104 protein-coding genes, 1 tRNA gene, 1 rRNA gene and 1 pseudogene are annotated in these 104,072 nt (G+C 66.2%); 69 read left to right on the forward strand and 38 right to left on the reverse strand.

The features are described 5' to 3' along the window. The first annotated feature begins 209 nt into the window (after positions 1 to 209). Positions 210 to 323: ribosomal RNA gene (rrf, locus tag AC4ELH_RS04435) — 5S ribosomal RNA — on the forward strand. A 120-nt stretch (positions 324 to 443) separates the two neighbouring features. On the opposite strand, the gene AC4ELH_RS04440 is transcribed toward rrf, so the two are convergent. After that, entirely contained in the window at positions 444 to 941 is a 498-nt protein-coding gene (locus tag AC4ELH_RS04440; protein WP_448447816.1) for a methylated-DNA--[protein]-cysteine S-methyltransferase, read from the reverse strand. Continuing rightward, positions 938 to 2,431: a DNA-3-methyladenine glycosylase 2 family protein gene (locus AC4ELH_RS04445; RefSeq protein ID WP_498883419.1), complete on the reverse strand. Its 1,494-nt coding sequence runs from the start codon at positions 2,429 to 2,431 to the stop codon at positions 938 to 940. The genes AC4ELH_RS04440 and AC4ELH_RS04445 overlap by 4 nt, the downstream gene beginning before the upstream one ends. Before the next feature lie 87 nt (positions 2,432 to 2,518). On the opposite strand from AC4ELH_RS04445, the gene glsA reads away from it, so the two are divergent. Beyond that, positions 2,519 to 3,802, forward strand: coding sequence for a glutaminase A (glsA, locus tag AC4ELH_RS04450; RefSeq protein WP_064885718.1), 1,284 nt, complete (start codon positions 2,519 to 2,521; stop codon positions 3,800 to 3,802). Here the strand turns inward: glsA and AC4ELH_RS04455 are convergent. Next, a complete protein-coding gene (locus tag AC4ELH_RS04455) occupies positions 3,799 to 5,403 on the reverse strand; it encodes an adenylate/guanylate cyclase domain-containing protein (RefSeq protein ID WP_498883335.1) in 1,605 nt (534 codons plus the stop codon). The two genes, glsA and AC4ELH_RS04455, sit on opposite strands and share 4 nt — an antisense overlap. Positions 5,404 to 5,449: 46 nt before the next feature. On the opposite strand from AC4ELH_RS04455, the gene nucS reads away from it, so the two are divergent. Continuing rightward, positions 5,450 to 6,121: an endonuclease NucS gene (gene nucS / locus AC4ELH_RS04460; RefSeq protein ID WP_064961210.1), complete on the forward strand. Its 672-nt coding sequence runs from the start codon at positions 5,450 to 5,452 to the stop codon at positions 6,119 to 6,121. After that, a complete protein-coding gene (locus AC4ELH_RS04465; protein ID WP_064885714.1) occupies positions 6,121 to 6,402 on the forward strand; it encodes an Rv1322 family protein in 282 nt (93 codons plus the stop codon). Before nucS ends, AC4ELH_RS04465 begins: the two co-directional genes overlap by 1 nt. On the opposite strand, the gene mce is transcribed toward AC4ELH_RS04465, so the two are convergent. Next, on the reverse strand, positions 6,399 to 6,875 hold the full coding sequence (gene mce, locus AC4ELH_RS04470; RefSeq protein ID WP_064885712.1) for a methylmalonyl-CoA epimerase: 477 nt from the start codon (positions 6,873 to 6,875) through the stop codon (positions 6,399 to 6,401). The genes AC4ELH_RS04465 and mce overlap by 4 nt on opposite strands. Positions 6,876 to 6,957: 82 nt before the next feature. Here mce and AC4ELH_RS04475 point away from each other — a divergent pair, with 82 nt between their 5' ends. Genes AC4ELH_RS04475 through AC4ELH_RS04485 form a run of 3 tightly spaced genes read left to right on the forward strand, consistent with a single transcriptional unit; the run spans position 6,958 to position 9,500 of the window. Further along, positions 6,958 to 8,139 (forward strand): acetyl-CoA C-acetyltransferase, encoded by a 1,182-nt coding sequence (locus AC4ELH_RS04475; protein ID WP_064961200.1) that lies wholly within the window; start codon positions 6,958 to 6,960, stop codon positions 8,137 to 8,139. A gap of 55 nt (positions 8,140 to 8,194) precedes the next feature. Then, positions 8,195 to 8,578, forward strand: a complete 384-nt coding sequence (locus tag AC4ELH_RS04480; protein WP_110917082.1) for a DUF3817 domain-containing protein — start codon at positions 8,195 to 8,197, stop codon at positions 8,576 to 8,578. A 13-nt stretch (positions 8,579 to 8,591) separates the two neighbouring features. Next, positions 8,592 to 9,500, forward strand: coding sequence for a tetratricopeptide repeat protein (locus AC4ELH_RS04485; RefSeq protein ID WP_498883336.1), 909 nt, complete (start codon positions 8,592 to 8,594; stop codon positions 9,498 to 9,500). An 83-nt stretch (positions 9,501 to 9,583) separates the two neighbouring features. On the opposite strand, the gene glgB is transcribed toward AC4ELH_RS04485, so the two are convergent. Further along, positions 9,584 to 11,791 (reverse strand): 1,4-alpha-glucan branching protein GlgB, encoded by a 2,208-nt coding sequence (glgB, locus tag AC4ELH_RS04490; RefSeq protein ID WP_448447828.1) that lies wholly within the window; start codon positions 11,789 to 11,791, stop codon positions 9,584 to 9,586. 7 nt (positions 11,792 to 11,798) lie between these two features. After that, positions 11,799 to 13,895, reverse strand: a complete 2,097-nt coding sequence (locus AC4ELH_RS04495; RefSeq protein WP_498883337.1) for an alpha-1,4-glucan--maltose-1-phosphate maltosyltransferase — start codon at positions 13,893 to 13,895, stop codon at positions 11,799 to 11,801. Between the two features lie 200 nt (positions 13,896 to 14,095). On the opposite strand from AC4ELH_RS04495, the gene AC4ELH_RS04500 reads away from it, so the two are divergent. From AC4ELH_RS04500 to AC4ELH_RS04510, 3 genes are all read left to right on the forward strand, one after another. After that, the gene (locus tag AC4ELH_RS04500; RefSeq protein WP_498883338.1) at positions 14,096 to 16,687 is read left to right on the forward strand and encodes a glycosyltransferase family 1 protein; all 2,592 of its coding nucleotides are present in this window, start codon (positions 14,096 to 14,098) and stop codon (positions 16,685 to 16,687) included. Beyond that, positions 16,684 to 17,532 (forward strand): Vgb family protein, encoded by an 849-nt coding sequence (locus AC4ELH_RS04505; protein WP_498883339.1) that lies wholly within the window; start codon positions 16,684 to 16,686, stop codon positions 17,530 to 17,532. Before AC4ELH_RS04500 ends, AC4ELH_RS04505 begins: the two co-directional genes overlap by 4 nt. 98 nt (positions 17,533 to 17,630) lie before the next feature. Further along, positions 17,631 to 18,356 (forward strand): MspA family porin, encoded by a 726-nt coding sequence (locus tag AC4ELH_RS04510; RefSeq protein WP_064885699.1) that lies wholly within the window; start codon positions 17,631 to 17,633, stop codon positions 18,354 to 18,356. A gap of 4 nt (positions 18,357 to 18,360) precedes the next feature. On the opposite strand, the gene AC4ELH_RS04515 is transcribed toward AC4ELH_RS04510, so the two are convergent. The 3 genes from AC4ELH_RS04515 to AC4ELH_RS04525 all read right to left on the reverse strand — a co-directional run bounded on the left by AC4ELH_RS04515 (position 18,361) and on the right by AC4ELH_RS04525 (position 23,210). Continuing rightward, on the reverse strand, positions 18,361 to 19,803 hold the full coding sequence (locus AC4ELH_RS04515; protein ID WP_498883340.1) for a neutral zinc metallopeptidase: 1,443 nt from the start codon (positions 19,801 to 19,803) through the stop codon (positions 18,361 to 18,363). A 93-nt stretch (positions 19,804 to 19,896) separates the two neighbouring features. After that, positions 19,897 to 21,939, reverse strand: a complete 2,043-nt coding sequence (locus AC4ELH_RS04520) for an ATP-dependent DNA helicase (protein ID WP_064961195.1) — start codon at positions 21,937 to 21,939, stop codon at positions 19,897 to 19,899. After that, the gene (locus tag AC4ELH_RS04525; protein ID WP_498883420.1) at positions 21,936 to 23,210 is read right to left on the reverse strand and encodes a nicotinate phosphoribosyltransferase; all 1,275 of its coding nucleotides are present in this window, start codon (positions 23,208 to 23,210) and stop codon (positions 21,936 to 21,938) included. The genes AC4ELH_RS04520 and AC4ELH_RS04525 overlap by 4 nt, the downstream gene beginning before the upstream one ends. A gap of 104 nt (positions 23,211 to 23,314) precedes the next feature. On the opposite strand from AC4ELH_RS04525, the gene clpS reads away from it, so the two are divergent. From clpS to rdgB, 11 genes are all read left to right on the forward strand, one after another. Further along, a complete protein-coding gene (clpS, locus tag AC4ELH_RS04530) occupies positions 23,315 to 23,629 on the forward strand; it encodes an ATP-dependent Clp protease adapter ClpS (protein ID WP_055116122.1) in 315 nt (104 codons plus the stop codon). Between the two features lie 6 nt (positions 23,630 to 23,635). Beyond that, complete coding sequence (gene aosR, locus AC4ELH_RS04535; protein ID WP_064885691.1) at positions 23,636 to 24,214, forward strand: oxidative stress transcriptional regulator AosR; 579 nt, start codon at positions 23,636 to 23,638, stop codon at positions 24,212 to 24,214. A gap of 6 nt (positions 24,215 to 24,220) precedes the next feature. Continuing rightward, positions 24,221 to 25,255: a P1 family peptidase gene (locus AC4ELH_RS04540; protein WP_064885689.1), complete on the forward strand. Its 1,035-nt coding sequence runs from the start codon at positions 24,221 to 24,223 to the stop codon at positions 25,253 to 25,255. A 4-nt stretch (positions 25,256 to 25,259) separates the two neighbouring features. After that, positions 25,260 to 25,676 carry a M67 family metallopeptidase gene (locus AC4ELH_RS04545; protein WP_064885687.1) on the forward strand — a complete coding sequence of 139 codons (417 nt, stop codon included), beginning with the start codon at positions 25,260 to 25,262 and terminating at the stop codon, positions 25,674 to 25,676. 20 nt (positions 25,677 to 25,696) lie between these two features. Then, positions 25,697 to 25,969 (forward strand): MoaD/ThiS family protein, encoded by a 273-nt coding sequence (locus AC4ELH_RS04550; protein ID WP_498883421.1) that lies wholly within the window; start codon positions 25,697 to 25,699, stop codon positions 25,967 to 25,969. Between the two features lie 2 nt (positions 25,970 to 25,971). After that, complete coding sequence (locus AC4ELH_RS04555; RefSeq protein ID WP_498883341.1) at positions 25,972 to 26,943, forward strand: cysteine synthase; 972 nt, start codon at positions 25,972 to 25,974, stop codon at positions 26,941 to 26,943. A 10-nt stretch (positions 26,944 to 26,953) separates the two neighbouring features. Next, positions 26,954 to 27,619, forward strand: coding sequence for a rhomboid family intramembrane serine protease (locus tag AC4ELH_RS04560; protein ID WP_498883342.1), 666 nt, complete (start codon positions 26,954 to 26,956; stop codon positions 27,617 to 27,619). Between the two features lie 4 nt (positions 27,620 to 27,623). Further along, positions 27,624 to 28,448: a glutamate racemase gene (gene murI / locus AC4ELH_RS04565; RefSeq protein ID WP_055116107.1), complete on the forward strand. Its 825-nt coding sequence runs from the start codon at positions 27,624 to 27,626 to the stop codon at positions 28,446 to 28,448. A 64-nt stretch (positions 28,449 to 28,512) separates the two neighbouring features. Continuing rightward, positions 28,513 to 29,280, forward strand: a complete 768-nt coding sequence (locus AC4ELH_RS04570; RefSeq protein WP_064885679.1) for a cyclic nucleotide-degrading phosphodiesterase — start codon at positions 28,513 to 28,515, stop codon at positions 29,278 to 29,280. Positions 29,281 to 29,297: 17 nt separating this feature from the next. Then, positions 29,298 to 30,077 (forward strand): ribonuclease PH, encoded by a 780-nt coding sequence (rph, locus tag AC4ELH_RS04575; protein WP_055116103.1) that lies wholly within the window; start codon positions 29,298 to 29,300, stop codon positions 30,075 to 30,077. Then, the gene (rdgB, locus tag AC4ELH_RS04580; protein WP_498883343.1) at positions 30,078 to 30,683 is read left to right on the forward strand and encodes an RdgB/HAM1 family non-canonical purine NTP pyrophosphatase; all 606 of its coding nucleotides are present in this window, start codon (positions 30,078 to 30,080) and stop codon (positions 30,681 to 30,683) included. A gap of 195 nt (positions 30,684 to 30,878) precedes the next feature. Here the strand turns inward: rdgB and AC4ELH_RS04585 are convergent, their stop codons facing one another. Then, on the reverse strand, positions 30,879 to 32,054 hold the full coding sequence (locus AC4ELH_RS04585; protein ID WP_498883344.1) for a multidrug effflux MFS transporter: 1,176 nt from the start codon (positions 32,052 to 32,054) through the stop codon (positions 30,879 to 30,881). A gap of 105 nt (positions 32,055 to 32,159) precedes the next feature. On the opposite strand from AC4ELH_RS04585, the gene AC4ELH_RS04590 reads away from it, so the two are divergent. Next, on the forward strand, positions 32,160 to 32,612 hold the full coding sequence (locus AC4ELH_RS04590; RefSeq protein WP_498883345.1) for a MarR family winged helix-turn-helix transcriptional regulator: 453 nt from the start codon (positions 32,160 to 32,162) through the stop codon (positions 32,610 to 32,612). Positions 32,613 to 32,625: 13 nt separating this feature from the next. Here the strand turns inward: AC4ELH_RS04590 and AC4ELH_RS04595 are convergent, their stop codons facing one another. Continuing rightward, positions 32,626 to 32,988 (reverse strand): DUF3817 domain-containing protein, encoded by a 363-nt coding sequence (locus tag AC4ELH_RS04595; protein ID WP_064885671.1) that lies wholly within the window; start codon positions 32,986 to 32,988, stop codon positions 32,626 to 32,628. Continuing rightward, positions 32,985 to 33,365 carry a hypothetical protein gene (locus AC4ELH_RS04600; RefSeq protein WP_064961189.1) on the reverse strand — a complete coding sequence of 127 codons (381 nt, stop codon included), beginning with the start codon at positions 33,363 to 33,365 and terminating at the stop codon, positions 32,985 to 32,987. The genes AC4ELH_RS04595 and AC4ELH_RS04600 overlap by 4 nt, the downstream gene beginning before the upstream one ends. 79 nt (positions 33,366 to 33,444) lie before the next feature. Here AC4ELH_RS04600 and AC4ELH_RS04605 point away from each other — a divergent pair, with 79 nt between their 5' ends. Beyond that, a complete protein-coding gene (locus AC4ELH_RS04605; protein WP_498883346.1) occupies positions 33,445 to 34,143 on the forward strand; it encodes a DUF6882 domain-containing protein in 699 nt (232 codons plus the stop codon). Positions 34,144 to 34,271: 128 nt separating this feature from the next. Continuing rightward, a tRNA-Leu gene (locus AC4ELH_RS04610) sits at positions 34,272 to 34,355 on the forward strand. A 45-nt stretch (positions 34,356 to 34,400) separates the two neighbouring features. Here AC4ELH_RS04610 and AC4ELH_RS04615 read toward each other — a convergent pair. After that, on the reverse strand, positions 34,401 to 35,147 hold the full coding sequence (locus AC4ELH_RS04615) for a potassium channel family protein (RefSeq protein ID WP_498883422.1): 747 nt from the start codon (positions 35,145 to 35,147) through the stop codon (positions 34,401 to 34,403). A gap of 168 nt (positions 35,148 to 35,315) precedes the next feature. Between AC4ELH_RS04615 and AC4ELH_RS04620 the strand changes: the two genes are divergently transcribed. Continuing rightward, positions 35,316 to 35,945, forward strand: coding sequence for a nitroreductase family protein (locus AC4ELH_RS04620; RefSeq protein WP_064885730.1), 630 nt, complete (start codon positions 35,316 to 35,318; stop codon positions 35,943 to 35,945). A gap of 23 nt (positions 35,946 to 35,968) precedes the next feature. Here AC4ELH_RS04620 and AC4ELH_RS04625 read toward each other — a convergent pair whose 3' ends face one another. Then, on the reverse strand, positions 35,969 to 38,128 hold the full coding sequence (locus AC4ELH_RS04625) for a cellulase family glycosylhydrolase (RefSeq protein WP_498883423.1): 2,160 nt from the start codon (positions 38,126 to 38,128) through the stop codon (positions 35,969 to 35,971). 809 nt (positions 38,129 to 38,937) lie between these two features. Between AC4ELH_RS04625 and AC4ELH_RS04630 the strand changes: the two genes are divergently transcribed. From AC4ELH_RS04630 to AC4ELH_RS04645, 4 genes are all read left to right on the forward strand, one after another. After that, positions 38,938 to 39,618: a TetR/AcrR family transcriptional regulator C-terminal domain-containing protein gene (locus AC4ELH_RS04630; protein WP_498883347.1), complete on the forward strand. Its 681-nt coding sequence runs from the start codon at positions 38,938 to 38,940 to the stop codon at positions 39,616 to 39,618. Positions 39,619 to 39,728: 110 nt separating this feature from the next. Beyond that, a complete protein-coding gene (locus AC4ELH_RS04635; protein WP_498883348.1) occupies positions 39,729 to 40,145 on the forward strand; it encodes a hypothetical protein in 417 nt (138 codons plus the stop codon). A gap of 54 nt (positions 40,146 to 40,199) precedes the next feature. Then, the gene (locus tag AC4ELH_RS04640; RefSeq protein ID WP_498883349.1) at positions 40,200 to 40,568 is read left to right on the forward strand and encodes a SpoIIAA family protein; all 369 of its coding nucleotides are present in this window, start codon (positions 40,200 to 40,202) and stop codon (positions 40,566 to 40,568) included. Positions 40,569 to 40,599: 31 nt separating this feature from the next. Continuing rightward, entirely contained in the window at positions 40,600 to 41,346 is a 747-nt protein-coding gene (locus AC4ELH_RS04645; protein ID WP_498883350.1) for an alpha/beta fold hydrolase, read from the forward strand. 41 nt (positions 41,347 to 41,387) lie between these two features. Here AC4ELH_RS04645 and AC4ELH_RS04650 read toward each other — a convergent pair whose 3' ends face one another. From AC4ELH_RS04650 to AC4ELH_RS04665, 4 genes are read right to left on the reverse strand one after another with little or no spacing between them, the layout of a single operon-like run. Beyond that, on the reverse strand, positions 41,388 to 42,278 hold the full coding sequence (locus AC4ELH_RS04650; RefSeq protein WP_498883351.1) for a hypothetical protein: 891 nt from the start codon (positions 42,276 to 42,278) through the stop codon (positions 41,388 to 41,390). Further along, positions 42,275 to 43,048: a hypothetical protein gene (locus AC4ELH_RS04655; protein WP_498883352.1), complete on the reverse strand. Its 774-nt coding sequence runs from the start codon at positions 43,046 to 43,048 to the stop codon at positions 42,275 to 42,277. The genes AC4ELH_RS04650 and AC4ELH_RS04655 overlap by 4 nt, the downstream gene beginning before the upstream one ends. Next, complete coding sequence (locus AC4ELH_RS04660; RefSeq protein WP_498883353.1) at positions 42,949 to 43,701, reverse strand: hypothetical protein; 753 nt, start codon at positions 43,699 to 43,701, stop codon at positions 42,949 to 42,951. The genes AC4ELH_RS04655 and AC4ELH_RS04660 overlap by 100 nt, the downstream gene beginning before the upstream one ends. Next, positions 43,652 to 44,059 (reverse strand): hypothetical protein, encoded by a 408-nt coding sequence (locus AC4ELH_RS04665; protein WP_498883354.1) that lies wholly within the window; start codon positions 44,057 to 44,059, stop codon positions 43,652 to 43,654. The genes AC4ELH_RS04660 and AC4ELH_RS04665 overlap by 50 nt, the downstream gene beginning before the upstream one ends. A gap of 147 nt (positions 44,060 to 44,206) precedes the next feature. On the opposite strand from AC4ELH_RS04665, the gene AC4ELH_RS04670 reads away from it, so the two are divergent. Further along, on the forward strand, positions 44,207 to 45,100 hold the full coding sequence (locus AC4ELH_RS04670) for a hypothetical protein (protein WP_498883355.1): 894 nt from the start codon (positions 44,207 to 44,209) through the stop codon (positions 45,098 to 45,100). Positions 45,101 to 45,199: 99 nt separating this feature from the next. On the opposite strand, the gene AC4ELH_RS04675 is transcribed toward AC4ELH_RS04670, so the two are convergent. The 3 genes from AC4ELH_RS04675 to AC4ELH_RS04685 all read right to left on the reverse strand — a co-directional run bounded on the left by AC4ELH_RS04675 (position 45,200) and on the right by AC4ELH_RS04685 (position 49,038). After that, positions 45,200 to 47,032: a fatty acyl-AMP ligase gene (locus tag AC4ELH_RS04675; RefSeq protein ID WP_064885663.1), complete on the reverse strand. Its 1,833-nt coding sequence runs from the start codon at positions 47,030 to 47,032 to the stop codon at positions 45,200 to 45,202. A 92-nt stretch (positions 47,033 to 47,124) separates the two neighbouring features. After that, entirely contained in the window at positions 47,125 to 47,673 is a 549-nt protein-coding gene (locus AC4ELH_RS04680; protein ID WP_498883356.1) for a DUF4333 domain-containing protein, read from the reverse strand. 27 nt (positions 47,674 to 47,700) lie between these two features. Beyond that, positions 47,701 to 49,038, reverse strand: a complete 1,338-nt coding sequence (locus AC4ELH_RS04685) for a neutral zinc metallopeptidase (protein WP_498883357.1) — start codon at positions 49,036 to 49,038, stop codon at positions 47,701 to 47,703. Positions 49,039 to 49,232: 194 nt separating this feature from the next. Between AC4ELH_RS04685 and AC4ELH_RS04690 the strand changes: the two genes are divergently transcribed. The 8 genes from AC4ELH_RS04690 (at position 49,233) to AC4ELH_RS04725 (ending at position 56,897) form a co-directional block, all read left to right on the forward strand. Then, complete coding sequence (locus tag AC4ELH_RS04690; protein WP_498883358.1) at positions 49,233 to 49,883, forward strand: nucleoside/nucleotide kinase family protein; 651 nt, start codon at positions 49,233 to 49,235, stop codon at positions 49,881 to 49,883. 119 nt (positions 49,884 to 50,002) lie between these two features. After that, on the forward strand, positions 50,003 to 50,590 hold the full coding sequence (locus AC4ELH_RS04695; RefSeq protein WP_448447873.1) for a peroxiredoxin: 588 nt from the start codon (positions 50,003 to 50,005) through the stop codon (positions 50,588 to 50,590). Between the two features lie 2 nt (positions 50,591 to 50,592). Further along, positions 50,593 to 51,126 carry an alkyl hydroperoxide reductase AhpD gene (ahpD, locus tag AC4ELH_RS04700; protein ID WP_135359092.1) on the forward strand — a complete coding sequence of 178 codons (534 nt, stop codon included), beginning with the start codon at positions 50,593 to 50,595 and terminating at the stop codon, positions 51,124 to 51,126. Between the two features lie 82 nt (positions 51,127 to 51,208). Next, a complete protein-coding gene (locus AC4ELH_RS04705) occupies positions 51,209 to 52,555 on the forward strand; it encodes an MFS transporter (protein WP_498883359.1) in 1,347 nt (448 codons plus the stop codon). Between the two features lie 125 nt (positions 52,556 to 52,680). Continuing rightward, positions 52,681 to 53,631, forward strand: a complete 951-nt coding sequence (locus AC4ELH_RS04710) for a LacI family DNA-binding transcriptional regulator (protein WP_448447878.1) — start codon at positions 52,681 to 52,683, stop codon at positions 53,629 to 53,631. 111 nt (positions 53,632 to 53,742) lie between these two features. Further along, positions 53,743 to 54,945, forward strand: coding sequence for a cytochrome P450 (locus AC4ELH_RS04715; RefSeq protein WP_498883360.1), 1,203 nt, complete (start codon positions 53,743 to 53,745; stop codon positions 54,943 to 54,945). A gap of 61 nt (positions 54,946 to 55,006) precedes the next feature. Further along, the gene (locus AC4ELH_RS04720) at positions 55,007 to 56,086 is read left to right on the forward strand and encodes a phosphotransferase (RefSeq protein ID WP_498883361.1); all 1,080 of its coding nucleotides are present in this window, start codon (positions 55,007 to 55,009) and stop codon (positions 56,084 to 56,086) included. A 73-nt stretch (positions 56,087 to 56,159) separates the two neighbouring features. Continuing rightward, on the forward strand, positions 56,160 to 56,897 hold the full coding sequence (locus tag AC4ELH_RS04725; protein ID WP_448447882.1) for an SDR family NAD(P)-dependent oxidoreductase: 738 nt from the start codon (positions 56,160 to 56,162) through the stop codon (positions 56,895 to 56,897). A gap of 90 nt (positions 56,898 to 56,987) precedes the next feature. On the opposite strand, the gene AC4ELH_RS04730 is transcribed toward AC4ELH_RS04725, so the two are convergent. From AC4ELH_RS04730 to AC4ELH_RS04740, 3 genes are read right to left on the reverse strand one after another with little or no spacing between them, the layout of a single operon-like run. Continuing rightward, entirely contained in the window at positions 56,988 to 57,290 is a 303-nt protein-coding gene (locus AC4ELH_RS04730) for a hypothetical protein (RefSeq protein WP_055116059.1), read from the reverse strand. Then, positions 57,290 to 58,792 carry a class I adenylate-forming enzyme family protein gene (locus AC4ELH_RS04735; protein WP_498883362.1) on the reverse strand — a complete coding sequence of 501 codons (1,503 nt, stop codon included), beginning with the start codon at positions 58,790 to 58,792 and terminating at the stop codon, positions 57,290 to 57,292. Before AC4ELH_RS04735 ends, AC4ELH_RS04730 begins: the two co-directional genes overlap by 1 nt. Then, complete coding sequence (locus tag AC4ELH_RS04740; protein WP_064886248.1) at positions 58,789 to 59,637, reverse strand: SDR family oxidoreductase; 849 nt, start codon at positions 59,635 to 59,637, stop codon at positions 58,789 to 58,791. The genes AC4ELH_RS04735 and AC4ELH_RS04740 overlap by 4 nt, the downstream gene beginning before the upstream one ends. Positions 59,638 to 59,892: 255 nt before the next feature. Here AC4ELH_RS04740 and AC4ELH_RS04745 point away from each other — a divergent pair, with 255 nt between their 5' ends. The 4 genes from AC4ELH_RS04745 to AC4ELH_RS04760 all read left to right on the forward strand — a co-directional run bounded on the left by AC4ELH_RS04745 (position 59,893) and on the right by AC4ELH_RS04760 (position 63,983). Next, a complete protein-coding gene (locus AC4ELH_RS04745; protein WP_498883363.1) occupies positions 59,893 to 61,494 on the forward strand; it encodes a methylmalonyl-CoA mutase family protein in 1,602 nt (533 codons plus the stop codon). Further along, on the forward strand, positions 61,494 to 61,895 hold the full coding sequence (locus AC4ELH_RS04750) for a cobalamin B12-binding domain-containing protein (protein WP_064886246.1): 402 nt from the start codon (positions 61,494 to 61,496) through the stop codon (positions 61,893 to 61,895). Before AC4ELH_RS04745 ends, AC4ELH_RS04750 begins: the two co-directional genes overlap by 1 nt. Beyond that, complete coding sequence (locus tag AC4ELH_RS04755; RefSeq protein WP_498883364.1) at positions 61,892 to 62,848, forward strand: LLM class F420-dependent oxidoreductase; 957 nt, start codon at positions 61,892 to 61,894, stop codon at positions 62,846 to 62,848. Before AC4ELH_RS04750 ends, AC4ELH_RS04755 begins: the two co-directional genes overlap by 4 nt. A gap of 73 nt (positions 62,849 to 62,921) precedes the next feature. Continuing rightward, entirely contained in the window at positions 62,922 to 63,983 is a 1,062-nt protein-coding gene (locus tag AC4ELH_RS04760) for a CaiB/BaiF CoA transferase family protein (protein ID WP_498883365.1), read from the forward strand. Positions 63,984 to 64,036: 53 nt separating this feature from the next. On the opposite strand, the gene AC4ELH_RS04765 is transcribed toward AC4ELH_RS04760, so the two are convergent. Continuing rightward, positions 64,037 to 64,348, reverse strand: a complete 312-nt coding sequence (locus AC4ELH_RS04765) for a 2Fe-2S iron-sulfur cluster-binding protein (protein WP_064886254.1) — start codon at positions 64,346 to 64,348, stop codon at positions 64,037 to 64,039. Between the two features lie 116 nt (positions 64,349 to 64,464). Here AC4ELH_RS04765 and AC4ELH_RS04770 point away from each other — a divergent pair, with 116 nt between their 5' ends. The 4 genes from AC4ELH_RS04770 to AC4ELH_RS04785 are packed head-to-tail and all read left to right on the forward strand — an operon-like array spanning position 64,465 to position 68,529. Continuing rightward, positions 64,465 to 65,862 carry a class I adenylate-forming enzyme family protein gene (locus AC4ELH_RS04770; RefSeq protein ID WP_498883366.1) on the forward strand — a complete coding sequence of 466 codons (1,398 nt, stop codon included), beginning with the start codon at positions 64,465 to 64,467 and terminating at the stop codon, positions 65,860 to 65,862. After that, positions 65,840 to 66,685, forward strand: coding sequence for an acyl-CoA dehydrogenase family protein (locus tag AC4ELH_RS04775; protein ID WP_064961176.1), 846 nt, complete (start codon positions 65,840 to 65,842; stop codon positions 66,683 to 66,685). Before AC4ELH_RS04770 ends, AC4ELH_RS04775 begins: the two co-directional genes overlap by 23 nt. Next, a complete protein-coding gene (locus AC4ELH_RS04780) occupies positions 66,672 to 67,760 on the forward strand; it encodes an acyl-CoA dehydrogenase family protein (RefSeq protein ID WP_064961175.1) in 1,089 nt (362 codons plus the stop codon). Before AC4ELH_RS04775 ends, AC4ELH_RS04780 begins: the two co-directional genes overlap by 14 nt. 4 nt (positions 67,761 to 67,764) lie before the next feature. Further along, entirely contained in the window at positions 67,765 to 68,529 is a 765-nt protein-coding gene (locus tag AC4ELH_RS04785; RefSeq protein ID WP_064886241.1) for an enoyl-CoA hydratase/isomerase family protein, read from the forward strand. Here AC4ELH_RS04785 and AC4ELH_RS04790 read toward each other — a convergent pair. The 3 genes from AC4ELH_RS04790 to AC4ELH_RS04800 all read right to left on the reverse strand — a co-directional run bounded on the left by AC4ELH_RS04790 (position 68,448) and on the right by AC4ELH_RS04800 (position 70,621). Continuing rightward, complete coding sequence (locus AC4ELH_RS04790) at positions 68,448 to 68,960, reverse strand: VOC family protein (RefSeq protein WP_448447899.1); 513 nt, start codon at positions 68,958 to 68,960, stop codon at positions 68,448 to 68,450. The two genes, AC4ELH_RS04785 and AC4ELH_RS04790, sit on opposite strands and share 82 nt — an antisense overlap. A gap of 27 nt (positions 68,961 to 68,987) precedes the next feature. Continuing rightward, positions 68,988 to 69,773 carry an SDR family NAD(P)-dependent oxidoreductase gene (locus AC4ELH_RS04795; RefSeq protein WP_498883367.1) on the reverse strand — a complete coding sequence of 262 codons (786 nt, stop codon included), beginning with the start codon at positions 69,771 to 69,773 and terminating at the stop codon, positions 68,988 to 68,990. 83 nt (positions 69,774 to 69,856) lie between these two features. Next, positions 69,857 to 70,621, reverse strand: coding sequence for an SDR family NAD(P)-dependent oxidoreductase (locus AC4ELH_RS04800; RefSeq protein ID WP_498883368.1), 765 nt, complete (start codon positions 70,619 to 70,621; stop codon positions 69,857 to 69,859). 80 nt (positions 70,622 to 70,701) lie between these two features. Here AC4ELH_RS04800 and AC4ELH_RS04805 point away from each other — a divergent pair, with 80 nt between their 5' ends. Both AC4ELH_RS04805 and meaB read left to right on the forward strand, forming a co-directional pair. Further along, on the forward strand, positions 70,702 to 71,862 hold the full coding sequence (locus tag AC4ELH_RS04805; protein ID WP_498883369.1) for a thiolase family protein: 1,161 nt from the start codon (positions 70,702 to 70,704) through the stop codon (positions 71,860 to 71,862). 11 nt (positions 71,863 to 71,873) lie between these two features. Continuing rightward, positions 71,874 to 72,752 (forward strand): methylmalonyl Co-A mutase-associated GTPase MeaB, encoded by an 879-nt coding sequence (meaB, locus tag AC4ELH_RS04810; RefSeq protein WP_064885435.1) that lies wholly within the window; start codon positions 71,874 to 71,876, stop codon positions 72,750 to 72,752. Here meaB and AC4ELH_RS04815 read toward each other — a convergent pair. The 3 genes from AC4ELH_RS04815 to AC4ELH_RS04825 are packed head-to-tail and all read right to left on the reverse strand — an operon-like array spanning position 72,741 to position 75,688. Further along, positions 72,741 to 73,307, reverse strand: coding sequence for a TetR/AcrR family transcriptional regulator (locus AC4ELH_RS04815; RefSeq protein ID WP_498883370.1), 567 nt, complete (start codon positions 73,305 to 73,307; stop codon positions 72,741 to 72,743). The two genes, meaB and AC4ELH_RS04815, sit on opposite strands and share 12 nt — an antisense overlap. Positions 73,308 to 73,324: 17 nt before the next feature. Then, positions 73,325 to 74,950 (reverse strand): FAD-dependent oxidoreductase, encoded by a 1,626-nt coding sequence (locus AC4ELH_RS04820; RefSeq protein ID WP_498883371.1) that lies wholly within the window; start codon positions 74,948 to 74,950, stop codon positions 73,325 to 73,327. Positions 74,951 to 74,962: 12 nt separating this feature from the next. Beyond that, entirely contained in the window at positions 74,963 to 75,688 is a 726-nt protein-coding gene (locus tag AC4ELH_RS04825; protein ID WP_498883372.1) for an IclR family transcriptional regulator, read from the reverse strand. A 130-nt stretch (positions 75,689 to 75,818) separates the two neighbouring features. Between AC4ELH_RS04825 and AC4ELH_RS04830 the strand changes: the two genes are divergently transcribed. The 18 genes from AC4ELH_RS04830 (at position 75,819) to AC4ELH_RS04915 (ending at position 95,742) form a co-directional block, all read left to right on the forward strand. Beyond that, entirely contained in the window at positions 75,819 to 76,733 is a 915-nt protein-coding gene (locus AC4ELH_RS04830; RefSeq protein ID WP_055116029.1) for an alpha/beta fold hydrolase, read from the forward strand. Further along, the gene (locus tag AC4ELH_RS04835) at positions 76,726 to 78,405 is read left to right on the forward strand and encodes a bifunctional 3-(3-hydroxy-phenyl)propionate/3-hydroxycinnamic acid hydroxylase (protein WP_498883373.1); all 1,680 of its coding nucleotides are present in this window, start codon (positions 76,726 to 76,728) and stop codon (positions 78,403 to 78,405) included. The genes AC4ELH_RS04830 and AC4ELH_RS04835 overlap by 8 nt, the downstream gene beginning before the upstream one ends. After that, positions 78,341 to 79,285, forward strand: coding sequence for a 3-carboxyethylcatechol 2,3-dioxygenase (locus AC4ELH_RS04840; protein WP_082941787.1), 945 nt, complete (start codon positions 78,341 to 78,343; stop codon positions 79,283 to 79,285). The genes AC4ELH_RS04835 and AC4ELH_RS04840 overlap by 65 nt, the downstream gene beginning before the upstream one ends. Then, the gene (locus AC4ELH_RS04845) at positions 79,282 to 81,066 is read left to right on the forward strand and encodes an FAD-binding protein (protein WP_498883374.1); all 1,785 of its coding nucleotides are present in this window, start codon (positions 79,282 to 79,284) and stop codon (positions 81,064 to 81,066) included. Before AC4ELH_RS04840 ends, AC4ELH_RS04845 begins: the two co-directional genes overlap by 4 nt. After that, positions 81,063 to 82,370 carry an LLM class flavin-dependent oxidoreductase gene (locus AC4ELH_RS04850; RefSeq protein ID WP_064885406.1) on the forward strand — a complete coding sequence of 436 codons (1,308 nt, stop codon included), beginning with the start codon at positions 81,063 to 81,065 and terminating at the stop codon, positions 82,368 to 82,370. Before AC4ELH_RS04845 ends, AC4ELH_RS04850 begins: the two co-directional genes overlap by 4 nt. 2 nt (positions 82,371 to 82,372) lie before the next feature. Beyond that, positions 82,373 to 83,215, forward strand: coding sequence for a coniferyl-alcohol dehydrogenase (locus AC4ELH_RS04855; RefSeq protein ID WP_498883375.1), 843 nt, complete (start codon positions 82,373 to 82,375; stop codon positions 83,213 to 83,215). Positions 83,216 to 83,229: 14 nt separating this feature from the next. After that, complete coding sequence (locus AC4ELH_RS04860) at positions 83,230 to 84,216, forward strand: cyclase family protein (protein ID WP_498883424.1); 987 nt, start codon at positions 83,230 to 83,232, stop codon at positions 84,214 to 84,216. 6 nt (positions 84,217 to 84,222) lie between these two features. Beyond that, entirely contained in the window at positions 84,223 to 84,804 is a 582-nt protein-coding gene (locus AC4ELH_RS04865) for an NADPH-dependent FMN reductase (RefSeq protein ID WP_064885412.1), read from the forward strand. Beyond that, positions 84,801 to 85,637, forward strand: a complete 837-nt coding sequence (locus AC4ELH_RS04870) for an alpha/beta fold hydrolase (RefSeq protein ID WP_498883376.1) — start codon at positions 84,801 to 84,803, stop codon at positions 85,635 to 85,637. Before AC4ELH_RS04865 ends, AC4ELH_RS04870 begins: the two co-directional genes overlap by 4 nt. A gap of 30 nt (positions 85,638 to 85,667) precedes the next feature. After that, positions 85,668 to 86,474: an SDR family NAD(P)-dependent oxidoreductase gene (locus AC4ELH_RS04875; RefSeq protein WP_498883377.1), complete on the forward strand. Its 807-nt coding sequence runs from the start codon at positions 85,668 to 85,670 to the stop codon at positions 86,472 to 86,474. A 163-nt stretch (positions 86,475 to 86,637) separates the two neighbouring features. Further along, the gene (locus AC4ELH_RS04880; protein ID WP_174554292.1) at positions 86,638 to 87,303 is read left to right on the forward strand and encodes a TetR/AcrR family transcriptional regulator; all 666 of its coding nucleotides are present in this window, start codon (positions 86,638 to 86,640) and stop codon (positions 87,301 to 87,303) included. Continuing rightward, on the forward strand, positions 87,300 to 87,494 hold the full coding sequence (locus AC4ELH_RS04885; RefSeq protein WP_064885420.1) for a ferredoxin: 195 nt from the start codon (positions 87,300 to 87,302) through the stop codon (positions 87,492 to 87,494). Before AC4ELH_RS04880 ends, AC4ELH_RS04885 begins: the two co-directional genes overlap by 4 nt. Positions 87,495 to 87,515: 21 nt before the next feature. Beyond that, a complete protein-coding gene (locus tag AC4ELH_RS04890; protein WP_498883378.1) occupies positions 87,516 to 88,733 on the forward strand; it encodes a cytochrome P450 in 1,218 nt (405 codons plus the stop codon). Between the two features lie 50 nt (positions 88,734 to 88,783). Further along, positions 88,784 to 89,947 (forward strand): amidohydrolase family protein, encoded by a 1,164-nt coding sequence (locus AC4ELH_RS04895; RefSeq protein WP_498883379.1) that lies wholly within the window; start codon positions 88,784 to 88,786, stop codon positions 89,945 to 89,947. Further along, positions 89,944 to 91,212, forward strand: a complete 1,269-nt coding sequence (locus tag AC4ELH_RS04900; protein ID WP_064885426.1) for a M24 family metallopeptidase — start codon at positions 89,944 to 89,946, stop codon at positions 91,210 to 91,212. Before AC4ELH_RS04895 ends, AC4ELH_RS04900 begins: the two co-directional genes overlap by 4 nt. Next, positions 91,202 to 92,335: a M24 family metallopeptidase gene (locus tag AC4ELH_RS04905; protein WP_498883380.1), complete on the forward strand. Its 1,134-nt coding sequence runs from the start codon at positions 91,202 to 91,204 to the stop codon at positions 92,333 to 92,335. Before AC4ELH_RS04900 ends, AC4ELH_RS04905 begins: the two co-directional genes overlap by 11 nt. After that, positions 92,328 to 93,311, forward strand: a complete 984-nt coding sequence (locus AC4ELH_RS04910; RefSeq protein ID WP_064885430.1) for an enoyl-CoA hydratase/isomerase family protein — start codon at positions 92,328 to 92,330, stop codon at positions 93,309 to 93,311. Before AC4ELH_RS04905 ends, AC4ELH_RS04910 begins: the two co-directional genes overlap by 8 nt. Before the next feature lie 4 nt (positions 93,312 to 93,315). Then, positions 93,316 to 95,742, forward strand: a complete 2,427-nt coding sequence (locus AC4ELH_RS04915) for a CaiB/BaiF CoA transferase family protein (protein ID WP_498883381.1) — start codon at positions 93,316 to 93,318, stop codon at positions 95,740 to 95,742. Positions 95,743 to 95,749: 7 nt separating this feature from the next. Here the strand turns inward: AC4ELH_RS04915 and AC4ELH_RS04920 are convergent, their stop codons facing one another. Continuing rightward, a complete protein-coding gene (locus AC4ELH_RS04920) occupies positions 95,750 to 97,030 on the reverse strand; it encodes a hypothetical protein (RefSeq protein ID WP_498883382.1) in 1,281 nt (426 codons plus the stop codon). A 39-nt stretch (positions 97,031 to 97,069) separates the two neighbouring features. Here AC4ELH_RS04920 and AC4ELH_RS04925 point away from each other — a divergent pair, with 39 nt between their 5' ends. After that, entirely contained in the window at positions 97,070 to 97,876 is an 807-nt protein-coding gene (locus tag AC4ELH_RS04925; protein ID WP_448447945.1) for an SDR family NAD(P)-dependent oxidoreductase, read from the forward strand. A 10-nt stretch (positions 97,877 to 97,886) separates the two neighbouring features. Here AC4ELH_RS04925 and AC4ELH_RS04930 read toward each other — a convergent pair whose 3' ends face one another. From AC4ELH_RS04930 to AC4ELH_RS04945, 4 genes and pseudogenes are all read right to left on the reverse strand, one after another. Further along, positions 97,887 to 98,732 carry a mycofactocin-coupled SDR family oxidoreductase gene (locus AC4ELH_RS04930; RefSeq protein ID WP_064882632.1) on the reverse strand — a complete coding sequence of 282 codons (846 nt, stop codon included), beginning with the start codon at positions 98,730 to 98,732 and terminating at the stop codon, positions 97,887 to 97,889. A gap of 145 nt (positions 98,733 to 98,877) precedes the next feature. After that, positions 98,878 to 98,982 (reverse strand): annotated as a pseudogene (locus AC4ELH_RS04935) (hypothetical protein); the annotation flags it as partial. A 148-nt stretch (positions 98,983 to 99,130) separates the two neighbouring features. Next, complete coding sequence (locus tag AC4ELH_RS04940) at positions 99,131 to 99,664, reverse strand: hypothetical protein (RefSeq protein WP_498883383.1); 534 nt, start codon at positions 99,662 to 99,664, stop codon at positions 99,131 to 99,133. Between the two features lie 49 nt (positions 99,665 to 99,713). After that, positions 99,714 to 100,433 carry a TetR/AcrR family transcriptional regulator gene (locus AC4ELH_RS04945; protein ID WP_082941676.1) on the reverse strand — a complete coding sequence of 240 codons (720 nt, stop codon included), beginning with the start codon at positions 100,431 to 100,433 and terminating at the stop codon, positions 99,714 to 99,716. Positions 100,434 to 100,639: 206 nt separating this feature from the next. On the opposite strand from AC4ELH_RS04945, the gene AC4ELH_RS04950 reads away from it, so the two are divergent. Both AC4ELH_RS04950 and AC4ELH_RS04955 read left to right on the forward strand, forming a co-directional pair. Further along, the gene (locus tag AC4ELH_RS04950; RefSeq protein ID WP_064882637.1) at positions 100,640 to 101,422 is read left to right on the forward strand and encodes an enoyl-CoA hydratase; all 783 of its coding nucleotides are present in this window, start codon (positions 100,640 to 100,642) and stop codon (positions 101,420 to 101,422) included. 16 nt (positions 101,423 to 101,438) lie between these two features. Beyond that, a complete protein-coding gene (locus tag AC4ELH_RS04955; protein ID WP_448447952.1) occupies positions 101,439 to 102,920 on the forward strand; it encodes an adenylate/guanylate cyclase domain-containing protein in 1,482 nt (493 codons plus the stop codon). A 68-nt stretch (positions 102,921 to 102,988) separates the two neighbouring features. Here AC4ELH_RS04955 and AC4ELH_RS04960 read toward each other — a convergent pair whose 3' ends face one another. Then, positions 102,989 to 103,843: an IS3 family transposase gene (locus AC4ELH_RS04960; protein WP_498883384.1), complete on the reverse strand. Its 855-nt coding sequence runs from the start codon at positions 103,841 to 103,843 to the stop codon at positions 102,989 to 102,991. Then, the coding region (locus AC4ELH_RS04965) for a helix-turn-helix domain-containing protein (RefSeq protein ID WP_498883385.1) at positions 103,840 to 104,072 on the reverse strand (233 nt) is incomplete at its 5' end. The genes AC4ELH_RS04965 and AC4ELH_RS04960, both read right to left, overlap by 4 nt.

Consider the following 104,072-nt stretch of genomic DNA (forward strand, 5'->3'; position numbering starts at 1 on the left):
AAGCCCAGTAATGGGTGAAGGGAACTGGCACTAACCGGCCGAAAACTTACAACAACCAACAAACACCAATGTTTGATGGGTTTCAGTAAGACGCACAACAAGCCTCGCAACCACAATTCACGAACACCCACACACTTGTGTATGGAGTGCGATACCGCACCCCACCACCAAAACACAAAGGTTTACACCCAGAAACGGGTGAATAAAGTTACGGCGGTCCATAGCGGCAGGGAAACGCCCGGTCCCATCCCGAACCCGGAAGCTAAGCCTGCCAGCGCCGATGATACTACCCTCTCGGGTGGAAAAGTAGGACACCGCCGAACACAAATTAAGTCCCGAGCCCTCCAATTTCGATTGGAGGGCTCGGGCATTTTTGTATGTCGGGACCTTTTACTAGAGGCGCGTTCGCAATTCGATAATTGAAAACGCGCCTCAGTGGTCGGTTAATTGAAAAGTGCCGGCATTGTGCGGCTCTTCTCCAATTCCAGCAATGCTCGCTTGCGGTCGAGTCCGCCGCCGTATCCGGTGAGGCTGCCATTGGCGCCGATCACCCGATGGCACGGCACGATGATTCCGATCGGATTGTGCCCATTGGCCAGTCCGACCGCGCGTGATCCGCTCGGCGATCCGATCTGGCGCGCGATCTCGCCGTAAGAGCAAGTTTCCCCGTACGGGATGGTTTGCAGGGCCTCCCACACCCGGCGCTGAAACTGGGTGCCCACCATGTCCAGTTCCAGTTCGAATTCGGTGAGGTCGCCGGCGAAGTAGGCGGTCAGTTGGTCGACGGCGTCGGGGAATGCTGCGTCGTCGCGCTCCCACCCTTCGCGGCTCGGTTCATACGTCTGATCGACCATCCGGAGATGCCTGAGCCGGCCATCGCGGCCGGCCAGCGTGAGTAGACCGACCGGGCTGTCCATCGTGCGGTACTGCAGTGTCGTCATGACTTCTCCTCTGGATCGTGCGGGGGCCATTCGTTCACCGCGTGGTCCAGGGTGGTCCACAGGTGTTGTGTCGCATAGGCGCGCCATGGGCGCCACCGCGTGCTGTGCTCCATGAGGCCGTTCGCCGGCATGCCCAAGTGTTCGGCAGCAGCGCGCACCCCGAGATCGGTGGCAGGGAAGGCATCTGGATCACCGAGGCCACGCATCGCGATCACCTCTGTCGTCCACGGCCCCACCCCGGGAAGCGCAAGCAACTGCTCGCGGGTGCGGTCCCAATCGCAGCCGGGGTCCAGGACCAGATCGCCGGCGGCGATGGCCTGAACCATGGCCGCCACCGTCCGTCTTCGTGAGGCCGGCATCGCGAGATGCGCTGGATCCAGCCCGACGAGATCCGTGACGTCGGGAAAGACGTGGGTCAAACCGCCCGTGTCGCCGGAGATCGGTGTTCCGTAACCGGCGACCAGGCGACCCACATGCGTACGTGCAGCCTTGATCGAGACCTGTTGGCCGATCACCACCCGGAGCGCCAGTTCGGTTTCGTCGACTGTGCGGGGAATGCGTTGTCCGGGCGCCTTGGCCACCACCGCCGCGAGCGCTGGATCCACCTGTAGCGCTTCCACGACCGCCTCCGGGTCGGCATCCAGGTCCAACAGCCGTCGACACCGCGCAATGGCGGCCGACAGGTCACGGAAATCGTCGAGCACCAACAGGCAGCGGACATGGTCTGGTTGAGGTGCCAGGCCGACCACGCCATGACCGTGCGGCAGTCGCAGGGTGCGCCGGAACTGCCCGTCGCGGACCTCCTCCAACCCCGGCACCGCACTGGCCGCCAGATGGCCGAACAAACCTTCGTAGGAGAACGGGGTCCGCACCGGCAGCCGTAGTGACACAACACCGGGAGCGGCGGACACCGCGGTGGTGAATTTCCTCCGGGCCCGTTGGCGAAGCTGGGTGGGCGTGAGATCGCACACCGCGCGGACGGTGTCGTTGAACTGCCGGATGCTGGCGAAACCCGCGGCGAACGCGACATCGGCGAACGGGATCTCAGTGGTTTCGATCAGGACCCGAGCCGTCTGGGCGCGCTGGGCCCGAGCCAGGGCCAGGGGATTGGCACCCAGCTCGGCCTGCAGGATGCGTTGCAGCTGCCGACTGGTGTACCCGACGCGGGCGGCGAGCCCCGTCACCCCTTCGCGGTCCACGATGCCGTCGGCGATGAGCCGCATGCACCGCGCGACGATGTCGCCGCGCACGTTCCATTCCGGGGAACCGGGCGAGGCGTCGGGACGGCACCGTTTACAGGCCCGGAACCCGGCCGCCTGGGCGGCCGCCGCGGTCGGATAGAACCGCATGTTCCGGGCGAAAGGTGGGCGCACCGGGCAGCTGGGACGGCAGTAGATACCTGTGGTGAGCACGGCGGTGACGAACCAACCGTCGAACCGTGCGTCCTTGGATTGGACTGCGCGGTAGCAGCGGTCGAAATCTTCGTGCATGCGTTCCACGATGGCACGGTATCCAGCGCCGCACTAGCGGAAAAACGACATGGTCGTGGGGCTTGGCTCGCGGTTAGACTTCGTCCTGTGGCCGAGCTGGTGCAGCAGTACCTGGACCGGATTCGTGCCGAGCAGATCGATACGCGGGATGGTGCCCTGGCAAACTACATCCCCGAACTCGCCAACGTCGACCCCGAGGGTTTCGGGCTCAGCCTGTCGTCCTCGGACGGCTATGTCTACGAATCCGGCGATGCTGCACTCGAATTCACCATCCAGTCGATTTCGAAACCTTTCACGTATGCCCTGGCGCTGGACCTGATCGGCCAGGATGCGGTGGACGCCAGGATCGGGGTGGAACCCTCCGGTGAAGCGTTCAACGAGATCAGCGTCGACGATGTGACCAAGACACCGAAGAACCCGATGATCAACGCTGGTGCGATTGCAGCGGTTTCGCTGGTCCCCGGAGCGGGTCCCGATGAGCAGTTCGACCGCATCCACGACTTCTACTCGGCATGTGCGGGCCGACGACTCGAGATCGACATGGATGTCTATGACTCGGAGAAGGCCACGGGCAATCGCAACCGCGCGATCGCCTACATGTTGGCCAGTTTCGGTGTGCTGGACGGTGATCCGGATGACGTGCTGGATGTGTACTTCCGGCAGTGTTCGGTCAAGGTCACCAGTACCGACCTGGCGCGCATGGCCGCCACGTTGGCGCGGGGTGGGCTCAATCCGTTGACCGGGAGACGGGTGATCGACGCACACGTGGTGCGCCGCACCCTCAGTGTGATGGTGACCTGCGGGATGTACGACGCGACAGGCGATTGGGTCAGTGCTGTGGGCATGCCCGCCAAGAGCGGCGTCGGCGGTGGCATCGTGGCGGTGCTGCCCGGCCAACTCGGGATCGGCGTCTACTCGCCGCGGCTGGATGCTCGCGGTAACAGTGTGCGCGGCGTACAGGTGTGCCGAAACCTCTCTTCGCAGCTGGGATTGCACTTCCTCAGCGTCACTCGTGAGTCGTCATCGACCTTGCGGGCCGTGTTCGACGCAGGGCCGGGCATCCGGGTCTACGAGGTCCAGGGAGACCTCTTGTTCGCCGGAGCCGAGCAGGTGCTGCGGACCGCCGACCATGACCGTGGTCGGTACGACGTGGCCGTGCTGGACGTCACCCGCGTCGACGACATCAACGACGCTGCCCGCGGCATGCTCACCGGGATGCGGGCCAACCTGACCGCAGCTGGCAAGGAGGCCTATCTCGTCGACCCTGACGGTCGTGTGGTGCCTGCCGACCGGCACGACGATTACGACGCCATCGTGTTCCGCACCCTCGACGAGGCGGTGAATGCGGCGCTGCGGAGGTGTGCAGGCTAGGTCGGCACGGCGACGCGGGTCGGCTCACCGAGGCCTCGCAGGGGGACCGACTCGCCCAGTGACCAACGAGCCCTTTCGGTTTCAGATGCGTTGGCGATGGTGTCCGATGAGGCCACCAGGTGCCCGGGCACCTGCTTGGAGAAATCGCACAACCGTGACGCCTCGTTGACCGGCTCGCCGATCACCGTGTATTCGAAGCGTTCCTTGGCGCCCACGTTGCCCGCCACCACCTGGCCCGCCGCGACCCCGATGCCTGCCTTCAGCTCGGGAACCTCGGCACGCAACCGTTGCGCGATCGCCCGTGCGGCTCCAAGGGCTTCGTCCTCGGCGATGGGAAGAGAGACCGGCGCGCCGAACACCGCGAGGATGGCGTCACCCTCGAACTTGTTGACCAGGCCGCGGTGATTGTCGACCTCATCGACGATGACAGCGAAGAATCTGTTGAGCAGATCGACGACCTCGACCGCCGGCCTGGTGGTGACCAGCTGGGTCGAGCCGATGACGTCGACGAAAATCACTGCGGCGTGGCGTTCCTCGCCACCGAGGACAGGCTTCTCCTGTTCGGCCAGTGCGGCGACTTCACGGCCGACATGCCGGCCGAACAGATCGCGCACTCGCTCGCGCTCGCGCAGCCCGTGCACCATGGAGTTGAATCCCCGTTGCAGCTGGCCGAGTTCGGTGCCGTCGAACACCACGAGGTTGGTGTCCAGATCACCCTGCTCGACGCGATTGAGCGCGGCACGCACCACCCGAATCGGGGTCGCGGTCAGGTAGGACAGGATCCACATCAGCAGGAATCCGAACACCAGCGCAAACGAGCCGAGACCGATGACGGCGTAGGCGAATTGGACCGGTGTCAGGTTGTTGAGCGTCACGGCGAACACCGCGGCCAGCATGATGCCCAGGATGGGAACGCCCGAGCTCAGCGCCCATACCACCATGGTGCGACCCATGATGCCCTGCGCCAGCCGGACCGGCGGCGGGCCCGCTTCCAGCGCCTGCGCGGCGACCGGCCGCAGTGCGAACTCGGTGAAGAGATGGCAGCTGACCGACACCACGATGCCGGGAAAACTGATGCCCAGCAGGAACTTCGGAATGTAATTGGTGTCGACCAGACCGTAGAGCGTCGTCAACAACGCGGTGCCCACGCCCCACAGGATCAGCAGCACCCGGGTGAGCCGGAACGGGGCGAGGAAGGTGTTCCGCTGATCCGCGACGGTCGGTGGACGTTCCTCGATGGCCCAGCGCACATTGTCGATCACCCGGGTCGTCGCCCAGAACACCCCGACGATCAACGCCGTTCCCATGTAAGCGGGTGCCACGATGAAGGTGATCCAGCGGACCGACGGGTCGAACACAGCCGGCGATGGGAACAACAGGGTGACGATGATCATCGAGATGCCGATACCGAGCAGGTTCCCGAGGATCACGAATGCCGTCAGGATGGCCTGAATGCGCACCCTGCGCCGACGCTGACTCTCCGATACCCGGCCCAACACCCACGATCCGTATTCCGGGGTGTCCGGGATCCGGCTGTTCTGGCGGGTGACACCCTCAAGGACGCGGCCCAGCCGTCGTGCCAGCGATTTGTCGGAGTTCATTGTGGCGTCAGCCTAGTTCGTTCGCCATGCCCTTAAGGTGGATCGGGTGCGCCTCGTGATTGCCCAGTGCACCGTCGACTATGTCGGGCGGCTGACCGCTCACCTTCCATCGGCCCGCCGGCTGTTGTTGTTCAAGTCCGACGGTTCGGTCAGTGTCCATGCCGATGATCGCGCCTACAAGCCGCTGAACTGGATGAGTCCGCCGTGCTGGCTCACCGAGGATGAGGGCGACGGGGCGCCGGTGTGGGTGGTCGAGAACAAGGCCGGTGAGCAGCTGCGCATCACGGTCGAAGACGTCGAGCACGACTCCAGCCACGAACTCGGAGTCGATCCCGGACTGGTGAAGGACGGTGTGGAAGCGCACCTACAGGTGCTCTTGGCCGAACACGTCGAGCTGTTGGGCGCCGGCTACACGCTGGTGCGCCGGGAGTACCCGACCGCGATCGGTCCGGTGGATCTGATGTGCCGCGACGAGCTGGGCCGCTCGGTGGCGGTGGAGATCAAGCGCCGCGGCGAGATCGACGGGGTGGAGCAGCTGACCCGCTATCTCGAGCTGCTCAACCGCGATACCGTGCTGGCTCCGGTGGCCGGTGTGTTCGCTGCCCAGCAGATCAAACCGCAGGCCCGGACGCTGGCCACTGACCGCGGAATCCGCTGCGTGACTTTGGATTACGACCAGATGCGGGGTATGGACAGCGACGAATACCGGCTGTTCTGATGCGCCGTCGGCGTCGTGAGGATCGGCGGTTCGCGCCACCGCCGATGTCACGTCGCGTCGAGACGGGGCCCGACGGTTACGACTACGAGGTGCGGGTGGTTACCGCCTCACGTGCGGTGAAGGTCTATCGATGCCCCGGATGCGACCACGAGATTCGTGTGGCCACCGCGCATGTGGTGGTGTTGCCGGTCGATGTCGGCGATGTCGATGACCGCAGGCACTGGCACACCGCCTGCTGGGCGAATCGGGCCAATCGCGGCCCGACGAGAAAGTGGTCCTAGTGCTCTGAATCCGCGGCCGGTTCGACCAGTTCGATCAGCACGCCGCCGGCATCCTTGGGGTGGATGAAGTTGATGCGCGAGTTCGCCGTGCCCTTGCGGGGAGCTTCGTAGAGCAGCCGAACTCCCTGGCTCCGCAGGCGCTCACTCAGTGCGTCGATGTCGCTGGTCCGGTAGGCCAGCTGCTGCAGACCGGGGCCGCTGCGATCGATGAACTTGGCGATCGTCGACTTCTCGTTCAGCGGGGCCAGCAGCTGGATCTGGGCGCTGCCCTTGGCGGCGCCGCGAACCGAGAGCATGGCCTCACGCACACCCTGGTCTTCGTTGATCTCCTCGTGGAGGACAATCATGCCGAGGTGGTCGTGGTACCACTTGGCCGCGGCATCGAGATCGGGAACGGCGATACCGACGTGATCGATCGCCGTCACCAGCGCGGAAGCGAGTGCGGGACGGGCATCAACCTGTTCGGCGGTCATAACGCAACGGTAACCTTTACCTGAACGTTTGCGTATGTGTGATCGCCCACACAGCTCTTGGACCATGGCTTTGGAGGAAAGAATGACCACGTCGGTGATTGTTGCTGGAGCGCGTACTCCGGTTGGCAAGTTGATGGGCTCGCTGAAGGATTTTTCCGGCAGTGACCTGGGCGCGATCGCAATCCGCGGCGCCCTCGAGAAGGCGAAGGTCGACGCTTCGCTGGTGGACTACGTGATCATGGGCCAGGTGCTGACCGCCGGCGCCGGTCAGATGCCCGCTCGCCAGTCCGCCGTAGCCGCAGGCATCGGCTGGGATGTGCCGGCCCTGTCCATCAACAAGATGTGCCTGTCGGGCATCGATGCGATCGCGCTGGCCGACCAGCTGATCCGCGCCGGCGAATTCGAGGTCGTGGTCGCCGGTGGGCAGGAGTCGATGAGCCAGGCCCCGCACCTGCTGCCCAAGAGCCGTGAGGGCTACAAGTACGGCGATGCGACGCTGGTCGACCACTTGGCCTACGACGGTCTGCACGACGTGTTCACAGATCAGCCGATGGGCGCACTCACCGAGCAGCGCAACGACGTCGACAAGTTCACCCGCACCGAGCAGGACGAGTTTGCTGCTCAGTCGCACCAGAAGGCCGCCGCGGCATGGAAGGACGGGGTGTACGCCGACGAGGTGGTGCCCGTGTCGATCCCGCAGCGCAAGGGTGACCCGATCGAGTTCGCCGAGGACGAGGGCATCCGGGCCAACACCACCGCCGAATCGCTGGGCGGCCTGCGTCCGGCCTTCCGCAAGGACGGCACCATCACTGCCGGCTCGTCGTCGCAGATCTCCGACGGTGCGGCCGCGGTAGTGGTGATGAGCAAGGCCAAGGCGCAGGAGCTGGGTCTGGACTGGCTGTGTGAGATCGGTGCCCACGGTGTGGTGGCCGGCCCGGACTCCACGCTGCAGAGCCAGCCCGCCAACGCGATCAAGAAGGCCGTCGAGCGCGAGGGCATCAGCGTCGATCAGCTGGACGTCCTCGAGATCAACGAGGCGTTCGCTGCGGTGTCGCTGGCCTCGACCAAGGAGCTGGGCGTCGACCCGGCCAAGGTCAATGTGAACGGCGGCGCGATCGCCATCGGTCACCCGATCGGGATGTCCGGTGCGCGCATCACGCTGCACGCGGCGCTGGAACTGGCGCGCAAGGGGTCCGGCTACGCGGTGGCCGCGCTCTGCGGTGCCGGTGGCCAGGGCGATGCCCTGATCCTGCGTCGCCCGTAGTTAACCGACGACTCAAAACGACGCTGCGTAGTAGCTGGCCGTCACTTCGGGCACAATGGCGGCCATGACACGCTCCTTCGACCTGCGCACGGTTTCCGGCTGGTTCCGGCTCATCGCCCTCGCTGAGGCGGTGAGCTGGGCCGGCCTGCTGGTCGGCATGTATTTCAAGTACCTGGGCAGTCCGCGCACCGAGATCGGTGTCAAGGTGTTCGGGCCGATACACGGGGGCGTCTTCGTCGCCTTCGTGGTGGCCGCTCTGCTGGTTGGTATTGCCTGCAAGTGGGGCGTGGGCACCTGGTTTCTGGCGTTGCTGGCCAGCATCGTGCCATTGGGCAGTGTGATCTTTGTCATGTGGGCGGATCGGACTGCCCGCATCGAATCGGGCGGGGCTCCCGCGCTGGTGGCACAACCGGGCGGGACTGTCCCGGAAACGACGTGACAGACTTGATGGCGTGACTCGTCCACGACCTTCTGTGGGGCCGGCGCTGGCCGGCGCTGTTGACCTCTCGGCACTCAAGCAGCGGCCCGCGGCGGGCGCCGGCGGTGGCAGCCCCAGTGCGCCCGGCGGCCCGAATGTCACCGAGGTCAACGAAGCCAACTTCGAAGCCGAGGTGCTGGTCCGCTCCGGTCAGGTGCCGGTGGTGGTGCTGCTGTGGTCGCCGCGCAGCGATTCCAGTGCCGCGCTGGGGGAGACCCTGGCCGGTCTGGCTGACGCCGACAACGGCAAATGGTCCCTGGCGCTGGTCAACGTCGACACCACCCCGAGGGTGGCGCAGATGTTCGGCATCCAGGGCGTGCCCACCGTGGTTGCGCTTGCCGGAGGCCAGCCGATCGCCAGCTTCCAGGGCTCTCAGCCGGCCGACGAACTCCGTCGCTGGGTCGATTCGCTCCTCGACGCGACCGCGGGCAAGCTGACGGGGTCCGGTGACGGTGACGGCGAGGCGGAGCCGGTCGATCCCGAGCTCGCTGCGGCCCGTGCCCACCTGGACGAAGGGGACTTCCCCGCCGCCGCCGCCGCGTATCAGGCGATTCTCGATGCCCAGCCCAACCATGCCGAGGCCAAGGGCGCGGTGCGACAGATCGCGTTCCTGCAGCGGGCCAGCGCGCAGCGCCCCGATGCCGTTGCCGTCGCCGACGCTGCTCCCGACGACATCGACGCCGCGTTCGCCGCGGCCGATGCCGAACTCCTGGCTCAAGAGGTGTCGGCCGCCTTCGATCGGCTCATCGCACTGATCAAGCGCACCGCCGGCGACGACCGGACCAAGGTGCGGACCCGTCTCATCGAACTGTTCGACCTGTTCGACCCCGCCGATCCCGAGGTGGTGGCCGGCCGCCGCAATCTGGCCAACGCGCTCTACTGAGCACTTCGCCGAGCAGACAGAAAACTGCCCCTTTTCACGCGAAAAGGGGCAGTTTTGTGTCTGCTCGGCGGTGGAGTCGCGCGTCAGGCGGGCTCGAACCACAGCATCGCCAGCGGCGGCAGAACCATCACCGCTGAGGCTGGGCGGCCGTGCCACGGCTCGTCGGTGGCCTGCACCGCGCCCATGTTCCCGATACCGGACCCGTTGTAGATCGTCGCGTCGGTGTTGAGCACCTCCTGCCAGTCACCGGCATAAGGTAGACCGAGCCGGTATTCGCTGTGCTCGCTGCCGGCGAAGTTCACCACGCAGGCCAGCACGGAACCGTCGGCACCGAACCGCAGGAAGCTCAGCACGTTGTTGGCGGAGTCGTTGGCGTCGATCCACGAATAGCCCTCGGGGCTGGTGTCGCGGCTCCACAACGCCGGGTGGCGCGCGTAGATCCCGTTGAGATCGCGCACCAGGCGTTGTACGCCGCCGGAGAAGCCTTGCTCGTCGAGCTGGAACCAGTCCAGCCCGCGCTCCTCGGACCATTCGGCCCGCTGTCCGAATTCCTGGCCCATGAACAGCAGTTGCTTGCCCGGATGGGCCCACTGGTAGGCCAGCAGGCTGCGCAGGCCGGCGGCCTTGGCGTGGTCGTCGCCGGGCATCCGGGTCCATAGCGTGCCCTTTCCGTGCACGACCTCGTCGTGGCTGATGGGCAGCACATAGTTCTCACTGAACGCGTACAGCATCGAGAACGTCATCTCGTGATGGTGGTAGCTGCGATGCACCGGGTCATGGCTGACGTAGTCGAGCGTGTCGTTCATCCAACCCATGTTCCATTTCATCGAGAACCCAAGGCCGCCGAGGTTGGTCGGGCGGGTGACGCCGGGCCAGGACGTCGACTCCTCGGCGATGGTGACGATTCCGGGGTTCGCCTTGTGCACGGTGGCGTTCATCTCCTGCAGGAACTGCACCGCCTCCAAGTTCTCCCGCCCGCCGTAGATGTTGGGCGTCCAACCTCCCTCGGGGCGGGAGTAGTCGAGGTAGAGCATCGAGGCGACGGCATCGACGCGCAGGCCATCGACGTGGTATTCCTGCAGCCAGTACAGCGCATTGGCGACGAGGAAATTGCGTACCTCGGGGCGACCGAAGTCGAAGACGTAAGTACCCCAGTCGAGCTGTTCCCCGCGGCGCGGGTCGGAATGCTCGTACAGCGGCGTGCCGTCGAAACGGCCAAGGGCCCAGGCGTCTTTGGGGAAATGGGCCGGGACCCAGTCGACGATCACCCCGATCCCGGCCCGGTGCAGTGAATCCACCAGGAACCGAAAATCGTCAGGTGTGCCCAACCGGGAGGTCGGGGCGTAATAGGACGTGACCTGGTAGCCCCACGATCCGCCGAACGGGTGCTCCGCCACGGGGAGCAGTTCGACATGGGTGAAACCCTGTTCCACAACATATTCGGTGAGTTCGGTGGCCAACTGCCGGTAGCTGAGCCCGGGACGCCACGACATCAGGTGCACCTCGTAGGTGCTCATCGGCTCGAACACCGGATTCTGTGCGGCGCGCTGGGTCATCCACTTGCCGTCGGTCCAGGTGTACGAGCTGGTGGTGACGCGCGACGCAGTTTGCGGCGGCACCTCGGTGGCGAAGGCCATCGGATCTGCGCGGTCGGTGGTGAACCCGCCGGCGCCGTGGACGCGGAATTTGTACAGGCCGTCGACCGGGAACCCCGGCCAGAACAACTCCCAGACCCCCGACGAGCCCAGCGCCCGCATCTGGGCCTCGTTGCCGTCCCAGTGATTGAAGTCACCGATCACGCTGACGCCCTTGGCATTCGGTGCCCACACTGCGAACGACACGCCCTCGACGACCCCGTCAGGGGTGGTGAAACTGCGCGGGTGCGCGCCCAGGATCTCCCAGAGCCGTTCATGGCGCCCTTCGGCGAAAAGATGAAGGTCAAGTTCGCCGAGGGTGGGCAGGAACCGGTAGGCGTCGGCGGTGGTGAGGGTGAAGATGGATTCGTCGGCGCCCGGATAGCCGATCTCCAGGCGGTAGTCGGCCAGGCCGGCGAACGGAACGGCCACGGCAAAAAGTCCGGAGTCGATGTGCTGCATGGGGAATCGGTCGCCGCCGATCACCGCCACGACCTTGGCGGCGTGCGGGCGGTAGGCCCGGATCACGGTCCGGCCGTTGTACTCGTGGGCCCCCAGCACCGAATGCGGGTCGTGGTGTTGCCCGATCAGCAGCCGCTGGATGTCCGATGGGTCGGGCCGCAGATGTCTGTCGGTGAGGTGGTTGCTTCTCGTCATCTTGTTCTCATTCCCTGCGTAGCAAGCCCAGTCGTTGCTCATAGGGTACGAGCGGCATGTTCAGCACGTGTGCCACCGCCTTGGCGGGGTCGAGGCGGACGTAATTCGACTGTCCCCATTGATATTCCTCGCCGGTGATCTCGTCGCGTACCCAGAACCGGTCATGCGATTCCATACCCAGTGTCTCCATGTTCAACCACAACATGGCTTCTTCCGGGCCGAACGCGTTGAGCGTGACCACCACGAGCACGGTGTCTCCGGTGATCGGGTCGAACTTGCTGTAGGCCAGCAGTGCGTCGTTGTCGACGTGGTGGAAGGTCAGGGTCCGAAGCTGGCGTAGGGCCGGGTGCAGGCGCCGGATCTCGTTGAGGCGGGTCACGAACGGTTCGAGCGAACGGCCCTCGGCCATCGCCGCCGCGAAATCACGGGGACGCAGCTCGTATTTCTCCGAATCCAGGTATTCCTCGCTGCCCTCCCGGACGGCTCGGTGCTCGAACAGCTCGAAACCCGAATACATGCCCCATGACGGGCTCATGGTGGCGGCCAGCACCGCGCGGATCGCGAACATCCCGGGACCGCCGTGTTGCAGCGACTCGTGCAGGATGTCGGGCGTGTTGACCCACAGGCTGGGCCGTGCGCTGTCGGCGTTCCCGGTGATCTCGTTGCCGAACTCGGTCAGCTCCCACTTGTTGGTACGCCAGGTGAAGTACGTGTAGGACTGGGTGAAACCGCGCTTGGCCAGCCCGTAGAGCCGGGCGGGACGGGTGAAGGCCTCGGACAGGAACAGCACGTCCGGATCTTCGTTCTTGACCGCGGCGATCAGCCAGACCCAGAAGTTCGGCGGTTTGGTGTGCGGGTTGTCGACGCGGAACACCTTGACACCGTGCGAGATCCAGAACCGCACCACCCGCAGCACCTCGTGGTACAGGCCGGCGGGATCGTTGTCGAAGTTGAGCGGGTAGATGTCCTGGTATTTCTTGGGCGGATTCTCCGCGTACGCGATGGTGCCGTCGGGCAGTACCGTGAACCACTCCGGATGCGCTGCGGCCCATGGGTGATCCGGCGCGCACTGCAATGCGAGATCGAGTGCCACCTCGACACCTTGTTTTCGGGCGGCGGCCACGAAGTCGTCGAAGTCGTCGATCGTGCCGAGTGCAGGGTGCACGGCGTCGTGGCCGCCCTCGTCGCTGCCGATGGCCCACGGTGACCCGACGTCGTCCGGTGCGGCGGTGACCGCGTTGTTGCGTCCCTTGCGATGCACCTTGCCGATCGGGTGGATGGGCGGCAGATACACGATGTTGAAGCCCATGCGGGCGATCCGGGGCAGCTGCTCGGCGGCGGTGGCGAATGTCCCGTGCACGGGATGTCCGGCCTTGTCCCAGCCGCCCGTGGACCGCGGGAACATCTCGTACCACGACGAGAACCTGGCCAGCGGCCGGTCCACCCAGACACCGTATTGCTCACCGCGGGTGACCAACTCGCGCAACGGGTACTGCTCGAGCAGTTCGGTGACCTCTTCGGACAGTGCCGCCCCCGCACGGCGGAACGGGTCACCGGGGATACGCAGTGCCGCGGCGGCCTCGATCAGCGGATCGCGCAGTTTGCGGGGTACCCCCGCGGCAGCGCGCTCGAGCAGACGCGCCCCGACCAGAAGGTCGTTGGACAACTCGGCTTCGCTCTGACCTGCGCCGAGCTTGGCCTCGACCGCGTGCCGCCAGGTGGACAGCGGATCGCCCCAGCCGTCGACCCGGTAGGTCCACAGGCCGACGGTGTCGGGCGTGAACTGGCCGTGAAAGACATCGGGGGTGTTTCCGGTGGACATCGGCAGGGCCTGGGGCTTGATGCGTTGCGAAGGACGCACCCCCGGGTTGGTGGGCAGCACGGTGTCGATGGGCACCGGCGCGGCCGCGGTGCCGGGTCCGGTCGCCAGCTGCGGGTAGTCCGTACCGAGATACCGCACGACCAAGGTGGCCGCGACCGCGTCATGTCCCTCGCGCCAGACGGTGGCGCGCACCGGCACCACCTCGCCGACGACGGCTTTTGCCGGGAACTGTCCGCCGAAGATCACAGGCGCGACATCGTCGATTCCGATTCGACCGGCCACCCATCCACTCCTCACGTCGTCTCGATCAAGCGGCTGTCTCTCGTGCACTCGCCTTGTCGCGTGTCTGATACCCACCGTAATGGGCTGCCCAATCTGGCGGGCGTTAAGCATGACCAGACCGCCGCTCGTACGGATAACACCGTCTGAACGGATATCGCTCACCGCTGCACGACCCGGAATTGTCAGTAAGGTTGGATCGCGTGAAAGCCCTCAGAAGGTTCACCGTCCGCGCGCACCTTCCCGAGCGGTTGGCGGCGCTGGAACGGCTGTCGATCAACCTGCGCTGGTCGTGGCACAAACCCACCCAGGATCTGTTTGCCATGCTCGACTCCGAGCTGTGGCAGCAGACCAAGGGGGATCCGGTGGCGTTGCTGGGGGCGGTCAGTCCGCAACGGCTGGACGAACTGGCGGGCGACGAATCCTTCCTGGGCCGGCTCGACGAGCTGGCCGCCGACCTGGACAACTATCTGAGCCGCCCGCTGTGGTACCAGCAGCAGATCGACGACGGCGTCGCCATGCCGAAGGGCATCGCGTACTTCTCGATGGAGTTCGGCGTCGCCGAGGTGCTGCCCAACTATTCGGGCGGCCTGGGCATCCTGGCCGGCGACCATCTGAAATCCGCGTCGGATCTGGGGCTGCCGTTGATCGCGGTCGGTCTCTACTACCGCTCGGGTTACTTTCGGCAGTCGTTGACTGCCGACGGTTGGCAGCACGAGACCTATCCGTCGCTGGACCCGCAGGGCCTGCCGTTGCGTCTGCTCACCGACGCGTCCGGGGCACCGGTACTGGTGGAGTTGGCGTTGCCGGAGGCCCGGGAACTGCGGGCTCGGGTCTGGATCGCGCAGGTGGGACGGATTCCGCTGCTCCTGCTCGATTCCGACGTTCCGGAGAACGAGCACGAACTGCGCGGGGTCACCGACCGCCTCTACGGCGGCGATCAGGAACACCGGATCAAGCAGGAGATACTGGCCGGCATCGGCGGTATTCGTGCGATCCGGGCGTTCACCGAGATCGAAAACCTGCCTGCCCCTGAGGTTTTCCACATGAACGAGGGTCACGCCGGATTTCTTGGCGTGGAGCGTATCCGCGAACTGGTCGCGGCGGGACTGGATTTCGACACCGCACTGACGGTGGTGCGTTCCTCGACGGTGTTCACCACCCACACTCCGGTGCCTGCCGGGATCGACCGGTTCCCGGTCGAGATGATCAGGAGCTACTTCGGCAGCCCACCCGGTGGCCCCGCCGACTCCCGGCTCCTGCCCGGTGTGCCGCTGGACCGGGTTGTCGCGTTCGGTGCCGAGGACGATCCGTCGAAGTTCAACATGGCACACATGGGTCTGCGGCTGGCGCAGCGGGCCAACGGGGTGTCGCTGCTGCACGGCCGGGTCAGCCGCGCCATGTTCAACGACCTGTGGCCGGGGTTCGACCGGGCCGAGGTCCCGATCGGCTCAATCACCAACGGTGTGCACGCCCCGACCTGGGCGGCGCCGCAGTGGTTGGCACTGGGCCGCGAGCTGATCGGCTCCGAGGCGGCCGAACCGGCGGTGTGGGAACGCCTGCAGGAGGTCGAACCCGGCCATATGTGGTGGATCCGTTCGCAGTTGCGCGAGACGCTCATCGCTGATGTCCGTGACCGGTTGCGCCGTTCCTGGCTGGAACGCGGCGCATCCGAGGCCGAACTTGGCTGGATCGCAACGGCTTTCGACCCGTCGGTGCTGACGGTCGGGTTCGCGCGGCGCGTGCCGACCTACAAGCGGTTGACGCTGATGCTGCGTGACCCGGAGCGGCTGGAGAAGCTGCTGCTCGACGAGAAACGGCCGGTGCAGCTGATCGTGGCCGGTAAGTCGCACCCGGCCGACGACGGGGGCAAGGCGCTGATCCAGCAGATCGTGCGGTTCGCCGACCGTCCGGAGGTGCGCCATCGCATCGCGTTCCTGCCCGATTACGACATGTCGATGGCCCGGTTTTTGTACTGGGGTTGTGACGTCTGGCTGAACAATCCGTTGCGGCCGCTGGAGGCGTGTGGCACGTCGGGCATGAAGAGCGCGCTCAACGGCGGGCTGAACCTGTCCATCCGGGACGGCTGGTGGGACGAGTGGTACGACGGCGAGAACGGATGGGAGATCCCGACCGCCGACGGCGTGGAGGACGAGGCGCGTCGTGACGATCTGGAGGCCGCCGCCCTGTACGACCTGCTCGAGCATGCGGTCACCCCCAAGTTCTACGAGCGCGACGAGCATGGCGTCCCGACGCGGTGGGTCGAGATGGTGCGCCACACCTTGCAGGTGCTGGGGCCCAAGGTGCTGGCCTCGCGCATGGTGCGCGACTACACCGAGAAGTACTACATGCCTGCGGCGCTGTCGTTGCGCGAGACCGTCGAGGCCACCTCGGGTGAGCCGTTCGGTGCAGCCAGGGAACTGGCCACCTACCGGCGCCGTGCCCAGGAGGCCTGGCCGAAGATCCAGATCACCGATGTGGACAGCTATGGCCTGCCGGATACGCCGCTGTTGGGGTCACAGCTGACGCTGACGGCCACAGTGCAGTTGGCCGGGCTGAGGCCCGACGAGGTCACGGTGCAGGCCGTGCTGGGCCGCGTGGACGCCCGCGACGTGATCCTGAATCCGGTGACCGTGCCGATGACGCACACCGGATCGGCAGAGGGCGGCACCGAGGTGTTCTCCACGAGCACGCCGCTGCCGGTGGCCGGACCGGTGGGGTACACCGTCCGGGTGTTACCGCACCATCGGTTGCTGACCGCGGACAACGAGTTGGGCCTGGTGGCACTGGCTTGAGTAACGCGCTCAAAGTTCAGCTCGACGGTGGACCGTACGCGCTGGCGGCCGGAAGCGACGGCGCGATGTGGGTGACGCTGGTGCATGCCGGCGCCGTCGCCCGGGTCTCGGCCGCCGGTGAGGTGACCACGTATCCGGTCGCGGAGTGTGCGCGTCCGTCGATCATCGCGGCCGGACCGGACGGGGCCCTCTGGTTCACTCGCTCCGGTGACGATCGCATCGGCCGGATCACCACGGCCGGGGAGCTGAGTTCGTTCGAATTGCCCGAGGGCAGTTCACCATTCGGCATCACCGCGGGCCCCGACGATGCCATGTGGTTCACCACGATGTCGTCGGGCGAGATCTGCCGGATCGGCACCGATGGCGAGATCAGCAGCCAGGCCGTGGTCGGCGGGATGCCGTCGATGATCACCAAGGGGCCCGATGACGCGTTGTGGTTCACCCTCAACGAGACCGGCAAGGTTGGCCGGCTGACCGTCGACGGAAATCTCACGGTTCGCGAACTACCCACTGCCGCAGCCGGTCCGGTGGGCATCGCGGCCACCCATGACGATGCGGTCTGGTTCACCGAGATCCGCGCCGACAAGGTGGGCAGGATCCCGGTCCACGACGCGATCCAGGAGCTCGACCTGCCGGGCAAACCGCACGCGGTGGTCGCCGACCCGACCGATGGCGTCTGGGTCAGCCTCTGGGGTGCCGACCAGGTCGCCCGGATCAGTGGCGACGGTGACGTGGTGACCATCGACCTGCCGTCCGGAAGCGAACCGCACGGGTTGGCGATCGGTCCCGACGGGGCCTGCTGGGTGGCGCTGGAATTTGGATTCGTCCTGAAAATGCCGACCTGAGTGACCGCCGCCAGCAACGGTCAGGTAAGTACATAGGCAGGTTCCCTTCGGGAACGTGGCGATACGTTCCCGCGGGGGACTGTAACGAGAGGCCGCCTGTGTTGATTCGCTCGTTGGGACTGCTCACGGCCGCGGCCCTGGGATGCACGGTGTCGGTTGCCCCGGCCTGGGCCGATCCCGTCGTCGCCCCCGAAATCGAGGTGGTGGCCGATGTGCTGCCCAAGCCGGGTGAACCGGCCGATGCCGATCTGGTCGAGTCGACCCCGCCGGCCACCCTCAAAACCCCGGATGGCTGGGACCTCACGGTGTCGGCCAGTGACGAGACGCGGGCCACGGTGCCACCTCTGACGACGGCAATCTCCTCCCGCGAGTATGTCGTCGGTGGTACCTACCGCGGTTTGATGGCGGGCCCCGGCGGCGACGAGCCGCGGGGCACGCTGGAGGCCGGTTACCAGATCGGCTGCGGCATCGACATGAGTACCTCCAACGGTGTCGCGCTGACCGGCACCGTTGGACTCAACTCATCTGTCGGCATTCTCGGCACCGATGTGGTCACGCCCTGGCCCGAGGGCATCCTGCCGGGAGTCGGCTCCAACATCGGCGGCGGCATCACCATCGGACTCAAACCCGGCATCATCAACCTCATCCCGGTGACCGAGAAGGAATTCAAGGGCACCGAGCCATGGGTGATGATCAGCAACTTCAGGGTGAAGATCGACGGCTGCGTGGGGCAGTCGTTCATCCGGTCCTATGCGGTGCTGACCCGGTCGACCGACGAGTCCGAGGCGGTCCTTGCCTGGTACGGCACCACGAAGGTGGTCTGAGCCGTCACGAGAAGCGCTTCAGGCAGCGCGGCTCGTCACCGAGGATGCCGACCCGGAACGCATCGATGCGGGCGAACCCGGAGGGCACCGACTCTCCGTTGACGTCACTGGCCGCCAACCCGTTGGTGAGGATGCCCGATACCGCCTCGTCGATGTCGCCCGCGGTCAGCAGGATGGTGTCGCCGTTGGGCAGGTTCACGGGCTTGATCATCTTGGCGGTGGCCACGCCGGTCAGGCAGGCGGTGCGCAGCGCCGCCTCGGCGTTGTCGAGCACCAGGCCCCGGGCATGCTGAAGGGCCAGGGTGTAGCGCGAGATCAGCACCGAGAACGCGGTGTTGTCACCACCGGCCAGATCGCCGACGTCGACCTCGTCGGAGGGTGTTGCCAATGCTTGCATCTCGGCCAGGTCGACCACGATGGTGTTGGTGTCAGGGCAGTAGGAGGCCGGGGGGCTGGGCTGTGCGTTCGCGCAGTCCGCCGCCGCCTCGGGCCGGAAGCTGAGCTGCGGGGGGCTCGCCGGTTCGAAGAGGATGTTGAGCGCGTCGACCATCGAGCGCACCCAGTGTTCGGTGATGTCCAGGTCGCCGCTCTGGTCTTCGGGTAGCAGGACCGGAAGGTCGCCGCGCCGCTGGTTGATCTCCTTGCCGTCGATCGCGGCGCAGGCCGCGGGCCCGTCGGTGAACCCGAATTGGAAGGCCGAGATCCGTTCGAACGCCGACCCGTGCTCGTCGATCCCGACCCGGGCCTCGGCCTCGGTGAGCAGCGGGTCGCGGAACGCGATCACTGCAGCGAGCAGTTTGTTGAGCCCGTCGGCGGTACTGAGTGAGAACCGCGGCGAGTCGCCTTGGGCCACCCATCGCATGTAGCTGCCTGCCAGACAGTCGGCCTGCTGTTCGGCGACCAGGGTGGGCGTCTTACGGTTGACCAGTCCGGCCTGCTGCTGGATGGCATGGCCGTACTCGTGGGCGAGCACCATGACGGCGCCCATGTCGCCGTTCTGCCGGCGCAGCCCGGGCATCAGCACGCCTCGGTCCCAGCCGATGGTCCGATCGGGTTTGCAGAACGCGGCGTTGACGAGTCCGTAGGTCTCCATCCCGCAGAACCCACCGTCGAAACTCTCGGCGTCCCACGAGATCAGCGCGCGCACCGGCTGGAAGTCACCTTCGAACGCCTCGGAGTAGGCATCCGACCAGTACTCCTCGAGGTCGCTGACGGCGCTGGCGGCGAGGTTGTCGATCTTGCCGCCATCGGAGTTGGTGACCTTGCGTGAGGGCTTCTCGGCGTCGGGGCGCAAACCGCTCGAACCGTCGGTGGCGGGCATGCCGGCAACCGAGAAGGGGTCGCTGAACACCGACACCGCCGTGCCGTCCACCAGAGACGAGCAGCCCGCCAGCGGCAACACCGTGCAGACGGCAAAAGCGAAGCCGAACAGGGCGCGTCGGCTCATGTTGCCGCCTTCCGGTGCACTCTGGCGGCCTTGACCATCCGCGCGGGTAATTGCCGCACACAATAGTTAACCGAGCGAGCGCAGGGTGCGATATCAGCTCGCGCCGCGCAGCCGCTTCAGCGACTGACGTACCCGTTCGGGGTCGGTGGTGGACCAGAACGGCGGCAGTGACGAGCGCAGGTACCCGCCGTAGCGGGCGGTCGCCAACCGGGAGTCGAGCACCGCGATGACGCCGCGGTCATCGGTGTGGCGCAGCAGCCGGCCGGTGCCCTGGGCGAGGAGCAGCGCGGCGTGGTTGGCGGCGATCGCCATGAAGCCGTTGCCACCGTGTGCGCTGATCGCCCGCTGCCGGGCGGTCAACAACGGATCGTCGGGACGGGGGAACGGAATCCGGTCGATCAGCACCAGCGAGAGCGACGGCCCGGGCACGTCCACCCCCTGCCACAGCGAAAGGGTGCCGAACAGCGACGTCTCCGGATCGTCTGAGAACTTCTGCACCAGAGCCGAAGTGGTGTCCTCGCCCTGGCACAGGACCGGCGTGGACAGCCGTCCGCGCATGACCTCGGCGGCGGCCTTGGCTGCGCGCATCGACGAGAACAGGCCAAGGGTGCGACCACCGGCCGCGGTGATCAGCCCCTCGATCTCATCGAGTGTCCTGCTGTCGGTGCCGTCGCGCCCCGGAGGCGGTAAATGCTTGGCAACATAGAGGATTGCGGATTTGGCGTGGTCGAAAGGTGATCCGACATCGAGGCCGCGCCAGCCTGGTTTGGCCGGCTCATTGTCGTCGGAGAAACCGCCGAGACCCCAGTTGCGCGCCATCGCGTCGAAGTTGCCACCGAGGGTCAGCGTTGCCGAGGTCAACACCGCGGTGGTGTTGGCGAACAGCCTGGTGCGCAACAGTCCCGATACCGACATCGGTGCCACCCGCAGCAGGCTGCGTCCGGGCCGGGGAGCTCCGGTGTTTCCGGCGTTCGGCCCGTCCGACTGTTCCACCCACACCACATCGACGCGGTCGGGTATGGGCGGGACGAACGACGTGAGGATCCGGGTGGCGGTGTCACTGACGTCGCTCAGTGCGGTGACGGCCTCGGTGCGGGCCGAGGCGGCCTGCGGATCGCTGGGCGTGGTGTCGATGGCAGTGCGCGCCGCGTTGGCGGCGTCGCGCAGTGCGGTCAGGTAGGTGCCCAGTTCCTCGTCGAGCACATCGATGCGGCCGGCGTCGAGCTCGTGCAGCATCGAGGACAGCGTCGCAGTCGCGGCCTCGAACCGTTCTGCCAGTTCGTCATCCACCAAACGGGACATCCTGCGGTGTGCCACCGCCATGGAGGTCGCCGACAATTCGGCGGTGGCCACCCCGGTCACCCGGTCGGCCAGTTCGTGAGCCTCGTCGACCACCAGTTGCTCGTACTCGGGCAGCACCGAGAAATCGGAGAGTGCGTCGATGGCCAGCAGTGCGTGGTTGGTGACGATGACATCGGCGGCCCCGGCCTTCTCCCTGGCGCGCTCGGCGAAGCAGTCGGTACCGAACTGGCAACGCGACACCCCGATGCACTCGCGTGCAGAGACACTGACCTGCGACCACGATCGGTCGGGCACGCCGGGGGTCACCTCGTCGCGATCGCCGGTCTCGGTGTCCGAAGACCATTCCGTCAGCCGTTGCACATCGCGGCCCATGGCGCTGACCGCCATGGGGGAGAACAGCTCGTCCTGAGGCCGGTCCGCCGGCTCCTCGGCCGATCCGTTGTGAATCTTGTTCAGGCACAGATAATTTCCGCGGCCCTTCAGCAGCGCGAAGGTAGGCTTGCGGGGCAGCGCTTCGGCCAGTGAGTTCACCAACCGCGGCAGGTCCCGGTCGACCAGTTGGCGTTGTAGGGCGATGGTGGCCGTCGAGACGACCACCGGTTGCTCGGTCTGCAGCGCGCGGGCGATCGACGGCACCAGATAGGCCAGCGATTTGCCGGTGCCGGTGCCGGCCTGCACGGCCAGGTGTTCCCCGGACTCGAAGGCGTTCGCGACGGCCTCGGCCATCTGGACCTGACCGGGGCGACTGGCACCGCCGAGCCCTTTGACGGCGATCTTGAGGAGATTGGTCACCACATTGGCCACCTCGCGGGATGGCTTCGATTTGGTCGTCATGTCTGGGCCGACGCCATGACCCGGGTGGGAATGGCCGGCTCGCCACGAGAAAGTTTGAGGCCATCCCACGGCAGGCTGTGCAGACCCGCGGCCACCCGTTGGCGCGCGGTGGTCAGGTCGGCGGACGGGTGGTGCCCTTCGGCGGGGACGCCGTCGGTGACCAGTGGCACCGTCAGCCGGCGCGCGGTGAGCCCCGTGGGCTCCGAGGGAGCCTGGCCGTGCGGGTAGACCACTTCCTCGACGACCGTGCCCGAGGCCTTGGCCAGCCGGAGCGCCTGTTTGCGGCCACCGTGGGATTCCTTGCGGCTGCTGCGCTTGGCCACCGGGATCCCGTCGACCTCGACCAGCTTGTAGACCATCCCGGCGGTCGGTGCGCCCGATCCGGTGACAACCGAGGTGCCGACGCCATAGCTGTCGACGGGCTCGGCGCGCAGGGCAGCGATCGCGAACTCGTCGAGGTCACCGGAGACCACGATCTGGGTTCCGGTGGCCCCGAGGCCGTCGAGCTGCTGGCGCACCTGACGGGCCAGCACCCCCAGATCGCCCGAGTCGATGCGGACGGCGCCCAGCTGCGGTCCGGCCGCGGCGATCGCGTTGGCCACCCCGGTGGTGATGTCGTAGGTGTCCACCAGCAGGGTAGTGTCGACGCCGAGCGCAGCCACCTGGCCGCGGAACGCGGCCTGCTCGTCGGGGCCGGACTCGGTGGTGTGCAGCAGCGTGTAGGCGTGCGCCGCGGTGCCCAGCGCGGGGACGCCGTAGCGCTGCTGGGCGGCCAGATTGGAAGATCCGGTGAACCCGGCCAGGTAGGCCGCCCGCGCTGCGGCCACGGCCGCCAACTCGTGGGTACGTCGTGAGCCCATCTCGATCATCGGGCGGCCCTGGGCGGCGCTGGTCATCCGGGCAGCCGCCGAAGCGATCGCCGTGTCGTGGTTGAGGATTGAGAGCACCAGCGTCTCGAGGACCACACACTCGGCGAAGGTTCCGTGCACCGAAAGCACCGGTGAACCCGGAAAATAGAGCTCGCCCTCGGCGTAGCCGTCGACGTCACCGCTGAACCGGTAGTTGGCCAGATAATCCAGAGTCGCGGGATCGAGGAACTCGGAGAGCCCGGTCAATTCCTCCGGCGAGAAGCTGAACTGTGCCAACGCTTCCACAAACCGTCCGGTGCCGGCGACCACGCCGTACCGGCGCCCTTCGGGGAGTCGGCGGGCAAAGACCTCGAACGTGGTGCGGCGGTACGCCGTGCCGTCGCGCAGCGCGGCGGCGAGCATCGTCAGCTCGTACTTGTCGGTGAGCAACGCGACGGTCACACCAGCAACCGTAGCTGTTCGCAGCTGCTTCAATAGCGCGGCTCCCCGGCCGGTATTGTGGGCCCATGGTTACACCGGCGAAGGCCCGTCCGGGGACCCGCGAGGAGCGCAGCGTCGAGGCGGCGCCCCGGGAAGAGACAGCCACCGAAAGCCCATGGGTGACCATCGTCTGGGACGATCCGGTCAACCTGATGACCTACGTCACCTACGTGTTCCAGAAATTGTTCGGATACAGCGAGCCGCACGCGACCAAGCTGATGTTGCAGGTACACAACGAAGGCAAGGCCGTGGTGTCGGCAGGCAGTCGCGAGTCGATGGAAACCGATGTGTCCAAACTGCACGCCGCAGGGCTGTGGGCCACGATGCAACAGGACCGCTGATCGACTGTGCGTAAATGGAAAAGGGTCGAGACCGCCGACGGTCTGCGCTTCCGCTCGGCGTTGGAGGCCCACGAGGCCGCGCTGCTGTCAAGCCTGGGCACCTCGATGCTGGGCATGCTCGACGAGCGTGGATCGTCTGGGCCCACAGACGAACTCGAGATGATCACCGGCATGAAGACCGGCAATCCGCAGCCGCCCGAGGACGCCACGATGAAGCGTCTGCTCCCGGATTTCTATCGACCGCAGACCGAGCATCCCGCGGGTTCGGGCACCGCCGAGAGTCTCAACAGTGCGCTGCGCGGACTACATGAACCGACCATCATCGACGCCAAACGCGAAGCGGCCCAACGTTTGTTGGACACCATCCCGGACGGCGGCGGCAAACTCGAGCTGACGCAGGACGACGCCGAGTCGTGGGCCGCGGCGGTCAACGACATCCGGCTGGCGTTGGGAACCATGCTCGACATCGGTGCGCAGGGCCCCGACCAGCTGCCCGCCGAGCATCCGATGGCCGGGCACCTCGACGTCTATCAGTGGCTGACCGTGCTGCAGGAGTACCTCGTCCTCGGCCTGATGGGGAGATAGGACCAGATGGGCTCGATCACCGACGTCGGCGGCATTCTGGTCGGCCACCATCACCGCATCGATCCGGATGTGTCGCTGGGCTCGGGTTGGGCCTCGGGGTCGACCGTGGTGCTGGCCCCGCCGGGAACCGTCGGTGCCGTCGACGGGCGCGGGGGCGCCCCGGGCACCCGCGAGACCGACCTCCTGGACCCGATCAACACCGTGCGCCATGTCGACGCCGTGGTGCTGACCGGCGGCAGCGCCTACGGGCTGGCCGCCGCAGACGGCGTGATGACCTGGCTGGAGGAGCAGGGCCGCGGGGTGGCGATGGACGGCGGCGTGGTGCCGATCGTGCCCGCCGCGGTGATCTTCGATCTGCCGGTGGGCGGCTGGGCGAACCGGCCGACCGCCGACTTCGGATATGCGGCGGCCGCGGCTGCCTCCACCGAGTTCGCCCTGGGCACCGTCGGCGGCGGGGTCGGCGCCCGCGCCGGAGTGCTCAAGGGCGGTGTGGGCACCGCCTCGGTGACGCTGGACTGCGGCGTGACGGTCGGTGCCCTGGTCGTGCTCAACGCCGCCGGTGACGTGGTCGACCCGGCCACCGGTCTGCCGTGGATGGCGGGGCTTATCGAAGAGTTCGGGCTGACCGCCCCGCCCGCCGACCAACTCGCGGCCTACGCCGACCATCACACCGAGTTGAGCGCGTTGAACACCACGATCGCGGTGGTCGCCACCGATGCGGCGCTGAGCCCCGCCGGGTGCCGCCGGGTGGCGGTCGCCGCCCACGATGGATTGGCCCGGACCATCCAGCCGTGTCACACCCCGATCGATGGCGATACGGTGTTTGCGCTGGCGACGGGTGCGGTGACCGTCGAACCGGACGAAAAGACCCCGGTGGCGATGTCACCGGAAACGGCGTTGGTGACCAAGGTCGGGGCTGCCGCGGCCGACGTGCTGGCCCGCGCGGTAATGGTCGGGCTGCTGGCTGCCGAGCCGGTGGCCGGAATACCGACCTACCGTGGCATGTTGCCGGGAGCGTTCGCTGTGAAGGAATGGGAGTGATCAAGTGCTGGTGATCCGCCGGGATCTCGTCGAGGCCATGGTGGCGCATGCCCGCGCCGACCATCCTGACGAGGCGTGTGGAGTGATCGCCGGGCCGGAAGGCTCCGATCGGCCCGAGCGCTTCATCGCGATGGCCAACGCCGAGCGTTCGCCGACGTTCTACCGATTCGATTCGGGCGAGCAGCTCAAGGTGTGGCGCGGGATGGACGATGCCGATGAAGTGCCCGTCGTCATCTACCACTCGCACACCGCGACCGAGGCATATCCGAGCCGCACCGACACGTCGTTGGCCTCCGAACCCGACGCCCACTACGTATTGGTGTCCACCCGCGACCCCGACGAGCATGAACTGCGCAGCTATCGCATCATCGACGGCGTCGTCACCGAGGAACCCGTCGACATCGTCGAGCAGTACAACTAAGGAGCGCCATGGCCGAGCCCATTTCTGTAACCGTCTCGATCCCGACCATCCTGCGACCGCACACCGGCGGACAGAAACGCGTCAGCGCGTCCGGCGACACCCTGTCGGCCGTGATCAGCGACCTGGAGGCCAACTACTCCGGCATCTCGGACCGGTTGGTCGATAACGGCAAGCTGCACCGTTTCGTCAACATCTACGTCAACGACGAGGACGTGCGGTTCTCCGGTGGTCTGGATACGACGCTGTCGGATGGTGATTCGGTCACCATCCTGCCCGCGGTCGCCGGCGGATAACAATGACCCGGCACGACTCACTGCTGCAGGCGCTCGGCAATACCCCGCTGGTCGGGCTGCAGAACCTCTCGCCGCGTTGGGACGATGGTGAGGACGGGCCGCACGTGCGGTTGTGGGCAAAGCTCGAGGACCGCAACCCGACCGGGTCGATCAAGGACCGGCCCGCGCTGCGCATGATCGAGCAGGCCGAGCGCGACGGCTTGCTGAGCCCGGGCGCCACCATCCTGGAGCCCACCAGCGGCAACACCGGCATCTCGCTGGCCATGGCCGCGATGCTCAAGGGCTACAACATGATCTGTGTGATGCCCGAGAACACCTCAATCGAGCGGCGTCAGATCCTGGAACTCTACGGCGCGAGGATCATCTTCAGCGCGGCCGAAGGCGGCTCCAACACCGCGGTGGCGACAGCGAAAGAGCTTGCGGCGGAAAACCCTTCATGGGTGATGCTGTATCAGTACGGCAACCCGGCCAACTCCGATGCGCACTACTACGGCACCGGTCCCGAGCTGTTGGCCGACCTGCCCGAGATCACCCACTTCGTCGCCGGGCTCGGTACCACCGGCACCCTGATGGGTACCGGCCGATTCCTGCGCGAGAACGTGCGGGGTGTGCAGATCGTGGCCGCCGAACCGCGCTACGGCGAGGGCGTGTACGCGCTGCGCAACATCGACGAGGGGTTCATCCCTGAGCTGTACGACGCCGACGTGCTGACCACACGGTTCTCGGTGGGCTCGTACGACGCGGTGAAGCGCACCCGTGATCTGGTGACCCGCGAAGGCATTTTCGCCGGCATCTCCACCGGCGCGGTCCTGCACGCCGCGCTGGGGATGGCGGCCAAGGCGATCAAGGCGGGCGAGCGCGCGGACATCGCGTTCGTGGTCGCCGACGCCGGTTGGAAGTATCTGTCGACCGGTGCCTACGCCGGTAGCCTTGATGACGCAGAGGATGCGTTGGAAGGGCAGCTATGGGCGTGAGCGGGCAGGAATGACGAACCTCCCTTCGAACGCACCGAAAAGACGCCCGGCGTGGATCGTCGGCGGCGTGACGATCGTCAGCTTCGTGGCGCTGTTGTACGTGATCGAGATCGTCGACACCGCCATGGGTCATCGGCTGGACCAGGACGGCATCCGGCCGCTGCAGACCGACGGCCTGTGGGGGATCCTGTGGGCGCCCCTGCTGCACGGCGGCTGGCCGCACCTGATCGCCAACACCGTGCCCGCGCTGGTGCTCGGTTTTCTCATGACGTTGGCCGGGATGGGGCGATTCATCGCAGCGACGGCGATCATCTGGATACTCGGCGGCTTCGGCACGTGGCTGATCGGCAACATCGGCCTGCACTGTCCCTATGTGACCGCGCAGTGCACGAGCACTCACATCGGCGCGTCCGGCTTGATCTTCGGCTGGCTGGCATTCCTGATCGTCTTCGGATTCTTCACGCGCAAGGTGTGGGAGATCGTGATCGGTGTCGTCGTGCTGTTCGTCTACGGCGGTGTGCTGTTCGGAGTGCTGCCGGGTAATGCGGGGGTTTCCTGGCAGGGCCACCTCAGTGGAGCACTTGCCGGTATCGTCGCCGCCTATCTGCTGTCCGGACCGGAACGTAAGGCGCGGGAAGCGAAGAAGAATTCCGTCCAGCCGCGTCTGAGTGCATGACCATATGAACGACCCACTCGCACCCGTCGGCATCTTCGACTCCGGCGTCGGTGGGCTGACCGTGGCCCGCGCGATCATCGACCAACTGCCCGACGAGGACATCATCTACGTCGGTGACACGGGCAACGGCCCCTACGGGCCGCTGACCATCCCCGAGATCCGGGCCCACTCCCTGGCCATCGGTGACGACCTGGTGGCCCGCGGCGTGAAGGCTCTGGTGATCGCCTGTAACACCGCGTCCTCGGCGTGCCTGCGCGACGCACGCGAGCGCTACTCACCGGTGCCGGTGGTCGAAGTGATCCTGCCCGCGGTCCGGCGTGCGGTGGCCGCGACCCGCAACGGACGCATCGGTGTGATCGGCACGGCCGCCACCATCGCCTCGGGCGCCTATCAGGATGCGTTCGCCGCGGCGCGTGACACCGAGGTGTTCGGGGTGGCCTGTCCGCGGTTCGTCGACTTCGTCGAGCGCGGGGTAACCAGCGGTCGCCAGGTGCTGGGTCTGGCCGAGGGGTATCTCGAACCGCTGCAGCGCGCTGAGGTGGACACCCTGGTGTTGGGGTGCACGCACTACCCGATGCTGTCCGGTCTGATCCAGTTGGCCATGGGCGACAACGTCACGCTGGTGTCCTCGGCCGAGGAGACCGCCAAGGACCTGCTCCGGGTGCTCACGGAGCTCGATTTGCTGAAGCCGCACGAATCCGGCCCGGCCCGACGGGTGTTCGAGGCCACCGGCGATCCCGAGGCGTTCACCACGCTGGCCGCCCGATTCCTGGGGCCGGGGCTGGACGGGGCGCGGCAGGTGCGGCGTCACGTGGGGGCCGGAAAATGATCTCCGTCGCCCAAACCGGCGATGTTTTGGCAACGCGCACAGCAAGCATGGCAAGCTAGACACTGTGCGATTGACCATCCTGGGATGCTCCGGCAGCGTTGTCGGCCCGGATTCGGCAGCCTCCGGCTATCTCGTCACCGCACCTGACACGACTCCGATGGTCGTCGACTTCGGCGGGGGCGTCCTGGGTGCGCTGCAGCGCTACGCCGATCCGAATTCGGTCAATGTGTTGCTGTCCCATCTGCATGCCGACCACTGTCTGGATCTGCCCGGCTTGTTCGTGTGGCGGCGTTATCACCCGATCCCGGCCACCGAGCGCGGTCTGATGTACGGGCCGGTCAACACCTGGGCCCGCCTCGGTGCGGCCTCTTCGCCCGAGGGCGGGGAGATCGACGACTTCACCGACATCTTCGAGGTGCGCAACTGGGAGGACGGCACCACGGTGCAGTTGGGCACACTCAACGTGACTCCCCGGCTGGTGTGCCACCCGACCGAATCCTTCGGCATGCGCTTCACCGATCCGTCCGGGGCGACCCTGGTCTACAGCGGCGACACGGGGTACTGCGACGCGCTCGTCGAACTGGCCCGCGGGGCCGATGTCTTCCTGTGTGAGGCATCGTGGACACACGATCCGTCCCGTCCGCCGCACCTGCACCTGTCGGGAACCGAGGCAGGGCGCGCGGCCGCCGAAGCCGGCGTCGGTGAGCTGCTGCTCACTCACATTCCGCCGTGGACGTCGCGCGAGGATGTGATCAGCGAGGCCAAGGCCGAGTTCGACGGCCCGGTGCATGCTGTGCTCAGCGGCGAGACCTTCGACGTCACCCGGCGGTGACCCGCTAGGGTTGGCGGGTGTCCAAGCGAGAAGACGGTCGTCTCGACGACGAACTGCGCCCGGTAACCATCACCCGCGGATTCACATCGCATCCCGCCGGATCGGTGCTGGTGGAGTTCGGCCAGACCCGTGTCATGTGCACCGCCTCGGTCACCGAAGGGGTGCCGCGCTGGCGTAAGGGTTCCGGGCAGGGCTGGCTGACCGCGGAGTACGCCATGTTGCCCGCCGCCACCCACGACCGTTCCGACCGGGAATCGGTCAAGGGGCGCGTCGGCGGTCGGACCCAGGAGATCAGCCGCCTGGTCGGGCGGTCACTGCGCGCGTGCATCGACCTCGGTGCGCTGGGGGAGAACACCATCGCGATCGACTGCGACGTACTGCAGGCCGACGGCGGTACCCGCACCGCTGCCATCACCGGCGCGTACGTGGCGCTGTCCGATGCGGTCACGTATCTGGCTGCGGCCGGGCGCCTTTCCGATCCGCGTCCGCTGTCCTGCGCCATCGCGGCGGTGTCGGTGGGCGTGGTCGACGGTCGAGTGCGTCTGGACCTGCCCTACACCGAGGACTCGCGCGCCGAGGTGGACATGAACGTCGTCGCCACCGACACCGGCACCCTGGTGGAGATCCAGGGCACCGGCGAGGGTGCGACGTTCCCGCGCTCAACCCTGGACAAGATGCTCGATGCCGCGCTGGCGGGTTGCGAGCAGTTGTTCGTGGTCCAGCGCGAGGCACTGGAATTGCCGTATCCGGGTGTGTTGCCGGAAGGGCCCGCTCCCAAGAAGTCGTTCGGAAGCTGAGTGCCTGAGCTGTTGGTGGCCAGCCGCAACGCCAAGAAGCTGGCCGAGTTACGGCGGGTACTGGATGCCGCCGGGATCACCGGGCTGGACCTGGTGTCCCTGGCCGATGTCGCCCCGTTCGACGAGGCGCCCGAAACCGGTGCGACCTTCGAGGACAACGCTCTGGCCAAGGCGCGAGACGGGTTCCGTGCCACCGGATTGGCCTGTGTGGCAGACGATTCCGGTATCTCGGTGGATGCCCTGAACGGCATGCCGGGCGTGCTTTCTGCGAGGTGGTCCGGTTCTCACGGCGACGACGCGGCCAACACTGCGTTGCTCCTGGGGCAGCTGGCCGATGTACCCGATGAACGGCGGGGCGCGGCGTTCGTGTCCGCGTGTGCTCTGGTGTCTGCGTCGGGTTCGACGGTGGTGCGCGGGGAGTGGCCGGGAACGGTGATCCGCGAGCCCCGCGGCGACGGCGGGTTCGGCTACGACCCGGTGTTCCTGCCCGAGGGATCTACGTTGACGGCCGCCGAGCTGTCACCCGCCGAGAAGGACGCGGCATCGCATCGCGGCCGCGCGCTGGCGTTGCTGGTGCCGGCGTTGCGGGAACTGGCCGGGGCTTAGCCAGCTCGCCACGGCGGGCGTTCGTCGCGCTGCTCGTTTGTCACCTGCTCGTTTGTCACGCTGCTCGTTTGTCACGCTGGAGTGGCTGTCGCGCCCGAGTGTCACGCTAGCGTGCACAGAATCGACTGCGGCCCAGCCGGTGTCACGCTGGAGTGGCTCCGAAGCTCGGGGGCCACGCTGGCGTGACAAAGCGGGTCAATCGACGGCAACAACCTGACGCCGACGGGTCAGCAGCAGTGCTCCAGCGCCGATGCAGGCACAGACCAACATGGCACCCGCCATGGGCAGCGCGGTGTGGTCCCCGCCGAGCCCGACGATCGGTGACACCACCGCCGCCAGGCCGAACTGCAACGCGCCCAATACCGCAGAACCGGTGCCGGCCGCATGGCGGACCTGATCGAGTGCCAGCGATGTCGCATTGGCGGCTACCAGGCCGAGGCTCGCGACCGCACCCCACAACAGCAGCAGCGACGCCCACAGCACCGGACCGAGCATCGCGTCCACCAACAACAGGACCGAAAAGAGGACGAGCAGGCCGACGCCGAGGTGCAGCAGCCGGTGCTGCCCGAATCGGCCGACGATTCTGGCGTTGACGGCATTCACGATCACGATGCCCGCGGCGTTCGCGGCAAAGGCGAACGAATAGTGCAGCGGGGAGAGTCCGAGCACGTTCTGAAGCACGAACGGCGAAGCTGCGATGTAGGCGAACATCACGGTGAAGCTGAACGCGAATGCCAGTGTGTAGCCGAGGTAGCCGCGATTGGTCAGCACCGACCGGGCATCGCCGAGCATGGCGCTCACGCCGCCGGTGTGACGACGGTCCTTCGGGTGGGTCTCGGGGAGTACGGCGACGACGCCGATGAACATCGCCACGGCGAGCCCGGCAAGGATCCAGAAGACTCCGCGCCAGCCGATCACACCCATCAGCGATCCACCGATGAGCGGCGCCAGCACCGGTGCGGCGCCGTTGATGATCATCATCAGGCTGAAGGCCCGTGCCGCCACGGCGCCATGGGCGCGATCGGCCACCACAGCGCGGCTCAGCACCACGCCGGCGGCACCGCTGAACCCCTGGACGAACCGGAATGCCGTCAGCGCAGCGATGTTTGGCGCCACCGCGCAGGCCACACCGGCCAGGATGCACACGAAGGTGCCGGCGAGCATCAGAGGGCGCCGGCCGAATCGGTCCGAGAGTGGACCGATGATCAACTGCCCGCTGGCCAGCCCGACCATGAATGAGGTGAGGGTGAACTGAACGGCCGAGGCCGATGTGCCGAACTCGGCGGCCATCGCCGGGAAGGCGGGCAGGTACATGTCGATCGACAGTGGGGCTACGGCGGTGAGCAGGGCCAGCACACCCAGCCAGCTCATTGGCAGCGCAGGTGTCTGAGGTGGCGTTTCGGTATTTGTGATTCGAGTACTCATGCAGCCTTACATCAAAGATTTATATATAAAGTTATATGTAATATAGCTGATATGACGGCCCCTCGAGTACCCAGGGCGATGCGTGATGTGCGTGACACCGCAGCCGCGCTGCGGACGCTGGTCTGGTCACTACGGCGGTTCGGTGAGAGGCAGGTCGGCCTGGAACCGTTGCCGCACTCGGAGTTCGAGGTCATCCGCACGGTGGGTGACCACCCGGGGATCAGCGTCTCCGAGGCCGCCAAAATGCTGGCGCTGCAGCCCAGCAACGTCAGCACCACGGTGCGGAAACTGGTCGAGCGCGGTTTGGTCGATCGCGCTCCCGACGAACACGACCGTCGCTGCATCCGGCTGCACCTGACGGCCAAGGCCGCCGAGCACAAGAAGATGATCGACGCGGCCTGGACCGGCGCCGTCCATGAGCAGTTCGCTCAGATGACCGACGAGGAGGTGGAGACCTTGGTCAAGGCCGGGCCGTTACTTCAGCGGCTCGCTTCGATGGCATAGCCGGTAGTAGATCCTAGAGTTCGAAGCGCTTCTTGAGATCAAGGGTATTGAAGTGCTCGACGATGATGCCCAACAGCGGGATCGTGCCGGCGAGCAGCACACCGATGGTCTTGCCGATAGGCCAGCGGACCTTGACCGCGAGGTTGGCCGTGAACAGCAGGTAGATGAAGTACACCCATCCGTGCACGATGCCGATCCAGCCCGGAGGATTGTCCACCTGCACGATGTACTTGAGCACCATCTCGTAGCACAGCGCGATGAGCCAGATGCCCGTCGTCCAGGCCAACACGCGGTAGCCCAGGAGCGCCTTACGGAGGGTCTCCTTGGGAGTCGAAACCGCCGGCGTGACCTCGGCGCCCGGTTCTGGTGCGGTCATCTATCGGTCCTGTCTTTCTTCTCGGGCTGGTCGGACTTGGCCAGCTCGGCGAGGTAGGCGTTGTATTCGGAAAGTTCGTGGTCGCCGGCATCGGTGGCCGCGGCCTTGGGACGCTCCGGCAGCAGCCCCGCGGGAATCTCGGTGACATCGCCGCTGGGCCGTTCCGGTGGGGCGTCCTCGTAGCGGACAAACTTGTAATAGGCGTAAAAACAGAACCCGGCGAACATCGGCCACTGCAGGGCGTAGCCCAAATTCTGGAAGGTGCCGGAGGCGGATTCGTAACGCGTCCACTGCCACCACGCCAGCGCCAGGCAGCCTGCGGCGCCAAGGCACACCAGCGCGATGAGGGCTGGTCTCCTACGCCGTGTAGTGGACATTCGTCCATGGTACGGCGCGGGTGACGGGCGTCGAAAATACGTGCCTGAAAGGGTGGTTAGCGCCACTTAGGCTTTTCGGATGCTGCTCTATGACCTGCTTCTCGACGCTGCGATCGTCCAAGCGGAAACGCAAGCTCATCTCTCCGACCTCATCGGCGAGAATTCGCCGTATGACGGGGACTGGAGCCTCGATCTCAGCGCCGGCGTGTTCTCGAAGGCTTCGACCAGCGGTGCCGACCCATTTGTTGCTCGGGCTGAACTGCTCGGCTCCGCGGCGCAGGGACCTGGTACCTGGCTGTGGGCATGGGCGAATTCCGCCTACCCGCCCTCGATCGTCGAGAGCAGCGCACTGATCCGTAACTTCGGAGAGCAGTACGAAGTCGCCGAGTTGCGTGACGCGGAAGTGCCACTCGGTGAAGCTGAGCCGCGTGAGTACGCATGGTGGATGGGTGGGGTAGCGGCGCTCCTTCTCGGGCAATTGCCCACCTACACCTTCGACGCCGACGGCTCCACCATCGGCGCAATTGTGCTGGCGGACGATCGGCTGCGGTTGCCCGAGCCGACCGTGCCCCGGCTGATGCGCAGCGTGGGAGAGGCGTTACAGGCGTTACCGGTCGCGCCCCGCAGCGTGTGGGCATGGGGCGATGTGCGTGGGGTCCAGGTCGACGAGATTCCGGAAGGCCTGCGGATCGCATTGCCCGACGGCCATGCCGAGTTCCGGTTCGACGAACAGGACAGGCTGATCGACATGTCTGGTCAGGCGCGCCCGTCCGATTAGACCTTGGGGCCGATGAACTCGTCGAGGCGAGCGGTGGCGGCTGTGTCTCTCTCGACCGCCGACGAATCAAACGTATCGGCGACCTCCGACAGATCTGGCTGTGCTTCGGGCTGTAAGATCGGCACGCCGCGGGCGTGATGAAATTGGCATACATGCCGGCTTTAGGTGCCGGTGCTCGAGAGAGCGTGTGGGTTCGAGTCCCACCGCCCGCACTCTTCAGGCGGTCTCATACCCGGTGCCGCACGCGGTACCAGGTTTCACGGGTGGTGGTCGCTTGCAGAGCCCTCGCCGGTGGGCTCCCGACTCAGTTCGTCCCGCAGCGACGCGATCTCGGCGCGCAGGTCATTGATGTGGGCCGCCGTCACGGCTGCGCTGGCGGCGTCGTCGACGGCCACGGTCTGCACGATCCACGACGCGATCGTCGCGGTGATCGAGCCGACCAGGCTGATCCCGCCGATCATCAGCAGCGCGGCGATGACTCGCCCGGTGGTGGTCACCGGATACATGTCGCCGTAGCCGACGGTCGTGATGGTCGTGATCGCCCACCAGACCGCGTCACCGAAGTTGGTGATGTGGGCATCAGGGGCGTCGCGTTCGGTCTGGAGGACAGCCAACGATGCGACGTACACGAGCAGGATCGCGCCCGAGATCGTGTACAGAATGACCTTGCCACGGATCGCGTGGCCGACAGCTTTCTGAAGCACACCGATCAGCACGATGAGGCGCAACAGTCGCAGTGGCCGCAGCAAGGGCAACACCACGATCGCCAGGTCGACCAGATGGGTCCGGAACCAGTGCTTGCGGTCGTCAGCCAGGTACAGCCGGGCCACATAGTCCACGGTGAACACGGCCCAGGTGATCAGAGTCGCCAGCTCGACGGCCCGCGCGGCCAACCCGTGCGGCTGCACCAGCACCTCCACCGAGTATGCGGCGAGAAACACCGCGGCCACCGAGGCCAGCGGCCACTCGGCACGTGCCTCCCACCTGTCGAGGCGCTGTTGCATGGTCACCGCAAAAGTGTGCGGCACAAATCCGCGGCTAGGTCAGGCAACCCCGTAGATCAGGCCGAAGAGTTGCGCGCCGACAACGGAGTGAGCCTTCTTCCGAGAATGGCTTCTGAGGTGACTGGCCATGTTGAAATTGTGGCCATGACGCAGCACGAGGCTTTGGCCATGCCACTCGAAGAGGCGATGCGTACTCAACGGGCGATCCGCCGACTCAAGGTTGATCCCATCGATGACACACTTCTGCTTCACATTCTGGAACTCGCGATGAAGGCGCCGACGGGCTCGAACGCTCAGAACTGGGAGTTCATCGTCGTCAAGGACCGCGAAGTCGTCGCGAAACTCGGCCGATTGAATCGCCGAGCCTTGAAGTTCGGCGGACCGATCTACAAGCGCTTCGTTGTGCGCAATATGAATGACCAGATGCTCCGGATAGAGAAGGCGGTGCAATGGCAGGCAGATCATTTCGACGAGATCCCCGTCGTGGTCGTCGCCTGCCTGAAGGGTGTCATTCCGCTGTGGCCATCGGTGGCGGTGAGCAGCGCCTACGGTTCAATTTTCCCCGCGGTGCAGAACCTCTTGCTGGCGGCACGCGCAGCCGGGTTGGGCGCGGCGCTGATCACCCTGCCGTTGTGGAGCAAGCTGTTGGCGCGGCGCGCTCTGGGCCTGCCGTGGAACGTCACTCCGTGTGCGGTCATCCCGCTGGGCTGGCCCAAGGGCAAGTACGGGCCGACGACACGTCGGCCGGTCGGAGAATTCGTCTCGCTCGATCGCTACGGCAATAGAGCGTTTCTGTAGGCAGCGCGACCGGCCGGCGCGGATTACACCGTCGTCACCGCGGACCCGTCGGGGTTGGCGGTGACGACGACGTGAACCTCGCTTGCGCCTTCATCCGACGCGATCACCAACTTGGTGGCGTTGGGGGCAGAGACGACGTGGCCTCCGGTGACCGTCACCTGATAGCCGTTGGGGAACTGGACGGCAGGGGTCGCGATCGTGGTTTCCGATCCCGCGGCGAAGTTTCCTGTGCCGTCGGCTCTTTGGGTGGAGTAGGTGTAGTCGAACGCGCCGTCGTCGAACGACCATGACTGCGGGGTACCGGATGTGACCTGCGGATACGGTTGCGCGAGCGTCTTCAGGTTCGCGGTGTTGACGTTGTCACCTTCCGGCGGCAGGCTCGGGTCGTACACCAGCGCCTCTTCCTCCGGGGGAGCGAAGGTCGTGATGTCGCCGACGCCCGTGTAGCTCCACTCGGTCCAGCCGAACATGTGCTGGTCTGCGGGATCCATGGATCCGATGATGCGTGCGCTGTCCGAACTGCCGCCGAACTCGCTCATGAATGCCGGGATGCCATGGGCCGCCGCGTAAGCCTGTGCATTGTCGGAGATCAGTTGGGCGTTCGGGAAGGAGCCCAGCGGCCCCAGCGAGACATAGTCGTAGGCGTGATACGACAGGACGCTGTTCGGGTCGTCAATGGTCCCGAGGTACACGGGGAAGCCCAGATTGGTGTCGGCGTCGGGTTCGAAGTACACCGTCGTGTTCGGATCGGCGGACCGGATCGCGGCATCCACCTGGTTGTAGAACGGGGTCAGCTGCTGAGCTGAGAAGAACGGGCTGCCGAACATGGTTGGCAGCATCTGGGAGGCGCCCGGGTATGGCTCGTTCATGATCTCGTAGCCGACGACGCCGGGCTCGTCCTTGAAGTAGTACGCCACGTGCTGCCAGGTCTGGGCGTAGTGGTTCTCCAGACCGACTCCATCGGATGCTGCGGAGTTGGACCAGAACGCATCCCAGGCGTGCTGTTCGGCCGGGTTGAGGAACTGGGTGAGCGGAAAGCCCAGAATGGGGTTGGGAAGTCCGCCGGTCTGGGTCGCCCACTCGGGCGCGCCCTCACCGCCGAATGTGGTCCCGTACGTGTCCTGGTGCATGTCGAGGATGACGTAGACGCCATGGGCGTTCAGCGTCTGCACGGTCTGCTGGATCGAGGCCAGGTATTCGTCGTCGTAGACGCCGGGTTCGGGTTCCACGGCAGCCCAGTTGATGCCGAGCCGCACCACGTTGAAACCGTTGTCCGCCAAGAACTGTGCGTCGTCGTCGCTGAATCCGGACGCGGACGGCTCGTACGGCGGCACCTTGTAGACCATGTTGACCCCGTGCAGAATGACGACCCTGCCCTCGCTGTCGGTGATCCACTTGCCGGTGGTGCCGAGTGAGGTGTCGCCACTTGCCGGCGTGTCGGCCCGGGTCCCGTAGTGGCCGACCGTTCCGTGCTCGCCGAACAGGCCGCCGTTGCCGCCCGCTCCACCCAATGCTGCGAGTCGTGTTGAAGCGCCACCGATTCCGCCGTCACCTGCATCCCCGCCGTCACCGCCGCTACCCAGCAGGGCCGCGCCGTCGCCGCCGTCACCACCCCGGCCTCCGTCGGTGCCGCTGCCTCCATCGCCGCCGGCGCCCCCGATACCGAACGCCAAACCGGTAGCCGAACCACCTTCGCCGCCGGCACCACCGGCGCCGCCCGCGACGCCGTCGCCACCATCGCCGCCGGCACCACCCAGGCCCATCAGGAATCCGCCGGTGCCGCCGGTCCCGCCGTCGCTGCCGGCGCCTCCGTCACCGCCTCTCCCGCCGTCGCCCAGGAAGCCGGCCGTGCCGCCGTTGCCGCCGCCGACACCTGCGGCCGTGCTGCTCCAGCCGTCTCCTCCGTCACCCAGCAGCCATCCGCCGGCGCCGCCGTCGGGATTGGCGGCGGTTCCGTCGGCACCGTTGCCGATGACGTAGGACCCGGCCACGGTGTTGATGGCGCCGTCGACCTGCCGACCCAGGTCACTGTCGATCCAGTTCTGGATACCATCGTGCACCGGTGTGTACACGGCCTGCTGGAACCATGCGGTTGCATCAGTGGGGGCCGGCTGTGCCTTGGCAGCAACAGTTTTCGCCGAAGTTGAGGAACCGGAGAGCTCGCGACGTGCTGCCGCCAGCATCACCCAGGACAGTGGGGGGTCGGCCGGGGCGGTCGGGGTGTTGCCGACGGCCGGGCTGTTCACCGCCGCGAACAAGTGCGAGATCGCCGTTGCGACGGCCCTGATCGGATCGTGCGGGGGCGTGGTGGTCGGTGTTGTCGTCGTCAGTGGCTTCGTCACGGGTTCTGCGGTGCCGGCCGGGGCAGCGGCCTGCGTCGGTGCGGGGGCCTTCATGCGCGACGCAGGCTTGGGTGTGTCGGTCGCAGTGGGCGTTGCCGTGTTCGGTGCCACCTCGGCGCGCGGGGCGTCAGGCCGGGTTGCGGTTCTCGGAGCCGAAGACTCAGTCGAGGGCCGGCCGGTGGTCTTCTTCTTTTTCGGCGTCGTCGCCGTGGCGTGCTTGCTCTTGCCGGAGGCTGCTTGTACACGGTTCTGCAGCTCGTGCGTGAGCCCGGTGAGGGTGCGCGACGCCTGATCTTCGGCGCGTTTGATCCGGACTCGCGGACCGGGATCTGCGGCACCCGCACCTGTGGTGCCGCCGGCGCGACTACTCGTCGAGCCGGCGGATGAATCGCTTGTTGTCGAGCCGTGGGGGTCGGCCCATGCCGCCCCGATTCCCGAGGTCATGGCCACGCCGACCCCTAACGCGATGGCCAAACCGCCGACCCGACCGATGTACGCAGACGCTTTCACGGGGTCTTGTATACGTCGCCGAAACCGAAGGTGGAGCGGAATCGGAGAAATTTTTCCCGCGACGGGTAAAAATGCCCGGTTCATGCCCGCCGATGGTTGTCGTCCCCGACCCCACGGCGCGGGTAACTAGGCTGGCTGATGTGAGTGCCCACGATCTCGACAGCGGCGACGCTGCCGCAGCGCGAGTTCGGCGAGGGCGTCCGGCGCGGATCAACCGCGAGCAGATCGTTGCTGCCGCTCTCGGTGTCCCCCCGGCGGCGTTGACCATGCAGGCGGTCGCCGACGTTCTGGGCGTCGACCGGAAGTCGGTCAAATACCACATCGGCGATCGAGAAACCTTGTTGGCGCTCATGGCATCAGCGGTGTTCGAGGCGGAGTTCGATCGTGTCCCACCACCGGTCGACGGCGACTGGCGTGATGTGTTGCGGTGGTATGCGTACCGGGCGCGCAATGCGATAACTCAACTCGGCGTTCACGACGCGTTCCCGATGGAGGGCGCGATCGGCCTCGCGGCGTTGGACCAAGCCGAATTCGTCCTCCACGCTCTGGTCGACGCGGGCTTCGCCGTCGAGCAGGCAGGACGGGCCGCCAACACCATCGCCGAGTTGGCACTGTCCGCGGCCCGCGATTCTCTGTTGCGCGCCGGAAGAGGCATGCATCCGCAACACGAAGAGGCCTTGGCGGCCATACACATTGGCGACGGAAACACCTACGAGTTACTGCAGCAGGTTCTGGCGGCGATGTCGGCGGAACCTGACGAGGACGCGCAGCTGGAGTTCAACCTCGACGTGGTCATCGCCGGGCTGACGACGATGCTGTGAGCAAGCTGCCGGGGTGGTGCTGATCGGTTCTGGCGTACAGACCGTATCGTTCCACCTCGTCAAGCGGCGAAGGCGCGGCGCGCGCTCGTCAGCACCGAAGGAGTCGATACATGGGCAAGCGGTTGACCGCAGTGATTCTGGCAGTGATGGCGGTCGCCGTGGGCTGCGGCAAAGGTAACGATGCGGCTGCCGCGGTCGTCACACCCGGCCACGACCAGACATCGCCGTCGGACGCCTACACCGCCTCCGCCCAGGAGGGGCCCGACGAGAACGGTGGGAAGACCTGGGTCCCCGTGATTCGCGACGAAGCCGGTCAGGAGGTCTTCCACGACCATTCCTCCTACCGCACCCCCGGGGTGATGATCACCTGGTTACCCACCGAACCTGAACAGCTCTGGGTGTATTCAGACGAAGATGGGATCTACCGGATCGCTCCCGGCAGCCACGGTGGGTGGACCAGGAGCGCCGTCAAACGCGAGAACGTGCCGTTGGAGATATCCAACCTCTGGGAGTCTTCCCGTTCCTGAATCAACGCACCGCCGATCGGGTGCAGACTCGAGTGCGAGACGGAGGGAGAACCAATGATCGATGTCCTTCGCGACATGCCCGAGGGCGTGTTCGGTATTCGGGTGTCAGGCCGGGTGCGCGGTGATGACCTGCGCGACTTCCGGCCGACGATGGACGAATTGCTGAAGACCGGAGAGATCTGGATCGTCGAGGTCATCTCACCGGACTACGAGGGCTTCGGACCCGGTGGGCTGGTCGAGGATATGAAGCTCGGCTTCGGCGCGCTGCTCGGGCACCACTCGGCATTCAAACGGATCGCCGTCGTGTCCGACAGGGAGTGGGTTGCCCATGCGATGCACGCGTTCGCCTGGATGATTCCGGGAGACCTCAAGGTCTTCGGGCTGGGTGAGCTCGATGCCGCCAAGGAGTGGGCTGCGGGCTGAGATCGACGCCAGTCGTGCCACGATGTCGGGCATGACGATCGTTCTGGTGCACGGTAATCCGGAGACTGACGCGATCTGGGGTCCGCTGGTCGATGCGCTTGGACGCAAGGATGTCGTGCGATTGTCACCGCCGGGATTCGGGGCTCCGCTACCTGACCGCTTCTCGGCGACATATGCGGCCTACCGGGACTGGCTCGAAAGCGAGCTTGAAGCCATTGACGAGCCGGTTGACCTTGTCGGACACGACTGGGGTGGTGTGCACGTGGTGAACGCGATGATGCATCGACCCGACCTGGTGCGCAGCTGGGCAAGTGACATCGTCGGAGTGTTCGACGCCGAATACCAGTGGCCTGACATGGCCCAGGCATGGCGGACGCCCGGCAAGGGCGAGCGGCTCGTCGAGAACATGCTGGGCGGCACGGTCGAAGACCGGACCGCGGTGTGGGCCGCGCTGCTGCCGGAGGACATCGCAGCGTCGATGGCACGAGCTCAGGGACCGGATATGGGGCAGGCGACCCTGCGGCTGTACCGCTCGGCGGGAATGCCCGGTGACATGGCCGAAGCGGGCGGCGGGTTGGAGCGGGCCGGTGCCTGCCCGGGACTTTCGCTACTGGCGACGGCGGACCCATACGTCGGGTCTGAAGAAATCCGGCGTCGTGCAGCCAGCCGAGCCGGCGCCTCCACCGAGGTGCTCGACGGACTGGATCACTGGTGGATGGTGCAGGATCCAGCCCGCGGTGCGGCTGCGCTTTCACGCTTCTGGGAATCACTCGATTAGCCGGGGATCTGTGCCCGCGGCGAGTCGGCGACCGCCAGTGTTCATTCGTCGCCTGCTCCGGCGGACAAGTCGATCCGGATGTCCCAGAGGTGGACGTGGCCGGGAATCTGCTGCTCCATGAACGCTGACCAGTCCTCGTACTTGTCTGCCTCGGCTTGCCACTGATCTGCCTCGACATCGCGGCCGACGCACCGCAAGGTGTCGGCCACGTGGCGTTGCAGTGCTTGCCCCGAGTCGTGCATGCAGATTTCGTCGAGCATCTCGATTGCTTGCCGCGCGACGCCCTCGATCGCGTGATCCACTCGGTGTCGTGCCACCTCTGCGAACTTCAGCTCGGCGACCGCCCAGTGGAACGCCGCGTCGCCGGCCCGCATCGGGTGGTACATCTCCTCGCGCTCGATCAAGTTGGCGGCCAGTTCCTGGGCGAGGGTTATCGACTCCTCTGACGGCGCAAGGAATTCGATCAACCTACGAAACGTCCAGAGCATCAACTCGGGCATGGCGGTATCGACCTGCCGGGCGAGCGCCACGGCCTGCCGATAGGCGGATTCCGCGCCGTCGACGTCGTCCAGCTCCGCCAGGATTTCGCCGAGATCGATACACAGCTCTGCGGCATGAACAATGCGGCCACCCTCCATGGACACATCCACCGCAGCGCGAAGGTCCGCCGCCTGTTCCTCGAGCGGTTTCGGTGGTGGTTGCGTCGCTCGCGCGAGGTCGTCGCGCTTCCTGCTGATCCGGCTGAGTTCGTCGGCGATCTCTGACACCGTGTCGAAATCCGTACCCTGCATCAGCCCCGGATCGAGCATGTCGAAGACAAGCCGGCGTGCCTCGCTGTAGTGATGCAATGCCGCTTGCAGCTCTCCCGCAGCGAGCGCCTCATCGCCCAGCCGTTCGAGCTCATCAGCTGACAGGGGCATCGGCTCGGTCATCGGGCGACCTCCGTCCCGTCGACGCCGGCGGCCAGCACGATGATGTCATCGAGCGCCTCCGACAACAGGATTCGATCCTCGGGGCCATCGCACTGCGCGGCCATCCGGGCCTGGACGAACAGCAGCTGCATGAGCCGACTGAACACGAGGGCGTCGGTTGTGCGGGTCAGCGCCTGCACCGCCCGGTTGTCCCAATTCACCACCAGATGCGGGAGGTCGCCGCACCCTGGCGAATCGGCGTCGATCTGGCCGTGACCGATGAAGACGGCAGGCAGGTCCGTCGATGGAAACCGGCGCACCACCACTCGACCACCCGACGCCTGCAGCGCGTGACTGCCACGCCGCTCCAATGCCGCCACGGCAGCGCCGGCGTCGGCGGACGGCACCGTCAGCGCCGCCACCTCGGACGCCGGATAGGCCCGTGTGACGGTGACCCCGGACATCACCTGCGGCAGCATGAGCAACACTTCCTGGTCGAGAGCGTGGCCCGCGTTGACGACGATCCGACCACCTGGGTTGAAGCTCGCGATAGTGCGAAACTCCTTGACCGACGCGGCGAAAAGGACGTTCGGGTTCCGGTTGACGATGTCGACCAGACGCAGGTGTCCTTCTGTTGTCTGCATGGTCAGCATCGGCAGCACCACTTCGGCCAGCTCACGATTCTCCGCGTCTATGCAGTGCGTCGCAGCGGATCTGAGCTCGAGTTCGTTGTCGGTGACGAACTCGGCGAAGCGCTCGGGATCGGTGTCGGGGCCAGGGAATGCAGCCACTTCAGCGCCGTGGTTGCGAGCGCGCGCCGAGTCCCGGCCTGTACTGCGTTGTTCATGATGGCCTCGCGGCTGGCGGTCGGCTCCAGCTTGGTGGAGTTGACCACCGCCCAGGCGAAGTATGCCCATGACGGCGGCAGCGCACCTTCGGCGTCATCGACAAGCATGTCGTTGACATAGACGCGATTGCGGCGGACGGACGTGGTCCGGCGCGACGGAGTTCCGATGTACACCACGCCTTCTAGTCCCAGGTCTTCGTCGGCAATCTCGATGGCATCGAACTGCCTACCCACCCCGACGCCGCCGTAAACGGGCGAGACACCCTGCAACACACCAGATCGGTGAGCGCCGAAGTCGCGTACCCACGGATACTCACGCGAAACTTCCTTCGGACCTTGGCTTGTCAGCACCTTGATGGCCACCGGAAGGAACTCGGCATACTTGTGCACGAGCGGGGTCACCTGCTCGGCCCGCGCCCACCCGATCATGTCCGGGCGCGGCCGCAACCGCACAGTGGTACCGACCGCCGATTCGTCGGTGGTGGTTCGGATCGTGTAGGTGCCGTCGCTGCGGCCGACCCACTCGATCGGGTCCGCGCCTGTCGCGCTACGCGAGGCGACGATGATCTCGTCGGCAATCAGGAAGCAGCTCAGCAAGCCGATTCCGAACTGGCCGATGTACGTCCGACGACTCCGCTGCAGTTCGTCGCTCTTCGAAACTGGCGCCGACGGTCGCGAGGAACTGCTCGACCTGTGCCGGGCTGACCCCGATTCCGGCGTCGGTGAGTGCGAACTCGTCGGCGGGTGAGTGCGGCGAGGCCACTCCGTAGGGAGAGATCGTGATGACGCGTGGCGCGGGTACGTCGTCAAAGGCGTCTCGGGCCGTGATGGCATCCACCGCGTTCTGGATCAGCTCCCGCACATAGACGCCGGGGCTGGAATACAGGTTCTTGCTGAGTAGTGCGATCACCCCGCCGAGATTCACTCGGAAGTTCTGTTGCTGAAGCTCGGACATCCCCGGGCCCTCCTGTGTCGGCTCGTTTGAGAACCGGACAGATTCGCATGGGGTACCGACAGGTCGGGGCGCTCCGAACTGGTGCCGAGACGGTGCCCGCGACGGTGCGATCATGGATGGGTCGATCAGCATCATCACGGGGGCAGCATGGGGGAGTCGTCGACGAGCGGGAGCGAGCCGACTGTCAGCACCGATGACCGGCATCGGTACGTGCGCCGGCTGGCGTTGGAATCGTTGGAACGTCGCGGTGTACGGGTGCGTCCGGCTCCCCAGGACGCACTGGGCGACGACTGTTTCATGGACCAGACGGGAAATCACTACCGGCTGTACAACCTTCAGCTCCAATGTGCGCAGCGTCCGCCGGTCGAGTGGGCAAGCGCTGTCGAGTTTCATTTCGATCAGCAGTTCGCCGGTCGCTCGGATCCCGGGCCGGCCGAACTGACGGAGGGCGAATTTCTGGCGCAGGTTCGCACACGCCTGCAGACGCCGGACACCTCGGGCATGACCTCGATGCGGTACGCCCGCCCGGCGTTCGACGGTCTGGTCGCCGAGCTGAGTCGTGACCTGCCGACGGTGGTGAAGACGGTGGGTGACGACGACGTCGCCGGCCGCGACCTGAATTTCCTCTACGAGGTGGGTCAGCGCAACACCGATGCCGAGCCCGTGACCGTACAAGCGTTGGACCGCAACGTGTTTGCGTTGACCGGAGATTCCTTCTTCATCGCCTCGAAAGCTCTGAACATGCCCCGGCTGATCGAGACGGTGCTCGGGGGAGTGGCACCGCTGGGGGTGGTGTTCAGCGTGCCGCATCGCAGTCTGCTGTTCCTGCATGGCGTCGGTGAGTCCACGGCTGATGCAGTCGGTTGGCTCGCGTCGGTGACGGTAGGGCAGACCGAGAACCCGCCCGGCGGGGCCGTCAGTCGCGACACCTATTTCTGGCACGGCGGCGCGGTGCAGCGGATCACCGAGATCGACACACGGGTCCGAAGCATCAGTCTGCTGCGCGACGGGGCGTTCGCTGAGGCGATGGGTCAGCTGTAGCCGAGATCAACGCCATGGTCGCGCCAGGCGCCGGATAACGACCGTAGCGTCGCATTCGGCGCGGCCAACGCTCAGGCGTCAACCTCGCCGAGCGCGAACCTACTTGTCGAACTTCCCGCTCAAATACTCGACGCGGCAAGCGTTTCGGGCGAGCTTGCCGCTCGTCGTCCGGGGGATCACGCCGGCGGCGACCATGCGCACATCGGCGACCCGGATCTGGTGGTGGCGGGACACTGCCGCGCGCACCGCGTCGACGATCGGGCCGGGCTCGGCGCGTCCGGCTCCGGCGGCCCGCTCGGCGACGATCACCAGTTCTTCACCGCGGTCCCCGTTGACCGAGAAGGCGGCGACATAACCCGAGCGCACTGCGGGCGATGACGCGCTGACCGTCGTCTCGATGTCGTGGGGGTAGTGGTTGCGTCCGTCGATCAGGATCATGTCCTTGATCCGGCCGGTGAGGTACAGCTCGCCATCGATGTAGACGCCGAGGTCGCCGGTGGCCAGCCAATGGCCGTTGTCGGGCACCTCTTCGGCGTGGCTGCCGGTGGTGAGTCGGGTCTGCAGCTTGTTGGCGAACACCCGCTCGCTCTCGTCGACGCGACCGAAATAGCCCTGGCCGACGTTGTTGCCGTGCAACCAGATTTCACCGACGGTGCGGTCGGGCAGTTCGTCGCCGTCGGGACTGGCGATCACTGCCCACTGGTTCGGAATCGGCTGTCCGCAGGACACGTGGGCCACGGCGCCTTCGTCGGTGGCTGCCACGGTTACCGCGCGCCCGGCGCTGAGCTGGTCGCGGTCGAGGTACACCGCGCTGGCCGCGGCGCTCGGCGCGATGCTGGCCACCGACAGGGTGGCCTCGGCCATGCCGTAGGACGGCTTGATCGCGGTCGCGGGAAGCCCGTACGGGGCGAACGCGGTCGTGAACTTCTCGACGGCGGCCATCGTGACCGGTTCGGATCCGTTGAGGAGAGTGACGACGTTGGACATGTCCAGCGTCTCACCCTCCGGCGGCAGGCCCCGTTCGGAAGCCAGCTCGAAGGCGAAGTTGGGGGCCGCGGCGAAAGTGCGTCCGTGGGCGGCCTCTTCGGCCAACCGCTTGATCCAGCGGTACGGGCGGCGGACGAACGCCATCGGGTCCATCAGGCTGATGTGGCCACCGCACAGCGCCGGGAACATGATCATGATCAGGCCCATGTCGTGGTAGAGCGGCAGCCAGCTGACACTGCGGATCCCCGTGTCGAGGTCGCCGGCCAGGATCATCTGGATGACATTGGTGCACACGTTGCGGTGGGTGATCTCCACACCGGCCGGGGTGCGCGTCGACCCGGATGTGTACTGCAGGTAAGCGATGTCGTCGGAGTCGACCGACGGGCTGACATACATCTCGGCCAGCGTGTCCGGCACGGCGTCGACGGCGATCATGCGAGGCCGCTCGGCGGCGGGCAGCGTCTTGATGAAGTTGCGGACCGATTCGGCCGCTGCGGTGGTGGTGAGCACGACGGTGGGCTTGGCGTCGGCCAGCACCGCGGCCAGTCGTTCGGTATGGCCGGCCAGGGCCGGCGCGAACAGTGGGACGGCGATGTTGCCGGCGTGCACGGCGGCGAAGAAGGCCGCGACGTACTCGACACCCTGCGGGGCCAGGATCGCGACCCGGTCGCGGGGCTGGGTGACCTGCTGCAGTCGGGCGCCGACGGCGCACACCTGCGCCCACAGAGCGTTCCAGCTGAGCTCGACGGCTTGCCCGTCCGGATTGGTCGAGTAGTCGAGGAATCGGTAGGACGGCTCATCTCCGTAGATGAACCGGTTGCGATCCAGGAACGACGTCAGGGTGACGCCGTCGGGTACGACAATCGTGCCGTCATCGCTGACGTAGTTCTCGATGTTCGACGTCGACGTATCAACGGCACTGGTTGCGAAGGGATCCCGACCCATGCCGTAAGACTAATAGTGACTCTAATAAAGCCTGGCAGCGCGGTCCGGTGTGGGTTGTCACGAGGTCTGCAAAATGTGTCGTGCGTCTCTTTTTACCGCGGCCCATCCACGGCATAAGTGCCGTTATCGTCGGTGAACTCGACGATCACCCTGCGCAGCGTGTCATTTATCTCAACTGCGCATGTGAACGTCGCTCCGGCCCGCACGACCGGATTCCGGCCGTTGTTGCACGCGACCGCGACGACGCGGTTGGCGCCGTAACCGTTGATCGGATCGGACAGGATCTGTGCCACTCCGGACTCGGCCTGATGGACGTCGAGTCGGGCGCTGTTGGTGTCCGCCCGGCTCCACGCCCACAGCCCGGTGCCGATCACCGCGACTGCCACGACGGCGACGGCCGCACCGATGAGCAGACGCCGGTCGGGTTGCCGGGGCTCGGGCCGCGGAGTCGGCGGCGGTGCGGGTCGCGGTTGGTGTTGGGGCGACGGCGCGGGCCACGGGTGGTGCTGAGGCGGCGCCGGATGTCGCGGGGGTGGTGGCGTCCAACCCCGCCGCGGCGGCGGAGCGCCCGGTGGCGGCGTGCCGCCGGGCAGGGGTGCGCCGCCCGGCCGCGCCCACCACGGCTGTTCGGGACCGCTCATCGGTTCTCCTCGACTGGACTCATCGGCTCACGGGAACCTCTGGTAGCACTGTGCGTCATCGCCTTGCAGGCCGGACCGGTAGGCCAGGATGCGGGTGAACCCCGCAGGCAGCACCCTGCCGTTGACGTCGCTGGCGGCCAGCCCGTTGGTGAGCAGGCTGCTGATCGCCTCGTCGGTGTCTCCGGCCGACAGCGTGATCGGCAGACCGGGCTCGGCCATCCTGGCCTGACCCACGCCGGTCAGGCAGCCGGTGCGCATCGCGGCCACGGGAGTGTCGAGCGTCAGGCCCTTCTCGTGTTGTACCGCCATGGCGTACCGCGATGTCAGGACGGAGATCGCCGAGTTGTCGCCTTGGAGGAGCTCCTGTTCGTCATTCTCGTTTCTGGCTTCCCCCAGGGCTTTCAGCCCCGCCAGGTCGACCACGATGGTGTTGGTCGCCGGACAGTAGGACGCCGGCGGAGACGGTCCGGCGTCGGGGCATGCGCTCGGCTCGGTGGTCAACGTGGGTGGGTTGGTGGGTGCGTAGACCTGCCGCAGCGACTGCATGGTGTGGTCAAGCAGATTCGCGGTGATCGTGCTGTTGGCGCTCTGCGGGCCGCCGAAGAAGTCGAGAAATTTGGGCAGATCGCCGCGGCGCTTGGTGATCTCGTCGGAGTCCATGGCTGCGCACTGGTCGACGTTGCCGCTGAAGCCGATCTGGAAGGCGCTGACCCGGTCCAGCGCCGAACCGTGCTCGTTGCCGGTGAGCGTTGCGTCGACCCGGGTCATCAGGGGATCGCGGATGTAGATCAGCCCGGCCAGGACATGGTTGAGACCGTCGCCGGTGCTCAACTCGAAGCGCGGAGACTTTCCGGCGGCCACCCAGCGCAGGTAGACCCCGGCCAGGCAATCCGCCTGCTGCTCGGCCACCAGCACGGCCGTGCTCTCGTTGATCAGCCGCGCCTGTTGCTGGACGGCGTGGCCGTATTCGTGGGCCATCACCCCGACCACGCCCATCTGGCCGAAGTACTGCGCTGCCACCGGAATCGCGACGCCGCGGTCCCATGCCATCACGTCACTCTTGAGGCAGTAGAAGGCGTTGGTCAGCCCGACGGTGCTTTCCCCGCAGATCTCGAGTCCGGGGGAGGCATCGGAGTTGTAGGACACCAGGCGGGAGACGGGGGTGAAGGTTCCCGGAAGGGAACCGCCGCTGTAGTTCTGCGACCAGAAATCCTCGATGTCGTCGACGGCCAGCAGGGCCAGGTCATCGATCTGGCCGCCATCGGTGTTCTCGGCCCGGCGGGTCGGCGCGGGGGCATCGGGCCGGGTGCCGCTGTGGCCGTCGGTCACCGGCAGTCCACCCACCCGGTCGGGTAGGAACAGCATCGAGGTCGCCCTGCCCCCGATCACGGGGGCGTTCCCGCAACCTGCCAGCAGCGCCGCACAACAGGCCAGACCGAGCCACCAGCGAAGCCTCGCCAACTGATCCGCCTTCCACGCGATCCACCCCAGCCAGTTCTACCTGTTCGCGACGACGTTCGGCGCGGGCCGCCGATGACCTGCGGGACAATGGCGGCGCTATGTACACCTTCGAGGATCTGGTGACTCGGGTATTGGCCCGTGCAGCAGAGCCGGGGACGGCCGTCATCGGGATCGCCGGGGCGCCGGGGGCGGGTAAATCCACGCTGACCGAGGCGCTCGTCGTCGCCGTCCGGGCCCGGCTCGGCGACGACGCGGTGGCGCACGTTCCGATGGACGGATTCCACCTCGCCGATGTGGAATTGCGCCGGCTTGGCCGATTGGACCGCAAGGGCGCGCCGGACACCTTCGACGTTGCCGGATATGCCGCGCTGTTGCGCCGTATCCGCGGACGCACCGAGGTGGTCTACGCCCCCGGTTTCGAGCGCGACATTGAGCAGCCGGTGGCCGGTGCGATCCCGGTGTTCCCGGGAACGGCGGTGGTGCTCACCGAGGGCAACTACCTGCTGCTCGACGATCCGGCGTGGTCGGCGGTGTCCGCGGAGATCGACGAAATCTGGTTCTGCGTAACAGAAGACGATCTCCGCGTCGCCCGTCTGGTGGCTCGCCACATCGCCTTCGGGAAGCCGGCCGGTGCCGCGCGGCGCTGGGTTGCCGAGGTCGATGAACCCAACGCCCGGTTGGTGGCGGCGACCGCGGAGCGGGCCGATCTGGTAGTCCCGGCGGCGGCCATGAGGCCCAGCTCACACTGATGTCGTCTGTGTGCATAATCACGGTTCAGTGAGTTGCTATAAGCCTCGGTGAGAGCCATGATTGTGGTGGTAAATCTGGAATCATTCCAGAAAATCAGCGCGAGATTGGATAGGTTGCAATGGCACTTTTGTCGATTGGTTCTCAGTTCCCGGAATACGACCTGACGGCCGTGGTTGGTGGAGATCTGTCCAAGGTCGACGCCAAGCAGCCCGATGACTATTTCACCCGCGTCACCAACAAGGACGACGAGGGCAAGTGGCGGATCATCTTCTTCTGGCCGAAGGACTTCACCTTCGTGTGCCCCACCGAGATCGCCGCGTTCGGAAAGCTCAACGAAGACTTCGAGGATCGCGACGCCAAGGTGATCGGCGTTTCGGTGGACAACGAGTTCGTCCACTTCCAGTGGCGTGCACAGCACGAGGACCTGAAGAAGCTGCCTTTCCCGATGGTCTCGGACCTCAAGCGTGAACTCACTGCGGCGGCCGGCGTGCTCAACGCCGACGGTGTCGCCGATCGGGCCACCTTCATCGTCGACCCCAACAACGAGATCCAGTTCGTCTCGGTGACCGCCGGTTCGGTTGGGCGCAACGTCGACGAGGTGCTGCGGGTTCTCGACGCGCTGCAGTCCGACGAGCTGTGCGCGTGCAACTGGAAGAAGGGCGACCCGACGCTGAACGCCGGCGAGCTGTTGTCCGAGGCGGTCTAGTCATGAGCATCGACAACATCAAGGAAGCGCTGCCGGAGTACGCGAAGGACCTCAAGCTCAACTTCGGCAGCATCGTGAAGTCCACGGAGCTCAACGAGCAGCAGTTGTGGGGAGCGTTGGTCGCCACGGCCGCCGCGACCAAATCGCAGCAGCTGCTGAAGGAGATCTCCGAGGATGCCCTCGACGTGCTGAGTGCGGAGGCGTACCACGCCGCCCTCGGCGCCGCGTCGATCATGGGGATGAACAACGTCTTCTACCGGACCAAGGGGCAGCTCGACGGCCGCTACGACGACCTGCGGGCCGGTCTGCGGATGAACATCATCGCCAATCCCGGTGTGCCCAAGGCTGACTTCGAGCTGTGGTCGCTGGCGGTGTCGGCCATCAACGGCTGCTCGCACTGCCTGTCCGCGCACGAGACCGTCCTGCGCGACGCCGACGTCTCTCGCACGACGATCTTCGAGGCCATCCGGCTGGCGTCGATCGTGTCCGGGGTGGCCCAGGCGTTGCTCACCGCGGATGCGCTCGCCGGAGTCTGATACGAAAGGCCCAGAAATGGGCTTACGCGCATAACTCGACAGATAAACTCGCCTCTCGCGATTCTGAGAGGCGAGTTTTCTGTTGACGGCACCAACGAGCGACACCCGCACCTCCCGCATCGACGCCACCGTGCGCAAGGCGATCACCGGTGCGTCCATCGGCAACGCGGTCGAGTGGTTCGACTTCGCCATCTACGGTTTCCTGGCGACCTACATCGCCGGCAACTTCTTTCCGGCCGGCAACGAAACCGCCTCGCTGCTCAACACTTTCGCCATCTTCGCCGCCGCATTCTTCATGCGTCCGCTCGGCGGCTTCGTGTTCGGTCCGCTGGGTGACCGGTTGGGGCGTCAGCGGGTGCTCGCCGTCGTGATCCTGCTGATGTCGGCAGCCACGCTGGGCATCGGCCTGCTGCCCACCTACGACGCCATCGGTGTGGCCGCGCCGCTGCTCCTACTCCTCCTGCGGTGCCTGCAGGGATTCTCCGCCGGCGGCGAGTACGGCGGTGGCGCAGTCTATCTCGCCGAGTACGCGAGCACCCGGCGACGCGGGTTCACCGTCACGTTCATCGCATGGTCAGGGGTGCTGGGTTTCCTGCTGGGCTCGGTCACCGTCACTCTGCTGCAGGCATTCCTGGCGACCGAGGCGATGGAGAGCTACGGCTGGCGTATCCCGTTCCTGGTGGCTGCGCCACTCGGCCTGGTCGGTCTCTACATCCGGCTGCGACTCGACGACACTCCGGAGTTCGCCGAACTCGACGAGGCCGACCGGGTGGCCACCTCACCGTTGCGCGAAGCCGTGGGCACAGCGCGACGCGCGATCCTGCAAGTCATCGGCTTGTTCATCGTGTTCAACGTCGGCTATTACGTCGTCTTCACCTTCCTGCCGACGTACTTCATCAAGGCGCTGCACTTCAGCAAGACCCAGGCGTTCGTCTCGATCACCCTGGCCAGTCTGGTGGCACTGATCCTGATCCTGCCGTTGGCAGCGCTGTCGGACCGGATCGGGCGCAAACCGCTGCTGATCGCCGGCTCGGCCGGCTTCGTGGTGGGCGCGTACCCGCTTTTCCTGCTGATGAATTCGGGATCGGTGGCAGCGGCGATCGTCGGGCACTGCCTGCTGGCGGCCATCGAATCCGTGTATGTCGCGACGGCGGTGACGGCCGGCGTGGAGCTGTTCGCAACCCGGGTCCGCTACAGCGGTTTCTCGATCGGTTACAACATCGCGGTCGCGTTGTTCGGCGGGACCACCCCGTATGTGGTCACCTGGCTCACCGCAGCAACCGGCAACAACCTGGCCCCCGCGCTGTATCTGGTTGCCGCGGGCGTCGTCTCGGTGGCCACCGTCCTGACGTTGCACGAGAGTGCAGGGCAACCAATGCGTGGCGTGAGCGACCCGTCGGACCAGCAACGTGCCACGATGACATCGTGAGCACGACAAGAGGACGTCCGACGGGTGCGAAAGAAGGACGCCCGACGGGCGCAAGCGGACGCCCGACGGGCGCAAGCGGACGCCCGACGGGATCGAAAGTCGGGCTCCGCCCGACCAAAGCCGACGTGGCCAGGCTGGCCAACGTCTCGACGGCGACCGTCAGCTATGTCCTCAACAATGTTCAAGGGCAACGCATCTCGGAACAGACCCAGGCCGCGGTGCGCAAAGCGGCGGCCGACCTCGGTTACCGGCCCAACCTTGCAGCCCGCAACCTCGCCGTCGGCGGCAGCGGTGTGGTGCTCTACATCGTGCCGCGCACCGATCTCGGCGAACTGCCTCTGGAGGTCGGCAGTCGTCTCACCACGGCGCTCGGCCGGCACGGCATCGTGCTGTCGATGCAGCTGGAGACGGATGACGGTCAGAACATCGTCGACGCGGTCGCGAACCTCAACCCGGTGGCCGTCGCCGGCGTGTTCCCGCTCACGGGTGCCGCTGCCGCGGCAGTCGAGGCGGCGCGGATTCCGCAGATCTACCTGGGCAGCGAGAAACTGCGCGCGCTCGGGTCGTTGCATCTGACCGTCGGAGAGATGCGGGTGGAGCATCTGATATCGCGCGGCCATACCCGCCTCGGCTTCGCCTATGCCGGTGCAGAGGTGCTTCGGCCGCTCGGTGACTACTGGCTGTCGGGTCTTCGGGTGGCCGCCGGTGCGCACGGCCTGCCCGAGATCGAGGTCGACACCGTGGCCACCGACGGGTCCGATGCGGCCGGTGTGGTGTCCAGATGGGTGGCCGCCGGCGTGACGGCGGTGTGCGCGCAAAGCGATGAGACGGCGTTCGTGGTTCTGCACGGGATACGCCGGGCCGGCCTGCGTTGCCCGGATGATCTCGCGGTCATGGGGGTCGACGCGATACCGCTGGGTGCGGTGAGCTCGCCACCGTTGACCTCCGTTGCATTCGACGCCAAGACCATCGTCGATGCCGCGGTCCCGGCCATGATGGCCGAGCTGGGGTATCCCACGGTCGCCGACGCCGACGGTAGTGACCCTGCTGGGCTCGTCGTGCGCGACAGCACCTGAGCGTTGCATGAACGGCATACCGTAACCCGTACGGGCCTTGTCCGGGGCGTCCCCGCCGTGTAACTTACGCGGGTAAGTAACTCTCCGCAGCCCTCAGAGAGGCGGACCGCCGTGAGCGTGAGCACCACCAATGACGTGTATTTCGATCCCTACGACGTCGAGATCAACGCCAACCCGTATCCGACGTTCGCCCGGCTCCGCGAGGAATCGCCGCTGTACTACAACGAGCAGTACGACTTCTACGCGCTGAGCCGCTTCGCCGACGTCAACAAAGGCCTCGTCGACCACGAAACCTTCAGCTCAGCGCGCGGCGCGATCATCGAACTGATCAAGGCCAACATCGACATCCCCTCCGGCGCCCTGATTTTCGAGGATCCGCCGATCCACACCGTGCATCGCAAGCTGTTGGCCCGGATGTTCACCCCACGCAAGATCAATGCGTTGGAGCCCAAGATCCGGGAATTCTGCGCGCAGTCGCTGGACCCGCTGGTGGGGGCCGGCAAGGTCGACTTCATCAAGGATTTCGGCGCGATCATGCCGATGCGGGTGATCAGCGCGTTGCTGGGGATCCCCGAGGACGACCAGGAGATGATCCGCGACCACGGCAACGACCAGCTGCGCACGGAGGCCGGCAAGCCGATGAAGGCGGCGCAGGAAGGTCTGGTCGACGGTTCGATCTTCGAGACCTACATCGACTGGCGTAAGGACAACCCGTCCGACGACATCATGACCGACCTGCTCAATGTCGAGTTCACCGACGAGCACGGCGTGACCCGCAAGCTCACCCGCGAGGAATTGCTGATCTACATCAACGTGGTGGCAGGAGCGGGTAACGAGACCACGACACGATTGATCGGTTGGGCGGCAAAGGTTCTCGCCGAACATCCCGATCAGCGGCGCCAGCTGGCCGAGAATCCCGCGCTCATCCCGCAGGCGATCGAGGAGTTGCTGCGGTTCGAGCCACCGGCCCCGCACGTGGCGCGGTATGTCACCCGCGACGTGGAGTTGCACGGCCAGACGGTTCCCGAGGGCAGCGTGATGATGATGCTGATCGGCGCGGCCGTCCGCGACAGCCGCCAGTTCCCGCCTGACGGTGAGGTTTTCGACATCCACCGCGAGCAGCGTCAGCACCTGGCGTTCAGTGTCGGCACCCACTACTGCCTGGGTTCGGCGCTGGCGCGCCTGGAGGGCCGGATCGCGCTGGAGGAGATGCTCAAGCGCTTCCCGGAGTGGGACATCGACCTCGACAACGCCATATTGTCACCCACTTCGACGGTCCGCGGCTGGGATTCGATGCCGGCGTTGATCCCGTGAGCGACGCTTGCGGAGCGAACCGTACCTGGACACGCGGGAGCCGAGCCTGCGAGGCAACCGCGTGACGGCCTCGCTGACCGTCCCCAAGGACTGGACCCAGGTCACGCCCGAGTGGTTGACAGCCGCGCTGGCCGATCACCACCCCGATGCGGTGGTGGACCGCGTGGCGGTCGACATGCGCGATGACGGCACCAACCGCCGTGCGCGCCTGTCGGTCACGTATAAGCCGGGGCCGACTGGACCTTCCAAGGTGTTCGCCAAGGCCGTCGATCCCGGGCACAAGGAGATGATCAAGTACACCAGCGGTCTGCTGCATGAGCCGAGGTTGTTCAACTCCAAAGTCGAGCTGCCGCTGGAGCATCCGACGGTGTATGCGGCGCCGATCGACGAGGGCGACGAGGACTTCATGCTGGTCATGGAAGACCTCACGGCACGTTCGGCAGACCCACGCGACGCCACCAGACCGCTGACCGTGGAGCAGGCTGCGCACGGCGTACGCGGCCTGGCCCGGTTGCACGGCGCGTTCTGGGGTGCGCGGGTGCGCCGTCCCGGACTGGAGTGGCTGGAACCGTTCGAGCCGTGGGACGGCATGCAGTGGGCCCCGCTGCCCGCAGCTCTGGAACGTCTCGGTGACGATGCGCCGGCCTCAGTGCATGCGCTGACCATCGACCATCTGGTGGAAGGGATCTGGAAGCCGTTCATCCGGACCCTCACCGCAGCCGGCGTCCCGCAGACGCTGCTGCACGGTGATCCGCATATCGGAAACACGTACCTGCTGCCCAACGGGGATGTCGGATTCCTCGACTGGCAGGTGGCCCGCCACGGCAACTTCTCGCTCGACCTCGGTTACTTCCTGCAGGGTGCGCTGACGACGGAAGACCGAAGGGTCGCCGAACGCCAGCTGCTCGAGGAATACCGGGATGCGCTGGAGCTTCCGGCCGAGGAACTGCCGTCGCCCGATGAGGTCTGGTTGCGATACCGGGCCTCGGTCGCCCACGGCCTGATGACCTGGCTGGCCACCGCCAGCGCGGGCGAGCTGTGGCAACGCCCGGACATCGCACTGGCGCTGGCTCAACGGTATTCAGCGGCGTACGAGGATCTGCAGACCGCACAGGCGCTGGCCGACCTCGTCGGTCGGTGATGACGTCGGTCAAACCGACCGCCTGACGGGAATCCTCGATCTCGACACCCGCCGAGCCACTACGGTGTCCGGCATGACAGGTGTGGTGGTGACAGGTGCAGCGTCGGGGATCGGTCGGGCCAGCGCGGAGGCGCTGATCGCAGACGGCCGGCGGGTCGCGTTGTGGGACATAGCGCCCGAGGTCCGCGAGGTGGCCGAAGGGTTGGGCATGCCGTCGACGGTGATCGACGTGTGTGACACCGGTGCGCTCACTGCGGCCGTCGGGGAGACCGCACAGGCGCTCGACGGCGTCGACGGCCTGGTGCACGCCGCCGGCCGCGTGCTCCCCGAACCGGTGGGCGCCTTCACCGAGGAGTCCTGGGACGCGGTGCTCGACGTGAATCTGCGGGCGCAGGCGCTGTTGATGCAGTTGCTCCTGCCGCATCTGGAGAAGTCAGCGAAGGACGGCGGATCGCCCGCTGTGGTCGGTATCTCGAGCATCGAAGGCCTGGCCGCCAACCCCTTCATCCCGGCCTACTGCGCCTCCAAGGCCGGTCTGCTCGGCATGACCCGATCGATGGCTGCACAGTTGGGTCCGTTGGGAATTCGGGTCAATGCGGTGTGCCCGGGCTTCATCCACACGCCGATGCTGCAGATCGCGTTGGACGTCGAGGAGATCCGTGCGAGCTTCGAACAGGCCGCGCCGCTGGGTCGGCTCGGGCAGCCTGACGAGATCGGGGCGGCCGTGGCGTTCCTGATGTCACCCAAGGCGTCGTTCATCACCGGTACGCAACTCGTCGTGGACGGGGGAGTGACCAGCCGTCACGCGTGATTGCGCGACTCCCACGACGAATGGCCAGTTATGACACGCGAACTCGGAGAGTCTGTGTCGTAACTGGCCACTCAGTCGTTCTGGTGGGTGTTAGTCGCTGGCCGGAAGCGGTTTGGCCTCTTTGAGGCTGAGAGCGGTGGTGCCGACCGACAGCGTGCCCGCGCCCGCCTTGGTGACCAGGACCTCGGCGCCGCCCTCGTCGACGTAGCGCTTGCCCATCAGGTTGCCGTCCGAGAACGCGCCGTCGATGGTTGCGCCGGAGTCCTTCTCGGCATCGAGTGGGACCATGGCGACGCCACCGGCGCGGAGGTCGTCGAGGCTGTCGGCGCTGCGCACCACGATGACCTGGGTGTCGCAGACCTGGCTCTGCAGGCGGGTGCCGTTCTTGATCACTATGCTGACTCCTTTGAAACAGGTGCGAGTTCGTCGACGAGTTGGCGGCGCAGAACCTTGCCGGTTGGGTTGGTGGGCAGCTCGTCGCGGAACACCACCCGGTCGGGGGTGCGCGAACCGCGCAGTTGCTTGCGAACATGCTCGCGTAGTGCATCCGGGTCGGGGGAGGCACCCTCGGCGGGTACCACGACGGCCACGATGATCTGACCCCACTGGGGATCTTCGGGACCGACGACGGCGACGTCGCGGACCTCGGGATGCTCGACGAGCACGTCCTCGATCTCGGCGGGGGCAATGTTCTCCCCGCCGCGGATGATGGTGTCGTCGGATCGTCCGCCGATGAACAGGTAGCCGCCCTCGTCGAGCGTGGCGACATCCTTTGTCGGGAACCAGCCCTCGGCGTCGAGCACCGAGCCGATGTCGGTGTAACGACCCGACACCTGCTCACCACGCACGAACAGCTCGCCCGTCTCGCCCGCGCCGAGCACGGTGCCGTCGTCGGCGCGGATCTGCACCTCGATACCTGGGACCACCTGGCCGACCGAGCCGAGCCGCCGGGCGCCGGCCGCATCCTCGGCAGCCAGCGCTTCGCGGTGGTCGTCGGGGCCCAGAACCGCGATGGTGGAACTGGTCTCGGTCAATCCGTAGGCGTTGACGAACCCGACGTTGGGCAGCAGCTGAAGGGCCTTGCGGACCAGTGGCAGGGCGACCTTGGAGCCGCCGTAGGCGAGGTTGCGCAGGGTGGGCAGTTCCAGCCCGGCGGTTTCGAGGGCCGTGACGATGCGGTCCAGCATGGTCGGCACCACGGTCGCCGACGTGACGCCTTCGGTGCGAACCAGCTCGACCCACTTGTCGGCGTCGAAGTGCCGCAGGTACACCATCTTCCGGCCGGCGTACAGGTTCGACATGGCCGCGCTGACTCCGGCGATGTGATACGGCGGGACGCAGATCAGCGCCGCGTCTTCGTCTGCCGCCGAGGCGAATTCGACGGTTCCGGTGATGTAGCTGGTGAGGTTGTTATGGGTGAGCTCGACGGCCTTGGGCCGCGAGGTGGTGCCCGAGGTGAACAGCACGACCGCGACGGCGTCAGGGTCGGCGAACTCGGCCGCGGCTTCGGCGGAGCGGGCGGCGGCCAGGAACTCCTCGGAAGTGATCACCTGCTTGCCCGCACCGGCGACCACGTCGGCGTACTCGGCATCGGCGACCACCAGCGGTTCGGGCAGGCGCTCGATCAGCTCGTGCAGGCCGTCCTTGCTGAGCCGGTAGTTCAGCGGCGTGAACGGCACCGCAGCGCGTGCCGAGGCGAACAGCAACAGCGGCAGCAGCGCTCCGCCGGTGCCGACGTAGGCCACGTGTGCGGCTCTGGAGGCCGCGATGACGCCGGCGCCGCCGTCGGCCAGGGTGCTGAGTTCCTCGGTGGTCAGGCGGAGATCGTCGGACACCACTGCGGTCCGGTCGGGCCCACCCGAGACCGCCATCTCCAGCAGTAGCGAGATACTCATAGGCCCTGTCCCGGTGCGTCGATGAAGATGTCGATGATCGGATTATCCCCGCCGCCGTAGCGGGAGAGGTCGGTGACACCGGAAGCGGTGAGCACCTCCGAGTCGACGAACGTCTGACCGTTCACCTCGGCGGCCGGGCGGGAGAGGATCTCCACGGCCGCATCCGCCATGATCTCGGGGCTGCGGGACTGTGAGGCCATCTTGTCGCCGTCGGCGAGGTTGGTCACCGCGGCGGTGGCGATGTAGGTCTCGGGCCACAGGCAGCTGAAACCGATGCCCGCGTCCGCGTATTCAGCTGCCCAGCCCAGCGACAGCAGCGTCATGCCGTACTTGGACAGGGTGTAGGAGGGGTGTGCGCCCAACCAGTAGGGGTTCATGTTCATCGGCGGGGCCAGGGTCAGCACCTGGCCGTTGGTGGACTTGCGCAGGTGTGGCAGGGCGGCCTTGGTGAGCAGGAAGGTGCCGCGGATGTTGATGTCCATCATCAGGTCGAACTTCTTGGCCGACAGGGACTCGGTGGGGTCGGTGGAAATGGCGCTGGCGTTGTTGATCACGATGTCGACGCCGCCGAAGTGCTCGACCGCGGTCTCGACGGCGCGGGCCACGTCCTCTTCCTTGCGCACATCGCCGACCACGGCCACGCCCTTGCCGCCGGCAGCCTCGACCTCGGCAACCGCGGTGTGCACGGTGCCGGGCAGCTTGGGGTGGGGTTCAGCGGTCTTGGCCAGCAGCACCACGTTGGCCCCACGGCGGGCGGCGCCGAGCGCGATCGCCAGCCCGATACCACGGCTGCCGCCGGATACGACCAGCGTGCGATCGGTGAATGACTCTTGCTGGCTGGACATGGTCCTCCTCGTCGAGCGCAGCGTCCGCTATGCGCCGTGTGTCAACCGTACCCAAATGGTATTGGCATTCTCATTCTTAGCAAGTGCCGTAATCGGGGGGCGCACCGCCTGCAGAAACGGCATCGACCAGACCTCTTCGCCTGTGCCGTGAGAGGTCCTCCGGGTGCAGGTCCGGGCACTCACAGCCAGTACAAGTGCCACATTTCCACCACGCGGTATTGGCATTCTCATTTTTAGCAAGTACGTTATCCACTGATGAGCGAGCAAGATGTCTCTCCGGTAGAGACCCCATCTGGCATCCCGCTGGCGCCCGTCTACGGACCGGGCGACCGCGCGGTCGAACCGCCTGCCCCCGGGACCTACCCCTTCACCCGCGGCAACTTCGCCTCCGGCTACCGCGGGAAGACCTGGACCTTCCGGCAGTACTCGGGCTTCGGTACCGCCGAGGAATCCAACCGGCGGTACCGCTACCTGCTCGATCAGGGCGGGACGGGCCTGTCGGTCGCGTTGGATCTGCCGACCCAGTGCGGCTATGACTCCGATGACGAAGAGTACGGGGAAGAGGTCGGCCGCGTCGGCGTTGCCGTCGACACCCTGGCCGATGCCGAGATCCTGTTCGACGGCATCCCGCTGGACCAGATCAGCACCAGCTTCACCATCAACGGTACGGCGGCCATCCTGCTGGCTTTCTATGTGGCGGCGGCGGAGAAGAAGGGCGTGCCGCGCGAGAAGCTCACCGGCACCATTCAGAACGACATCCTCAAGGAATACGCGTCGCGCGGCACCTGGATCTGGCCGCCCGAGCCCTCGCTGCGGCTGATCGCCGACACCATCGAGTTCTGCGCCGCAGAGGTGCCGCGGTTCAACGCGATCTCGGTGGCAGGCGCACACTTCCGCGACGCCGGGGCCAATGCCGTTCAGGAGATGTCGTTCACCCTGGCTGACGGGGTCACCTATTGCGACACTGTCGTCGAACGCGGCCGAATGACGATCGACAAGTTTGCCCCGCAGATTTCGTTCTTCTTCTACACCCACGGTGACTTCTTCGAGGAGATCGCCAAATACCGTGCGGGCCGGCGGCGTTGGGCCACGATCGTGCGGGAGCGCTACGGCGCGACCACCGACAAGGCCTCGATGTTCCGGTTCGGCTGTGTCGCGGGCGGGGCCTCGCTGTACGCGCCGCAGGCGCAGAACAACCTGGTCCGGGTCGCCTACGAGTCGTTGGCGGCGGTACTGGGCGGCGTGCAGTCGATGTTCACCGCAGCGTGGGACGAACCGTTCGCTCTGCCCAGTGAGGAGTCTGCGACGCTGGCCCTGCGTACCCAGCAGATCCTGGCCTACGAAACCGGTGTCACCAAAGTCGCCGACCCGCTGGGCGGTTCGTACTTCGTCGAGGCGCTGACCGATGCCACCGAGGCCAAGATCATCGAGATCATGGACGACCTGGAGAAGCACGGCGGCATGGTGCGGTGCATCGAGGACGGCTACCTGCAGGGGCTGATCGCAGACGAGGCGTTCAAGATTCACAACGAGATCGAGTCGGGCGAGCGGCCGGTGGTCGGGGTCAATCGGTTTGTCACCGACGAGCCGGCGCCCGACATCGACACCTACGAGCTCGATGCCGAGGGGCGCGATCTGCAGCTCAAGCGGCTGGCGAAGGTCAAGGCCGAGCGCGACGACGTTGCGGTCAAAGAGACTCTGGCCGCGTTGGCCAGGGGTGCTGAAGGCAGTGGACCGGGGGCAGACAACCTGATGCACAGGTTGATCGACTGCGCCAATGCGTATTGCACAGTGGGAGAGATGGTGTCGACCTTGAAGTCCGTGTGGGGCGAGTTCCAGCAGCCGGTGGTGTTCTGATGGCCACTCGCGTACTCGTCGCAAAACCCGGGCTCGACGGTCACGACCGCGGGGCCAAGATCGTCGCGCGTACATTGCGTGACGCGGGATACGAGGTCATCTACACCGGCATCCGTCAGCGCATCGAGGACATCGTCTCCATCGCGCTGCAGGAAGATGTTGCGCTGGTCGGTCTTTCGATCCTGTCTGGTGCGCACGTCGCGCTGACCACGCGCACGGTCGAGGCACTGCGAGCCGCCGATGCCGGCGACATCGCCGTCGTCGTCGGCGGCACCATCCCGCAGTCCGACGTCCAGAAACTCCTCGACGCCGGTGCGGCTGCGGTGTTCCCGACCGGAACGTCGCTCGAGACACTGGTGACCGATGTCCGTGCCCTGACAGAAAAGGTTTCGAAGTCATGAGACTGGGCGTGATGATCGGGGCCGAGCGCGGCGATATGGCCCGTAAGGTCGCCAAGCTGGTCTCCGATATCCAGTGGGCAGAATCCGCCGGCCTCGACAGTGCGTGGATGCCGCAGGTACCCAACGACTTCGACTGCTTGACCATGGTGGCGCTGATGGCGGCCAACACGTCGCGCATCGAACTCGGCACCGCGGTGGTGCCGCTGCAGGCGCAGCACCCGATCGCGCTGGCTCGTCAGGCACTGTCGGTGCATGCCATGTCGGGTGGCCGGCTGGCTCTCGGCGTCGGGCCGTCGCACCACTGGATCGTGCGCGACATGCTGGGCCTGCCGTATGAAAAGCCCGCCGCCTACACCCGGGATTACCTTCAGGTACTGAACACCGCGATTGCCGGGCCCGGACCCGTTGATGTGGAGAACGATTCGTTCACCGTGCACAACCCGACTGTGCTGGCCGCCGATACGCCGATGCCGGTGCTGGTGTCCGCACTCGGTCCGGTGATGCTGCAACTTGCCGGTGAGCACGCCGACGGCACGTCCTTGTGGATGGCCGACGAGAAGGCGATCGGCGAGCACATCGCTCCCAAGATCAACAAGGCTGCCGCCGAAGCGGGCAAACCCGCACCACGGATCGTCGCGGGCATCCCGGTCACGCTGTGCGCCAACTCTGAGAACGAGGCCGCCAAGGAACGGGCCAACCGGATCCTGGCCGAGGCCGAGACGTCCCCGAACTACCAGCGTCTGTTGGACCGGGGCGAGGCGCGCAACGTCGGGGATCTGTGTGCGGCGGGCGATGAGGAGTCGATTCTCAAGCGGTTCAAGCAGTTCGCCGACGCGGGTGTCACGGACCTGTCGGTGCGGTTGCTGCCGATCGGGGAGACCCGCGACGAGCTGATCGCGTCGAAGTACCGGACGCGTGAGGTGATCGCCGAGCTTGCGAAGGCGGTCCGGTGACAAGCCCTCGCCGAAACAACGCTTTGTGGCGACTTCTGGGCCCGATCACGTCAAAACCCGTAGTCTCGGCGAAATGACGGGGCCTCTCGCGGGTATCCGCATCATCGAGGTCGGCGTCATGTTGGCCGGACCGTACGCCACCATGATGCTGGCCGATCTGGGCGCCGAGGTGATCAAGGTCGAACCACCCGGCGGGGAGATCTCCCGTCAGGTCAGCGACAGCTACTTCGCCAGCCTCAACCGGGGTAAGCGCAGCATCTGCCTCGACCTCGCCTCCGAGGCCGGTCAAGCGAAATTGGCTGAACTGGTGGCTGATTCGCATGCGCTGCTGGTGAACATGAAGCCGTCGGTGATCCGCAGGCTGGGGCTCACCTACGAGAATCTGGGGAACGTCAACCCCAAGATCGTGTGCGTCGCGATGACGGGATTCGGGCTGGACGGGGGAGACGACCCGGCATTCGACTACGTCATCCAGGCCGCCACCGGCGTAGCCGCGATGACCGGCGATCCCGACGGCCCACCCACGCTGCCGGGCTACTCGTCGGCGGACAACTCGACCGGGTTGACCGCTGCGCTGGGCTTACTGGCGATGATCGTGTCGGGCAACGGCGGCCAGGTGGATGTCTCGCTGCGGGACGTCATGCTCTCGCAGCTGAACTACCGTGCCTCGGCATATCTGAACGACGGAGCCGAACCACGCCGCCACCCGTTCGGCGCCCATTCCTACTACGTACCCGCACAGCTGTTCCCGACCGCCGACGGCTATCTGGCGTTGTTCATCACCCACGACGGGTTCTGGAAGTCGTTCGCCGGTGAGGCCGGGATCGACGGTTTCGAGACCATGGCCGAGCGGGCCGGCAGGCGCGATGAGGTGCTCGGCGTGGTAGCCGCCGCACTGGCGACCGATACGGCTGTGGGGTGGGAGTCACGGCTGAAGCCGCTGGGGATCCCGGCGGCCGCGGTGCGAACGCTGCCGCAGGCATTGGATGCGACGCCCGAAATGCTCGTCACCGCTGGGGATTTCCGGTTGGTGGGTAGCCCGGTGCATGTCGCCGGGTATTCACCGGACTATCGGCCAGCGCCCGCGTTCGACGAATACGGACAGTGCTCGCCGGTTTCTGCACCTGGGTCGTGACTGCTTGCTCGCAGCCGCCCAGCGGTGGAATCCGGCGGCACCTCGCGCCGAGTTCAGTCCTCGTCGTAGGAGACCGTTACCGCGTCGCAATCCGGCACCGCCTGGCAGGTCAACACGTAGCCATCGGCCACCTCGTCGTCGTCCAGTGCGTCGTTGACGCGCATGGTCGCGGTCCCCTCGAGCAGCTTCGCCATACAGGTGCCGCAGTTACCGGCTTCGCACGAGAACGGCGGCGTCATACCGGCTCGGCGCGCGCTCTCGAGCAGGGTCTCGCCCTCCCTGCGCGGCACGGACAACTGCTCGCGGTCGAAGACGATCGTGACCTTGCCGTCCGCTCCGCTGCCGGCCATCGCTCCTGCGGTCATGTAGCTCCCCTGTGCACGTACGTTCTGATAGGAAGAGAATACCATTCTCGTTAACTGATAGTATCTTCTCGGCATGGTCGGTGCCTACTCAGGCTTCGGGAGAGGGGTTGTGAATCTTGACTGAGGTCACAACTGCTCCTCACGTGCGCGCCCCCGCCGTTCTGGCATTCGACGACCGTGAGTACACCCTCGCTGAACTCGATGCATTGACCAGTGGCATGGCCACCGCCCTGGAGCACCGTGGCGTGCGCCCGGGTGACCGGGTGGCGATCATGTCGTCCAACCGTCCCGAGTTCGTGGTGGCGCTACGGGCGATCTGGGGGCTCGGTGCGGTGGCAGTGCTGATCAGTCCGGCCTGGAAAGCCACCGAGGTGGCGCATGTCCTGGCCCTGACCGCCCCGAGTCATGCGGTGGGTGATCACGAGGCGCTGGCCGCGCAGATGCCGATGTTGCACCTGGATGAGCCGATCACCCCGGGGCGAAGGCAGTTCGACCTGCCCGACCCGGACGGCGACGCCCTCTTCGTCTTCAGTTCGGGAACCACCGGTCTGCCCAAGGCGGTCCGGCACACCCACCGCGGGTTCGCCGCAGCCATCGAGCATTGGCGCGACGCGCTGGGGTTCACCGACGCCGACCGCATGCAGATCATGACGCCGCCGTCGCACATCCTCGGTCTGCTCAACATCGCCATGGTGCTCGACACCGGCGCCTGGATGCGTCTGCACCGCCGCTTCGACATCGACACCATGCTGCGTCACATCGAGTCGGACCGGATCACGATCGAGATGGCCGTGGCGCCAATCGCTTTGGCGCTGGCCGCACATCCGGATCTGGGCCGCTACGACCTGTCCTCGCTGCGCTACGTGATGTGGTGTGCCACCCCGGTCACCCGCAGCGTCGCCGACACCGTCACCGAGCGTGCCGGCATTCAGTGGCTGACCGCCTACGGCACCACCGAACTCCCCGTGATCGCCTGCAACCCACTCGATGCCACCCGCATCGACACCGTGGGCCGGCCGGTGCGCGGGGTAGATGTGCGTATCAGCGAGGACGGCGAGATCCAGGTCCGGTCGGACTCGGTGATGGCCGGCTACCTGCCGAAGGACGCCTCGGCGGGCGCATTCAGCGACGGCTGGTACCGCACCGGTGACATCGGCTACCTCGATGACGACGGCTATCTGCGCATCACCGACCGCTCCAAGGAGATGGTCAAGGTCCGCGGCTTCCAGGTGGCGCCGGCCGAGGTCGAGGCGGTGCTGCACGGCCACCCTGCGGTGACCGACTGTGCGGTGTTCGGTGTCACCGACGCGGCCGACGGCGAGGCCGTCGTGGCCGCCGTGACGACACATTCTGCGGTGTCAGCAGAGGAGCTCATCGACCTCGTCGGTGAGCGGCTGGCCTCGTACAAGCGGCCCAGCCGCGTGGAGTTCGTAACCGACATACCGCGGTTACCTTCCGGAAAGGTATTGCGACGAGTGTTGAAGGAGCGGCATGGACGTTCGTCTGACGTCTGAACAGCAGCAGCTGCGAGAGGCCGCAGCGAAACTGGCCGACGACCTCGGACCTGATGCGGTCGGGGAATTGTCGGATGAGGGCCGGATTGCCCGGTTGGAAAGTACGGTCGCTGCCACCGAGTGGCGCACCCTGCGGTCCGACGGCGCCTCCGGTGTGGAAGTGGCGATCGTCGCCGAAGAGTTCGGTCGCGGTCTTGTCGACGTGCCGTTCCTGGGCCCGGTGCTCGCCGACGATCTGGCCCGTCGGCTCGATCGTGAGGTGACGGGCGGCTCGGGAGAGCCCGGCGGGGACGAAGCTGCCACCGCCGGTGTGGATCTGACTCGCAGCACCGCTGGTGTGGTCGAGTCGCCTGCCGAGCTCGGTGAGCTGTCGAGCGAGGACGCCCTGCGCTGGCAGGCGCTGGCGCTCGCTGCCACGAGCGCAGACCTGGTCGGTGCTGCGCGCGGTGCGCATGCACTGGCCGTCGATTACGCGAAAGTCCGTGAGCAGTACGGCTCGACGATCGGCTCGTACCAGGCCGTCGCGCACCTGCTGGCCGAGGGGCTGGCGCTGATCGAGGGTTCGATCAGCGTCCTGCGCCACGCAGCATGGGCCGTCGACGAGTTGCCGGGGGAGGAAGCCGTCCGGGCCGGGAAGATCGCCAAGATCTACTGCGCTCGTGCCGCGCGGACCGTGTGTGAGACCGCGATTCAGGTGCACGGCGGTATCGGAAACACCTGGGAATGCCTGGCGCACGTATACCTGCGCCGCGTTCTGGTGGCCACCGAGTTGTGGCCCGTCAAGCTAGAGGACCTGGAGGTAACTGATCTTGGACTTTCGTGATTCAACTGAGGAAGCTGCCTTCCGGGACCGGCTGCGGACCTGGCTGGCGGACAACGCCGCGTCCTTCAAGGCGTCCGGCGACGATTACTGGGCCAGGATGGGTGAGTGGCATCAAGCCCTCTATGCCGCAGGGTTTTTCGGCACGTCGTGGCCCAAGGAGTTCGGTGGCCAGGACCTGCCGCCGGTGTACGACGTCATCGTCGACGAGGAGCTGGCCCGGGCCGGCGCCCCGCCGCGCCCCAGCCTCGGCTACCTGGTGGTCGGGTTGGGCCACCACGGCAGCAAGGAACTGCAGCAGCGGTTCCTGCCGGGCATGATCAACGGCACCGAGCGTTGGTGCCAGGGCTTTTCGGAGCCGGGCGCCGGTTCGGATCTCGCCTCGTTGACCACCACGGCGACGCGCGACGGCGACAACTACGTCATCAACGGACACAAGATCTGGACCAGCTATTCCGATGTGGCGGACTGGTGCCTGGTGTTGGCTCGTACCGACAAGGATGTGGCCAAGCACAAAGGCATCTCGGCCTTCATCGTGTCGATGCACCAGGACAGCATCGAGCAGCGGCCGCTGCAGATGATCAACGGTGTCACGACCGAGTTCGGCCAGGTGGCGTTCGACGGTGCGGTGGTGCCGGCCTCGAATATGGTCGGTGAGCCGGGCGACGGTTGGCGCCTTGCCATGACGGTGGTCAGCCACGAGCGGGAACCGTCTACTCTCGGCTACTCCGCTCGCTACGGGAAACTGGTGCGGGAGATGGCTTCTCGGGTGTCGGGTAAGACGCCAGAAGATCTCGCGTGGGCCGGGGTGCAGGCCGAGATGCTCCGTCTGCACGTGCGCCGGCGGCTGTCCGAACAGCTCGACGGGCTCAAGCACGGCCCCGACGGCTCGCTGGACAAGCTGCTGATGACCTGGGTTGAGCAGTCCGTCGGGCACGCCGCGCTCGCGGTGGCCGGCACGTCTGACCCCGAGTTGCTCAGCGCCTATCTGTACAGCCGGGCTCAGAGCGTCATGGGTGGCACGTCGCAGATCCAGAAGAACATCATCGCCTCACGAATCCTCGGTCTGGGAGTCTAGATACATGTACGGAATGCCAGACGAAATCGATGTGCAGGCCGACGGTGCCCTGCGCATCATCACGCTGAACCGCCCCGACGCGCTCAACGCCGTCAACGACAACTTGCACGTCGGGCTCGCGAAGATCTGGGAAGAGCTGAACGAGGACGCCGACGCGCGGGCGGCGGTGATCACCGGTGCGGGACGCGCGTTTTCGGCCGGGGGTGACTTCAACTATCTCGACGAGCTGCGCCGCGACGAGGCATTGCGTCAGAAGACGATCAAGCACGGACGTGATCTCGTCATCGGGATGGTGCGGTGCCGCATCCCGGTGGTGGCCGCGGTCAACGGGCCGGCGGTCGGGTTGGGCTGTAGCCTGGCCGCGCTGTCCGATGTGGTGTACATGGCCGAGAACGCGCACTTCGCTGATCCCCATGTGCAGATCGGGCTGGTGGCCGCCGACGGTGGCCCGCTGGTGTGGGGCTCACAGATCAGTCTGTTGCAGGCCAAGGAGTTTGCGCTGACCGGTGTGCGGATCAAGGCTCAGCGGGCAGTCGAACTCGGCCTGGCCAATCATGTGGTCGAGGACCCGCTGGCCGAGGCGATCGCCTGCGCGAAGAAGCTCATCGATCTGCCCAAGCAGGCGGTCGAGGCGACCAAACGGTTGATGAACATCCAGTTGGAGCAGCAGGTGATGGCGTCGCTGGATTACGCCAACCTCGCCGAGTATGTGTCGTTCGGCACTGCCGATTTCAATCGGATCGTGGACGGCCTGATCGCAAAGAACTGACGTTGCACCGCGAGCGTGCGTGTCTGCTGCCCGACACTCCGTGTCGAGGCAGCATTCCACGCACGCTCGCGGGATATGCTGGGGCGCAGCCTGTTACGGCACTCGGACAGCAGGCAACCTCGATGCTTACGGGTGGACAAAGAGTTCCAGTTGTGTGTCATCACCGTAACGGCGATCCCTGATGCGTGAATCATGGCTCGTGCTCGGTAGGTCGGTTCCTGCACTGTGTTGACGAGTGTGAAGCCCATAGTGTCCTGCCACCACCGGGCCGAGCTGTCGCAGTCGGCGACGGTCAAGTCGACGAGTGAGAACCCCGTGATCTCCGGCATGTTCCCAGCCTGCCCCGAAGAACGCTCGTAAGGTATCGAATTCCATGATCCAGGGGTCCGAGTGGCCACTTGTCGCACGCAAGTTCGCGAGACCCGAGCCATAACTGGCCACTGGGCGCAATACCTCAATCAGAAGGTGAGGGCCTCGGAGCGCTGGACGGTGCCGGTGACACCGCTGGCATCTTGACGGGCCAGTCGCACCGCCGCATGTCCCATCGCCTCGGGGGGCTCGACCATCTCCGGCGGGATCTGCAGCCCGCTGCCGCCAGCCTGCCAGCCCTCGGTCAGCACCACGCGGGACGGGCTGAGACAGTTGACCGCGATGTTGTCGCCGCGCAGATCCGCGGCCAGGCCGAGGTAGAGCCGTTCAGCCGCAGCCTTCGATACCCAATAGGCATTGGAGCCGTGTTCGACCATGTCGACCCCGGTGGTGGTGACCGCGATGAGCGACCCGCCGCCGCGTTCGCGAACGTGCGGGATGACGGCCTTGGTCACCAGGAACACCCCGGTGAGGTTGACGTCCAGGCACAGCTGCCAGCGTTTGAGCGGTGTGGTCTCGACCGGGCCGAGCCACAGCACACCGGCGTTGGCGACCAGGATGTCGATGCCACCGAGTTCTGAAACCGTCTTGACGACAGCCTTGTTCACGGATTCTTCATCGGTGACGTCGCAGGATACCGGCAGCGCACGACCGCCCGAATCGTTGATGGTCGCGGCCACCGAGCCGATTGTGCCGGGTAGCTTGCCCGCTTGTTCGGAGCGGGCAGCCACGGCCACCGCCGCACCTTCGGCGGCAAGCGAGGCAGCGATCGTGGCACCGATACCGCGGCTGGCGCCGGCGACGAACGCGACTTTCCCCTCGAGGCTGCCAGTTCGATCTTCCCGGTGAACCGACGTTTCGTGCGCGTTCGTCATATACCGAGTGTGCACGAAATGCTGCGCCGAACCGGCGTTTTCACCGACAGACTCGCACGCTCGCGGTGCTGGCGAGCGGGCAACTACTTGGGCGGGAAGCGCAATGCCCCATCGAGGCGGATGATTTCGCCGTTGAGGTAGTCGTTTTCGACGATGCTCTGGGCGAGCTGGGCGTACTCGGTCGAGCGGCCCATCCGCTTGGGGAACGGCACCTGTGGACCCCAGTACTGCTCCAGCTGATCGGCAGCCTTGCCGTAGGCGGGAGTGTTGATCGTGCCGGGGGCGATGGTGCAGACCCGGATGCCCAGGGGCGACAGGTCGCGTGCGGCGACGAGGGTCATGCCGAGCACGCCGCCCTTGGCGGCCGAGTAGGGCAGCTGGCCGATCTGACCTTCGTAACCGGCGATCGAGGCGGTGTTGACGATGACGCCGCGGCCGCCTTCCTCCAGCGGTTCGGTCTTGGCGATCGCCGCGGCCGACAGTCGCATCACGTTGAACACCGCGGTCAGGTAGAACTCGATGGTCTTCTTGAAGCCGTCGAGGTCCAGCGGGGACCCGTCCTTGCCGACCAGGCGGCCGCCGGCAGCCGGCCCGCCGTGGGTGTCCACCGAGATGCGGAGCGGGGCCAGGGCTTCGGCTTCGGCGATGGCGGCCAGCACCGACTCCTCGGAGCTGGCGTCGGTGGGCACGTAGCGCACACCCAACTCTTTCTCCAGGGCCGCGCCCTTCTCGTCGGCCAGGTCCGCGACGACCACCTTGGCTCCTGCGGCCTGCAGACGGCGGACGGTCGCTTCACCCAGGCCACCCGCACCGCCGACGACGATCGCGGAACTACCGGCGATTTGCATAGGGTTCCCCTTCTTGCAACTGTGACTCTCTGACTGCGAGAATAACATTCTCTTACCGGGTGAACCAGGGAGCGGAATCAATGCCTGAAGCCGTCATCGTGTCCGCGCTGCGGACTCCCATCGGCACGGCCAAGAAGGGCACGTTGCGTGATACCGATGCCTACGCGCTGGCCGACCACGTAGTACGGGCAGCCGCCGAGGACCTTGCCGGCTACGGCACCATTCCGGTCGACGACGTGATCCTCGGCGAGGGCCTCTACGGCGGCGGCGTCGTAGCCCGCCATGCGGCCATCACCGCCGGCCTGACCACGGTTCCCGGTGCGTCCGTCAATCGGCACTGCGCCGCCGGTCAGGCCGCGGTGCAGAACGCGGCTGCGAGTATTCGCGCCGGCATGGACCGGTTGGTTCTGGCCGGTGGCGTCAACTCGGCCTCCACGTCGCCCCGGTTCGTCCGCGCGGCCAGCAGTGCCAAGGACGCCGAATGGGTGAACTGGTTCCCGCCCACCCACCCGGACCGCCCGGACGCACCGAACATGGACATGTCGATCACGGTGGGCTGGAACGCCGCGGTCAAGGCCGGGGTGAGCCGCGAGGAGATGGACCAGTGGGCATTGGGTTCACACCTCAAGGCCATCGCGGCGATCGACGAGGGGCGGTTCAAGGAGGAGATCGTCCCGATCCAGACTCCGCACGGGCTGTTCGACACCGATGAGCATCCGCGCCGTGACACCACCCTGGAGAAGCTGGCCGCACTCAAACCACTGCATCCAGAGATCGACGGCTTCTCCGTCACCGCAGGCAATGCGTGCGGAGCCAACGACGCTGCCGCACTGCTGACGATCGCCAGCGACAAACTCGGACTACCCGCCCTGGCGACCATCAAGTCCTGGGCATCGGTGGGCGTCGACCCGGCATCCACCGGGCTGGCGCCGGTCGAAGCCATCACCAAAGCGCTTGGCCGGGCCGGTCTTTCGCTGGCGGATGTCGACCTGTTCGAGATCAACGAGGCCTTCGCGTCGATGTGCGTGGCCACCATCAAGCTGCTCGACATCGACCCGGAAATCGTCAACGTCAGCGGCAGCGGGTGCTCACTCGGACATCCGGTGGCCGCCACTGGCGCCCGCATGCTGGCCACCATGGTCCACGAACTGCGCCGGCGCGGCGGCGGTATCGGTGTCGCCGCGATGTGTGCCGGCGGTGGGATGGGTTCGGCGACGGTCATCGAGGTGCATTCGTCGTAGTGTCGACCGTGATGACGAAGCACAACATCGAAGAGCTCATCGCCGCAGCGCGCGGTGGGTCCCAGCGCGCTGTCGGGCGTCTGCTGAGCCTGGTCGAAAGCGACCGTCGCGGTGAGGTTCTCGCGGTGCTCGGCCCCGCGTCGCCGCGCGTCATCGGAATCACCGGACCGCCCGGCGCGGGGAAGTCGACAACGGTCGGCGCCCTGGTCGGCGCCTACCGGGAGCGTGGCCTGCGGGTCGCGGTGCTCGCCGTCGATCCGTCATCGCCGTACAGCGGCGGCGCGCTGCTCGGGGATCGGATCCGGATGGCCGCCCACATCAACGATCCCGACGTGCTGATCCGCTCGGTGGCCACCCGTGGGCATCTGGGCGGGCTGGCTGCGGCGGTACCCGCGGCGATCCGGCTGCTGGCCGCTCTGGCCTACGACCTGATCGTGTTGGAGACCGTGGGTGTCGGCCAGTCCGAGATCGAGATCGCCGCGATCGCCGACCCGACCGTGGTGATCCTCAATCCCGGTGCGGGCGACGCCGTCCAGGCCGCAAAGGCCGGCCTGTTGGAGGTCGCCGATCTGGTGGTGGTGAACAAGGCCGATCGCGAGGGCGCCGATCAGACCGCCCGCGATCTGCGGGCCGAGGCCACCGTGCCGGTGCTCAAACTGGTTGCGGCACAGGGGGAGGGCCTGGCCGAGCTGGTCGAGGCCATCGATGCCCATCACCGCGCCGACACCGCTGAGCGGCGCACCGCCCGGGCCCGCACCCAGATCCTGTCACTGGCCCAGACGTTACTGCGTAACCATGACGAGTTGGACGGGCTGGCGGCGGCGGTGGCCGACGGCACCACCGATCCCTATACGGCGGCAGCGCAACTGATCGCCGACTCAGCCCGCTGAGTCGGGGAGCCCGATCACCCGTCGCATGGTGGACAGCAGTTCGGTCTGCAGCGCGTCGTCGTCGAGATCGGCTACCAGCGGATGCATCACCGCGGCACTGATCACCCCGGACAACACCGCAGCATGGACCCGTGCACCGTCGCCGGACTGGTCACCGAGCATCGCCGCGTAGAGCCGGTCGATGAACTGCTGGAACGGTTCGTGTTCGGCCAGCAGTCGCACCACGACCGGGTCGAATTGCAATGTGCTGGCAGCACGCCGACGCGAGACCGCCATCGTGATCACGCGGGTGAGAAGGATTTCGCGGGCCCGGGTTGGTGAACCTTCGGACTCGGCCGCCTCCAGCGATTCTTCCAGCTGGCCGAGTTCGCGTTCGGTCAGCGCGATGACGATGGCTTCCTTGGTCTTGAACTGGTGGTAGACGGCGGCTTTCGTGACACCGATGGCGTCGGCGATCATCTGCAGGGAGGTACCGCCGACGCCGTGGTCGGCGATCAGCTCGAGAGCCGCATCGAGGATGCGGGTCTGCGCCGCGCTGCGCGGGGTCCCGAGCACGATTCGACCGTAGCCGATCAGCTCACCGACTTGCCTGTCGCTGCGGCGTAGCCGCTGCGATAACCGAACACCATGGCGGGGCCGAGGGTGCCGCCGGCTCCACCGTAGGCCTTGCCGGTCACCCCGCCCATCGCGTTGCCGGCCGCGAACAGGCCGGGGATGGGCGCGCCGTTGACGTGCAAGACGCGACCGTCGCGGTCGGTGCGAGGTCCACCCTTGGTGCCCATAGCGCCGATCTTGACCGGCACCGCGTAGAACGGCGCGGTGTCGAGTGGCCCCAATGTCTGGCCGGCCGGCGTGGCGGCCGAGTTGTCGCCCCAGTACCCGTCATACGCGCTGGACCCACGGCCGAAGTCAGGGTCGACCTCGTCGGCGACGTTGTCATTCCAGCGACTCAGGGTCGCGGCCAGGCCCTCGGCGTCGATGCCGGTCTTGGCGCCGAGCTCGGCGAGCGAGGCCGACTCGCAGAACCACTCCGGCACCGGGGCACCGGGTTCGACGCCGAGGAAGCCGTAGCGCTGCAGGTGCACGGAGTCGAACACGATCCACGCCGGATCATTGGCGTAGCCGAGCTTGGGGTCGAGGTACTGGAATGCCCCGGCCATCGAGTTGTATTCGCCCGCCTCGTTGAGAAAGCGCTTGCCGGCCCGGTTCACGATGACGCTGCGCGGCCGGGTCCGTTCCAGCCGCACGCTACGGCTACGGGGATGGCCGTCGATGGTGTCCCCGGGGAGCTGCACGATCGGAACCCACCACGCCTCACCCATGTTGGCCAGGTCGGCACCGTGTGCCATGGCCATCCGCAGCCCGTCGCCGGTGTTGTTCGGTGGTGACACCGCGCCGCGCATGGGCCCGCGCAGATAGGCCTCGACCAGCTTGGTGTCCCATTCGAATCCGCCGGTGGCCAGCACGACGCCGCTGCGGGCCCGCACCGTGATATCTGCCCCGTCGACGCTGATGCGCACGCCCTCGATCCCGGTGTGGTCACCGATCAGTTCGACGGCGCGGGCCTCGGTGACCGGTTGGATGCCCCGGTCGAGCAGCCCCCGCAGCAGGCCCGCGATCAGTGCGGTGCCGGCCACACACAGGTCGGCGTCCGGGTCGTCGTGGACGGCGTGAATCCGGGCGCGAGTTTCGGCGTCGATCCCGACATTGCTGAAATCGGCGGGGAAGGACGTGATCCGGTCTCGCCAGGCGCCGAGCTTGCCCTGATCCACCGGGCCTGCGCTCAGTGAGCGGCCACCCCCGGGACGGCCGCCGGGTAGTTCGGGCTTGTAGTCGGGAAAGCCCTCGGCGACGGCGAAGCGCAGCTCGCTGTGTTGCTCGACGAAGTCGAGCATCGCCGGACCGGTCCGGACGAAGGTGTCCACAAGGTCGCCATCCAGGTAGCCCAGTGACTGGGCCTGCAGGTAGTCCACAGCGTCTGAGACGGGAAGCGGTCCGTCTGTGCTGCGGTCATGGGCGGGGATCCACACGATGCCGCCGGATACCGCGGTCGTGCCGCCGACGGTCGGGGCCTTCTCGTAGATCGCGACCGACGCGCCGTTGGCCGATGCCGTCAGCGCCGCGGTGAGCCCGGCGCCGCCGCTGCCCAGCACGACGACGTCGACTTCGTCGTCCCAGTCAATTTCGGTACGGGTCAATGTCTTTCCCTTTCAGTACAGGATGGCCGAGAGTTCGTTCGCGGCCCGGACCACCGCGTCCTTGCCGCCCATCACGACGTCTTCACGGTGCGAGATGAGGTTGATGCAGGTGGGCGGTGACGGCAGGCGCCGGCGCACGGGAACGGCCAGGCCGTACGTGTTCGGTTCGATCTCGCCGTGGGTGATCACCCAGCCCCGTTCGCGGGTCTGCCGCACCAGTTCACGTTCACCGGGGCGCGGCGGCATGCTCGCCAGCAACGCCACCCCGGCCGCGCCCAGTTCCAGCGGGTGACGGCTGCCTTCGTGGAAGGACAGTTGGTAGAACACCTGCGTCGGGACGATCACCGCAACGGCCACCTGTTGATCGCCCTCGGCCACCAGCAGTGACACCGTGCTGCCGAGCTCGTCGGCGAGTGCGCGCAGGGTCGGGACACTGAGCTGACGCATGTTGTTGTCGAACGACGAACCGAGTGCTGCCAGCCCGGCGCCCGGCCGGTAGCGACCGTCTTCCCCCTTTGCCACATAGCGGAATTGGCTCAGGGTGGCCAGCAGTCGGTAGGCGATCGTGCGATGGGCTCCGACATGGTCGGCGACCTGTTGCACGGTGAGCCCGGTCGGGGCTGCGGCGATGGCTGCGAGCGCGCTCAGTCCGCGCGCCAACGTCTGTGAACCGGGCACCCCGGTGGGGGAGCCGTCGGTCTTCGATTGTGCCTGCGACGGGGTTGCCTTGGCCGGCATCGCGCCCCTCCTTGACAGATAGAACCGCGAGAGTGATGCTCTGATAATAATGCACGTTGATGTGCACTATATGAGCAAAGTGCTTACAAATTTGGAGAATAGCATTCTCATTACCTCCGGAGAGGGGAACATGACAAGCACAGCCGCCGGGCCGGCATCCGGTTCCGTTTCGGCCACCGAACACGAGAGCGTCTGGGCTGATCTCCAAGGCGTCGCGTTCTCGCAGGGCTACCTCGATGTGGGCGGAATCCGTACCCGCTACCTGCACGCCGGTGACCCGAAACTGCCCGTGCTCGTGCTGCTGCACGGGTCGGGCGGACATGCCGAGGCGTATGTGCGCAATCTGGAATCCCACGCGGAGCACTTCTCGACGTGGTCGATCGACATGCTCGGGCACGGCTACACCGACAAGCCGGGGCACCCGCTCGAGGTGTCCCACTATGTCGATCACCTCATCGGTTTCCTCGACACCATCGGTGCGCAGCGCGCCCACATCTCGGGTGAGTCGCTTGGCGGTTGGGTGGCCGCCCGCGCCGCCGCGGATCATCCGGACCGGGTCGACCGTCTGGTACTCAACACGGCCGGTGGCTCGCAGGCTGACCCCGAGGTGATGAAGCGGATCATCACGCTGTCGATGGCGGCCGCGGAGAACCCGACCTGGGAGACGGTGCAGGCCCGGATCAAGTGGCTGATGGCCGACAAGACAAAGGATTACGACGACATCGTGGCGAGTCGTCAGGCGGTCTACCGCCAGCCCGGTTTCGTCGCCGCGATGAGCGACATCATGGCTCTGCAGGATCCCGAGATCCGGGCGCGGAACCTGCTGGGGGAGAAGGAATACGGATCGATCACAGCACCCACCCTGGTGTTGTGGACGAGTGATGACCCGACCGCCGATGTCAGCGAGGGCCGCCGGATCGCGTCGATGATCCCCGGTGCGCGGTTCGAGGTGATGCCGGACTGCGGGCACTGGCCGCAGTACGAGGACCCCGAGACGTTCAACCGGCTACACCTGGACTTTCTGCTGGGGTCCGAACGTGGCTGACGAGGTCGACGTCCTCATCGTCGGCGCTGGGCCGGTAGGTCTGACCCTGGCGAATATCCTTGGCATCCAGGGTGTCCGGACCCTCGTGGTGGAGGAGCGCGACACTCTCATCGACTATCCCCGCGGGGTCGGACTCGACGACGAGTCGCTGCGTACCTTCCAGTCCATCGGGCTGGTCGAGGCGGTCCTCCCGCACACCGTGCCCAATCAGATCCTGCGGTTCTACGACGGCAACCGCAGGCTGCTGGCCGAAATGGCGCCTCCGGACGCCCGATTCGGCTGGCCCAAGCGCAACGGCTTCGTCCAACCACTGGTCGACGCACAGCTGCTGATCGGGCTGGACCGGTTCGACCATGTGCAGGTGGCCTGGGGTCGCCGGATGGAATCCGCGGTGGAGACGGCTGACGGGGTGACCGTCGAGTTCGGCCCGGACGTGCCCGCCGTGCAGGCGCGCTACGTGGTCGGGTGCGACGGCGGACGCAGCGCCACCCGCGGCATGATGGGGGTGTCGTTCGACGGCACCACCTCAGCGACCCGCTGGGTGGTGGTCGATCTGGAAAATGATCCGCTGGGGCACCCGAACAGCGAGGTCGGTGCCGATCCGGACCGACCGTACGCCTCGATCTCGATCGCCCACGGTATTCGCCGGTTCGAGTTCATGATCCACGCCGACGAAACTGACGAGCAGGCTGAGGATCCCGAGTTCGTGGCGCGGCTGTTGGCACCGTTCGTCCCGTATCCGGACAAGGTCGACGTGATCCGTCGTCGCGTCTACACCCACCACTCCCGGATAGCGGGGAACTTCCGCAAGGGCCGGTTCATGCTGGCCGGCGACGCCGCGCACCTGATGCCGGTGTGGCAGGGTCAGGGGTACAACAGCGGCATCCGGGACGCCGCCAACCTGGGTTGGAAGCTGGCCGCGGTGGTCAACGGCCAGGCCGACGACGCACTGCTGGACAGCTACGACAGCGAGCGCCGCAAGCACGCCCGGGCCATGATCGACCTGTCCACCCTGGTGGGCCGGGTCATCTCGCCCACCAATCGCAAGGTTGCGATGGTGCGGGACAAGCTGATTCGCGGGGCATCGGTGGTTCCGGCGCTCAAGCGCTATGTGCTGGAGATGCGGTTCAAACCGATGCCGCGCTACGACCAGGGGGCGGTCTACCACCCGAAGCCGCCGACGGCGGACTCGCCGACCGGCACGTTGTTCATCCAGCCCCGGGTCGACACCCGCGAGCAGGCAGGTGTGCTGCTCGACGACGTGATCGGGCTGAACTTCGCGGTGCTGTGCTGGAACAACAATCCGCGCGCATTGCTCGGCGAGCAGGCCTATGCGCGCTGGAAAGCCCTTGGCGCGAAGTTCATCGCGGCCCGCCCGCAGACGCAGTTGTTCTGGAGCGGGCACGATGCGGACGCCGACGACGGCTCCGTTGTGATCGTGGGGGACCGCACGGGTGCGCTCAAATCCTGGTTCGACGTCCACGCTGAATCGGTGCTGGTGCTGCGCCCGGACCGGTGCATCGCCGGCGCCGATATCGCCCAGCGCGCCCCGGAACTGAGCGACGCAGTGTTCGACGTACTGCATGTGCGGGAAGGAGGAGTGAACGATGCCGGTAGCCCTGTGCTGTATGTCCCACAGCCCACTGCTGAATCTTCCGGGTCCATCGGCTGATCTCCTCGAGGAGATCGGAACAGCGGTCGGGAGTGCTCGCGCGTTTGTTGCCGACTACGACCCCGAGCTGGTGGTCACGTTCTCGCCCGACCACTACAACGGGTTCTTCTACCGGTTGATGCCCCCGTTCTGTATCGGGACCGCCGCCTCCGGAGTCGGGGATTACGGGACGCACGAGGGTGCGCTCGACGTCGCCGGCGATATCGCCCAGCAGTGCGCAGAGGCGGTGTGGGAGTCCGGGGTCGACATTGCGATCTCGACCAGCATGGACGTCGATCACGGCACCGTGCAGCCGCTGCAGGAACTGTTCGGTGAAGCGACCGCGCGTCCCATCGTGCCCATCTTCATCAATTCCGTGGCCACGCCGCTCGGCCCGCTGTCGCGGTCGCGCGCCCTCGGCACGGCCGTCGGCGCCTACCTGGCCACCCTCGACAAGCGGGTGCTGGTGCTGGGATCCGGTGGCCTGTCACATGATCCGCCGGTGCCGACGCTGGCCACCGCGCCGCCGGCGGCACTGGACCGCATCGTGCACGGGGTCCCGATGACCACCGAACAGCGCATGGCCCGGCAGAGCGCGGTGAGCCAGGCGGCTCACGATTTCGCCCACGGTGACAGTGCGCTGCGGCCGTTGAACCCCGACTGGGACCGCGGACTGCTGGAGATCTTCGACGAGGGCCGGTTGGCCGATCTGGACGGCTGGTCCAATACCTTCATCGCCACCGAAGGGGGCAACTCGGCGCACGAGATCCGCACCTGGGTGGCTGCGTTCGCAGCGCTGGCAGCCAACGGGCCGTACCGGACGGAAAACCACTTCTACCGGGCGGCGCCGGAATTGATCGCAGGATTCGCAATCAGGACGGCGGTAGGAATCGCAGCATGAGTTCAGACACCAAGACGTTCGACGAAGCGGTCGACGTGCTCGTCATCGGGTCCGGGGGCGGTGGTATGACGGCCGCGTTGGCGGCCGACTCGGCCGGTCTCAAGACCCTCGTGGTCGAAAAGTCCTCCCACTTCGGCGGTTCCACCGCACTGTCCGGGGGAGGCATCTGGGTGCCCGGGGCGCCGTCACAGCGTCGTGCCGGCCATGTGCCCTCTCCGGACGGCGTGTTCGACTACCTCAAGCAGATCACCGAGGGCACCGTCAGCGATGCCCGGCTGCGCAAGTACGTCGAGGCGGCGCCGGAGATGATGGACTTCCTCGAGCGCAACAGCGAATGGTTCGAGTTCGTCTGGAAACCGGGCTACGCCGACTACTACCCGGAACTGCCGGGTGGCTCCGCCCAGGGCAGCACCATCAACGTCCCGGCGATCGACCTGCGCAAGCTCGGCGAACACGAGCAGGAGCTGCTCGCCCCGCTGGCCCTGGCGCCAAAGGGAATCTGGTTCGCCCCCAAAGACCTTCGACTCTTCTACCAGATCCGGCAGAACTGGCGCGGTAAGGCCGTGTTGCTCAAGCTGATCTGGCGGATGGTGCGGGCCCGGGTATTCGGTGACCGGATGGCCGCGATCGGCCAGTCGCTCGCTGCCCGGATGCGGTTGGCGCTCAAGCAGCACGACATTCCACTGTGGCTGGATGCGCCGATGACCTCGCTGATCACCGGAGACGACGGAGCGGTGCTCGGCGCCGTCATCGAAAGGCACGGCAAGGCGCTGCGGGTCCGGGCCACAGGGGGAGTGATCCTCGCTTCCGGCGGCTTCGACCACGACATCGCGTGGCGCAAGGAGCATCTGCCGGTGCTCGAGAAGGATTGGAGTTTCGGCAATCCCGCTGCCACGGGCGACGGTATCCGAGCCGGAGAGAAGGCCGGCGGTGCCACCGAACTGCTCGATGAGGCGTGGTGGTTCCCGGCCATCTGCTGGCCCGACGGCCGGCTGCAGTTCATGCTCAACGAGCGGATGATGCCGTCGCAGTTCGTGGTCAACGGCGAGGGCAAGCGTTTCATCAACGAGGCTGCTCCCTACATGGACTTCGCCCACGCCATGATCGAAGGACAGCAGTCCGGGGTAGGGCACATCCCATGCTGGCTGGTCACCGACATCGACTCGTTCCACCGGTATGTGGTGGGTGGGCATCTGCCCATCCCGAAGATCCCGTTCGCCCCGGTTCCGACCGGGCGCAAGGTTCCTGCGGCCTGGCTGGATTCCGGTGTCGTCGTCGAGGCACACAGCTGGGAGGAACTGGCCGGCAAGATCGGTGTGCCCGCAGAGAATCTGCAGGCCACTGCCGAGCGGTTCAACCAGTTGGCACACGGCGGGCACGACGACGACTTCAACCGCGGTGACAGCGCGTACGACAACTATTACGGGGACCCGACGCTGCCCAACCCGAATCTGCGTCCACTCGGCAAGCCGCCCTACTACGCGTTCCAGATCATCCTCGGCGACCTGGGCACCTCGGGTGGGCTGCGCACCGACGAGAACGCGCGGGTCCTGCGCACCGACGATTCCGCCGTGGACGGGCTCTACGCCGTGGGCAACGTCTCGGCCGCAGTCATGGGTCGCAGCTATGCGGGTGCGGGCGCGACCATCGGACCCGCGATGACCTTCGGGTATGTGGCAGCCCGGCACATCGCCGATCGCCAAGCCGAACAGCCTGTTTCACCGGCCGCCAACCAATCAGTCCAGGACACCGTCAGCAACCCCTCAGGAGGAAACCGATGAAGATTTCGCTGTTCTACGAGTTCGCGCTGCCGCGGCCGTGGTCCGACGATGACGAGCACCAGCTGTTCCAGGACGGGCTTGATGAGGTGGAGGCCGCCGACAAGGCCGGCTTCTCCACCGTCTGGCTCACCGAGCATCACTTCCTCGAGGAGTACTGCCACGCCACCGCGCCGGAGATGTTCCTGGCCGCGGCGAGCCAGCGCACCAAGGACATTCGTCTTGGCTTCGGGGTGATGCACCTGCCGCCGCCGATCAACCACCCGGCCCGGATCGCCGAGCGCGTCGCCACCCTCGATCACCTGTCCAACGGGCGCGTGGAGTTCGGCACCGGTGAGGGTTCCTCGGTCGCCGAGTTGGGCGGGTTCAACATCGACCCGGCCGACAAGCGCACCATGTGGGAGGAAGCCCTTGAGGTTTCGATCCGCTGTATGACCGAGGCGCCGTTCACTGGTTTCAAGGGTGAGCATGTCGAGCTGCCGGCCCGCAACGTCATCCCCAAGCCGCTGCAGAGCCCGCATCCGCCGGTCTGGGTGGCCTGCACCCGCCCGTCGTCGGTGCAGATGGCCGCTCAGAAGGCCATCGGTGCGCTGAGCTTCGCCTACACCGGTCCCGAAGCCTTGAAGGAGCGGGTTGACGGGTACTACAAGGAGTTCGAGGAGCAGGGCGCACCCGTCACCCCGGCGATCAACCCCAACATCCTCGCCATCGGCGGTGACCTGTCGATGATGGTGGCCCGCTCCGACGACGAGGCACTCAAGCGCCTTGGCATCGGCGGCGGCTTCTTCTCCTTCGGCATCATGCACTACTACCTGACCGGCATGCATACCCCCGGCCGGACCAAGGTGTGGGAGCGGTACGAGCAGGCGGTCAAAGAGGATCCGACGCTGGCCTATGGTCCCGGACGTGGCGCCATCGGCTCGCCTGACACCGTGCGCGAGTTCCTGCGCGGTTACGAGGCCAGCGGAGTGGACGAGATCATCCTGCTGCTCAACCCGCGCAGCCACGAGGGCACCATGGAATCGATCGAGATCATGGGCAAGGAGATCCTGCCCGAGTTCATCGAGCGGGACGCAAAGGCGGTGGCGGACAAGGCCAAGCGCCTCGAACCGGTGATCGAGAAGGTCGAGTCGCGTCGCCGCCCGTCCGACGCCCCGCTGTTCGACGAGACCTACGCCTTCGGCGGTCTGCCCACCGGCCGCGACAAGTTCACCGCCGGTGAGATTCCCGAGGCGATGGCCGAGATCAACGAGGGCCGGGTCAAGGCAGCCCAGGCGGAGAAGACTGCCCGCGAGACTGCCGGCTGACTGTGACCGCACTGGACGAGTTGGTGCGCTACGACGGGAAACACGTCGTGGTGACCGGCTGCGGGTCTGGCATCGGAGCCGAGGTCGCCCGTCAACTGGGTGAGCTCGGCGCCCGGGTGACGGGGCTGGACATCCGGCCGCCAGAACATCTTCCCCATGCGTTCGTCGAACTGGACCTGGCCGACCAGGCGTCCGTCGACCGTGCCGCCGGTGCGGTCGACGGGCCGGTCGACGCCCTGTTCAACGTGGCCGGTGTGTCCTCGGGGATCGGCAACCCACTACTGGTGGTGCGGATCAACTTCCTGGGTACGCGGCAGTTCACCGAGGCGGTGGAGCCTCGACTCGCCGTCGGTGGATCGATCACCTCGGTGTCCTCGTTGGCGGCATCGGGGTATCGGGAAAACCGTTCGCTCACTGCGGGTTTGGTCCGGACCGCATCGGTCGACGACGGGCTGCAGTGGTGTGCCGACCATCCCGAGGCGCTGGCCGACGGTGGTTACCGGTTGTCCAAAGAGGCGACGATCCTCTACGGGATGCGGCGGGTCGCCGAGCTCGGTGCCCGCGGGATCCGGATCAACTGCACCGCACCCGGGGTGACGCAAACGCCGATCCTCGACCAGTTGCGCTCCGCGTACGGTCAGCAATACCTGGATTCGTTCACTACGCCGTTGGGTCGCAACTCCGAGGCCGCCGAGCAGGCGTCGTTGTTGACATTCCTGGGCAGCCCAGCCGCCAGTTATGTCACCGGGCAGGTGATCTGGGCCGACGGCGGCATTCTCGCACTGCGGGAGTCGGCACTGGTCGATGCTGTAGTGGACACCGCGACTACCGAGCAGGGGAGCTGAGCTTGGCCGGGACGATGCGTGACTTCCGCAAGGCCGCCGACGACGTGCGGAACTGGGGTCGTTGGGGCGACGCCGATGAACTCGGCACCCTGAACCTGATCACGGCCGACAAGGTCGCCGAGGCGGCCTCGCTGGTGAAACGCGGCAAGGTGATCTCACTCGGTGGAGACTTCGGGTCCAACGGGCCGCAGGGCGCGTTCAAGTTCCGGTTCAACCCGGTCCACGTCATGACGGTAGACGGTGGCGACGCTGAGACCCTGGTCAGATACGCACCCGAGTGGGCGCGCAATTCTGTTGCACAGGAGCTGAGTTCGTTCTTCGCGGACAATCCGTTTCGATTCAACGATGACATGATCACCATGTCGCTGCAGGCCGCCACCCAATGGGATGCGCTCTCGCATGTCTATTACGAGGACAAGCTCTACAACGGGTTCCCGGCGGATTCGGTGACCAGTTTCGGCGCCTATCACTGCGGCATCGACAAGGTGGACGGTAAGGGCATCGTGTCGCGGGGGGTGTTGCTCGATGTGGTCGCTCACCGAGGAGAGCAAGTCTTTTGTCAGCCCGGCCGACCCATCACGCCGGCTGAACTCGATGACGTCGCGGCCGCGCAGGGTGTGCAGATCGGCCGCGGTGACATCGTGGTGGTGCATACGGGTTGGTGGACCCGCTTCCTTTCGACGGGCGATGGGCACGAACCAGGGTCGGGCCTGGACTGGCGTTGCGCCTCATGGCTGCACGACCACGAGGTGGCCGCGGTGGCCGCAGACAACCTCATGGTCGAGGATCCTGATCCGGCAAATGGGATCGAGGGAACGTTCCTGCCAATGCACATGCTGTGCCTGCGTGATATGGGCCTGATGCTCGGCGAGTACTGGGATCTGACCGGCTTGGCAGCCGACTGCCGCGCCGACGGCGTCTACGAGTTCCAGCTCATCGCACCGCCGCTGAAGGTCGTCGGGGCCGTGGGTGCACCGGTCAGTCCGATCGCGATCAAATGAGGAAACATGACGTCAACTGAAAAAGTGCCGTTCGTGGTCGGGTTGGGCGGCACGCTGCGCGCCGACTCGTCGACCGAGCGGGCCGTGCGGTACTGCCTGGCAGCCGTGGAGCGGCAAGGAGGCCGAACGCGGATGTTCGCCGGACCGGATCTTGAGTTGCCGATGTACGCGCCGCATTCGTTGGAGCGCACGCCCGCGGCCCTGGAGTTCGTCTCCGCGCTGCGTGACGCCGACGCGGTGGTGGTGGGCTCGCCGGGCTACCACGGCGCGATCTCCGGTCTGGTCAAGAACGCGTTGGACTACATCGAGGATCTGCGGGAGGACCCGAGGGTGTACCTGGACAACACCCCGTGGGGCTGCATCAGCTGCGCCTACGGCTGGCAGGCGGCAGTGGGCACGCTGGGCCAGTTGCGTTCGATCGGTCACGCACTACGGGCCTGGCCCACCCCGCTGGGGGTAGCGATCAACTCCGCGGACAAGATCTGGTCTGAGACAGGTGAATTGGCCGACGGAACGGTGCGCGGCCAACTCGACATGTTGGCCACCCAGTTGCTGAATTTCGGGCGTTCCGGCGGAGCCCCGCAGTGACGGCACAGCGCACATTCGTACGCAAGACCATCGATGTCGACGGTCTGACGACCGGCTACCTGGAAGCCGGGTCCGGCGACCCTGTCGTCCTACTTCATGGTGGCGAGTTCGGCGTCAGTGCCGAATTGGGTTGGGAGCGTGCGATCGGAGCACTGGCCGAGCACTACCGGGTGCTCGCTCCGGACATGCTCGGCTTCGGTGAGAGCGCCAAGGTCATCGATTTCAACGACGGCCGGGGCATGCGGATTCGGCACGTCGCCCGGTTCTGTACCGAACTCGGTGTCGCGGGAGCACATTTCGTCGGCAACTCGATGGGCGCGATCAATCTGCTCGTCGATACCACGTCGGAGGCCCCACGCCTCCCGGTGCGATCGCTCACGGCGATCTGTGGGGGAGGGGAGATCCAGCGCAACGAACACTCGGCGGCGTTGTACGACTACGACGCCACGCTGGACGGGATGCGACGCATCGTCACCGCACTGTTCGCCGACCCCTCCTACCCTGCCGACGAGGCATATGTGCAGCGCCGGTACGAGTCGAGTATCGCGCCGGGCGCCTGGGAATCCTTGGCCGCGGCCCGGTTTCGGCGGCCCGGCCTGGAAGCGCCGGCGATGCCGTCGTCGCAGCGGGCATACGACCGCATCAGTGTGCCGACCATGATCATCGAGGGGGATCGTGACAAGCTGCTGCCGTCCGGTTGGGCCGCCGAAATCGCCGGCCAGATTGCCGGCGCCCGCAGTGCGGTGATTCCCGGTGCCGGGCACTGCCCGCAGATCGAACAGCCCGCCGCACTCGTCGAGGTGCTGCTGGAATTTCTGAAAGAGGTCGAATGACCACGAGCGAGAAGCGGAGCGGGATCGCGCATGAGTAACGAGTTGGCCGGAAAAGTCGCGGTCGTCACCGGCGGTGCGTCGGGTCTCGGTGAGGGGCTGGTGCGCCGGTTCGCCGCCGAGGGCGCCAAGGTGTTGATAGGCGATGTCGACGAGGATCGTGGCAAGGCGCTCGCCGCCGAACTCGGTGACAACACCGCGTTCCTGTTCACCGACGTGGGTGACGTCGAGCAGGTGGGGCGGCTGGTCTCGACAGCGGTCGACACCTTCGGCGGCCTCGACGTCATGGTCAACAACGCCGGGGTCTCGGGCCGGATGCACCGCCGCTTCCTCGACGACGACCTCGCTGATTTCGACACCGTGATGCGAGTCAACGTCCGGGCTGTCATGGCCGGCACCCGCGATGCTGCTCGGTACATGTCCGAGCATGGCGGCGGATCGATCCTCAACCTGACCTCGATCGGCGGGATCCAGGCGGGCGGTGGCGTGATGACGTATCGCGCGTCAAAGGCCGCGGTCATCCAGTTCACCAAGTCGGCGTCGATCGAGTTGGCCCACTACGAGATCCGAGTCAACGCGATCGCCCCGGGCAACATCCGCACCGCGATCGTGGCCAAGTCGGCCTCGCCGGAGGAGCGCGAGCGCATCGAGGAGTTCGAGGCGGGGATCCGGGCGCAGATGCGCAACGACCGCCCGCTCAAGCGCGAGGGCACGGTCGAGGATGTGGCCGAGGCGGCGCTGTACTTCGCGACCGACCGGTCCCGGTACGTGACGGGAACCGTCCTGCCGATCGATGGGGGCACCGTCGCAGGCAAGGTCATCGTGAGAAAGCCCAAATAGCCCACCAACCAACCCCGCCGAGACTATGTTTTTGCCGCGGTAACCAGGTTTTTCCGTCGAGAACCGTCGTGTCGGCGCGCTCGTTGCCCAGGCGTGGCGCAGCGGTCCCAGGGCTTTAAATCAAGTGCTTGACTTAATTACAGGAGGCGCGTTGACTGTAACGGTGACAGCAGCCAACCGGACCGCTCGCGCCGATCGGGCCAGCAGTACCCAGGAGGCGATCCTCAAGGCGGCTGAGCGCCTCTACGCCGAGCATGGGGTGTTCGCGGTGTCCAACCGTCAGGTGAGTGAGGCGGCCGGGCAGGGCAACAACGCCGCCGTCGGCTACCACTTCGGTACCAAGACCGATCTGGTCCGCGCGATCGAGCACAAGCACCGTGGTCCGATCGAATGCCTGCGCGAGCAGATGGTGGCCGACACCGGCGCTTCGGCCGAGCTACGGGACTGGGTCGCCTGTCTGGTGCAGCCACTCACTGATCACCTTGCCGCGCTGGGCAACCCGACCTGGTATGCCAGGTTCGCCGCTCAGGTGATGACCGATCCGGCCTACCACAACATCGTGGTGCGCGATGCTCTGAGCTCGGAGTCGCTGGTGCAGGTCATCGACGGGATGAAGAACAGCCTGCCCGATCTGCCCGACGAGATCCGGGTCGAACGCAACATCATGGCGCGCAATCTCCTGATGCACAGTGCCGCTGATCGCGAACGCGCGATGGCTCAGGGCGGCACCGTGCCGCGGGCGTCCTGGCAGGGCGCGGCATCGGGGCTGATCGACGCGATCGTCGGTCTCTGGATGGCGCCGGTTACCCAAGAAAGCGACCTCCTATGAAAGTCACTGTCGACCAGGACAAGTGCGTCTCTTCGGGGCAGTGCGTACTCAATGCCAGCGCGGTGTTCGACCAGCGCGACGAAGACGGCGTCGTGGTCCTACTCGAACCCGTCCCCAGCCCGGAACAGATCGACAACGCCCGCCGTGCTGCGGCGGCATGCCCAGCCCTGGCCATCGAAATTCAAGACTGACTTGAGGAATGGAAGCTCCACATGTCTGAGACGCTGACCGAAGTCGACATCCCCGACTACCCGATGGAGCGCGACGTGCGGTGCCCGTTCGCGCCGCCGCCACCCATGCTGGGAAACCCCAAAGGCCTGTTCCGTGTGAAGATCTGGAACGGCGACACCCCGTGGTTGATCACCGGTCATGAAGAGGCCCGGACCCTGTTCGCGGACTCCCGGATCAGTGTGGACGACCGGATCGCAGGTTTCCCACACTGGAACGAGCACATGCTCTCCACCGTCGACAAGCGGCCGCGCTCGGTGTTCACCTCCGATGCAGAGGAGCACACCCGGTTCCGCCGGATGCTGTCCAAGCCGTTCACGTTCCGTCGCGTCGAGGGACTACGCGCGGCCATCCAGAAGATCACCGACGAGTGCATCGACGAGATCCTGGCCGGACCGCAGCCCGCCGACCTGGTTGCCAAGCTGGCCTTGCCGGTGCCCACCGTGGTGATCAGCGAGATGCTCGGTGTCCCTTATGAAGACCACGAGTTCTTCCAGGAGCATGCCAACGCCGGCCTGGCCCGCTACGCGGCAGCCGATGCCATGCAGAAGGGCGCGATGAGCCTGCATCAGTACCTGATCAATCTGGTCGAGGAGAAGCAGGCCAACCCGTCTGAGGATGCGGTCTCGGATCTGGCCGAGCGCGTGACGGCCGCGGAGATCAGCGTCAAGGAGGCCGCGCAGCTGGGCACCGGTCTGCTGATCGCCGGACATGAGACCACCGCCAACATGATCGGCATCGGCATCCTTGCGCTGCTGGAGAACCCTGAGCAGGCCGATTTCCTGCGAAATGCCGAGGACCCCAAGGTCATCGCCAATGCGGTCGAAGAGCTGATGCGTTACCTGTCCATCATCCAGACCGGCCAGCGGCGGGTAGCGCTGGAGGACATCGAGATCAGCGGCGAGACCATCCGCGCCGGTGACGGCGTCATCATCGACCTGTCTCCGGCCAACTGGGACGCGAAGGCCTACCCGGAGCCCGACAAGCTCGACCTCAGCCGCGACGCCGGCCAGCAACTCGGCTTCGGCTACGGCAGGCATCAATGTGTCGGTCAGCAGCTGGCACGCGCCGAGCTGCAGATCGTGTTCCACACCCTGCTGCGCCGGATCCCGACCCTGCGCCTGGCCATCCCGCTCGACGAGGTGCCGTTCAAGCACGACCGCCTCGCCTACGGCGTCTACGAACTACCCGTTACGTGGTAACTGCCGGCACGCCGGCCTTCAGCCCCTACAGCCCGATTGGAGTACCACAGATGACTACTTCGACGACCCTCTATCCACCGGAAGGCTTCGGCGCCCCCAAAAACCGGAAAGGTCATGCCACCGGCGATCTCGGACTGCCACCAGGCACCGAGATCTTCTCGGCCGACAACCACATCTCGGTGGCCGACGATATCTTCTTTGAGCGCTTCCCCGAGGAGCTCAAGGGCGCGGCGCCCCGCATCTGGTATGAGGACGGCGCCTACATGGTCGGCATGAAGGGCAAGGCCTGGACCGGAGGCGATTTCGGCCGCGTGCTGATGCAGTACGACGATCTCGCCGGTGCCGCGTCGAACAACATCGCGGCCCGCATCCGGGAGCTCAAAGAAGACGGCATCGACAAGGAACTGGCATTCCCCAACGCGGTGCTGGCCTTGTTCCACTACCCGGACAAGGCATTGCGCGAGCGGGTGTTCCGGATCTACAACGAGCACATCGCCGCTCTGCAGGAGCAGTCGAACGGGCACTTCTACGGCGTCGGCCTGATCAACTGGTGGGATCCGAAGGGCACGCGCAGCACCCTGGAGGAGCTGAAGTCGCTTGGCCTCAAGACCTTCCTACTGCCGCTGAATCCGGGCAAGGACGACGAAGGCAACATCTACGACTACGGCAGCACCGCGATGGATGCAGTCTGGGACGAGATCGAGGCCTCCGGCATCCCGGTCAGCCACCACATCGGCGAGACACCGCCCAAGACCCCGTGCGAGAACAACAGCGTCGTGGTCGGCATGATGGTCAACGTCGACTCCTTCCGTGAGCAGTTCGCCAAGTACGTCTTCTCCGGCATCCTCGACCGGCATCCCACACTCAAGATCGGTTGGTTCGAGGGCGGCATCGCGTGGGTTCCCACCGCATTGCAGGACGCCGAGCACATGCTGGCCTCCTACCGGCACATGTTCAACCACGAGTTGCAACAGGATGTCCGGTACTACTGGAACGAGCACATGGCCGCCTCGTTCATGGTGGATCCGCTCGGACTGCGGCTGATCGACCAGATCGGTGTCGACAACGTGATGTGGTCCAGCGACTATCCGCACAACGAAAGCACTTTCGGGTACTCGGAGAAGTCGCTGGCCACTGTCGTTGAAGCAGTCGGGCCGGAGAATGCGACCAAGATCGTGTCGACCAACATTCAGAAGTTCCTGGGGCTCCTATGACGAGCTCGACGCTGTCCGGAGTCACCCAGATCGCCCGAACCGGCTTCACCCCGCTCGACATTCCCGACGAGCCCGATCTCGCCCGGATGCGCCGTGAGGTCGGTGCGCGTCTGCACGCCGCGATGGCCGACCAGGGTGTCGATGCACTCGTGCTGCTCGGTAACGGCAACGTCATGTACGCCACCGGCATCGCCTGGCCGCTGGCCGACGCGGGGCTGTCACATGTCGAGCGGCCGATCGCGGTCGTGCTGGCCGATGATGAACACCCGCACCTGTTCCTGCCGTTCCGTGAGGGTGCGGCCATGGAAACCGGGCTGCCCGATGATCACCTGCACGGGCCGGTCTACCTCGAATTCGACGAGGGCGTGGCGGAATTCGCGAAGATCCTGGCTCGCTTGGTGCCTTCCGGCGCGACGATTGCGACCGACGAGTTGACCGGAGCGATGCGGTTGGCCGGCAGCGCACTGTTCCCCAGCGCACCGGTGGATGCCGCCCCGGTGATCGGTGCGGCGAAGCTCGTCAAGACCATCGACCAGATCGCCTGCATCCGCCGGGCGTGTCAGATCACCGAACAGGCCGTTGGGGAGATCTACAAGTCGCTGGCACCCGGCGTACGCCAGATCGACCTTTCTGCCGAATTCGTCCGTCGGACTTTCGAACTGGGCGCCACGACCAACATGTTCGACTCGATATGGCAGGTCATGCCCGCGTCGAAGGCCGAAGGTACCTGGACCACCACCGGTGATCTCGCTCTGCCCTTGCTGACCACCGAGCGCGAGTTGCAGCGAGGCGATGTGCTGTGGACCGATGTGTCCATCGCCTACCACGGCTGGTGCTCCGATCACGGACGTAGCTGGATCGTCGGTCAGGACCCGACGCCGGCCCAACAGAAGCAATTCGACAAGTGGAGTCGCATCGTCGACGCGGTGCTCTCGGTAACCAAGGCCGGCGCCACCTGTGGCGACCTCGGCCGGGCGGCGACGGCAGCCGGCGACGGACAGAAGCCGTGGCTGCCGCACTTCTACCTGGGACACGGCATCGGTACCAGCGCAGCTGAAATGCCGATGATCGGAACGGATCTCGGCCAGGAATGGGACGACAACTTCGTCTTCCCCGAAGGCATGTTGCTGGTGTTCGAGCCGGTGGTCTGGGAGGACGGCACCGGCGGCTACCGCGGCGAGGAAATCGTCGTGGTGACCGAGGGCGGCTGGATGCCGCTGACCGCATATCCGTACGACCCGTATGAGGTGTCCCGTGGGAATTGATATCGAGGCCGACGGCCGGGCACTGCGCGTCAGCCGTCGGGAGCGCGCCATCGCACAGATGGAGGCCTACGGCCTCGATGCGCTGGTACTGGGCAGGCAGGCCAACGTCCGGTACATCTCCGGCGCCCCGCAGTTGTGGGTGGTGGGTACCCGGCCTTTCGGGCCGATCTGCACGTTCGTCCGTGCCACGGGTGAGATCCACCTGAACAGCACGTGGGACGAGGGCATCCCCGAGGAGATCCCACACGAGAATCTGTACGGCTTCGCCTGGAACCCGATGACCTTGGTCGAGGTGCTGCGGAACATCAAGGGCTCCGATTCGGCGTGGCGCATCGGAACAGATGCCCTGACGCCGACCTTCGCCAAGCTGCTGCCGATGGCCTTCCCGAACGCGGAGCTTGTCGACGGTGAGCAGGCGATGCGGGCCGCGCGTCGGGTGAAGACTCCCGAAGAGATCGTGGCGCTGCGGCGGGCGCTGGCAGTCGCCGAGGAAGGGCTGGCGAAAGGCGTCGCCGAGTTGGTTCCGGGAACCACCGAGAAGCGCCTCGCCGGTGCGATATTGGAGGCCGAGGCCGCAGGCGGGGTGAGCACCCCGGCGACCCAGGACGCTGCGTGGGTCACCTCGAAAGACCATCCGTGGCGTCGTGCCGAAGGCGATGGCCGCGTGAGCGGGGGTGACCTGGTGGCGCTGTCGGCGGGTGTGCTCGCGGACGGTTACGTCGCGGAGGTGGCGCGGACGATTTACGTGGGCGAACCGACGGATGCGGTTCGATCGCTGTACCGGCGCCGGGATAACCTGTGGGACAGGCTGGTTGATGCCTGCCGCGCCGGAAAGCCGACGAGCGGGCTACTCGATGCGTACGAACAGGCCGGCGAACCGTTGCCGGCGATGCCGGTGGCGCACGGGCTCGGACTGGGATTCGACCCACCAGTGGTGTCGCCCAGCCTCCGGGCGACCGCCGAGGCCGACATTCTCGAGGAGGGCATGGTCGTGGCCGTCACGGGCTACGTCTGGGAGCAGGGCGTCGGCGCGGTGTTCACCCGCGATGCCATTGTCGTGGGGGCCGACGGCCCTGAGGTGCTGACCCAGGCCCCGACCGACAGCGAGGTGGCACATGTCTGAGCGGCTCCAGCCTTCTGCCGCAGAGCGGCCCACACCGGAGGAGATCATCCTCTACGAAAAGGACCCCAAGACCAAGATCGCCACCATCACGTTCAACCGGCCGGAGTTTCTCAACGCCCCGACGTCGATGGCACGGCTGCGTTACGCCGACGTGCTGCGGGCGGCCAACGCCGACAACGACGTCAAGGTGGTGATCATCCGCGGCGTGGGGGACAACCTGGGCAGCGGGGCGGATCTGCCGGAGTTCATGGAGGGCAACGACAACCCGGCGGCCCGACTGGCGGAGCTGCGGCTCGAAGACGACGGAGTCGGGGAGGTGACCTACCCGCCCAAGGGGACGTTCCGCAACGGAGCGACGATCAGCTCGTGGTATGCCAACTCCCAGGCCGGCAACCGGGCGTTGCAGGACTTCAAGAAGATCAGCATCGTCGAGGCGAAGGGCTATTGCTACGGCTGGCACTTCTACCAGTGCGCTGATGCCGATCTGGTGATCTCCTCTGATGACGCGCTGTTCGGGCATCCGTCCTTCCGGTATCACGGCTGGGGACCACGGATGTGGACGTGGGTCCAGATGATGGGCCTGCGCAAGTTCCAGGAGATGGTCTTCACCGGGCGGCCGTTCACCGCCGCGGAAATGTACGACTGCAACTTCCTGAACAAGGTCGTTGCCCGCGATCAGCTGGAAGCCGAAGTGCAGAAGTACGCGCTCTCCTGTACCCGGAACCGGCCGGTGGACACCGTCTTTCAGCAGAAGATGTTCTTCGAGATCTTCAAGCAGCAGCAGGGCGAATACATGGGCAGCCTGCTGAGCGCGTTCTTCGAGTCGATGGGCAACGGGGTGGCCAACGACAGCGATGACGACCTGGACATGTTCGAGTCGATCGATTCGGGACTGTCGGCCGCGGTCAACGACAACGACAGCAAGTTCCCGCCCGATTTCCGGCTCTCCAAGAAGAACAGGGCGAAACCCGAATAAGCACATGAGTTCACCACTTGACGGCTACACCGTCATCGACCTGTCCAGCGGGATCGCGGGCGCGTACGCCACGAAGATCCTCGCCGACGGCGGCGCAGATGTGATCAAAGTCGAATCGCCCGAGGGCGATCCGTTGCGCCGCTGGTCGGCGTCGGGGGCACATATCGGGCCGGACCGGGATGGTGCGTTGTTCGCCTTCCTGGCGGGCGGGAAACGCAGTGTGGTCGTTGACCATGAGTCCTCCGTCGACAATGAGTTGCTCGACCGGCTGGTGGCAGCGGCAGATGCCGTGATCTGGTCCCCGGAATCTGCTGTGGCCCAGAAGGTCGCGCCGGAGGATCTGTTTCGCCGGCATCCCCATCTGATCCTCACCACGATCACGCCGTTCGGGTTGGATGGTCCCTGGAGCGGCAGGGCTGCCACCGAATTCACCCTGCAGGCGTGGTCCGGCGGCGCGATCGGCATCGGCCGCGGCGTGCAGGACCGAGCGCCGGTGTCCATCGGCGGCCAGGTGGGCGAGTGGTTGGCCGGCGCCTATGCGGCGGCGATGACGCTGGCGTTCCGAGCGCGGGCGATCCGTGACGGCCACGGCGAACTGGTGGACCTGTCGGCGCTGGAGGCACAGATCCTGGGCCTGACGTATTACCCGGTCACCTATTTCGAGATGCTGGGCCGTCCGTGGCGTACCGAGCGCAGGCCCACGGTTCCCGGGGTCGCGGAGGCCGCCGACGGGCTCGTGGCGCTCGGATGTGGCACTGCCCAGCAGTGGTGGGATCTGTGCGCGATGTCGGGCCATGACGAGTGGATCGACGAAAACTCCGAGCTCACCATCACCGAGCAGGCCAACCTTCATGCCGAGGAGCTCTACGACTGGCTGCGCGACCAGAACGTGGACGACGTCCGTGACCTCGCGTCCGCATTCCGGATCCCGAACTCTCCGGTCGGCAACGGTGAGAACGTCACCGCCATGGACCATTTCGTGCAGCGGCAGGCGTTCGTCCGCAACCCTGAGTACGGGTTCACCCAGCCCGCCGCGCCGTACCGGTTGTCCGGGGTGGCGTTGCGTGAAGCGGCGCCGGCTCCCCGCCTCGGTGAGCACACCGAAGAGATCCGGGCGACGGCACTGACCCCGCGCGATGCGCCGACCGGTACTCCCGGCGGCGATCGGTTGCCGTTCAGCGGGTTGCGTGTGCTCGACATGACCACGTTCTGGGCCGGGCCCTCGTGCACCCATCTGTTGGGCATGCTCGGGGCCGAGGTCATCCACCTCGAGTCGACCCCACGCCCGGACGGCACCCGGTTGATCGCCGGTATCCCGGCCTCCGTCGAGCAGTGGTGGGAGCAATCGCCGATCTTCAGTGCGCTCAACACCAACAAGAAGAGCCTGACCCTGGACTTCCAGACCGAACAGGGCCGGGATCTGCTGCGCCGGCTGATCGCCACCTGCGACGTCGTGGTGGAGAACTTCACCCCGAGGGTGATCGAACAGATCGGGCTCGATTTCGACTCGCTCCGAGAGCTGCGCGACGACATCATCATGGTCCGGATGCCCGGCTTCGGCCTCGACGGGCCGTGGCGGGACAACCCGGCCTTCGCCTACATCATCGAGGATGCGTCCGGATTGAGCTGGCTCACCGGCTACCCGGATCGCACTCCGTTCGAACCGTATTCGATCGGCGACCCCAACGCCGGCGTGCATGCGCTGTCGGGACTGATGCTTGCACTCGAGCACCGGCGTCGCACCGGGAAAGGGGTGCTTGTCGAGGCCGCGATGGTCGACGCCGCACTCAACATCGGCGCCGAGCAGGTCATCGAATACTCGGCCTACGGCACGCTGCTTCAGCGCGACGGCAACCGGGGGCCGGCCGCGGCGCCGCAGAACATCTACCAGACCGCCGAGATCGACGAGTTCGGCCATGCCGACAGTTGGGTGGCGATCGCGGTCAGCACCGATGCCCAGTGGGCCGCGCTCCGTGCGGCGCTCGGGCAACCGGACTGGGCGATGGATCCGGCATTGGACACCGCCGCCGGGCGCCGGGATCGCCACGATCTGATCGACGAGAAACTCGCGGCCTGGTGCCTACCTCGCAGCGGCGACGAGATCGTCGAAATACTCTGGTCTGCCCAGGTTCCGGTGGCCAAGGTGATGCAGCCGCACCGTCAGTTGGAGCTTCCGCAGGTGCGCTTCCGACGGTTCTTCGAGCATGTCGGGCATCCGGTGAACAACGCCGCACCCCACAGCACCCTGCCCGTCTCGCTCGCCAACGGGCCGCGGGCACTGCACCGGCAGGCAGCACCGCTGCTCGGCGAGCACAATCACGAACTGCTGGCAGAGCTCGGACTGTCCGACGAGGAGATCACCGCACTTGCCGACGACGGCGTGATCGGCACAGAACCCGGGGTGGGCGGACGTCGCAAGGCAACTCGCTGAGCCGGGCTCAGGGCAGGCGCTCGAACTCGTCGAGCAGAGTACCGAAATCCTGGGTGTCCCAGAGGTGCAGGACGTTGCTCAGCATCAGCAGCTGCGACCGCACCGGCTCGTTGTCGGCGATCCGCGGGTCGAAGCGGTTGATCGTAGGACCGGGGAGGGTGGTCTGTAGGTAGGTGGGCGCGTCGAGCAGCCAGGTCACTCCCATCACCGCGGCGTAGAGCATCAGTTGGGCGCGGAGCCGCGCAATGTCCAGTGCGGGCCCTCCGGCGGCGCGGAACTCGGCCGCGAAGTGGGCCAGCAGTCCGTCGAGGTGCCGTTCCCAGATCTCTGTCTCGGCGCTGCACAGCGAACCCCACAGGGCCATCGCGACGTTCATCACGCTGACACAGCCCCAGTCCATCAACCCGCACCTCAACGTCCCGTCCGGCTCGCGCCAGAACCAGGCGTTGTCGACGTTGGCGTTCCAGTGGCAGAGCGCCACCTGGTCCGCGGTGGCGTGAAGCCAGGTCATGACGGCGTCCTCGGCAGCGGCGATCCGGCCGACGTCGGCGAGCATGCGCGTGATGAACTCCGGGCGGCCGACGCTCCGGGGCATCAACGCCGGGTAGCGGTCCGCGAATGCGGTCAGCCGGTGCACCTGCTCGGCGAGTTCGTCGGGGGAGTGGTGCGTTCGGGTGCCGACCGTCACTTTGGCGGCGTCGTAACGGAACTGACCGGTCACGGTGTCGGGGAGGGAGCCGGACTGGTGTGTGCCGGCGAGCCGCGCTACCGAGGCCAGCAGGGCCCGGTAGTGACCGAGGGGATCGGGCATCCGGTAGTCGAGACACTTGCCGTAGTGCGGTTCAATCCCAGAGGTGCCCAACGAGATCCGCTCGGTCAACAGCATCCCGGTACACGACGCCCCATGGTAGTCGGCGAACAGGCACACCGGCACGGTGACGGGCAGCTTGGTGTCGGCCGACAACGCCCCGAAAGCCACCTCGAGCTCCATCTGCGACTTACCGCGATCGCGGCGGGGGTTGTCGAAGTCGCGGGAGAACTTCACGAACAGCTCGGTAGGCAGGCCGTCGGCCGGATCCGCGTACCGAACGTCCAATAGGGCTTTGCGTCCGGTGCTGCCTCCGGTGCAATCCTCGAACCGGGTGATCGCGCTGATCCGGTTTTCCTGCGGGAGAGCGCCGAAGGCGTGCAGGGCCGCGGTCAGGAACACCGGTCCGGCGTCACGGAGTGTGTCCGGATCAGCGGGGAACTCAAGGCCGGTTCCGTCGCCGGTCACCCAACGTTGCATCTAGCCTCACCGCCCGCACCAGCGCTAGCCTCAATCACTATGGCTATCAATCCTTCTGACATTCTGCTCACGGGACAGGTGGCTGTGGTCACCGGCGGGGGCGCCGGCATCGGCCGGGGTATCGCTGCTGGGTTGGCGGCGTTCGGTGCCTCGGTGGCCATCTGGGAGCGCAACGAGCAGAGCTGTGCAGAGTCCGCTGAAACCGTCGGGGCACTGGGCATCGTCACCGATGTGCGCGACAGCGAGCAGGTGGATGCCGCCTTGGCCCGAACGACCGCCGAACTGGGGCCGGTCCAGATCCTGGTCAACAACGCCGGTGGAGTGTTCGCCTCGTCGCTGCTGGAAACGAGCGAGAACGGTTGGGACGCGCTGTACCGGAGCAATCTGCGCCACGTCCTCTTGTGCACACAGCGGGTGGCGCGCCGATTGGTCGCCGATGAATTGCCGGGCAGCATCATCAATCTCACGTCGATCGAGGGAGTGCGTGCGGCTCCCGGTTATGCCGCGTACGCGGCGGCGAAGGCGGGCGTCATCAACTACACCCAGACCGCGTCGTTCGAGCTGTCGCAGCACAACATCCGGGTCAACGCGATCGCCCCCGACCTCACCCTCACCGAGGGGCTCATGGCACTGTCGCCGGGCGGGCCACCGGAGGGAATCGCTGATGCCATCCCACTGGGCCGGGCCGGTCATGTCGACGAAATCGCCGGGGCGGCGGTCTATCTGGCCTCGGGTCTGTCCGGGTATGTCACCGGGCAGACGCTTCACGTCGACGGTGGCACGCGGGCTGCGGGTGGCTGGTACCGCCACCCGCAGACCGGTGCCGCAACACTCGGTCCGGGCTAGGGATCCGGACCTACTTGAGGCAGCTTCCCGCATCGACCGGCAGCGTCACACCGGTGATGTAACGGGCCTCGTCGGAGGCCAGGAACAGCACGGCGTTGCTGATGTCCACGGCCTCGACCCACGGGATGGGCAGGGTGTGGAACAGCTGGCAGATCGGCGCCATGTCGTCGGGACCCGGGTTCTCCAGGTCGGGCCGGAACATCTTGAACGTGCCGTCGTTGTGGAGCATCGGGGTCGCCACATGTGTGGGATGCACGGTGTTGCAACGGATATTGTGCTGACCCAACTCCACGGCAAAGCCACGCATCAACCCCACGACGCCGTGCTTGGCGGCGACATAGTTACCGCAGTGCGGGTAGGCCTTGAGTCCGCCGACCGAGCTGGTCAGGACGATCGATCCGCCGCGGCCCCCTTCGATCAGGTGCGGCACAGCGGCTTTGACCGACTTCCAGACACCCGAAAGGTTGATGTCGATCATCTCGTCCCAGTCCAGCTGGCTGGTCTCGTGCAGGACATCGCCGCCGTTGCCGATGCCGGCGTTGGCCACGATGATGTCGAGACGGCCCAGCTGCTCGACGCCGCTGTCCACCGCGGCCTTGATCGCATCGGCGTCGCGAACGTCGACCTCGGCCGTGACGACGCGGCGGTTGAGCCCCTTGATGAGATTCGCGGTCTCGGCCAGGTCATCGGAGGTAGAGGCCGGGATGGCGGTCTCCACGCCGGGCCGGATCGGTCCACAGATGTCGATCGCGATGATGTCGGCGCCCTCTTGCGCCAGCCGTACCGCGTGACTACGTCCCTGGCCGCGGGCCGCGCCGGTGACGAACGCGACCTTGCCTTCCACCCGTCCAGTCATTGATTACCCCAGTTCTGTGTTCTTCTGCCACGTAGCGGTGAAATACTGTGCACCTGCTCAGCAACTCTGTCACCGGGCTACCCACCGTGTCAACGACAGATACGTTTCGGGCAATTTGTACTCTCTGCTTAGAAGAACGTAATTCTCAGTCGGTCATGGTGGCCACGGTCTGCGGCAGGTCCAGGGTGGACCGGATGCCGGGCTCGGCAGCGCACACGAATGGCACCGCGTTGACCGCTCGGTTCGCGGTGTATCCCGGGGAACTGCTGCCATCCGATCGAGCGGAATCGGCATCCGGACATCGATGTCCAGTGGTGCATCGGTGCATCGCCGTCACCGGTCAGGCGCCAACCGGTGGGCCGCAGGTCCCAGTCCTCGGTGAGGTTCGTACCGCAGTATCAGGCCGCCTGGAATGGCAGGAGCTGTCGCCCCGAGCGGAAGCCCGACACGGTGATTCGTTGTGCGGCCACGGTTCCGGCGGCGAGATGTCCGGCCCGGATGGCGGTGTTCTCGGCCGCGAGCGCCGACTGACCCTCGGAGTGCACCGACGTCAGCGTGAGCGGAATCGCCTCGGTGATGAAGCCTGGGCTGCTGCCGGTGGCATACAGCGTGGCGTTCCCGCGCGCACAAGCCTCCGGGACGGCACTGTGTAGCCCCGGGTCGACCGAGGGCGGATGGTGGAACTGGCCGCCCGTGCTGACCACGTTGATGCCCGCGTCGACAACGGCCTCGACGTTGTCGGTGGCAGAGATGCCGGCGGGGTCCAGGCCGCACAGTTCGCCCGCGTCGGTGCCGACCTTGTCGGCGCCGAAGACATGAACAGCGGTCAACTCCAGGTGTGGATGCTCGATGATCGAGCGCAATGCGTGGGTTCCGATGGTGCCGGTCGCCCATTGCGCGACGCGGTAGCCGTGAGTCCGGAGATCGGGCACGCGCCTGAGTGTAAGGAGAATTCTTTTCTTAGGAGAACGAAATTCTCAGCTAGCTGGCGGCGAATCCATTGGCCACGAAGTCCCAGACCTCGTCGGCGCTGATCGGATGGATCGATGCCTCGTCGGCGCCTCCGCTGGATTGCGCGACGAACATCACGGTCTGCATCGTCATCGCCGCCATCCGACGCGGGTTGATCCCCGCGCGGAGCTGACCGGCCTCGGACGCTTCCTCCATGAGCTCGGTGAGCAGGGCCAGCAGCGGTGCGTGGGCGACCTTGACCTCCGACGGGTGCGACACCAGCAAACGCGGGGCGAAGTCGGTGAACAGTGGGCGCTTGGCGGCCGGATCGGGGCGCGACGATTCGAAAAGCAGCTGAATCGCGACCTTCAGGCGTTCGATCGGTTCGCCCTGGGTCGAGGTGGCGGCTCGGATCTGGTCGGCCGAGCGGCTCAGCGCGTCTTCGAACAATGCGAGTAGGAGCTCGTGTTTACCGTCGAACTGCAGGTAGAAGCTGCGCAACGATTGACGAGAGCGGTCCACGACCTCTTGGACCGTGAAGTCGGTGCTGCCCTTTTCGATGATGATCGCCTGGGCGGCGTCGAGGAATCGTTGAACGCGCTGGGCGGCGCGCAACTTGGCCGTTTTGATCGACCGCTCGACAGCTCGTTGCTTCCACGCGGGTTCTTCGCCAGCGGTGGTCACTGGCTGCTCCGACGCTTGTCGAGTGGGGAGAACATGAACTGACTGTACCGGAGAACGCCTTGCCATTGTGGTGCCAGACCCCCTCGCGGCCAATGTGTCGGAGATTGTAACTTTCGTACTGTGAGAATAGTATTCTCATGAGGGGAATTATAGAAGTCCTTTGAGAAGAAGGGTTTCGCATCAAAATTCGGCGCCGCCGGTGCACTGTTCGCCGGTAGCTGCCGCATCGCAAAGACGGCTGTCGGGCGGCAGCGGTGAGCAGAAGGAACCACGTGTACATCGACTATGACGTCGCCGATTCGATCGCCACGATCACACTGAACCGGCCGGAAGCCGCCAACGCGCAGAACCCCGAACTCCTCGACGAACTCGATGCCGCGTGGACCAGGGCCGCCGATGACCGTGAGGTGAAAGTTATCGTGCTGCGGGCCAACGGGAAGCACTTCTCGGCCGGCCATGACCTGCGTGGCGGCGGGCCGGTGCCGGACAAGATCACCCTGGAATTTCTCATCGAGCACGAGTCGCGACGCTATCTGGAGTACACGCTGCGGTGGCGGAATGTGCCCAAACCGTCGATCGCGGCGGTGCAGGGACGCTGCATCTCCGGCGGTCTGCTGCTCTGCTGGCCGTGCGATCTGATCCTGGCCGCCGACGATGCGCTGTTCTCCGATCCGGTGGCACTGATGGGCATCGGTGGTGTCGAGTACCACGGTCACACCTGGGAGCTCGGCGCCCGAAAGGCCAAGGAGATCCTGTTCACGGGTCGGGCGTTGACCGCGGAGGAAGCTGAGCGCACCGGCATGGTCAACCGGGTTGTCCCTCGTGCCGAGCTCGACGCCCAGACGGCCGAGCTGGCGGCGCAGATCGCGCAGATGCCCGCCTTCGCGCTCCGCCAGGCCAAACGCGCGGTCAATCAGACCCTCGACGTGCAGGGCTTCTACGCCGCGATCCAATCGGTGTTCGACATTCACCAGACCGGGCACGGCAATGCGCTTAGCGTCAGCGGATGGCCGGTACTGATGGATATCGACGGAATGAAGCAGAACATCAAGTAGGCCTGGGCCTCTGAAGATGGGGGCGATCCGGCTCAGCGTGAGTTACGCGGCCAGGCAGATCTACGCGCAGACCACGGCGGCGGCTGCGGTGACGCTGGTGGTTCTGGCGCTCAGCCGTAACACCGTCGGTGATGCGCGCGAGCTGCTGACCCAGGCGAATCTTGTTGCGCTGATCGCGCTGATGGTCGCGGCCGCGATCGTCGATACCGTCGTGGGTTGGGTCAATGTCCACCCGACGTTCAAATGGTTTGCCGCGGGGGAGAATCCGACGGCGCAGCAGCAACGCGCGGCGATGCGTATCGCACCGCGGCAGACCATCATCCAGTTCGTCACCTGGGCGGTGAGCGCGCTCGTGTACACGCTGCTGAACCTCGGTGCCGGTGGAGGTGTCGCCTACGTGATGGGCGGCGCGATCCTCTTCGGTGGTGTCGCGGCTGCCTGCATGGGATTCCTGGTGACGCAACGCATGTTGCGGCCGATCGTGGCCGCGTCGCTGACCGCATCCTCGTCGACGATGGTGCGCATGCCCGGTGTGCTGGCCCGGCTGATCACCATCTGGACCCTGTTCAGCGGGCTGCCCCTGGCCGGTATCGCATTGATCGTGCTGGCCCGCTCGAACGGCTGGTTCGTGCAGAAGACGGCGCCCGTCGAGGCGGCAGTGCTGGTGGTGGCCGTCATCTCGCTGGTCTTCGGGCTGCGGTCCATGGTCCTGGTGGCGCGGTCGGTATCCGACCCGGTGGGAGAAGTCGTACTCGCGATGAAAGCGGTCGAGCGCGGCTGGTCCGGTGTCTCGGTGAAGGTGTACGAATCGTCGGAGATCGGCCGGCTCCAGTACGGATTCAATCGGATGCTGGCCGGCCTGGCCGAGCGGAACCGGTTGCGCGATCTGTTCGGTCGGTACGTCGGCGTCGACGTCGCCCGCCATGCGCTGCAGCAGGGTGGGACGGTCACCGGCGATGTTCGCGAGGCCGCCGTTCTCTACGTCGATCTGGTCGGATCGACAGCCCTCGCCGCCTCACGCCCGCCTCAGGAAGTGGCGCAACTCCTCAACGGGTTCTTCAAGATCGTGGTGGACACCGTCGAACGTCATCAAGGCCTGATCAACAAGTTCGAGGGTGACGCCGTGCTCGCCGTCTTCGGTGCGCCGCTACGGCTGGACAACCCGGCAACCTCGGCACTGGCCACCGCGCGAGCACTGGTGCCCCGACTGCACCAGCTGCCGGATGTGGAGTTCGGCGTGGGCATCTCGTGCGGCTCGGTGTTCGCGGGAAACATCGGCGCCGAGAACCGCTACGAGTACACCGTGATCGGTGATGCCGTCAACGAAGCGGCGCGCCTGGCCGACCACGCCAAAGACCGCGAGTCGACGGTGTTGTGTTCGGGAAGCGCTCTGGCCCATGCCGATGCTGACGAGGGCGGGCACTGGGCCGTGCGCGGCTCGACGGTACTGCGCGGCCGCTCGACGGCCACGGTCTTCGCCGAGCCCGTCACCCCATAGCGCGAGCAGACGCAAAACTGCCCCTTTTCTGAAGTGGTCCCCGAAAGTTGGACACTGACGTTTGGAGCTTAAGCGGCAAGGGCCTGGGCTCGGTATTGGACCGGGCTCAGGCCCTTGAGCTTTGTCGAGATTCGTTCGGTGTTGTACCAGTGGATGTAGGTGTCAAGGGCAGCAGTGAAGTCCTCGACAGTGTCGAACCGGTTGTGGTGGAACATTTCTGACTTCAGGTGACCGAAGAAGTTCTCCATGACCGCGTTGTCATAGCAGTTGGCTTTCCGCGACATCGACTGCACCGCCTGCGCGTCGCCGAGCAACTTGCGCCAGGACCAATGCCGGTATTGGAAGCCCTGATCAGAGTGCACCAGCGGACATTCACCCGGTTCCAAGGTGGCGATCGCCGCGGTCAGCGAGGTGTTGGTCAACTCCACATTCGGGCTGGCCGACCACGCGTAAGCCACCACCGACCGGTCGAACAAATCGAGCACCGGGGACAAGTAGACCTTGCGATCGGTGATGCGGAACTCGGTCACGTCGGTGACCCACTTCTGATTCGGCGCGGCAGCGGTGAACTCGCGGTTGAGAAGATTTTCGGCGACCTGACCGGGCCCGCCGGTGTAGGAGTTGTAGCGCCGGCGGCGCCGCACCCGGCAGATCAGCGCCAGCTCGCGCATCACCGCCAGCACGGTCTTTTTGGCCACCACGAACCCCTGCTTGGTCAGCACCGTGTGGATGCGGCGGTGCCCGTAGCGGCCGTGGGCGGCCTTGAATGCCTCGGTGATCGCGGTCTTGAGGTCCGCGCGCGCCTCCGGCGCCTCGGGTTTGCCCTGGTGGTAGTAGAACGTCGAGCGCGCCAGTCCCGCGACCTGCAGCAGCACCGGCAACCGATGATCAGCCCTGAGAGCGGCGACAGCGGCGGCTTTCACCGCCGTTCGTGCGCCCTCAAGGCCCGCAATTTTTTTAGGTAGGCGTTCTCGGCTCGCAGCCGCTCATTCTCCTGCTCCAGCCGCGCCAGATCCGTCAACTCCTGCGACGAGGAATCAGCGTCTTTGGGTTGGCGCCCTTTGGGTTTGGGTTTCAACCCGTCCTCACCGAGCCGGCGGTAGGTCCGCACCCAGGTCTGCACCAGCGTGGCCGAGGACAGCCGGTACTGCT

The organism is Mycobacterium shunyiense (genome assembly GCF_058270075.1).

Excerpts from the sequence above, each read along its gene's own strand:
- AC4ELH_RS04440 (WP_448447816.1), bottom strand. The coding sequence starts at position 941 with ATGACGACACTGCAGTACCGCACGATGGACAGCCCGGTCGGTCTACTC.
- AC4ELH_RS04445 (WP_498883419.1), bottom strand. The coding sequence starts at position 2,431 with ATGCACGAAGATTTCGACCGCTGCTACCGCGCAGTCCAATCCAAGGAC.
- AC4ELH_RS04455 (WP_498883335.1), bottom strand. The coding sequence starts at position 5,403 with ATGAACTCCGACAAATCGCTGGCACGACGGCTGGGCCGCGTCCTTGAG.
- AC4ELH_RS04465 (WP_064885714.1), top strand. The coding sequence starts at position 6,121 with ATGCGCCGTCGGCGTCGTGAGGATCGGCGGTTCGCGCCACCGCCGATG.
- mce (WP_064885712.1), bottom strand. The coding sequence starts at position 6,875 with ATGACCGCCGAACAGGTTGATGCCCGTCCCGCACTCGCTTCCGCGCTG.
- AC4ELH_RS04475 (WP_064961200.1), top strand. The coding sequence starts at position 6,958 with ATGACCACGTCGGTGATTGTTGCTGGAGCGCGTACTCCGGTTGGCAAG.
- AC4ELH_RS04480 (WP_110917082.1), top strand. The coding sequence starts at position 8,195 with ATGGCGGCCATGACACGCTCCTTCGACCTGCGCACGGTTTCCGGCTGG.
- glgB (WP_448447828.1), bottom strand. The coding sequence starts at position 11,791 with ATGACGAGAAGCAACCACCTCACCGACAGACATCTGCGGCCCGACCCA.
- AC4ELH_RS04515 (WP_498883340.1), bottom strand. The coding sequence starts at position 19,803 with ATGAGCCGACGCGCCCTGTTCGGCTTCGCTTTTGCCGTCTGCACGGTG.
- AC4ELH_RS04520 (WP_064961195.1), bottom strand. The coding sequence starts at position 21,939 with ATGACGACCAAATCGAAGCCATCCCGCGAGGTGGCCAATGTGGTGACC.
- AC4ELH_RS04525 (WP_498883420.1), bottom strand. The coding sequence starts at position 23,210 with ATGCTCGCCGCCGCGCTGCGCGACGGCACGGCGTACCGCCGCACCACG.
- clpS (WP_055116122.1), top strand. The coding sequence starts at position 23,315 with ATGGTTACACCGGCGAAGGCCCGTCCGGGGACCCGCGAGGAGCGCAGC.
- AC4ELH_RS04540 (WP_064885689.1), top strand. The coding sequence starts at position 24,221 with ATGGGCTCGATCACCGACGTCGGCGGCATTCTGGTCGGCCACCATCAC.
- AC4ELH_RS04555 (WP_498883341.1), top strand. The coding sequence starts at position 25,972 with ATGACCCGGCACGACTCACTGCTGCAGGCGCTCGGCAATACCCCGCTG.
- AC4ELH_RS04560 (WP_498883342.1), top strand. The coding sequence starts at position 26,954 with ATGACGAACCTCCCTTCGAACGCACCGAAAAGACGCCCGGCGTGGATC.
- murI (WP_055116107.1), top strand. The coding sequence starts at position 27,624 with ATGAACGACCCACTCGCACCCGTCGGCATCTTCGACTCCGGCGTCGGT.
- AC4ELH_RS04585 (WP_498883344.1), bottom strand. The coding sequence starts at position 32,054 with ATGAGCTGGCTGGGTGTGCTGGCCCTGCTCACCGCCGTAGCCCCACTG.
- AC4ELH_RS04590 (WP_498883345.1), top strand. The coding sequence starts at position 32,160 with ATGACGGCCCCTCGAGTACCCAGGGCGATGCGTGATGTGCGTGACACC.
- AC4ELH_RS04595 (WP_064885671.1), bottom strand. The coding sequence starts at position 32,988 with ATGACCGCACCAGAACCGGGCGCCGAGGTCACGCCGGCGGTTTCGACT.
- AC4ELH_RS04600 (WP_064961189.1), bottom strand. The coding sequence starts at position 33,365 with ATGTCCACTACACGGCGTAGGAGACCAGCCCTCATCGCGCTGGTGTGC.
- AC4ELH_RS04605 (WP_498883346.1), top strand. The coding sequence starts at position 33,445 with ATGCTGCTCTATGACCTGCTTCTCGACGCTGCGATCGTCCAAGCGGAA.
- AC4ELH_RS04615 (WP_498883422.1), bottom strand. The coding sequence starts at position 35,147 with ATGCAACAGCGCCTCGACAGGTGGGAGGCACGTGCCGAGTGGCCGCTG.
- AC4ELH_RS04620 (WP_064885730.1), top strand. The coding sequence starts at position 35,316 with ATGCCACTCGAAGAGGCGATGCGTACTCAACGGGCGATCCGCCGACTC.
- AC4ELH_RS04625 (WP_498883423.1), bottom strand. The coding sequence starts at position 38,128 with ATGCTGGCGGCAGCACGTCGCGAGCTCTCCGGTTCCTCAACTTCGGCG.
- AC4ELH_RS04635 (WP_498883348.1), top strand. The coding sequence starts at position 39,729 with ATGGGCAAGCGGTTGACCGCAGTGATTCTGGCAGTGATGGCGGTCGCC.
- AC4ELH_RS04640 (WP_498883349.1), top strand. The coding sequence starts at position 40,200 with ATGATCGATGTCCTTCGCGACATGCCCGAGGGCGTGTTCGGTATTCGG.
- AC4ELH_RS04645 (WP_498883350.1), top strand. The coding sequence starts at position 40,600 with ATGACGATCGTTCTGGTGCACGGTAATCCGGAGACTGACGCGATCTGG.
- AC4ELH_RS04650 (WP_498883351.1), bottom strand. The coding sequence starts at position 42,278 with ATGACCGAGCCGATGCCCCTGTCAGCTGATGAGCTCGAACGGCTGGGC.
- AC4ELH_RS04665 (WP_498883354.1), bottom strand. The coding sequence starts at position 44,059 with ATGTCCGAGCTTCAGCAACAGAACTTCCGAGTGAATCTCGGCGGGGTG.
- AC4ELH_RS04670 (WP_498883355.1), top strand. The coding sequence starts at position 44,207 with ATGGGGGAGTCGTCGACGAGCGGGAGCGAGCCGACTGTCAGCACCGAT.
- AC4ELH_RS04675 (WP_064885663.1), bottom strand. The coding sequence starts at position 47,032 with ATGGGTCGGGATCCCTTCGCAACCAGTGCCGTTGATACGTCGACGTCG.
- AC4ELH_RS04680 (WP_498883356.1), bottom strand. The coding sequence starts at position 47,673 with ATGAGCGGTCCCGAACAGCCGTGGTGGGCGCGGCCGGGCGGCGCACCC.
- AC4ELH_RS04685 (WP_498883357.1), bottom strand. The coding sequence starts at position 49,038 with ATGCTGTTCCTACCCGACCGGGTGGGTGGACTGCCGGTGACCGACGGC.
- AC4ELH_RS04690 (WP_498883358.1), top strand. The coding sequence starts at position 49,233 with ATGTACACCTTCGAGGATCTGGTGACTCGGGTATTGGCCCGTGCAGCA.
- AC4ELH_RS04695 (WP_448447873.1), top strand. The coding sequence starts at position 50,003 with ATGGCACTTTTGTCGATTGGTTCTCAGTTCCCGGAATACGACCTGACG.
- ahpD (WP_135359092.1), top strand. The coding sequence starts at position 50,593 with ATGAGCATCGACAACATCAAGGAAGCGCTGCCGGAGTACGCGAAGGAC.
- AC4ELH_RS04725 (WP_448447882.1), top strand. The coding sequence starts at position 56,160 with ATGACAGGTGTGGTGGTGACAGGTGCAGCGTCGGGGATCGGTCGGGCC.
- AC4ELH_RS04735 (WP_498883362.1), bottom strand. The coding sequence starts at position 58,792 with ATGAGTATCTCGCTACTGCTGGAGATGGCGGTCTCGGGTGGGCCCGAC.
- AC4ELH_RS04740 (WP_064886248.1), bottom strand. The coding sequence starts at position 59,637 with ATGTCCAGCCAGCAAGAGTCATTCACCGATCGCACGCTGGTCGTATCC.
- AC4ELH_RS04745 (WP_498883363.1), top strand. The coding sequence starts at position 59,893 with ATGAGCGAGCAAGATGTCTCTCCGGTAGAGACCCCATCTGGCATCCCG.
- AC4ELH_RS04750 (WP_064886246.1), top strand. The coding sequence starts at position 61,494 with ATGGCCACTCGCGTACTCGTCGCAAAACCCGGGCTCGACGGTCACGAC.
- AC4ELH_RS04755 (WP_498883364.1), top strand. The coding sequence starts at position 61,892 with ATGAGACTGGGCGTGATGATCGGGGCCGAGCGCGGCGATATGGCCCGT.
- AC4ELH_RS04760 (WP_498883365.1), top strand. The coding sequence starts at position 62,922 with ATGACGGGGCCTCTCGCGGGTATCCGCATCATCGAGGTCGGCGTCATG.
- AC4ELH_RS04765 (WP_064886254.1), bottom strand. The coding sequence starts at position 64,348 with ATGACCGCAGGAGCGATGGCCGGCAGCGGAGCGGACGGCAAGGTCACG.
- AC4ELH_RS04775 (WP_064961176.1), top strand. The coding sequence starts at position 65,840 with ATGGACGTTCGTCTGACGTCTGAACAGCAGCAGCTGCGAGAGGCCGCA.
- AC4ELH_RS04785 (WP_064886241.1), top strand. The coding sequence starts at position 67,765 with ATGTACGGAATGCCAGACGAAATCGATGTGCAGGCCGACGGTGCCCTG.
- AC4ELH_RS04790 (WP_448447899.1), bottom strand. The coding sequence starts at position 68,960 with ATGGCTCGGGTCTCGCGAACTTGCGTGCGACAAGTGGCCACTCGGACC.
- AC4ELH_RS04795 (WP_498883367.1), bottom strand. The coding sequence starts at position 69,773 with ATGACGAACGCGCACGAAACGTCGGTTCACCGGGAAGATCGAACTGGC.
- AC4ELH_RS04800 (WP_498883368.1), bottom strand. The coding sequence starts at position 70,621 with ATGCAAATCGCCGGTAGTTCCGCGATCGTCGTCGGCGGTGCGGGTGGC.
- AC4ELH_RS04805 (WP_498883369.1), top strand. The coding sequence starts at position 70,702 with ATGCCTGAAGCCGTCATCGTGTCCGCGCTGCGGACTCCCATCGGCACG.
- meaB (WP_064885435.1), top strand. The coding sequence starts at position 71,874 with ATGACGAAGCACAACATCGAAGAGCTCATCGCCGCAGCGCGCGGTGGG.
- AC4ELH_RS04825 (WP_498883372.1), bottom strand. The coding sequence starts at position 75,688 with ATGCCGGCCAAGGCAACCCCGTCGCAGGCACAATCGAAGACCGACGGC.
- AC4ELH_RS04830 (WP_055116029.1), top strand. The coding sequence starts at position 75,819 with ATGACAAGCACAGCCGCCGGGCCGGCATCCGGTTCCGTTTCGGCCACC.
- AC4ELH_RS04840 (WP_082941787.1), top strand. The coding sequence starts at position 78,341 with ATGCCGGTAGCCCTGTGCTGTATGTCCCACAGCCCACTGCTGAATCTT.
- AC4ELH_RS04845 (WP_498883374.1), top strand. The coding sequence starts at position 79,282 with ATGAGTTCAGACACCAAGACGTTCGACGAAGCGGTCGACGTGCTCGTC.
- AC4ELH_RS04850 (WP_064885406.1), top strand. The coding sequence starts at position 81,063 with ATGAAGATTTCGCTGTTCTACGAGTTCGCGCTGCCGCGGCCGTGGTCC.
- AC4ELH_RS04860 (WP_498883424.1), top strand. The coding sequence starts at position 83,230 with ATGCGTGACTTCCGCAAGGCCGCCGACGACGTGCGGAACTGGGGTCGT.
- AC4ELH_RS04865 (WP_064885412.1), top strand. The coding sequence starts at position 84,223 with ATGACGTCAACTGAAAAAGTGCCGTTCGTGGTCGGGTTGGGCGGCACG.
- AC4ELH_RS04875 (WP_498883377.1), top strand. The coding sequence starts at position 85,668 with ATGAGTAACGAGTTGGCCGGAAAAGTCGCGGTCGTCACCGGCGGTGCG.
- AC4ELH_RS04885 (WP_064885420.1), top strand. The coding sequence starts at position 87,300 with ATGAAAGTCACTGTCGACCAGGACAAGTGCGTCTCTTCGGGGCAGTGC.
- AC4ELH_RS04890 (WP_498883378.1), top strand. The coding sequence starts at position 87,516 with ATGTCTGAGACGCTGACCGAAGTCGACATCCCCGACTACCCGATGGAG.
- AC4ELH_RS04895 (WP_498883379.1), top strand. The coding sequence starts at position 88,784 with ATGACTACTTCGACGACCCTCTATCCACCGGAAGGCTTCGGCGCCCCC.
- AC4ELH_RS04900 (WP_064885426.1), top strand. The coding sequence starts at position 89,944 with ATGACGAGCTCGACGCTGTCCGGAGTCACCCAGATCGCCCGAACCGGC.
- AC4ELH_RS04910 (WP_064885430.1), top strand. The coding sequence starts at position 92,328 with ATGTCTGAGCGGCTCCAGCCTTCTGCCGCAGAGCGGCCCACACCGGAG.
- AC4ELH_RS04915 (WP_498883381.1), top strand. The coding sequence starts at position 93,316 with ATGAGTTCACCACTTGACGGCTACACCGTCATCGACCTGTCCAGCGGG.
- AC4ELH_RS04920 (WP_498883382.1), bottom strand. The coding sequence starts at position 97,030 with ATGCAACGTTGGGTGACCGGCGACGGAACCGGCCTTGAGTTCCCCGCT.
- AC4ELH_RS04925 (WP_448447945.1), top strand. The coding sequence starts at position 97,070 with ATGGCTATCAATCCTTCTGACATTCTGCTCACGGGACAGGTGGCTGTG.
- AC4ELH_RS04930 (WP_064882632.1), bottom strand. The coding sequence starts at position 98,732 with ATGACTGGACGGGTGGAAGGCAAGGTCGCGTTCGTCACCGGCGCGGCC.
- AC4ELH_RS04945 (WP_082941676.1), bottom strand. The coding sequence starts at position 100,433 with ATGGCAAGGCGTTCTCCGGTACAGTCAGTTCATGTTCTCCCCACTCGA.
- AC4ELH_RS04955 (WP_448447952.1), top strand. The coding sequence starts at position 101,439 with ATGGGGGCGATCCGGCTCAGCGTGAGTTACGCGGCCAGGCAGATCTAC.